General features: G+C 65.7%; 115 protein-coding genes and 1 other RNA gene (2 of these 116 only partly in view). 67 read left to right on the top strand and 49 right to left on the bottom strand.

Features of this window, described 5'->3' with window-relative positions; translation table 11 throughout:
* Positions 1–999 carry the 5' portion of a Xaa-Pro peptidase family protein gene (locus VGV41_RS21870; RefSeq protein WP_326866310.1) on the bottom strand. Its footprint begins 270 nt before the window's first position, so the window shows 999 of its 1,269 coding nt (coding positions 1–999); the start codon lies at positions 997–999; its stop codon lies beyond the left edge, outside the window.
* Positions 1,000–1,129: 130 nt separating this feature from the next.
* Between VGV41_RS21870 and VGV41_RS21865 the strand changes: the two genes are divergently transcribed.
* The gene (locus VGV41_RS21865) at positions 1,130–2,086 is read left to right on the top strand and encodes a LysR family transcriptional regulator (RefSeq protein WP_326866308.1); all 957 of its coding nucleotides are present in this window, start codon (positions 1,130–1,132) and stop codon (positions 2,084–2,086) included.
* Between the two features lie 44 nt (positions 2,087–2,130).
* Here VGV41_RS21865 and VGV41_RS21860 read toward each other — a convergent pair whose 3' ends face one another.
* From VGV41_RS21860 to VGV41_RS21850, 3 genes are all read right to left on the bottom strand, one after another.
* Entirely contained in the window at positions 2,131–3,105 is a 975-nt protein-coding gene (locus VGV41_RS21860) for a Gfo/Idh/MocA family oxidoreductase (RefSeq protein WP_326866306.1), read from the bottom strand.
* A 5-nt stretch (positions 3,106–3,110) separates the two neighbouring features.
* Positions 3,111–3,764 (bottom strand): maleylacetoacetate isomerase, encoded by a 654-nt coding sequence (gene maiA, locus VGV41_RS21855; protein ID WP_326866303.1) that lies wholly within the window; start codon positions 3,762–3,764, stop codon positions 3,111–3,113.
* 109 nt (positions 3,765–3,873) lie between these two features.
* Positions 3,874–4,761 carry an NAD(P)-dependent oxidoreductase gene (locus VGV41_RS21850; RefSeq protein WP_326866301.1) on the bottom strand — a complete coding sequence of 296 codons (888 nt, stop codon included), beginning with the start codon at positions 4,759–4,761 and terminating at the stop codon, positions 3,874–3,876.
* 52 nt (positions 4,762–4,813) lie between these two features.
* Between VGV41_RS21850 and VGV41_RS21845 the strand changes: the two genes are divergently transcribed.
* The 8 genes from VGV41_RS21845 to VGV41_RS21810 all read left to right on the top strand — a co-directional run bounded on the left by VGV41_RS21845 (position 4,814) and on the right by VGV41_RS21810 (position 13,747).
* Positions 4,814–5,824: an NAD(P)-dependent oxidoreductase gene (locus VGV41_RS21845; RefSeq protein ID WP_326866299.1), complete on the top strand. Its 1,011-nt coding sequence runs from the start codon at positions 4,814–4,816 to the stop codon at positions 5,822–5,824.
* A 126-nt stretch (positions 5,825–5,950) separates the two neighbouring features.
* Positions 5,951–7,729, top strand: coding sequence for a CocE/NonD family hydrolase (locus VGV41_RS21840; protein ID WP_326866298.1), 1,779 nt, complete (start codon positions 5,951–5,953; stop codon positions 7,727–7,729).
* Positions 7,730–7,989: 260 nt separating this feature from the next.
* Positions 7,990–9,246: an ABC transporter substrate-binding protein gene (locus VGV41_RS21835; protein ID WP_326866297.1), complete on the top strand. Its 1,257-nt coding sequence runs from the start codon at positions 7,990–7,992 to the stop codon at positions 9,244–9,246.
* 75 nt (positions 9,247–9,321) lie between these two features.
* Positions 9,322–10,194, top strand: coding sequence for a branched-chain amino acid ABC transporter permease (locus VGV41_RS21830; RefSeq protein ID WP_326866295.1), 873 nt, complete (start codon positions 9,322–9,324; stop codon positions 10,192–10,194).
* Positions 10,191–11,174 carry a branched-chain amino acid ABC transporter permease gene (locus tag VGV41_RS21825; RefSeq protein ID WP_326866294.1) on the top strand — a complete coding sequence of 328 codons (984 nt, stop codon included), beginning with the start codon at positions 10,191–10,193 and terminating at the stop codon, positions 11,172–11,174. Before VGV41_RS21830 ends, VGV41_RS21825 begins: the two co-directional genes overlap by 4 nt.
* Positions 11,171–11,908, top strand: a complete 738-nt coding sequence (locus VGV41_RS21820) for an ABC transporter ATP-binding protein (protein ID WP_326866292.1) — start codon at positions 11,171–11,173, stop codon at positions 11,906–11,908. The genes VGV41_RS21825 and VGV41_RS21820 overlap by 4 nt, the downstream gene beginning before the upstream one ends.
* Positions 11,898–12,617, top strand: coding sequence for an ABC transporter ATP-binding protein (locus tag VGV41_RS21815; RefSeq protein WP_326866291.1), 720 nt, complete (start codon positions 11,898–11,900; stop codon positions 12,615–12,617). Before VGV41_RS21820 ends, VGV41_RS21815 begins: the two co-directional genes overlap by 11 nt.
* 59 nt (positions 12,618–12,676) lie before the next feature.
* The gene (locus VGV41_RS21810) at positions 12,677–13,747 is read left to right on the top strand and encodes an amidohydrolase family protein (RefSeq protein ID WP_326866289.1); all 1,071 of its coding nucleotides are present in this window, start codon (positions 12,677–12,679) and stop codon (positions 13,745–13,747) included.
* Positions 13,748–13,776: 29 nt separating this feature from the next.
* Here the strand turns inward: VGV41_RS21810 and VGV41_RS21805 are convergent, their stop codons facing one another.
* Positions 13,777–14,979, bottom strand: coding sequence for an FAD binding domain-containing protein (locus VGV41_RS21805; RefSeq protein WP_326866288.1), 1,203 nt, complete (start codon positions 14,977–14,979; stop codon positions 13,777–13,779).
* An 89-nt stretch (positions 14,980–15,068) separates the two neighbouring features.
* Here VGV41_RS21805 and VGV41_RS21800 point away from each other — a divergent pair, with 89 nt between their 5' ends.
* The 5 genes from VGV41_RS21800 (at position 15,069) to VGV41_RS21780 (ending at position 19,199) form a co-directional block, all read left to right on the top strand.
* Complete coding sequence (locus tag VGV41_RS21800; RefSeq protein WP_326866287.1) at positions 15,069–15,521, top strand: hypothetical protein; 453 nt, start codon at positions 15,069–15,071, stop codon at positions 15,519–15,521.
* 330 nt (positions 15,522–15,851) lie between these two features.
* Positions 15,852–16,721, top strand: a complete 870-nt coding sequence (locus VGV41_RS21795; protein WP_326866285.1) for a branched-chain amino acid ABC transporter permease — start codon at positions 15,852–15,854, stop codon at positions 16,719–16,721.
* A 3-nt stretch (positions 16,722–16,724) separates the two neighbouring features.
* Positions 16,725–17,729: a branched-chain amino acid ABC transporter permease gene (locus VGV41_RS21790; protein WP_326866284.1), complete on the top strand. Its 1,005-nt coding sequence runs from the start codon at positions 16,725–16,727 to the stop codon at positions 17,727–17,729.
* The gene (locus VGV41_RS21785; RefSeq protein ID WP_326866283.1) at positions 17,726–18,463 is read left to right on the top strand and encodes an ABC transporter ATP-binding protein; all 738 of its coding nucleotides are present in this window, start codon (positions 17,726–17,728) and stop codon (positions 18,461–18,463) included. Before VGV41_RS21790 ends, VGV41_RS21785 begins: the two co-directional genes overlap by 4 nt.
* Positions 18,453–19,199, top strand: a complete 747-nt coding sequence (locus VGV41_RS21780) for an ABC transporter ATP-binding protein (protein ID WP_326866282.1) — start codon at positions 18,453–18,455, stop codon at positions 19,197–19,199. Before VGV41_RS21785 ends, VGV41_RS21780 begins: the two co-directional genes overlap by 11 nt.
* A gap of 228 nt (positions 19,200–19,427) precedes the next feature.
* On the opposite strand, the gene VGV41_RS21775 is transcribed toward VGV41_RS21780, so the two are convergent.
* Both VGV41_RS21775 and VGV41_RS21770 read right to left on the bottom strand, forming a co-directional pair.
* Positions 19,428–20,657: an amino acid ABC transporter substrate-binding protein gene (locus VGV41_RS21775; protein ID WP_326866281.1), complete on the bottom strand. Its 1,230-nt coding sequence runs from the start codon at positions 20,655–20,657 to the stop codon at positions 19,428–19,430.
* 149 nt (positions 20,658–20,806) lie between these two features.
* Positions 20,807–21,097, bottom strand: a complete 291-nt coding sequence (locus VGV41_RS21770; protein ID WP_326866279.1) for a DUF1330 domain-containing protein — start codon at positions 21,095–21,097, stop codon at positions 20,807–20,809.
* A gap of 114 nt (positions 21,098–21,211) precedes the next feature.
* Between VGV41_RS21770 and VGV41_RS21765 the strand changes: the two genes are divergently transcribed.
* A complete protein-coding gene (locus tag VGV41_RS21765; RefSeq protein WP_326866278.1) occupies positions 21,212–21,988 on the top strand; it encodes a cyclase family protein in 777 nt (258 codons plus the stop codon).
* A 19-nt stretch (positions 21,989–22,007) separates the two neighbouring features.
* Here VGV41_RS21765 and VGV41_RS21760 read toward each other — a convergent pair whose 3' ends face one another.
* Together VGV41_RS21760 and msrP are read right to left on the bottom strand one after the other, a co-directional pair.
* Entirely contained in the window at positions 22,008–22,892 is an 885-nt protein-coding gene (locus VGV41_RS21760) for a DUF2189 domain-containing protein (RefSeq protein WP_326866277.1), read from the bottom strand.
* 161 nt (positions 22,893–23,053) lie between these two features.
* Positions 23,054–24,022 carry a protein-methionine-sulfoxide reductase catalytic subunit MsrP gene (msrP, locus tag VGV41_RS21755; protein WP_326866276.1) on the bottom strand — a complete coding sequence of 323 codons (969 nt, stop codon included), beginning with the start codon at positions 24,020–24,022 and terminating at the stop codon, positions 23,054–23,056.
* Between the two features lie 125 nt (positions 24,023–24,147).
* Between msrP and VGV41_RS21750 the strand changes: the two genes are divergently transcribed.
* Both VGV41_RS21750 and VGV41_RS21745 read left to right on the top strand, forming a co-directional pair.
* A complete protein-coding gene (locus tag VGV41_RS21750) occupies positions 24,148–24,642 on the top strand; it encodes a hypothetical protein (RefSeq protein ID WP_326866273.1) in 495 nt (164 codons plus the stop codon).
* Positions 24,643–24,652: 10 nt separating this feature from the next.
* Entirely contained in the window at positions 24,653–25,141 is a 489-nt protein-coding gene (locus tag VGV41_RS21745) for a DUF421 domain-containing protein (RefSeq protein ID WP_326866271.1), read from the top strand.
* A gap of 15 nt (positions 25,142–25,156) precedes the next feature.
* Here the strand turns inward: VGV41_RS21745 and VGV41_RS21740 are convergent, their stop codons facing one another.
* The 3 genes from VGV41_RS21740 to VGV41_RS21730 form a co-directional block, all read right to left on the bottom strand.
* Positions 25,157–27,205, bottom strand: coding sequence for an elongation factor G (locus VGV41_RS21740; RefSeq protein WP_326866270.1), 2,049 nt, complete (start codon positions 27,203–27,205; stop codon positions 25,157–25,159).
* A 117-nt stretch (positions 27,206–27,322) separates the two neighbouring features.
* The gene (locus VGV41_RS21735; protein WP_326866268.1) at positions 27,323–28,336 is read right to left on the bottom strand and encodes an ABC transporter substrate-binding protein; all 1,014 of its coding nucleotides are present in this window, start codon (positions 28,334–28,336) and stop codon (positions 27,323–27,325) included.
* 61 nt (positions 28,337–28,397) lie between these two features.
* A complete protein-coding gene (locus tag VGV41_RS21730; RefSeq protein WP_326866266.1) occupies positions 28,398–29,603 on the bottom strand; it encodes a pyridoxal phosphate-dependent aminotransferase in 1,206 nt (401 codons plus the stop codon).
* 262 nt (positions 29,604–29,865) lie between these two features.
* Here VGV41_RS21730 and VGV41_RS21725 point away from each other — a divergent pair, with 262 nt between their 5' ends.
* The 4 genes from VGV41_RS21725 (at position 29,866) to VGV41_RS21710 (ending at position 33,049) form a co-directional block, all read left to right on the top strand.
* On the top strand, positions 29,866–30,816 hold the full coding sequence (locus VGV41_RS21725) for a phosphatase PAP2 family protein (protein WP_326866265.1): 951 nt from the start codon (positions 29,866–29,868) through the stop codon (positions 30,814–30,816).
* 169 nt (positions 30,817–30,985) lie between these two features.
* Positions 30,986–31,804, top strand: coding sequence for a phytanoyl-CoA dioxygenase family protein (locus VGV41_RS21720; protein ID WP_326866264.1), 819 nt, complete (start codon positions 30,986–30,988; stop codon positions 31,802–31,804).
* Between the two features lie 164 nt (positions 31,805–31,968).
* The gene (locus VGV41_RS21715) at positions 31,969–32,604 is read left to right on the top strand and encodes a glutathione S-transferase family protein (protein WP_326866262.1); all 636 of its coding nucleotides are present in this window, start codon (positions 31,969–31,971) and stop codon (positions 32,602–32,604) included.
* Positions 32,605–32,752: 148 nt separating this feature from the next.
* Entirely contained in the window at positions 32,753–33,049 is a 297-nt protein-coding gene (locus tag VGV41_RS21710) for a hypothetical protein (protein WP_326866261.1), read from the top strand.
* A gap of 4 nt (positions 33,050–33,053) precedes the next feature.
* On the opposite strand, the gene VGV41_RS21705 is transcribed toward VGV41_RS21710, so the two are convergent.
* Entirely contained in the window at positions 33,054–34,022 is a 969-nt protein-coding gene (locus VGV41_RS21705) for a Bug family tripartite tricarboxylate transporter substrate binding protein (RefSeq protein ID WP_326866260.1), read from the bottom strand.
* A gap of 240 nt (positions 34,023–34,262) precedes the next feature.
* Here VGV41_RS21705 and VGV41_RS21700 point away from each other — a divergent pair, with 240 nt between their 5' ends.
* From VGV41_RS21700 to VGV41_RS21675, 6 genes are all read left to right on the top strand, one after another.
* On the top strand, positions 34,263–35,297 hold the full coding sequence (locus VGV41_RS21700; protein ID WP_326866259.1) for a PQQ-dependent sugar dehydrogenase: 1,035 nt from the start codon (positions 34,263–34,265) through the stop codon (positions 35,295–35,297).
* Between the two features lie 86 nt (positions 35,298–35,383).
* Positions 35,384–35,590, top strand: coding sequence for a cysteine-rich CWC family protein (locus tag VGV41_RS21695; protein WP_326866258.1), 207 nt, complete (start codon positions 35,384–35,386; stop codon positions 35,588–35,590).
* An 84-nt stretch (positions 35,591–35,674) separates the two neighbouring features.
* Positions 35,675–36,373, top strand: coding sequence for a glutathione S-transferase family protein (locus VGV41_RS21690; RefSeq protein WP_326866256.1), 699 nt, complete (start codon positions 35,675–35,677; stop codon positions 36,371–36,373).
* Positions 36,374–36,511: 138 nt separating this feature from the next.
* Positions 36,512–38,362 (top strand): ABC transporter ATP-binding protein, encoded by a 1,851-nt coding sequence (locus VGV41_RS21685; RefSeq protein ID WP_326866255.1) that lies wholly within the window; start codon positions 36,512–36,514, stop codon positions 38,360–38,362.
* Positions 38,363–38,430: 68 nt separating this feature from the next.
* A complete protein-coding gene (locus VGV41_RS21680) occupies positions 38,431–39,432 on the top strand; it encodes a CorA family divalent cation transporter (RefSeq protein WP_326866254.1) in 1,002 nt (333 codons plus the stop codon).
* 11 nt (positions 39,433–39,443) lie between these two features.
* On the top strand, positions 39,444–39,743 hold the full coding sequence (locus tag VGV41_RS21675) for an antibiotic biosynthesis monooxygenase family protein (protein ID WP_326866253.1): 300 nt from the start codon (positions 39,444–39,446) through the stop codon (positions 39,741–39,743).
* Between the two features lie 127 nt (positions 39,744–39,870).
* Here the strand turns inward: VGV41_RS21675 and VGV41_RS21670 are convergent, their stop codons facing one another.
* The 6 genes from VGV41_RS21670 to VGV41_RS21645 all read right to left on the bottom strand — a co-directional run bounded on the left by VGV41_RS21670 (position 39,871) and on the right by VGV41_RS21645 (position 43,122).
* Positions 39,871–40,617, bottom strand: a complete 747-nt coding sequence (locus VGV41_RS21670) for a YebC/PmpR family DNA-binding transcriptional regulator (protein WP_326866252.1) — start codon at positions 40,615–40,617, stop codon at positions 39,871–39,873.
* Positions 40,618–40,706: 89 nt separating this feature from the next.
* The gene (locus tag VGV41_RS21665; RefSeq protein WP_326866251.1) at positions 40,707–41,525 is read right to left on the bottom strand and encodes a TIGR00282 family metallophosphoesterase; all 819 of its coding nucleotides are present in this window, start codon (positions 41,523–41,525) and stop codon (positions 40,707–40,709) included.
* Entirely contained in the window at positions 41,526–42,119 is a 594-nt protein-coding gene (locus VGV41_RS21660) for a 5-formyltetrahydrofolate cyclo-ligase (protein WP_326866250.1), read from the bottom strand. It lies immediately after the preceding gene.
* 124 nt (positions 42,120–42,243) lie between these two features.
* Positions 42,244–42,397: non-coding RNA, 6S RNA (gene ssrS, locus VGV41_RS21655), on the bottom strand.
* A gap of 53 nt (positions 42,398–42,450) precedes the next feature.
* Entirely contained in the window at positions 42,451–42,837 is a 387-nt protein-coding gene (locus tag VGV41_RS21650) for a cell division protein ZapA (RefSeq protein WP_326866249.1), read from the bottom strand.
* Positions 42,838–43,122 carry a DUF4164 family protein gene (locus tag VGV41_RS21645; protein ID WP_326866248.1) on the bottom strand — a complete coding sequence of 95 codons (285 nt, stop codon included), beginning with the start codon at positions 43,120–43,122 and terminating at the stop codon, positions 42,838–42,840.
* Positions 43,123–43,412: 290 nt separating this feature from the next.
* On the opposite strand from VGV41_RS21645, the gene tkt reads away from it, so the two are divergent.
* From tkt to VGV41_RS21625, 4 genes are all read left to right on the top strand, one after another.
* Positions 43,413–45,374: a transketolase gene (tkt, locus tag VGV41_RS21640; protein WP_326866508.1), complete on the top strand. Its 1,962-nt coding sequence runs from the start codon at positions 43,413–43,415 to the stop codon at positions 45,372–45,374.
* Positions 45,375–45,459: 85 nt separating this feature from the next.
* Complete coding sequence (gene gap / locus VGV41_RS21635) at positions 45,460–46,467, top strand: type I glyceraldehyde-3-phosphate dehydrogenase (RefSeq protein WP_326866247.1); 1,008 nt, start codon at positions 45,460–45,462, stop codon at positions 46,465–46,467.
* Positions 46,468–46,601: 134 nt separating this feature from the next.
* Positions 46,602–47,795 carry a phosphoglycerate kinase gene (locus VGV41_RS21630; protein WP_326866246.1) on the top strand — a complete coding sequence of 398 codons (1,194 nt, stop codon included), beginning with the start codon at positions 46,602–46,604 and terminating at the stop codon, positions 47,793–47,795.
* Between the two features lie 50 nt (positions 47,796–47,845).
* On the top strand, positions 47,846–48,871 hold the full coding sequence (locus tag VGV41_RS21625; protein ID WP_326866245.1) for a class I fructose-bisphosphate aldolase: 1,026 nt from the start codon (positions 47,846–47,848) through the stop codon (positions 48,869–48,871).
* Between the two features lie 149 nt (positions 48,872–49,020).
* Here the strand turns inward: VGV41_RS21625 and VGV41_RS21620 are convergent, their stop codons facing one another.
* Positions 49,021–49,299 carry a hypothetical protein gene (locus tag VGV41_RS21620; protein ID WP_326866244.1) on the bottom strand — a complete coding sequence of 93 codons (279 nt, stop codon included), beginning with the start codon at positions 49,297–49,299 and terminating at the stop codon, positions 49,021–49,023.
* Between the two features lie 93 nt (positions 49,300–49,392).
* Here VGV41_RS21620 and VGV41_RS21615 point away from each other — a divergent pair, with 93 nt between their 5' ends.
* The 9 genes from VGV41_RS21615 to VGV41_RS21575 all read left to right on the top strand — a co-directional run bounded on the left by VGV41_RS21615 (position 49,393) and on the right by VGV41_RS21575 (position 57,867).
* Complete coding sequence (locus VGV41_RS21615) at positions 49,393–50,022, top strand: glutathione S-transferase family protein (protein ID WP_326866242.1); 630 nt, start codon at positions 49,393–49,395, stop codon at positions 50,020–50,022.
* A gap of 173 nt (positions 50,023–50,195) precedes the next feature.
* Positions 50,196–52,376, top strand: coding sequence for a tetratricopeptide repeat protein (locus VGV41_RS21610; RefSeq protein WP_326866241.1), 2,181 nt, complete (start codon positions 50,196–50,198; stop codon positions 52,374–52,376).
* 64 nt (positions 52,377–52,440) lie between these two features.
* Positions 52,441–53,091 carry a thiamine phosphate synthase gene (locus VGV41_RS21605; RefSeq protein WP_326866240.1) on the top strand — a complete coding sequence of 217 codons (651 nt, stop codon included), beginning with the start codon at positions 52,441–52,443 and terminating at the stop codon, positions 53,089–53,091.
* Positions 53,088–54,065 (top strand): tetratricopeptide repeat protein, encoded by a 978-nt coding sequence (locus VGV41_RS21600; RefSeq protein ID WP_326866239.1) that lies wholly within the window; start codon positions 53,088–53,090, stop codon positions 54,063–54,065. The genes VGV41_RS21605 and VGV41_RS21600 overlap by 4 nt, the downstream gene beginning before the upstream one ends.
* Before the next feature lie 34 nt (positions 54,066–54,099).
* Entirely contained in the window at positions 54,100–54,888 is a 789-nt protein-coding gene (locus VGV41_RS21595; RefSeq protein ID WP_326866238.1) for an inositol monophosphatase family protein, read from the top strand.
* A gap of 141 nt (positions 54,889–55,029) precedes the next feature.
* On the top strand, positions 55,030–56,010 hold the full coding sequence (locus VGV41_RS21590; RefSeq protein WP_326866237.1) for a flagellar motor protein MotA: 981 nt from the start codon (positions 55,030–55,032) through the stop codon (positions 56,008–56,010).
* 100 nt (positions 56,011–56,110) lie between these two features.
* Positions 56,111–57,136, top strand: a complete 1,026-nt coding sequence (locus VGV41_RS21585; RefSeq protein WP_326866236.1) for a peptidoglycan -binding protein — start codon at positions 56,111–56,113, stop codon at positions 57,134–57,136.
* A 6-nt stretch (positions 57,137–57,142) separates the two neighbouring features.
* On the top strand, positions 57,143–57,418 hold the full coding sequence (locus tag VGV41_RS21580; protein ID WP_326866235.1) for a DUF4031 domain-containing protein: 276 nt from the start codon (positions 57,143–57,145) through the stop codon (positions 57,416–57,418).
* The gene (locus tag VGV41_RS21575; protein WP_326866234.1) at positions 57,418–57,867 is read left to right on the top strand and encodes a GNAT family N-acetyltransferase; all 450 of its coding nucleotides are present in this window, start codon (positions 57,418–57,420) and stop codon (positions 57,865–57,867) included. Before VGV41_RS21580 ends, VGV41_RS21575 begins: the two co-directional genes overlap by 1 nt.
* Before the next feature lie 6 nt (positions 57,868–57,873).
* On the opposite strand, the gene VGV41_RS21570 is transcribed toward VGV41_RS21575, so the two are convergent.
* A complete protein-coding gene (locus tag VGV41_RS21570; RefSeq protein WP_326866232.1) occupies positions 57,874–59,223 on the bottom strand; it encodes an MFS transporter in 1,350 nt (449 codons plus the stop codon).
* A gap of 224 nt (positions 59,224–59,447) precedes the next feature.
* Here VGV41_RS21570 and rpmE point away from each other — a divergent pair, with 224 nt between their 5' ends.
* Positions 59,448–59,684: a 50S ribosomal protein L31 gene (gene rpmE, locus VGV41_RS21565; RefSeq protein ID WP_326866231.1), complete on the top strand. Its 237-nt coding sequence runs from the start codon at positions 59,448–59,450 to the stop codon at positions 59,682–59,684.
* Between the two features lie 75 nt (positions 59,685–59,759).
* Here rpmE and VGV41_RS21560 read toward each other — a convergent pair whose 3' ends face one another.
* Both VGV41_RS21560 and VGV41_RS21555 read right to left on the bottom strand, forming a co-directional pair.
* A complete protein-coding gene (locus tag VGV41_RS21560) occupies positions 59,760–60,287 on the bottom strand; it encodes a DUF1465 family protein (protein ID WP_326866230.1) in 528 nt (175 codons plus the stop codon).
* 346 nt (positions 60,288–60,633) lie between these two features.
* Entirely contained in the window at positions 60,634–60,828 is a 195-nt protein-coding gene (locus VGV41_RS21555; protein ID WP_326866229.1) for a DUF1192 domain-containing protein, read from the bottom strand.
* A 104-nt stretch (positions 60,829–60,932) separates the two neighbouring features.
* On the opposite strand from VGV41_RS21555, the gene VGV41_RS21550 reads away from it, so the two are divergent.
* Positions 60,933–61,928 carry an NAD(P)H-quinone oxidoreductase gene (locus VGV41_RS21550; protein ID WP_326866228.1) on the top strand — a complete coding sequence of 332 codons (996 nt, stop codon included), beginning with the start codon at positions 60,933–60,935 and terminating at the stop codon, positions 61,926–61,928.
* Between the two features lie 197 nt (positions 61,929–62,125).
* Positions 62,126–64,993 carry an EAL domain-containing protein gene (locus VGV41_RS21545; protein WP_326866507.1) on the top strand — a complete coding sequence of 956 codons (2,868 nt, stop codon included), beginning with the start codon at positions 62,126–62,128 and terminating at the stop codon, positions 64,991–64,993.
* Positions 64,994–65,023: 30 nt separating this feature from the next.
* Here the strand turns inward: VGV41_RS21545 and VGV41_RS21540 are convergent, their stop codons facing one another.
* Entirely contained in the window at positions 65,024–65,641 is a 618-nt protein-coding gene (locus tag VGV41_RS21540; RefSeq protein WP_326866227.1) for a YqgE/AlgH family protein, read from the bottom strand.
* Between the two features lie 191 nt (positions 65,642–65,832).
* Between VGV41_RS21540 and VGV41_RS21535 the strand changes: the two genes are divergently transcribed.
* Together VGV41_RS21535 and VGV41_RS21530 are read left to right on the top strand one after the other, a co-directional pair.
* Complete coding sequence (locus tag VGV41_RS21535) at positions 65,833–66,678, top strand: protein-disulfide reductase DsbD domain-containing protein (protein WP_326866225.1); 846 nt, start codon at positions 65,833–65,835, stop codon at positions 66,676–66,678.
* A 61-nt stretch (positions 66,679–66,739) separates the two neighbouring features.
* Positions 66,740–67,225, top strand: a complete 486-nt coding sequence (locus VGV41_RS21530; RefSeq protein ID WP_326866224.1) for a peroxiredoxin — start codon at positions 66,740–66,742, stop codon at positions 67,223–67,225.
* Between the two features lie 55 nt (positions 67,226–67,280).
* Here the strand turns inward: VGV41_RS21530 and rnhA are convergent, their stop codons facing one another.
* The 3 genes from rnhA to ispH are packed head-to-tail and all read right to left on the bottom strand — an operon-like array spanning position 67,281 to position 69,693.
* On the bottom strand, positions 67,281–67,754 hold the full coding sequence (gene rnhA / locus VGV41_RS21525) for a ribonuclease HI (protein ID WP_326866223.1): 474 nt from the start codon (positions 67,752–67,754) through the stop codon (positions 67,281–67,283).
* On the bottom strand, positions 67,751–68,713 hold the full coding sequence (locus VGV41_RS21520; protein ID WP_326866222.1) for a homoserine kinase: 963 nt from the start codon (positions 68,711–68,713) through the stop codon (positions 67,751–67,753). The genes rnhA and VGV41_RS21520 overlap by 4 nt, the downstream gene beginning before the upstream one ends.
* Positions 68,714–68,721: 8 nt before the next feature.
* The gene (ispH, locus tag VGV41_RS21515; RefSeq protein ID WP_326866221.1) at positions 68,722–69,693 is read right to left on the bottom strand and encodes a 4-hydroxy-3-methylbut-2-enyl diphosphate reductase; all 972 of its coding nucleotides are present in this window, start codon (positions 69,691–69,693) and stop codon (positions 68,722–68,724) included.
* A 194-nt stretch (positions 69,694–69,887) separates the two neighbouring features.
* Between ispH and VGV41_RS21510 the strand changes: the two genes are divergently transcribed.
* Entirely contained in the window at positions 69,888–70,613 is a 726-nt protein-coding gene (locus VGV41_RS21510; protein WP_326866220.1) for a DUF1013 domain-containing protein, read from the top strand.
* A gap of 165 nt (positions 70,614–70,778) precedes the next feature.
* On the opposite strand, the gene VGV41_RS21505 is transcribed toward VGV41_RS21510, so the two are convergent.
* Together VGV41_RS21505 and VGV41_RS21500 are read right to left on the bottom strand one after the other, a co-directional pair.
* Positions 70,779–71,501, bottom strand: coding sequence for an MBL fold metallo-hydrolase (locus tag VGV41_RS21505; RefSeq protein WP_326866219.1), 723 nt, complete (start codon positions 71,499–71,501; stop codon positions 70,779–70,781).
* A 115-nt stretch (positions 71,502–71,616) separates the two neighbouring features.
* Complete coding sequence (locus VGV41_RS21500; protein WP_326866218.1) at positions 71,617–72,228, bottom strand: FkbM family methyltransferase; 612 nt, start codon at positions 72,226–72,228, stop codon at positions 71,617–71,619.
* Positions 72,229–73,100: 872 nt separating this feature from the next.
* Here VGV41_RS21500 and VGV41_RS21495 point away from each other — a divergent pair.
* Positions 73,101–73,814, top strand: a complete 714-nt coding sequence (locus VGV41_RS21495; RefSeq protein WP_326866217.1) for a hypothetical protein — start codon at positions 73,101–73,103, stop codon at positions 73,812–73,814.
* A 10-nt stretch (positions 73,815–73,824) separates the two neighbouring features.
* On the opposite strand, the gene VGV41_RS21490 is transcribed toward VGV41_RS21495, so the two are convergent.
* Complete coding sequence (locus tag VGV41_RS21490; protein ID WP_326866216.1) at positions 73,825–74,763, bottom strand: helix-turn-helix domain-containing protein; 939 nt, start codon at positions 74,761–74,763, stop codon at positions 73,825–73,827.
* Positions 74,764–75,016: 253 nt separating this feature from the next.
* Here VGV41_RS21490 and VGV41_RS21485 point away from each other — a divergent pair, with 253 nt between their 5' ends.
* Both VGV41_RS21485 and VGV41_RS21480 read left to right on the top strand, forming a co-directional pair.
* Positions 75,017–75,301: a hypothetical protein gene (locus VGV41_RS21485; protein ID WP_326866214.1), complete on the top strand. Its 285-nt coding sequence runs from the start codon at positions 75,017–75,019 to the stop codon at positions 75,299–75,301.
* A 109-nt stretch (positions 75,302–75,410) separates the two neighbouring features.
* Positions 75,411–75,704: a DUF1330 domain-containing protein gene (locus VGV41_RS21480; protein WP_326866213.1), complete on the top strand. Its 294-nt coding sequence runs from the start codon at positions 75,411–75,413 to the stop codon at positions 75,702–75,704.
* A gap of 90 nt (positions 75,705–75,794) precedes the next feature.
* Here VGV41_RS21480 and VGV41_RS21475 read toward each other — a convergent pair whose 3' ends face one another.
* Positions 75,795–76,145, bottom strand: a complete 351-nt coding sequence (locus tag VGV41_RS21475) for an endonuclease domain-containing protein (RefSeq protein WP_326866212.1) — start codon at positions 76,143–76,145, stop codon at positions 75,795–75,797.
* Between the two features lie 85 nt (positions 76,146–76,230).
* Entirely contained in the window at positions 76,231–78,147 is a 1,917-nt protein-coding gene (locus tag VGV41_RS21470) for a propionyl-CoA synthetase (protein ID WP_326866211.1), read from the bottom strand.
* 288 nt (positions 78,148–78,435) lie between these two features.
* Here VGV41_RS21470 and VGV41_RS21465 point away from each other — a divergent pair, with 288 nt between their 5' ends.
* The 4 genes from VGV41_RS21465 to VGV41_RS21450 are packed head-to-tail and all read left to right on the top strand — an operon-like array spanning position 78,436 to position 83,935.
* The gene (locus VGV41_RS21465) at positions 78,436–79,200 is read left to right on the top strand and encodes a sulfite exporter TauE/SafE family protein (protein ID WP_326866210.1); all 765 of its coding nucleotides are present in this window, start codon (positions 78,436–78,438) and stop codon (positions 79,198–79,200) included.
* 48 nt (positions 79,201–79,248) lie between these two features.
* Positions 79,249–80,889, top strand: coding sequence for an acyl-CoA synthetase (locus VGV41_RS21460; RefSeq protein ID WP_326866208.1), 1,641 nt, complete (start codon positions 79,249–79,251; stop codon positions 80,887–80,889).
* A complete protein-coding gene (locus VGV41_RS21455) occupies positions 80,889–82,127 on the top strand; it encodes a DUF6884 domain-containing protein (RefSeq protein ID WP_326866207.1) in 1,239 nt (412 codons plus the stop codon). The genes VGV41_RS21460 and VGV41_RS21455 overlap by 1 nt, the downstream gene beginning before the upstream one ends.
* Before the next feature lie 2 nt (positions 82,128–82,129).
* Positions 82,130–83,935 (top strand): cobaltochelatase CobT-related protein, encoded by a 1,806-nt coding sequence (locus tag VGV41_RS21450; RefSeq protein ID WP_326866206.1) that lies wholly within the window; start codon positions 82,130–82,132, stop codon positions 83,933–83,935.
* A 101-nt stretch (positions 83,936–84,036) separates the two neighbouring features.
* Here the strand turns inward: VGV41_RS21450 and VGV41_RS21445 are convergent, their stop codons facing one another.
* Positions 84,037–84,306 carry a hypothetical protein gene (locus VGV41_RS21445; RefSeq protein WP_326866204.1) on the bottom strand — a complete coding sequence of 90 codons (270 nt, stop codon included), beginning with the start codon at positions 84,304–84,306 and terminating at the stop codon, positions 84,037–84,039.
* A gap of 202 nt (positions 84,307–84,508) precedes the next feature.
* On the opposite strand from VGV41_RS21445, the gene VGV41_RS21440 reads away from it, so the two are divergent.
* Positions 84,509–85,498, top strand: coding sequence for a tripartite tricarboxylate transporter substrate binding protein (locus VGV41_RS21440; RefSeq protein WP_326866203.1), 990 nt, complete (start codon positions 84,509–84,511; stop codon positions 85,496–85,498).
* Between the two features lie 23 nt (positions 85,499–85,521).
* Here VGV41_RS21440 and VGV41_RS21435 read toward each other — a convergent pair whose 3' ends face one another.
* On the bottom strand, positions 85,522–85,965 hold the full coding sequence (locus VGV41_RS21435) for an SRPBCC family protein (protein ID WP_326866202.1): 444 nt from the start codon (positions 85,963–85,965) through the stop codon (positions 85,522–85,524).
* A gap of 72 nt (positions 85,966–86,037) precedes the next feature.
* Between VGV41_RS21435 and VGV41_RS21430 the strand changes: the two genes are divergently transcribed.
* Positions 86,038–86,784 (top strand): enoyl-CoA hydratase-related protein, encoded by a 747-nt coding sequence (locus tag VGV41_RS21430; protein WP_326866201.1) that lies wholly within the window; start codon positions 86,038–86,040, stop codon positions 86,782–86,784.
* A 3-nt stretch (positions 86,785–86,787) separates the two neighbouring features.
* Here VGV41_RS21430 and VGV41_RS21425 read toward each other — a convergent pair whose 3' ends face one another.
* From VGV41_RS21425 to VGV41_RS21405, 5 genes are all read right to left on the bottom strand, one after another.
* Positions 86,788–86,946 (bottom strand): hypothetical protein, encoded by a 159-nt coding sequence (locus VGV41_RS21425; RefSeq protein WP_326866199.1) that lies wholly within the window; start codon positions 86,944–86,946, stop codon positions 86,788–86,790.
* Complete coding sequence (locus tag VGV41_RS21420) at positions 86,943–87,644, bottom strand: PadR family transcriptional regulator (protein ID WP_326866198.1); 702 nt, start codon at positions 87,642–87,644, stop codon at positions 86,943–86,945. The genes VGV41_RS21425 and VGV41_RS21420 overlap by 4 nt, the downstream gene beginning before the upstream one ends.
* Before the next feature lie 131 nt (positions 87,645–87,775).
* Entirely contained in the window at positions 87,776–88,093 is a 318-nt protein-coding gene (locus tag VGV41_RS21415) for a hypothetical protein (protein WP_326866197.1), read from the bottom strand.
* Between the two features lie 88 nt (positions 88,094–88,181).
* Positions 88,182–89,162, bottom strand: coding sequence for a tripartite tricarboxylate transporter substrate binding protein (locus VGV41_RS21410; protein WP_326866194.1), 981 nt, complete (start codon positions 89,160–89,162; stop codon positions 88,182–88,184).
* 273 nt (positions 89,163–89,435) lie between these two features.
* The gene (locus tag VGV41_RS21405; RefSeq protein WP_326866193.1) at positions 89,436–89,621 is read right to left on the bottom strand and encodes a YdcH family protein; all 186 of its coding nucleotides are present in this window, start codon (positions 89,619–89,621) and stop codon (positions 89,436–89,438) included.
* A gap of 225 nt (positions 89,622–89,846) precedes the next feature.
* Here VGV41_RS21405 and VGV41_RS21400 point away from each other — a divergent pair, with 225 nt between their 5' ends.
* On the top strand, positions 89,847–90,053 hold the full coding sequence (locus tag VGV41_RS21400; protein WP_326866192.1) for a YdcH family protein: 207 nt from the start codon (positions 89,847–89,849) through the stop codon (positions 90,051–90,053).
* A 156-nt stretch (positions 90,054–90,209) separates the two neighbouring features.
* Here VGV41_RS21400 and VGV41_RS21395 read toward each other — a convergent pair whose 3' ends face one another.
* The gene (locus VGV41_RS21395; RefSeq protein ID WP_326866191.1) at positions 90,210–90,770 is read right to left on the bottom strand and encodes a GGDEF domain-containing protein; all 561 of its coding nucleotides are present in this window, start codon (positions 90,768–90,770) and stop codon (positions 90,210–90,212) included.
* Positions 90,771–90,934: 164 nt separating this feature from the next.
* Between VGV41_RS21395 and purE the strand changes: the two genes are divergently transcribed.
* The 7 genes from purE (at position 90,935) to VGV41_RS21360 (ending at position 96,019) form a co-directional block, all read left to right on the top strand.
* Positions 90,935–91,420, top strand: coding sequence for a 5-(carboxyamino)imidazole ribonucleotide mutase (purE, locus tag VGV41_RS21390; protein ID WP_326866190.1), 486 nt, complete (start codon positions 90,935–90,937; stop codon positions 91,418–91,420).
* Positions 91,420–92,508, top strand: coding sequence for a 5-(carboxyamino)imidazole ribonucleotide synthase (locus VGV41_RS21385; protein ID WP_326866189.1), 1,089 nt, complete (start codon positions 91,420–91,422; stop codon positions 92,506–92,508). Before purE ends, VGV41_RS21385 begins: the two co-directional genes overlap by 1 nt.
* Positions 92,509–92,539: 31 nt before the next feature.
* A complete protein-coding gene (locus tag VGV41_RS21380; RefSeq protein ID WP_326866187.1) occupies positions 92,540–93,184 on the top strand; it encodes a dihydrofolate reductase family protein in 645 nt (214 codons plus the stop codon).
* Between the two features lie 10 nt (positions 93,185–93,194).
* Positions 93,195–93,833, top strand: coding sequence for a glutathione S-transferase family protein (locus tag VGV41_RS21375; RefSeq protein WP_326866186.1), 639 nt, complete (start codon positions 93,195–93,197; stop codon positions 93,831–93,833).
* 103 nt (positions 93,834–93,936) lie between these two features.
* The gene (locus VGV41_RS21370) at positions 93,937–94,536 is read left to right on the top strand and encodes an aspartyl/asparaginyl beta-hydroxylase domain-containing protein (protein WP_326866185.1); all 600 of its coding nucleotides are present in this window, start codon (positions 93,937–93,939) and stop codon (positions 94,534–94,536) included.
* Between the two features lie 156 nt (positions 94,537–94,692).
* Positions 94,693–94,983 (top strand): 30S ribosomal protein S21, encoded by a 291-nt coding sequence (gene rpsU / locus VGV41_RS21365; RefSeq protein ID WP_326866184.1) that lies wholly within the window; start codon positions 94,693–94,695, stop codon positions 94,981–94,983.
* 163 nt (positions 94,984–95,146) lie between these two features.
* Positions 95,147–96,019: a tetratricopeptide repeat protein gene (locus VGV41_RS21360; RefSeq protein ID WP_326866183.1), complete on the top strand. Its 873-nt coding sequence runs from the start codon at positions 95,147–95,149 to the stop codon at positions 96,017–96,019.
* 12 nt (positions 96,020–96,031) lie between these two features.
* Here the strand turns inward: VGV41_RS21360 and VGV41_RS21355 are convergent, their stop codons facing one another.
* Entirely contained in the window at positions 96,032–97,174 is a 1,143-nt protein-coding gene (locus tag VGV41_RS21355; protein WP_326866181.1) for an MBL fold metallo-hydrolase, read from the bottom strand.
* A gap of 121 nt (positions 97,175–97,295) precedes the next feature.
* Here VGV41_RS21355 and VGV41_RS21350 point away from each other — a divergent pair, with 121 nt between their 5' ends.
* Positions 97,296–98,018 (top strand): methionyl-tRNA formyltransferase, encoded by a 723-nt coding sequence (locus VGV41_RS21350; RefSeq protein ID WP_326866180.1) that lies wholly within the window; start codon positions 97,296–97,298, stop codon positions 98,016–98,018.
* A 4-nt stretch (positions 98,019–98,022) separates the two neighbouring features.
* Here the strand turns inward: VGV41_RS21350 and VGV41_RS21345 are convergent, their stop codons facing one another.
* Both VGV41_RS21345 and VGV41_RS21340 read right to left on the bottom strand, forming a co-directional pair.
* Positions 98,023–98,424, bottom strand: coding sequence for a DUF3574 domain-containing protein (locus VGV41_RS21345; protein WP_326866179.1), 402 nt, complete (start codon positions 98,422–98,424; stop codon positions 98,023–98,025).
* Between the two features lie 44 nt (positions 98,425–98,468).
* A complete protein-coding gene (locus tag VGV41_RS21340) occupies positions 98,469–99,929 on the bottom strand; it encodes an aldehyde dehydrogenase family protein (RefSeq protein ID WP_326866506.1) in 1,461 nt (486 codons plus the stop codon).
* Between the two features lie 136 nt (positions 99,930–100,065).
* On the opposite strand from VGV41_RS21340, the gene VGV41_RS21335 reads away from it, so the two are divergent.
* Positions 100,066–101,163, top strand: a complete 1,098-nt coding sequence (locus VGV41_RS21335; RefSeq protein WP_326866178.1) for a substrate-binding domain-containing protein — start codon at positions 100,066–100,068, stop codon at positions 101,161–101,163.
* Positions 101,164–101,172: 9 nt separating this feature from the next.
* Here the strand turns inward: VGV41_RS21335 and VGV41_RS21330 are convergent, their stop codons facing one another.
* The 6 genes from VGV41_RS21330 to VGV41_RS21305 form a co-directional block, all read right to left on the bottom strand.
* The gene (locus tag VGV41_RS21330) at positions 101,173–102,567 is read right to left on the bottom strand and encodes an NAD(P)(+) transhydrogenase (Re/Si-specific) subunit beta (RefSeq protein ID WP_326866177.1); all 1,395 of its coding nucleotides are present in this window, start codon (positions 102,565–102,567) and stop codon (positions 101,173–101,175) included.
* Between the two features lie 7 nt (positions 102,568–102,574).
* Positions 102,575–102,886, bottom strand: coding sequence for a proton-translocating transhydrogenase family protein (locus VGV41_RS21325; RefSeq protein WP_326866176.1), 312 nt, complete (start codon positions 102,884–102,886; stop codon positions 102,575–102,577).
* A 15-nt stretch (positions 102,887–102,901) separates the two neighbouring features.
* Positions 102,902–104,035 (bottom strand): Re/Si-specific NAD(P)(+) transhydrogenase subunit alpha, encoded by a 1,134-nt coding sequence (locus VGV41_RS21320; RefSeq protein ID WP_326866175.1) that lies wholly within the window; start codon positions 104,033–104,035, stop codon positions 102,902–102,904.
* A 29-nt stretch (positions 104,036–104,064) separates the two neighbouring features.
* Positions 104,065–104,358 (bottom strand): aa3-type cytochrome c oxidase subunit IV, encoded by a 294-nt coding sequence (locus VGV41_RS21315; RefSeq protein ID WP_326866174.1) that lies wholly within the window; start codon positions 104,356–104,358, stop codon positions 104,065–104,067.
* Between the two features lie 143 nt (positions 104,359–104,501).
* The gene (locus VGV41_RS21310) at positions 104,502–105,857 is read right to left on the bottom strand and encodes an AarF/ABC1/UbiB kinase family protein (protein WP_326866173.1); all 1,356 of its coding nucleotides are present in this window, start codon (positions 105,855–105,857) and stop codon (positions 104,502–104,504) included.
* Between the two features lie 51 nt (positions 105,858–105,908).
* On the bottom strand, positions 105,909–107,753 hold the full coding sequence (locus tag VGV41_RS21305) for a M3 family oligoendopeptidase (protein ID WP_326866172.1): 1,845 nt from the start codon (positions 107,751–107,753) through the stop codon (positions 105,909–105,911).
* Positions 107,754–107,913: 160 nt separating this feature from the next.
* Here VGV41_RS21305 and VGV41_RS21300 point away from each other — a divergent pair, with 160 nt between their 5' ends.
* Both VGV41_RS21300 and VGV41_RS21295 read left to right on the top strand, forming a co-directional pair.
* Positions 107,914–109,398: a sigma-54 dependent transcriptional regulator gene (locus VGV41_RS21300; RefSeq protein ID WP_326866171.1), complete on the top strand. Its 1,485-nt coding sequence runs from the start codon at positions 107,914–107,916 to the stop codon at positions 109,396–109,398.
* Between the two features lie 244 nt (positions 109,399–109,642).
* Positions 109,643–111,470, top strand: the 5' portion of a protein-coding gene (locus VGV41_RS21295; RefSeq protein WP_326866170.1) for a L,D-transpeptidase family protein. The gene runs 131 nt beyond the window's last position; only the first 1,828 of its 1,959 coding nucleotides appear in the window; it begins with the start codon at positions 109,643–109,645; its stop codon lies off the right edge, out of view.

Below are 111,470 nucleotides of genomic sequence, written 5' to 3'. Positions count from 1 at the left end.
CGCCTGGTCTTCGTCCTCGTAGCCCCAGGTCTCCATCGCCGACGGCCACTTGGAAGCGATGTCGCGCGTCGTGGCGCCGGCCTTCACCGCACCGATCGAATCGTAGAGCCAGCCGAGCGCGGTGTTGTAGGTGTCTTTCTGCTCCTGCGAGGGCTCCTTGCCGACGCAGTAGGTGCGGTAATAGCAGGACTTGTAGCCGTTCCAGGTGAGCGCGGCCAAATCCATGAACACGATGTCGCCGGGCTGGATGATACGGTCGGAGAAGTTACGCCAGTTCGGCCAGGTGTTCGGGCCGGACGACACGATCACGTCCTCGACGTCTTCCATGCCGGGGATGTTGTAGAGGTATTCCATCAGATGCGCGGTCACCTGGTTCTCGGTGACGCCGGGGCGCAGGAACTTCATGCACTCCCAGTGCGTCGCGTCGCCGATGGCGCCGACGATGCGGAAGCATTCCTGCTCGTCCTGACTCTTGACCGCGCGCGCCTCCATCATCGGGGTCATGCCGTCGACCCAGTTGATGTTGTTCTCCTTGAAGACGTTGATCATGTTGATGTCGACGAAGTCGACGCCGAGCTTCTGGCCGGCGACGCCGTTGTCCTTCATCGCCTGGATCACGGCCTTGACGAACTTGTTGACCTGCTGGGTCGAGGCCGGACCGGCCGCGCCCTTGATCCAGGCGAAGGAGTGACGAACGTTCTCCTTCGGGATCCACGGCGAATGGCGCTCGATCTGGAAGCCGATGTCGCCCTGTTCGAACAGCACCGGACGGCCGTCGCCGCACAGCATCGCGTAGCGCAGGCCCGGCTTCAGCCGGTTCCAGCCGGGCGTCAGCGTACCGGTAATGTAACGTACGTTCTCGTCGTACATGCAGAGTACGGCGCCGAGGCCGTGCTTCTTCATCATCGCGCGCGCGCGCTCGATGCGGTACTCGCGCATGCGGTCCCAATTGACCCGCTGCTGCCAATCCATACCGGCAATACCGAAATTCGCTCCCATCGGGATCCCTCCAACTGGCGCTGACAATGCGCCTCGATGCTGTTGCTTGGCGGCGAGCTTATGACGGATGCCGGGGCAAGCTGAAATAATATCTCTTGCGCTCTGCCATTAGAATTTCTAATAGCTCGGAATGGCCCAGATTCCGCTGCGTCAGGTGCGCGCCGTCATCGCCGTTTGCGAGGAAGGCTCCTTTACCCGCGCCGCCGAACGGGAGAACGCCACGCAGTCGGGTATCTCGCAGCACGTGGCCGCGGTCGAACGCACGCTGGGCGTGAAACTGTTCGAGCGCACCGCCGGCGGCGTGACCCCGACCCCGGCCGGCCTGCGCTACTACAAGCGGTGCGTCGAGGCGGTCGGCACGCTGGAGCAGGCGGCGGAAGAGGCCCGCTCGCTCGGCGGCCAGGTCACCGGCGAGTTGCGCATCGGGCTGATGCCGACCTTCACCCGCGCCGTGCTGGCGCCCGTGCTCGAGGATTTCGTGCCGCGCTGCCCGGAGGTGCGCCTGCACATCGTCGAAGGCTACAGCGGCCTTTTGACCGAGATGGTGCTCGACGACGAGCTCGACTTCGCCGTGGTGCCGGCCTTCGAAGGGACGATTGGGCTCAAGTCGCGGCTCCTGGTGCGCGACCGCGAGATGCTGATCTCGGGCCCGAAGCGCGGCCTGCCGGAATTGAAGGCGGTGCGGCTCGCCGACATCGAGCCGTTGAAGATCGTCATCCCCGGCCCCGACAACATCCGCCGCCGCAACCTCGACACCTATTTCCAGAGCCACGGCGTCGCAGTCGCTGCGATGCTGGAAATGGACGCGATGATCGCGACGCTGGAATTCGTCGCCCGCTCCGATTGGGTGACGGTGCTGCCGAGCGTCATCTCGGTGAACGACATTGGCGGCGGCGAATTGATCGTCAATCCGATCGCCGAACCCGAGCTCAGTGCCGAGTTCGTCGTCATCCAGCCGACGCGGCGCGTGCTGTCGACGCAGGCGAGACTCTTCCTCGAACGCTTCGAGCAGGAGGTCGCGCACATTCACGACGTCTGGGACAAGGCGATCGGCCGCAAGACAATGCTGCGACAGCGGCGCGCATAGCAGCCGACGTCCGGAACCATTGCACGCTGACGGCCTGAACCGCGCTAAACGTCCATCCAGGCCCCGTCGGCGTCCGCGGATTTGAACACCGCTTCGAGCGCGGCGGCGGTCTGCAATATGCCGGCCGGCGAAATGCTGAAGCCGCCCTGCCCCAGCGCCGCGCGCGCGAAGTCTGCCAGGTTCAGGCCGAGGTGATTGTTGGCCGGACGATCGATCACCTCGGTCTCCTGCCCGGCGCGATGCACCAGCGCGCGCGTCTCCGAGATGCTCTCGGCCCAGCACCTGTCGCCGAACACAGCCAGCCGCCAGCGGAACGGCGTCTTCAGGGTCGTGCCGAGCGTGCCCGTGGCGCCGTTCTCGAACTCGATCAGCGCGGCGGTGGTGTCGCCGGCCGACAGCTTGAGCGCACGCGCCTTCGACAGCGCGGCGACCCGCGTCATCGGTCCGGCGAGTTCGCGGAAGCAGTCGAGCACATGGATGCCCATGCCGGTCATGCCGCCAGCGCGGCTTTCTTCCGCCGCGGCGCGCCAGCTATCGAGCGGCAGGTCGGCGAGCCAGTCGTGGCTGTAGTTGCCCTCGACCTGCATGATGGTGCCGAAGGCGCCCTGCGCCTTCAATTCGCTCAGCACCTGCATCGACGGCATCAGACGGAAGTGATGACCGACGGCGATGACGACGTCGGCGCGCGCGCAGGCCTCGAGCGCGGCCTGCGCATCGGCCTTGGTTAGCGCGAACGGCTTCTCGCAGTAGATATGCTTGCCGGCCGCCGCCGCCGCCTCGACCTGCGCGCGATGGCGCGTGTGCGGCGTAGCCAGGATGACCGCCTTCACCTGCGGATCGGCGAGCACGTCCTCGAACGAGGTGCCGAGAGCAAAGCCGTGCTCGGCGGCGAAGTCACGCACCGTATCCGGTTCGAGCGACACTCCGCGAACGAACCGGATCGGCGCGCCGATGTCGCGCGCCGCCTTCACCAAATTTTTGCCCCACCACCCGAGGCCGACGATTGCGGTGTCGAGCATGCCGGTCACACCGATGCGGGCGCACCGGGCTGCTTGAGCGGATGCGCGCGGGCGAAGGCGTCGATCTTGTTCACTTCGTCGACGATGCGCTTCACGGTCGGGAAGGCCGCGAGGTCGGCCTTGAAATAGGCGGCGCCGACCGCCTGCCCGGCCAGACAAATATCGGCGATGGTGATCTGGTCGCCCTGCGCATAGCGGCCGGTGTGCGGCGAGCCGGCAAGAACGGTCTCCAGCGCCTTCAGCGACGTGGTGTGCCAGTGGTTGCCCCACTTCATCACGCCGGCCTCGTCAATATTGTATTCGTGCGCGAGATATTCGCGCACGCGCGGCACGATCAACGGATGCGTGTCGGCCGCGATGATCTGCGCAATGCCGCGCACGCGTGCGCGCGCCTTCGGTTCTTTCGGCAGCAACGGCGGATTGGGATGCGTCTCGTCGAGATATTCGAGGATGGCGAGCGACTCGAACAGCACCGTGCCGTCATCCTCGATCAGCGCCGGGATCGCCATCATCGGATTGATCTTGGCGAACGAGGCTTCGCGCTGCTTGCCCTGCGGCAGGTTGATATCGATCACCTCGTCGGGCGTGATGCCCTTGAGGTTGAGCGCGATGCGCACGCGGTAGGTGGCGAGCGAGCGCCAGAAGGAAAAGAGCTTCATCCGTCTCCCCCTTGTCGGCGTCATGGCCGGGCTTGTCCCGGCCATCCACGCCTTTTGAGCGTTGATGGGCTGTCGGCGCGATGCCCGGCGCGAGGCCGGGCACGACGCGTCACTTCTTCTTGCGCGACGACCAGTAGGCCGTCATCTGCGAACCGTCACCGCCGCCCTGCCCGTGCGCGACCGCATCCTCGAAGCCTGAGAGCGCCGCCTTGGTCGCCAGCATGTCGGCGCCGAGCGCTTCGCCGGCCGCGACCATGGTGCGCAGATCCTTCAGCCCGTTGGCGATCGAGAAGGTGGTCGGACCGGGATCCTGGCCATCCAGCATCTTCGCGATCATCTCGGCGCGCGCGGTGAGCGCCTTGTTGCCGCCGTTGCTCTCGGTGAACAGGTCGACCAGCCGCTTGGAATTCCAGCCGACGCTGCGGGCGATGGCGAAGGCTTCGCCGTAGGCTTGCCAGGCGACCATCAGCGGCAGGTTGATGGCGAGCTTCATCGCCGCGCCCGCGCCGACCGGGCCGCAATGCTCGACCTTGCGGCAGAGCTGTTCGAGGATCGGCAGAGCGCGTTTGGCGTCGTCGCCCTCGGCGCCCATGAGGCCGAGCAACTGGCCCTTGCGCGCCGGCGCGGTCGAGCCGCCGACCGGACATTCGACGAAACTCGCGCCCTTGCCGCGCACCTTCGGCGCGAGGTCGGTCTCGACTTTCGGCGCCACCGTGCTCATCTCGATGAACAGCTTGCCCTTGACGTCGCCCGACAGGAGACCGTTCGGCCCGTTATAGACCTGCTCGATCGCCGCGCCGTCGGTGAGTATGCTGATGACCGCCTCGCAGGCCGCCGCCAGCGCCGCCGGCGACTGCGCCGTCTTGGCGCCGGCATCGGCGAGCGGCTTCACCTTGTCCGCCGACCGATTCCACACCGTGACCTCGTGCCCCACTTCCATCAGGCGCGCCACCATCGCGCTACCCATTGCGCCGAGACCCGCAACACCGATCTTCATGTAGCCTCCCTTCGAGTACTTTTGCCGCGACGATAGGCGATCAGGCGCGCGCTTGAAAGCGGCATTGCTCTCGCCCACTCGACAATCGCCCTCGCGAATAGATAAGAGGATGGCGGACGCGTCGATGACAGAATCGCGCGAGCGGGAGAACCGAATGGCAAAGAAGGCAAAAGGCACGGTCGGTGTGATCGGCCTCGGCATCATGGGCGGAGCATTCGCCAAAAATCTCGCTGCCGCCGGCTGGCGCGTGATCGGCTACGACATCAGCGCGCCGCGAAGGCGCGAAGCGCAAGCTGCCGGCGTCGAGATCGCCGGCAGTGCCGCCGACGTCGCCGCGAAGGCGCCCATCGTCCTGACCAGCCTGCCGAAGCCGCAGGCTTTAATGGATGTCGCGCGCGAGCTCGCCGCCGCGAAGCTCAAGGCCAAGACAATCGTGGAAATGAGCACGTTCGCGATTTCAGATAAGGAAAAGGCCGAGAAGATCCTCGCCAAGGCCGGACACAGGATGCTCGATTGCCCGGTGAGCGGCACGGGCGCGCAAGCCAAAGCGCGCGATCTCGTCTTCTACGCCAGCGGCGATCGCAAGACGATCCGCAAGTTGCAGCCGATGTTCGCGGACTTCGGCCGCCACGTCTATGATGTCGGCGCCTTCGGCAACGGCAGCAAGATGAAATATGTCGCGAACCTGCTGGTGGCGATCCACAACGTCGCCAGCGCCGAGGCGATGGTGCTCGGCATGAAGGCCGGACTGCCGCCACAGGCGATATTCGATCTGGTGAAAGCCGGCGCCGGCAATTCGCGCGTGTTCGAATTGCGCGCGCCGATGATGGTGAAGGGCAAGTACGACAACGTCACCATGAAGATCGACGTCTGGGACAAGGACATGCAGGTCATCGGCGACTACGCGATGAAAATTCGCGTGAAGACGCCGTTGTTCGACGCCACCAAGCCGATCTACGTCAAGGCGATGAAGTCCGGTCTCGGCAACAAGGATACTGCCGCGGTCTGCGCCGTGCTCGAAACCATGGCGAAGATGCCGGCGGGGCGCCGCAAGCGCGCATAGCCTCTCCCTAAAAACGCCGTCGAGATAAATGGCCGGCCTTGTGCCGGCCATTTGCGTTCTGCAAGATCGCGCCCTTCAAGAACGAGGCGCCGCGCGACAGCGCCCATGAAAGTCGGGAGTAGACGCATGAGCTTGCAGCAGCGATCCGAAGTCCGTGACGGCATGCACATCGACTGGAACGTGCCGATCGAGATGGACGACGGCCTCGTGCTGCGCGCTGACGTGTTCCGTCCGGTAAAGGACGGCGCCTATCCGGTCCTGCTCACTTACGGCCCCTACGCCAAGAACCTCGCCTTCCAGGACGGTTATCCGAGCGCGTGGCAGCGCATGGTGGAGAAGCATCCGGACGTCTCCGCCGGCTCGAGCAACCAGTACCAGAACTGGGAGGTCGTCGACCCGGAGAAATGGGTGCCGCACGATTACGTCTGCGTTCGCGTCGATTCGCGCGGCACCGGCTGCTCGCCCGGCTTCATCGACCATTTCTCGCCGCGCGAGACGAAGGATTTCCACGACTGCATCGAATGGGCCGGCGTGCAGCCGTGGTCGAACGGCAAGGTCGGGCTCAACGGCATCTCCTATTACGGTATCAACCAGTGGCACGTAGCCTCGCTGCAGCCGCCGCATCTCGCCGCCATCTGCGTGTGGGAGGGCTCCGCCGACTGGTACCGCGACATGACGCACCACGGCGGCATTCTCTCGACCTTCTGGGAAAACTGGTACGACATGCAGGTGAAGACGGTGCAATACGGCGCCGGCGAACGCGGCAAGCGCAGCCGCGTGCATGGCGAACTCGTCTGCGGGCCGGAGATTCTGACTGAAGAGGAACTCAGGAAGAATCGCGCCGACTTCGGCGCCGAGATCGCCGCGCATCCCCTCGACGACCAATATCACCGCGACCGCTCGCCGGTGTGGTCGAAGGTGACGGTGCCGATCTTCTCGGCCGCCAACTGGGGCGGCCAGGGGCTGCATCCGCGCGGCAACTTCGAAGGCTTCGCGCGCGCCGCCTCGAAGCAGAAATGGCTCGAGGCGCACGGCATCGAGCACTGGACGCATTTCTATACCGACTACGGCCGCAAGCAGCAGCTCAAGTTCTTCGACACCTTCCTGCACGGCAAGGACACCGGCTGGTCGAAGCAGCCGAAGGTCTACCTGCAGGTGCGCCATCCCGGCGAGACATTCGTCGGCCGTGCCGAAAACGAGTGGCCGCTCAAGCGGACGAAATGGACGAAGTTCTATCTCGATCCGAAGGCGATGGCGCTGACGACGAAGAAACCGCCGGGCAACGGCAAGCTGAATTTCGCTGCCATGGACGACGGGCTCACCTTCCTGACGCCGCCGGTCACGCAGGAGACCGAGATCACCGGGCCGTCGGCGCTGAAGCTGTTCGCCTCGTCGTCGACAGCGGATGCGGACTTCTTCATCGTGCTGCGCGTCTTCACCGGCGACATGAAGGAAATCGTCTTCCAGGGCGCCATCGATCCGCACACGCCGGTCGCGCAGGGCTGGCTGCGCGCATCGCACCGCAAACTCGACAGGAAACTGTCGACCCCCTGGCGCCCCTATCACACCCACGACGAGAAGCAGCCGCTGAAGAAAGGCCAAACGGTAGAACTTGATATCGAGATATGGCCGACCTCGATCGTGGTCCCGACCGGCTACCGCATCGCCCTGTCGGTGCGCGGCAAGGATTACGTCTATGGCGGCGGCTCGGGCGGCAAGCTGTCCAATTTCAAGAACGAGCTGACGGGCTGCGGCCCGTTCCTGCACGACGACCCCCGCGACCGCCCGAAGGCGCTGTTCGACGGAACGACGACCCTGCATTTCAGCGCCGCCAGGGCGCCCCATGTCCTCCTGCCGATTATTCCGCCGAAAAAGCAGGCAGCCGCCAAGAGGAAGCGTCGATAAACGCAAATCATACGTGTGCATCCGGACCGGGCCGCCGAGGTGCCCCGTGGCACGGTAAGTGTGCGACGCAACGACCCGCGCATCGGGCTTTACATCGCACGAGTGCTTGACGGATGATGGCCCGGGCTCGGCCCGCCCGGCGGGTACGGCGACGATGTCGCTTTACCTGCGCGAGCGGCCGCGGCGGACGGCTGGTTCAACGGCCGCACGAAGGCTGCTCAAAAAATGCCCCGCTCGAGGGCGCTCAGGGAGGACTGCCAATGTCTCGCAAGATATCACGTCGTACGATGATGGCGGGTACGGCCGCCGGTGTCGCCGCAGCCGCACTTAATTTTCCGAAGCCGGCGATCGCGCAGGCCAAGCCGTTCAAGCTCGGCCTGCTCACCGTCAAGACCGGCCCGCTCGCGCAGGGCGGCATTCAGATGGAACAGGGCGTCCAGACCTATCTGAAGCTCAACAACAACAAGATGGGTGACCGTCCGGTGGAATTCATTTCCGCCGACACCGGCGGCAACCCTGCCGGCGCCAAGACGAAGGCGCAGGAGCTCGTGGAGCGCAACAAGGTCGACGTCATTCTCGGCCCGCTCGCCGCTTTCGAGTTGTACGCGATCAACGACTACATCCGGCAGCAGAAGATGCCGACGCTCAGCCTCGCAGCCGCCGACGATCTGACCCAGCGGCATGCCAACCCGTTCCTCGTTCGCGCGTCCGCTACCTCGTCTCAGGCGATGCACCCGATGGGCCACTATGCGGCCACTGAAATGAAACTCAAGCGGGCGGTGACCATCGTCGAGGATTTCGCCTTCGGTTACGAGCAGATGGGCGGCTTCCAGGCGTCCTTCCAGAAGGACGGCGGCTGCGTGAACAAAAAGCTCTGGCCGCCGATCGTGACGCCCGATTACACGCCTTACCTCGCCCAGATCACCGACTGCGACGTCGTATGTCAGGGATTCGCGGGCTCAAATCCGATACGCTTCATGAAGCAATACGCCAGTGCCGGCCTCAAATATCCGGTAGTCACCGGCGAGACCGGCGGCGACGATGCACTGCTGACGAGCTTCGGCGAAGACGCCCTCGGCCTCGTGAGCTGCTGCCCCTACACGCTTGACCTGGAATCCGACGGCAACCAGCGTTTCGTCGATGGAATGAGGAAGAACTTCAATACCGTGCCGGGCTTCTACGCGGCCGGCCTGTACACGAACTGCGAGGTCGTCGCCGCCGGCCTCAAGGCCACCGGCGGGGACAGCAGCGACCGCGAGAAATTCCTCAATGCCATGCGGAGTGCGACGCTGAGCGACAGTCCGCGCGGTCCGGTCAAGTTCGATCACTTCGGCAATGTCGTCGGCAACTTCTACGTCCGTCGCCTGGGCAAGGAAGGCGCCAAGTACGGGCTGAAGCTCTGGAACAAGACGATCAAGACCTACGAGAACGTCAGCCAGTTCTGGACGTGGCCGGAGAAGGAATATCTCGCCCACCCGGTCTACTCGCGCAACTATCCTCCGCTCGGGAAGTGCTGATCGAATAGCGCTTCAACGCGGGCGCCGCATCGCGACGCCCGCGTTTCTTTATCCCCGCGAGCAAGGAATTCGCGCATGTCGTTCTGGCTGGTGCTGACGGTCAACAGCATCACATTCGGCGGGCTTCTGTTCCTGCTCGCCTCCGGCTTTTCTCTGATTTTCGGGCTCATGCGCATTCCGAACCTGACGCACGGTTCGCTGTTCATGCTGGGCGCCTATTTCGGCGCGACCTTCACGAACGATCTCCTGGGGCTGAAGCTCAATTTCTGGATTGCCGCTCTGCTGGCATCGGCGCTGGCCGCGTTGTTCGGTGCCCTGCTGGAGCGTCTGCTCCTGCGGCGGCTGAGCGGGCAGGCCTCGGCGCAAGTTCTCGTCACCCTCGGCGTGTCGTTCATGGTCGCCGATTTGTGCTTGATGGGCTGGGGCGGCGACCCGATCTCGGTCAATTCGCCGGCGAGCCTGGCCGGCTTCGTCCGCGTCGGACCGCTGGCATTTCCTCTCTATCGTCTCGGCATCATCGTGATCGCCTCGATTGTGGCGGTTGCTTTGTGGCTGTTGCTCGATCGAACGCGCCTCGGCGCGATGATCCGCGCCGGGGTCGACGACGCCGACATGGCGCGGGTTGTCGGCATCCGCGTATCCCAGCTCTTCACGATCGTGTTCGCATTGGGCGCGGCTCTGGCCGCGTTCGCGGGCATCATCGGAGCGCCTATTTTGTCGGTCTATCCCGGCCTCGATCAGGACATGTTGCCGCTCGCGCTTGTCGTCGTGATCATCGGCGGCTCGGGAAGCCTGCTCGGCTCGTTTCTGGGCAGCCTGATCATCGGCTTTATCTATAATTTCGGACAGGCGCTCCTGCCCGAACTCGCCTATTTCGTCCTTTTCCTGCCGATGTTGCTGGTGCTGCTGCTGAAGCCACAAGGATTGTTCGGCAGGTTCGTCCCATGAACAACCGAATCATTCCCCTGGCGATCGGGTTCGTCCTGTTGGCGGCGCTGCCGTACTGGATTCCCGGCGTCTATTATCTCAACGTCGCCAGCCAAATCCTGTTTTACGCCGTCTTCGCGATCGGAGTGAACATTCTCGCCGGATATGCCGGGCTGGTGTCGCTCGGCCATGCCGCGCTCTTCGGCGTAGCCGCATACACCACCGGCTACATGCTGCAGATCGGCTTCGGTCATCCCGCCGCGATCCTGACCGCCTTCGGCGTTACGGCGCTCGCAGCCGCAGTCTACGCCGTGGTGTCGCTGAGGACGTCGGGCATCGGCTATATCATGATCACGCTTGCCATCGGCCAGATCGCCTGGGGTCTGGCCTACCGTTGGATCAGCGTGACCAACGGAGACAATGGCGTGAGTCTCCACGGGCGACCGGCCCCGTTCGGAATTGCGCTCAGCTCCCCGACGGCGTTCTATTACACGACGCTGATCGTCTTCCTGATCTCGATCGCCGCCGTGGCTACATTCGTCCGCTCTCCGATGGGTGCGGCGCTCAAGGGCACGCGCGATCAGGCGCGTAGAATGAATGCCCTCGGATATCACGTCTGGGCCATTCGCTTCTGGGCGACCATGTTCTCGGGTCTGTTGACGACGGCGGCGGCCATCCTGTTCGTTTATTACAATCAGTTCATGAGTCCGCAGACCGTGGCACTGACTGCGTCGGCCGAGGTGTTGCTGATGGTCATAGCCGGCGGCGCCAGCACGCTGTTCGGACCGGCCGTCGGCGCCGCCCTTGTCGTGATCGTGAAGAACGTGGTCAGCGCTTACATCACGCGATGGAACTTCCTGCTCGGCGCCATCTTTGTCGCAATCGTCATCTTCATGCCGGAAGGACTCGTGCCCGGCAGCGTGCGGCTGTGGCGCCTCATGTTCTCGTCACGAAGCGAGGATAAGTCCGCGCAAACCGGCGTGACGGAGCCTTCGCCATGACCGCCCTCGTTGTCTCCGAGCTGCGCAAATCCTTCGGCGGCCTGCACGTCACGCGCGGCGTCAATCTGAACATCGAGCCCGGCGAGCGGCGGCTTATCATCGGCCCAAACGGAGCCGGAAAGACCACGCTGTTCAACCTGATCACCGGCGAGATCTCGCCCGATGCCGGCTCGATTCAGCTTTTGGGTAAAGACATCACGTCGGTGCCTAGCCGCCGTAGACCGCATCTCGGATTGGCCCGAACCTACCAGATCATCACGCTGTTTCCGAACGATACGATTCTCCACAATGTGTCCCTGGCGTTGCTTGGTCTCTCGCCGCTGCGGTGGAATCCGTTCATCGACATGAAGCGGCAGGGCCATATCGTCGAGGACGCGCGCGCGGCGCTGAAGCAGGTCGGACTCGACAAGATTGCCGAGCGACCGCTGGCGCAGACCTCCTACGGCGAACGCCGCCGCGTCGAGATCGCCATGGCGCTGGCGCAGAAGCCGAAGGTGCTGCTGCTCGACGAGCCGTTCGCCGGGCTCTCGATCGACGAGCGCCGCGACGTGCACCAGTGCCTGATGGCGATCCCGCGCGACGTCACGATGATCATGATCGAGCACAACATGGACGTGGCGCTCGAATTCGCCGAGCGCATCACGCTTCTGCACTTCGGCGAGGTGATCGTCGAGGGCACGCGCAGCGACGTCGTCAACGATCCGCGCACGCGGGAGGTCTATCTTGGCCACTAGCGCGCTCCGCCTCGAGCACATCGACGCCTATTACGGCGACAGCCACGTGCTGCAGGACGTCTCGTTCGAGCTCGGCGAGGCGCGCATGCTCGGCCTGCTCGGCCGCAACGGTGCCGGCAAGTCGACCTGCATGAACGTGGCGATGGGCCTTTTGGCGCCGCGGCGCGGCAAGGTCACCGTGTTCGGCGAGGAGGTCGCCGGCCGCTCGCCGGAGAACATCGCCGCCTGCGGCGTGGCGCTGGTGCCGCAGGGCCGGCGCATTTTCAAGAGCCTCAGCGTGCGCGAGAACCTCATCGTCGCCGCGCGCGAGCCGCGCAACAGCGCGCACGCGCCGTGGACGCTCGACACCGTGTTCGCCATGTTTCCGCGGCTGAGGGAACGCACGACACAGATGGCCGCGCATCTCTCCGGCGGCGAGCAGCAGATGCTGGCGATCGGCCGCGCGCTCATGGGTAATCCGCGCGTGCTGCTGATGGACGAGCCGTCCGAGGGTCTGGCGCCGCAGATCGTGCACGAGGTCATGGAGACGATCCGCAAGCTCAAGCAGAGCGGGCTGTCGATCGTGCTGGTCGAGCAGAATCCGACGCTGGTGTTCGACGTCGCCGACGACATCGTGCTGCTCAACACCGGCCAGGTCGCGGTGGTCTCCACGCCGGCCGCACTCAGGCAGGACGACGCCGTCCTGCGGCAGCATCTCGGAGTCTTTTGAAGGTTTCAACGACGCCGGCGCCTGCCAAGGCGGCGCCCGTGCATTCAACGAGGCATGCAATGACCGACATCTGGAACAAATACGCCGACACGGCGGCGCGCACGCACGGCAAGCCGGGTCGCACGCTGCGGCCGAAGAGCGTCACCATCGACATGCACGCCCATGTCACCGTGCCGCGCGTGGCAGAAATCGTCGCGCCGCATCTCAAGAATGCCACCGATCCGCTGGTTGCGACCTCCACCCCGGAGACCCAGGCCCTGATGGCCAAGCAGGCGGCCGACGTCCGCACACGCATGAGCACGACCGACGAGCGCTTTGCCGCAATGGACGAGATGGGCGTCGACATGCAGCTCATCTGCCCGGCGCCGCCGCAGATCTATTATCACCTGCCTCTCGAGGTCGGCGTGCAGGCGGCGCGCGCGCTCAACGACGGCATCGCCGAATACGTCGGCAAGCACAAGAACCGGCTGGTTGCGCTCGGCGGCGTTCCCATGCAGGACGGCAACGAGGCGGCCATCGAGCTCGAGCGCGGCATGAAGCAGCTTGGCTTCAAGGGCGTCGAGATTCTCACCAATGTCAACGGCAGGGAACTGTCCGATCCGGCCTTCGCGCCGTTCTGGAAGAAGGCCGAGGAGCTCGACGCGCTGGTGTTCATCCATCCGACCGGCTTCACCCAGCCGCAGCGTTTCGGGCGCTTTTACTTCAACAACGTGATCGGCAATCCGCTCGACACGACGATGGCGCTGCACTACCTGATCTTTGACGGCGTGTTCGAACGTCATCCCGGGCTCCGTGTTCTCGCGGCACACGGCGGCGGCTATCTCGGCGCCTATTCGGGACGCATCGACCATGCCTGGGGTGCGCGGTCGGACGCGCACGGCAGCCTGCCGAATCCGCCGACGACGTACCTGCACCGAAACGTCTATTTCGATACGATCGTCTTCACGCCGCATCAGCTCGAGGCGCTGGTGAAGACCTACGGCGCCGACCGCATCGTGCTGGGCACCGACTATCCCTTTGACATGCTGGAGAACGATCCGATCGGCCACGTCAATTCGGTCGCCAGCTTCGACGACGCGACCCGCGCGGCGCTGTGCGGCGGCAACGCCAAGAAGCTGCTGGGGATGTGATGTGTTCCCTCCCCGTCGGGGAGGGATAACTACTCGTACAGAAAATCCAGCACCGCCGTTTCGGACAGCACCGCGTCGTCGGTCGCATGGCGGCCGGCGCGCGCCTGCTCCGCTTCGGTGCGCGTCGCCTGCAGATAAGCGCCGAGATGGCGCGCGCGTTCGATGATGCGGTAATTTTCGTCGAGCCGCGCCGCCGCGAAGCGCCTGAGACCGGCGGCGACATCGCCTTCGGCGCGCAAGCCCTCGACCAAAGCGGCGGCGTCGTCCGCCGCCTTCGACACCCCGGCTGCGACATGCGGCCGCGCCACGAAAGCCGCATCGCCGACGATCGCTACGCGGCCGAACGCCATCTGCGGCGACTCCAGATCGTAGATCGGCTGCAGGATCGGCTCGGCGATCAGCCGCACGATCTCGCGGAATTGCGGCGCCAGCAGCCGCTCGGCATCGGCGCGCATTTCGACGATGGCGTCGCGGCGGATCAGCGGCGGCGGGATCGAGATCGCGTGGGTCACGCCGCTCTCGTCGGTAAGAAGCCATTGCAGCTTGGTCTTCTCCTCCGCCGGCCGATACCAGACGACGTTGAAGCGCCGATGCCCCGGACGCAGATCGTTGTCCGGACCAGCCACCGGATAGCCGAGGAACTGTTCGCCCGGCGGCAGGCCGAACGACATGTACTCGAACAGCTCTCGGTGCACGGCCGGCGGAAACGCACTTTCGGCGATGAGCGCCCGCCAGGCGCTGTAGCCCGCGTATTGCGGCAACACATGCGGCAGGCATTGTTGCCGCACGGTCGAACGGATGCCGTCTGCGCCCACCAACATGTCGGCGGAGATTTTTTTCCCATTCGAAAAGCGAGCGACAACCTTGTTCTCGTCCTGCTCAAATCCGGCGAGCCCGTGCCCACGGTGATAATGTTCCCGCGGAAAAGCATCGCGCAGCAGCCGGTACACGCGCTCCCACGCCGTGAGCACCTGGGGGCACTCGTACTGATGCGTCAGCCGCCCCTGCGCGTCGAGAATCTTGCGGGTGGTGATGTGCACGCCAAGGTCGTCGGTCGCGAGGCCAATATTGCGCAACCGTCCGATGAGTTCCTGCTGCGCCACGATTCCCGCGCCGCGACCGGACAATTCGCTGTCCACCCGCTCGTAGACGTCGACGTCCCACCCGGCCCTGCGCAACAGCAGGGCGCTGAGCAGCCCACTCATCGAGCCGCCAATGACGACGGCGCGCATCCCAGAAGGTCCCGGCAATTGACGTTCCTCAATCTTTTCGATCGCGGAATTATCCTATATATGACACTCAATAGCACTGGAGGACTCCCATGGCTTTGACAATGCTCGACAAGGCGGTTGAGAAAAAAGAGAAGTCGCAGTGGCCGGCCGATATCGCCGCGGAATTCGAACGCGAGGCGAAGAACCCGAACCCCTGCGTTGGCTCGATGCTGCTTTCCGAGAACGAACGCACCCGCGTGTGGATGATCAAGCTCGCGCCCGGCGAGCGCATCGGCTTTCACCGCCACGTGCTGGACTATTTCTGGACGGCGGTGAGCGGCGGACGCGGCCGCCAGCACGTGCATGACGGCACGACGGTCGAGTACACCTACCAGGTGGGCGAGACGCGGCACGAGACCTACGGCGCGGGCGAGTTCAAGGTGCACGATCTGGAGAATCTCGGCGACCGCGACATGATCTTCATGACGGTCGAGTTCAAGGACAGCGCCAACAAGCCGATGACATTGCCGGCGGGTGTGAAGCCGCAGTCGGCCGCGGCCTAATCGCGATACGGGACTGCCAACGACGCGCGCCGGTTGCGCCGGCGTGCGGCCCGTTGCCGCGGGATTGGTTTGACGCCCGATCAATTTGGCTAGCCAAGCCGGCAAAATTCGGTGCAAACTGCACCCACTGCCGCGGCCCCGGCCGCGACGGGATAACCGCCCGGCGCTCCGCGCAGCGGCGGGCAAAGAACGAGCGCAACAGCGCCTATAAGAAACGTGACGGGACGAACGAGGGGACAATGTCGGCCACGCCGCCAGCGCCATCGATGACGGTGCACCGCGCCGGTTCTCTGCATGCACCCGGGCACGGGCGCGAGACCTGAGGACGGCATGGACTTCAGTCTTCTGTTGAATGCAATCATCGCCGGGCTTCTCCTCGGCGGTTTTTACGCCGCGGTGACCGTCGGCATTTCGATCTCGTTCGGTATGCTCGACGTGGTGAACATCGCGCATCCGGCCTTCATCATCCTTGGCTCATACATCGCCTACATCGTCAATGCCAACTTCGGCGTCGACCCGATCGTCGTCAGCATCGTCGCGCTGCCAGCCTTCTACCTGCTTGGCGCGGGCATCTATCAGATCTTCTATGTTTCCTTCGAGAAGCGTGGCCAGGATTCGCTGCGCGGACTGGCCTTCTTCTTCGGCCTATTGTTCGTGACCGAGGTGGTCCTGGTGCTGGTGTTCGGCGTCGACTACCGCTCGGTCGATGCTTCCTATATCGGCGCGAGCCTGCGGCTGGGTCCGCTCGAATTCCCGTACCGCATGCTGGTGCCCTGCGTGACGTCGCTGATCATGTTCGCGGGGCTGCAGATCTTCCTTGGCCGCACCTTTATCGGCCGCGCCGTGATGGCGGTCTCGCAGGACCCGCTGGCGCTGCGGCTGATGGCCGTTGATCCGACCCGCATCAAGCGCATCGCCTTCGGCATCTCCATCGCCACCGCCTCGCTCGCCGGCGCCTGCCTCATTATCATCCAGCCGGTGATCCCGTCGGTCGGCCGCGACTATATCGGTCGCATCTTCGCGATCTGCGTGCTCGGCGGACTGGGAAGCCTGCCGGGAACGCTGATCGCCGCTCTTCTGCTCGGCGTCATCGAGAGCATCACCTCGACCTTCTACGGGCCCTCGTGGGCGCCGGCGGTATCGTTCGGCATTCTGCTGCTCACGCTCGCCGTGCGTCCCTCCGGCCTATTGGGACGCTGACCCGTGCGAACGCCCGTTTTTGTTCTTATTCAGCTCGTTCTCGCCACCCTGTTCTATCTGGGGCTTCGCTTCTTCGGCAACGACTACCTGTTCTTCGCCGGTTACACGGTGCTGCAGTTCATCATCCTGTCGACCGCCTGGAACATTCTCGGCGGCTACTGCGGCTACGTGAACTTCGGCTCGGCCGGATTCTTCGCCATCGGCGCCTATACCAGCGTGTTTCTCTACACGATCGGGCAATCGCCCGAGGACATCTTCCCGGCGTCGATCCTGCCGGTGGCGCAGGCGATCTTTCCGCTTCCGGTGCCCATCATCATCGTCATCGCCGGCATCATGGCGGGCCTCGTCGGCCTCGGTACCGGCTATCTGACACTACGGCTGCGCGGCGTCTATTTCGCCATCGCGACGCTGGCGCTCGCCATCGTGCTGCAGACCCTGGTCGTGAACTGGTCCTTCGTCGGCGGCTCGCGCGGGGCCTACGTCATTCCACCCAATACCGTGCCGGTGATCGGGCCTTACATCCAATACCTCTTCATTCTGATGCTGCTCATGACGATCATCGCGCTCACCACTGCGCGGCTGATCGAGCGATCGAGGCTCGGGGTCGGCTTCGCCACCATCCGCGACGACGAACTGGCGGCGGAAGCCTGCGGCGTACCGACCCTGAAGCTCAAGCTGGTCGCAACGGTCATCTCCGGCGCGCTGATGGGCATGGCCGGCGCACCCTTTCCCTTCTACATCGGCTACACGGAGCCGGGCTCGGTGTTCGATCTTGGCTACGCCGTGAACACGATCGCCATGCCATTGATCGGCGGCACCACGTCCTGGGCCGGACCGTTGATTGGCGCCGTGCTGCTCGGAACGATGCAGCAGGTCGCGACCGTCACGATTTCCTCTGCGGTCGGCCTGCTGATCGTCGGTCTGCTGCTGGTCGGCTTCGTGGTCGCCGCGCCGAACGGCATTCTCGGGCTGTGGCAGGGTTGGTTCGGCAAGCGGAGCAAGCCATGAATGCGCCGCTCCTCCAGGTAGAGCGCGTCGGCAAGCGCTTCGGCGGCTTCGTCGCGCTCGATTCGATCGACCTTGCCGTCGCCGAAGGCGAACGGCTCGGCCTCATCGGACCGAACGGCTCCGGCAAGAGCACGTTGGTCAATTGTATCTGCGGCACGCTGCATAACGAGGACGGCAGCGTGACCTTCGCCGGCGAGAAGATCGACGGCTTCGCCGCCCATGAGCGCACGCGTCTCGGGCTGGCGCGCAGCTTCCAACTGCCGCGCCCGTTCATGAGCATGACGGTTGCCGAGAACATCCGCGTGCCGTTGATCTATACCGTGGCGGCGCGTTCCGGGCATCATCTGTCGGCGGCCGAGATCGACGATCGCTGCATGGAACTGCTCGCGCTGGTCGCGCTCGACGGCAAGGCGCGGCACAATCCGCGTGACCTCACGCAGGTCGAGATGCGCAAGCTCGAACTCGCGCGCGCGGTGGCCGCCGAGCCGAAACTCCTGATCGCCGACGAAGCGATGGCCGGCCTGTCGCATTCCGAGGTCGAGGACATCGTCAAGCTGCTGATCCGCCTCAACGAGCGCGGCATCACCATCATCATGATCGAGCACATCATGCGCGCGGTGATGGCGTTCTCGCAGCGGCTCGCCGTGCTGGTCTCCGGCAAGAAGATCGCCGACGGCGCGCCGGACGACGTGATCAAGGATAAGGACGTCGTGGGAGCCTACCTTGGCACATAACGACAACAGCATCACCGTCGATGGCATCGACGCCGCCTACGGCGCCGTGCGCGTGCTGGAGAACGTCTCGGTCCGCGCCGCCGGCGGCGAGACAGTCGTGCTGCTCGGCACCAACGGCAACGGCAAGTCGACGCTGATGAAGTGCATGATGGGCATGGTGCGCCCGCAGAAGGGCAGCATCACCGCCGTCATCGACGGCGAGACCCACGACCTCGTCGGCAAGAGCACAGAGCACATCGTTGACCTCGGCATCGCGCTGGTGCCGGAAGGCCGGCGTCTGTTCCCGCGGCAGACGGTAGAAGAGAACCTGCTGCTCGGCGCCAGCCGCCGCAAGGCGCGCGCGCAGATCAAGCCGAACCTCGAATTCTGCTTCGAAATCTTCCCGCGGCTGGCCGAGCGCAAGAACCAGCTCGCCGGCTCGATGAGCGGCGGCGAGCAGCAGATGCTGGCGCTGGCGCGCGCGCTGATGCTCTCGCCGCGCATCCTGCTCATCGACGAGCCCTCGGTCGGGCTCTCGCCGCTGCTGGTCAGCCGCACCATCGATGCGATCAAGCGGCTGAAGGATCACTACCATCTGACGGTCTTGATGGCGGAGCAGAACTTCGTGCAGGCGGTGCGCATCGCCGACCGCGGCTACGTGATCGTGCACGGCAAGATCGCCTTCGAAGGCAGCTCAGCCGACGAACTCAACAACAACGACCTCATCCGCCAGTTCTATCTCGGACTGGATACGTAAGGCCAACGCTGCACGGTCTCGCCTTCCCTCTCCCTGAAAGGGAGGAGGGTCAGGGAGGGGGGCTGCGTGTGGTCCGCCAATTCGCAAACTACCCCCCACTCGGACCGCTGACGCGATCCGCCCCCCCTTCAAGAGGAGGTGGACCCGCGTGTGGCTCACGCACAGTAGAAACAAAAACGGCGCCGTGTTTGGCACACGGCGCCGTTTTGTTGTCGTCGTGAGATCGGCTTACTTATGCGCCTTCTCGTAGGGATAGACCACCTTGCCGGTCGCCAGGCTCGGGGGCGTGAGCACGGTCTGGTAGCTCATGCCACGCCACGTCTCGAGGTTCGCGTCAGGCTTGATGTCGTGATACTGCACCTGCAGCATCCGGCCCTCGGCCCACTCGCCCTTGGCGCCGAATTTGATCGGCCCCATCACTGTCTGGAAGGAGTGCGACTTCAAATAAGCAGCGATCTTGTTGTCGTCGATGCTCTTGGAGCCCTTGATCGCGTCGCCGAGGATCTGGAACTGGGCGTAGCCCCAGCCACCGAGGTAATAGCCGAGCGGATCGACGCCGGCCGCCTTGGCACGTGCCTGGTACTCCTTGAAGAACGCCTCGGTGCCCGGATACATCTCCTTCTTGTCCGGAACCCAGGTCTCATAGTTCACGATGCCGTTGAGCTTGCCTTTGAGCTTGTCCTTGAAGACGAGAGCCTGCAGGCCGACCATTGCACCGCCAAACATCTTCGGGTTCAGGCCGGTCTCGTTGGCCGCCTCGATGATGCCGACGGAATCGGCCGGATAGGAACACACCACCACGAGATCGGCATTGGCGGCCTTGAGCGCCTGCACGATCGAGGTGAAATCCGAGGTCTTCGGTGGGGGCGGGTAGCTCTTGTCATAGACGATCTTGAAGCCGCCCTTCTTGGCGTTCTCGCGCGCGCCTTCGCAGGCATTCTGCGAGAATTCCGCGTCGGCATAGGCGAGCGCGACCGTTTTCGGTTTCGGTTTCTGTTCTTCCGCGATCTGGAAGAAGCCCTCCGTGAACGAGGTCTTCGTGCTCGGCCCGGTCGGCAGGACCGAGAAGTATTTCGGGTATTTGAACTTGCCGTTCACGTCGAGCGCGAACAGACTGATGTAGGTCTTGCCCTTGCGGATGACGACGGGCATCGCCGGCGCGTTCTGGTTGGTAGCATAGCCACCCACCACGAGATCGACGTGGTCGACATCCAATAGCTTGGTGTAGATACCCGGTACGGTGTCCGGCTTGCTCTGGTCGTCATAGTACTTGAGTTCGACCTGCCGGCCGAGCAAACCGCCGGCCTTATTGATCTCGTCACGCCAGATTTCAGCGCCGAGCAGCGCCTGCTTGCCGTTCGGCGACAGGAAGCCGGTCAGCGATTGGCCGAAGCCGATCACGATCGGCTTCTTGTCTTGGGCTTGCGCCGGGTGCGTGGCGAACAGGGCGGTGGCCATCACCGCAGCCCCGACGCCCGCCATCCAAGCGCACGTACGTAGTTTCAGTCTTGAAAGCATCCATTCCTCCCGTTTTGAAATTCGTTTTGCCGCATTGTAAGCGGGTTTCGGTTCCGCGCGCTAGGGGCTAAGTCCACGAAAAAGTTGGGCTAAATCCCCTCCACCATGATGGTTTCGACCTCGCCCGCCCCGCTGCGCCGGAACGCCGCAGCGTCGTCGTAGTCCTTGGAGGTGAAGCAGGCGACGCCCTGCTCGAACGTGGGAAACTCGATGACCACGAAGCGCTGGAATTTGTCCAGCCCTTCCATGATCTGGAATTTGCCGCCGCGGGCGAGCACCTTGCCGCCGAATTTGGCGATGATGCCCGGCACCAGGTCCGTATATTTCTTGTATTCGACAGGATCGTTGATCTTCGAGCGCGCGACCCAATAAGCAGGCATGTGACGTTTTCTCCATTCCCAGTCGGCCGGACTTGTGCCGATCGTCCCGGCCATGCTTTGCACTATCGAAGACGTGAGTGCCCTGCACAAGAAGGCGTGGCGAAAGGACAGGTAATGGCGCGCAGAATCATCGACATTTCGGTGCCGCTCGAGAATGACGTGGCCGCCGACCCTCCAGGCTACGGGCCGAAGATCGAATATCTCGACCACCAGCAGACCGCGGCCGATATCCTGAAGTTCTTTCCCGGGCTGAAAAAAGAAGATCTGCCGGACGGCGAAGGCTGGGGCTTCGAATGGGTCAAGCTGTCGACGCACTGCACCACGCATCTCGATGCGCCGTATCATTTCGCCTCGACCATGGACCACGGCAAGCGTGCCCTGACGATCGACGAAGTGCCGCTCGACTGGTGCCTGCAACCCGGGGTGAAACTCGACTTTCGCCATTTCCCCGACGGTTACGTGGCGACCGCCGCCGATGTCGAAGCCGAGCTCAAGCGCATCGGCCACACGATTTCACCATTTGAAATCGTCGTGGTGAACACCAGCGCCGGCGCCGCTTACGGCCGCCCGGACTATGTCGCCAAAGGCTGCGGCATGGGCCGCGAGGCGACGATGTATCTGCTCAAGCGCGGCGTGCGCGTCACCGGCATCGACGGTTGGAGCTGGGATGCGCCATTCATCTTCACGATGCAGCGCTATGCCGAGACGCGCGATCCCTCGATCATCTGGGAAGGCCACCGCGCCGGCCGCGACATCGGCTATTGCCATATCGAGAAGCTGCACAATCTCGAGGCTCTGCCTTCGACCGGCTTCATGGTGAGCTGCTTCCCGGTCAAGGTGCGCGGCGGCTCAGCCGGCTGGACGCGCGCCGTCGCCATCATCGACACGTGAGGCGACGGCGCGATCCGTCTCAGCGTTTCCACGGCAGCAGGTTGACCGGGAAGTCGGCGCCGCTCCGGTCCCGATGCGGCCGCGGCGTCACCTCCGGCCGCGGCGTGCCGTCGGCATCGACCGTCCGCCGGTAGAGGTGCCAGGTCGCGTGGCCGAGCACGGGCAGCACCACGGCGAGGCCAAGGAACGCGGGCAGGGACGCGAGCACCAGCAAGGCAGCTACGATCAGGCCCCACAACGCCATAGTCACCGGATTGCGCACGACCGCTTCGATCGACGTCTTGAGCGCCACCGCTGCGCCGACATCGTGGTCGAGCAGCAACGGAAACGACACGACACCGATGGTCAGCACGGCCGCCGCGAACAATAGTCCGACACCGTTGCCGACGACGATCAGATTCCAGCCGGCCGAGGTGGTGAACACGTCACGCAGGAACGCGCCGATCGATGCCGGCGGCGCATAACCGAAATCCGCGACATAGATCGCGTTGGCCACGGCAAGCCACACGCCGAAAATCACCAGGAACAGCGCGCCGAGTGCGGCGATGGCGCCGATCGACGACGACTGCATGACGTCGAAGGCATGCGTCGCATTGACGTCGAGCCCCGCCTCGCGCCGGCGGCTCAATTCATAGAGTCCGAGCGCCGCGAACGGACCGACCAGCGCGAAGCCGCTCGCCAGCGGGAAGATCAGCGGCAGCACCGAATAGCCGAAGGCCAGCCGCGCCAGCACCAGGCCGGCCAGTGGATAGAACAGGCAGAGGAAGATCGCGTGCGTCGGCATTGCGAGAAAGTCGTCTAAGCCGCGCGAGAGCGCGATCTTCAAATCCTCGACGCCGATACGACGCACCGTGATCGTGGCGGGCGTCGCGCCCGCGCCGACGAGAACGTTCGAATAGGCCATGTTCGCCTCCCTGATGCATCCGCTTCAGGTGGCTGTGGCGCACTGCCGCTCGGAGTCGTGGGTCGTTTCGCCGGCTCCAAGGTCATGCCCACGAGCCACGAAGTGGTGTAAGGATAGCACGGCGCCGGCAGGCGGCCGATCACGATTGCGCGCGGCGGAACTCAGGCCCAAAGGCGCTCGTTTTCCAGACCCTTGTAGATGCCGGCCACGTACTCGCCGTAACCGTTGAACAGCAAAGTCGGCCGCCGCTCGCCCGTGCCGATCACCTCTTCCGTCGCCTGGCTCCAGCGCGGATGCGGCACCGCCGGATTGACGTTCGCCCAGAAGCCGTATTCGGAACCCTGGATCTGCTGCCACATGCCGAGCGGCTGCTTGTCGACAAACGAGAAGCGCACGATCGACTTGATCGACTTGAACCCATATTTCCACGGCACCGCGAGCCGCAGCGGTGCGCCCTGCACTTTCGCCAGCGGATGGCCGTAGGCGCCGGTGGCGATGAAAGCGAGATCGTTGGTCGCCTCCGCCATCGTCAGGCCCTCGATATACGGCCAAGGAAACCAGCTCATGCGCTGGCCCGGCGCCATCTTGGCATCGAGGAAGGTCTCCATCCGCACGAATTTCGCCGAACCGAGCGGGCGCGCGAAATCGACCAGCTTCTTGAGCGGGAAGCCGGTCCAGGCGATGGCCATGCTCCAAGCTTCAACGCAGCGATGGCGATAGGTGCGCTCTTCCAGCGTCATCTTTTTCATCAGATCGTCGACGCCGATTTCGAACGGCTTCTCGACCATGCCGTCGATCTTCACCGTCCACGGCCGGGTCTGCAGCTTCTCCGATGCCGTCGCAACGTCCTTCGACGTGCCGTATTCGTAGAAATTGTTGTAATGCGTGTTGATGTTCTCATCGGTGATCGGCCGGTCGAGCTTGTAGGTCTCGTTGCGCTTGGCGGGATAAAGGCGGGCGCTCGGGTCGGCCAGCTTATCGACGTCACCGACCCGCTGGGCGATGGCAGGCCCGGACATCAGCGCCAGCGCGCTCGCGCCGCCGACCAGCAGGGCGCGGCGGTTGAACACCAATTGCTCCGGCGTCGCCAGACGCTCGGGCAGATCCCACGGACGGCGGCTGTTCGGCAAGGCGGATACTCCCTGAAGTCCCCGTGCGAGACCTACGGCGGCCCCGACTCACTGGCAAATCACGCTTGCGCGAGAGGAACTTACGATTTCGGACGGACGTTTCCAGCCGGAAGGAGAGCAGCCCAGTGGACGAGTTCGCCAGCCGACATTACCCGGTGCAGGAGAATATGCGCTTCCAAAAGCGATCCTGGGTCGTGGAGCGCCTTGGTTGGCTCGTGCTCACGGTCATCGCAGTCGTCGGGCTGACGGGCGCCTTCGGCAACGGCCCGGCGAGTTGGGCGCACGCAACCGGCGGCGCGCTCTCCGTCACCTACGAGCGCTTCCAGCGGGCGACGCGGACGTCGTCCTTTGTCTTCGATCTCGGCCCCGGCGGCGCCGGCGAACGGACGCTGCATCTGAGCGCGTCGTTCCAGCGCGACTTCGAATTCACCAGCATCCAGCCGCCGCCGTCACGCAGCAAAACGGATCGGGACGGGATCGACCTGACCTTCGCCGCGCCGCCGGGCGCTGCAGGCCGCGTGGTGATCTGGGCGCACGCCCGTTCTTACGGCTTGAGCCGCATCATCGCGAGCCTGGATGGCGGTCCGGCCGCCGCGTTCTGGATCTTCGCTTACCCGTGAGGCGCAGCACATGGACAGCGTGATCAAAGCCACCGTCGTCTTCTTCGTTCTCTGGGCGATCATCCGCGTCTCCGGGCGGCGCACGCTCGGCGAGATGACCGCCTTCGACTTCGTGCTGTTCATGATCATCGGCGGCTCGACGCAGCGGGCGATCACCGGGCAGGACTACTCGCTCATGAACGCGCTGCTGCTCGTCGCCACTTTCGTGACGCTGGACGTCGCGCTCTCGATCCTGGAATTGAAATCGCCGTTCTTCCGCCGCGTCCTCAACGCGATGCCGATGATTCTGGTCGAGAACGGCTATCCGATGACCGAGCGCATGCAGCGGGCCCGCATCACGCAAGACAATATCCTCGCGTCGGCGCGGCGGCTGCATGGGCTCGAACGTATCGACCAGATCAAGTTCGCCATCCTCGAGGCGACCGGCGAGATCACCATCGTCCCGGCGGTGCAAGCGGGCACCGTCGAGCCGATGCCCGCCCGCGCGCCGAACGCCTGACGCCGACGACGGTGGCTATTCCGCAGCGCGGCGCGCGGCCACGATCTGGTCCGCCGTGCGCCCGGTCAATTCCGCCATGTGATTGAATTTGAACCTGAACGAGCCGACACCGGCCGTCGCCGAGCGCACCTCGATGATGAGGTCGCCGATCTCCGCTTCCGGCATCTGCGCGCGCACAACGTCCCAACCGGTCCAGCCCTCGCGTGTGTCGAAGCCGAGGATCTGGCCGCGCCGGCTGGACATGATGGCGTTGATCTTGGCGGTGGCATCGCTCGGGCAGACGATCTCGACCTCGTGGATCGGCTCGAGCAGCACCGGCTGGCACTGCGGCAGACCCTCGCTCATGGCGATGCGCCCGGCCGTGCGGAACGCCTGATCGGAGGAATCGACGGTGTGATAGGAGCCGTCGACGAGCGCCACCGTGAGGTCCACCACCGGGAAGCCGAGCGGACCGTGCTTGAGACCGTCGAGCACGCCCTCCTCGACCGCCGGGATGTAATTGCGCGGCACCACGCCACCGGTGATGCGGTCCTCGAAAGTGAATCCGGCACCGCGCGGCCGGTGCTTGATCTCGACCACCACGTCGCCGAACTGGCCGTGCCCGCCGGACTGCTTCTTGTGCCGGCCGCGCACCGAGACGTCCTTGCGGATGGTCTCGCGGTAGCCGACGGTCGGCGGCCGCGTGCTGACTGGAACCGCAAAGCGGTCGGCCAGACGCTCGGTCGCGACCCGCAGATGCATCTCGCCCTGCCCCCAGATCACCACGTCGTGGTTTTCCGGGTTGTGCACAACGACCAACGAGGGATCCTCCTCGGTGAGCTTGGTGAAGGCGACGCCGAGCTTGACGTCGTCCTTGCGCTCCCGCGCCTGCACCGCGATCGCCAGCACCGGCGGCGTCGGCTGCACGTCGAAGAGCGCGGCATGCGGCTGCTTGCCGGTCGACAAAGTCGAGCCGGTCCTGGCGGTGTCGAGCTTGCCGAGCGCGACGGTGTCGCCCGCCGCCGCCGGCCCACGTTTCTCGAAATGCTGTCCCATCAGCTTGAAGACGCCGGAGACGCGGCCGGCTTCTCCCGTCGGCAGCGACAGCGTGGTGCCGTCGCCGATCTGGCCCGACAGCACGCGCGTGACCGACATCTTGCCGCCATGCGCGGTGTGGAACGTCTTGAGCACCAGACCGACCGCCTCCGCGCCGGCCTTCACGCCGAGACGCTGCACGGTCTCGGCGACGCCCGGGGCTTCGTGCCGCAGCGCTTTCAACAGCCGCAGCACGCCGTTCGAGCGCGTGGCGCAGCCGAGCAGCACCGGGCAGACGATGCGGTCGCGCAATTCCTTGGCGAGATCGTCGAACACCTTGTCACGCGGCGGCTGGATGTCGTCCAGCAATTGCTCCATCAGCGCGTCGTCGTGATCGGCGAGCGTCTCCAGCATCGTGAAGCGCGCTTCCTTCTCGCGGCTGAGATCGTCGCCGGCGAGGTCGATGATTTCGGAGGCCGCGTACTCCCTGTAGACGAAGGCGCGCTCGAGAGCGAGATCGACGAAGCCGGCAATGAGATCGCCCTTCCAGATCGGGATCTGTCGCAACAGCAGCGGCACGCGCGAGGCCGGCTGCAGGAGCTTGATCGTCTCGCGCACGCGCTTGTCGGCTTTGTCGATCTTGTTCAGGAACAGGAAGCGCGGAATGTTCTGCTCTTCCAATTCGCGCAGGATGAGCTGCAGCTGCGGCACCTTCTTCTCGTCCGCCTCGCAGACGACGACTGCGGCGTCGACCGCCGGCAGCACGGTGCGCATGTCGTGCAGGAATTCGATCGAACCGGGGCAATCGACGAAAGTATAGCTCTCGCCCATGAAATTGACGGACGCAAAGGTCGCGTCGACGCTCATCTTGTGAGCGCGGGCTTCCTTGCTCGCGTCGCCGACCGAGGTGCCGCCGTCGACCGTGCCCTGGCGCGGAACCGCGCCGGTACGGGCCAAGATCGCTTCGAGAAGTGTGGTTTTGCCGCTCTGGAAGGGGCCCACCAGTGCAATGCACCGGGGACCCTTGGGAGTCGTGCCGTTTTGTCCCATGTCGTCCTCCCTGCCGGCCGGGAGGTCGGACCAAGTTTCCCGGCCCTGAGCGATATCGTCTCAGGACAGCGGCGGACTGGCAAGGGGCGCTTTTGTGGCGCAGCGGCCACGCGCCGATTATTGGCCCGTGCCGAGCGTGGTATCGACGATCTCGGGGACGTTGACCCCGGCGTCGATCAATTTTTGTTCCTTCAGCCAGGCCACCTGCCGCTCGATGTCGGCGGTATTGAGGCTCGCCTGCGGGTCCATCGGATAGGCGCCGGTCTCCACCGTACCGGCGGCGCGGCCGAGCTCGCGGCCGGGGAAGACGTAACGCGCGATGACGGTCGCGAGTTCGCGTGTACTGACGTTGGAGATGCGCTTACCGTAACGATCGAGTTGCACCATCGCGCTATAATCGGCAGCGCCGCGGCGATAGGCGTGCACGAATTTGCCGGCCGCCGCGTGACGCTCCATCAGCATCTTCTTCGACACGAACAGCGCGCCGAGATCCTGCTGCTCGCCGACCTCCGAGTACCAGCCGACCAGCATGCCCTGGCTTGCCACCATCAGTTCGCGCGCATAGGCGGCCGGCAGGATCGCGGCCTCGGCCTTGCCTTCCGATACCGCCAGAGCCGCGGCATCGACGGTCTGCAACGGCTTGATCGTGATGCTGTTGAAGTCGAATTTCTTGACGCGCGCGATCTGCGCGAGCTGGTAATGAAACGGCGAGCCGAGCACCGTGATTGCCACCGAGCGGTCGGCGAGGTTCTCCATCTTACGCAAGCCGTTCGCCCAGGCGGCGTTGGAGGCGACGACCTCGTTGCCCTCGAAGCCCTTGCGTTCCTGCACCTGTGCGGCGACGAGCTTGAAGAACCCCTGCCCTGCGTAGTTGAAGGTCTGCGGCGTGAAGCCGGCGAGGCCGAAGTCCACCGCCCCGGCGGCGACCGCCTGCGCGACGTCCTTGTCGGACGCATAGGCCGTCATCTCGACATTGAGGCCTTCGGCGCTGAAGTAGCCGCGCGCGACGGCGAGGAACAGCGCGCCGTTGTCGGACGAGCGGGTCGTGCCGACGGTGATGCGCTCCTCCGCCATGGCCGGCGTGAAAAGCAAGGCGGCGAGTGTGAGGACGGCGAGCGCGCGGCGAATCATGCGCGCGACAATACCGTGATTCGTATGGGACGCCGTGCGCGGTCGCGGAGGCGATGCCCGTCTACTTCAAATTGCCGCAGAAGCGCTGGATGCGGTTGCAGGCCTCTTCCAGATCCTCGTTCCGCGTCGCGTAGGAGATACGAAAGGCCGGACCGAGACCGAAGGCGGAACCGTGCACCACGGCGACGCCCTCCTGTTCCAGAAGCTCGGTGACGAAATCCTCGTCGGTCGCCAGCGTCTTGCCGGTCGGCGTGGTCTTGCCCATCGTGCCGGCGCAGGACGGATAGACGTAGAAGGCGCCCTCCGGGGTCGGACACTTGATGCCCTTCGCCTGGTTGAGCATCGACACCACCAGGTCGCGCCGCTCCTGGAAGATCTTGTTGTGCTTCGGGATGAAGTCCTGCGGCCCGTTCAGCGCTTCGACCGCCGCCCACTGCGACGCCGCGGCCGGGTTGGTGGTCGACTGCGACTGGATCATCGCCATCGCCTTGATCAAGGGCTCCGGCCCGCCGGCGTAGCCGATGCGCCAGCCGGTCATGCAATAGGCCTTCGACACGCCGTTGACCGTCAGCGTGCGCGGATAGAGCTCGGGCTCGACCTGCGCCGGCGTCGTGAAGACGAAATTGTCATAGATCAGGTGCTCGTACATATCGTCGGTCATGATATGCACGTGCGGGTGCCTGAGCAGCACGTCGGCGAGCGCCCGCAGCTCGGCGCGCGTATAGGCCGCCCCGGTCGGGTTCGACGGCGAGTTCAAGAGGAACCACTTGGTCTTCGCCGTGATCGCGCGCTCGAGCGCCTCGGGCGTGATCTTGAAACCCTTGTCCATGCCACAGACGACCTCGACCGGCTTGCCGCCGGCGAGCAGCACCATGTCGGGATAGCTGACCCAATACGGCGCCGGGATGATGACCTCGTCGCCCGGGTTCAAAGTCGCCATGAAGGCGTTATAGAGCACCTGCTTGCCGCCGGCGGAGACGGTGATCTGCGACGTCTTGTACTCGAGGCCGTTCTCGCGCTTGAACTTTGCCGCGACCGCCTGCTTGAGTTCGGGGAGGCCGTCGACCGCCGTGTACTTGGAGGCGCGGCCCTCCCTGATGGCGCGAATCGCCGCTTCCTTGATGTGCTCCGGCGTGTCGAAATCCGGCTCGCCTGCGCCCAGCCCGATGACGTTGCGGCCGGCCGCCTTCAGCGCGCGCGCTTTGTCCGTCACCGCGATGGTCGGGGACGGCTTGATGCGCTTGAGGTGGTCGGCGAGGAAGGCCATTAGGAGCTCCGAAGTCGCGGTCAAAACGGCAATTTCGGGCGTCGGTGTGGCGCAATAATGCGGCGGCGGCAAGTCGCAAGAACTGATCGATCGATCAACCCTGTTGATGGGCGGTTTTGCGGCCATCTGGCAGTTCGACCGGCGGCCCCCCGCAACCGCGGCAGAAGCCGGTATGTCCGCTTTATTGCGACCGAATTAACCAGCGGGCAACCCGCACGGGTGTAGCCGATAAGGCACCGAAATCGCTTTGGGCCGACACCTCATGCAGTGGCATGCCACGGGCCTGCGCAGGTCGGATCGGATCATCTGGTCGGTCATTGCGGTCGCGGCGGTCATCGTGTTTTTTACGCCGCTGGTCTCCCGGTTTCATCTCGTCTGGAGCTCATTCCTCGGCCCCGGAACGGCGACCGCCGTCTTCCTGGCCGCGCAGTACTTCTACCAGCGGCACCGTACGGATCCCCGGCTGGTGGCCGGGCTGGGCGGCACCGCCCAACTGATCGCGTTCGCGGCTGTCGCGGCGCCACTGTCCTACATTGCCGCCAGCGTGAACCTACCGCTCGATGATCGCCTGCTCGACGGCCTTGATCGTGCCATGGGTCTCGATTGGTTCGCATGGCTCGACTGGACGAACGCTCATGCATCGGTCCATGCGGCGTTCTGGCTGATCTACTACAGCCTCTTGCCGCAGACGGCGATAATCGTGCTGGTGCTCGCCTTCTCGGGGCATCTGGGTTGGTTGCGAGCATATATGCTCGCCTTCATTGCCACGACGCTTGTCACCATCGCGGTGTTCGCCCTCGTGCCCTCAGAAGGCGTGTGGGGGCTTCTCCATCTTCACGCCACGAACATGCAGATTCTGCCGGCGGTACACGGCGACTACCTGGCGACCTTGCGCGGCCTCCGCGAAGGGACCTCTCGCTCGTTGATCGCCACCGGAGCCGAAGGAATCATCAATTTTCCTAGCCTGCACGCCGCGCTCGGACTTCTGTTCGCCCTCGCCCTGTGGCCAGTCCGGGTTCTGCGATGGGTCTGGCTGGTGCTGAACGTCACGATGATTTTCACCGTGCCCGTGGAAGGCGGCCACTATTTCGTCGACGTTTTCGCCGGCATCGCTATCGCCGCCGCCTCGCTTGTCGTCGCCCATGCCATTGTGCGGCGCGCGCACGCCGCGACGCCGGCTGTGATCGAGGCTGCCCTGGTGCCAGGCCGCTGACGCGGGACCATCGCGCACGCATGCGCGAATTCCAATTACCGCTTCATGCTGCACCGCGCCATCGCTGAATATTTGATGTAGGAGGCCGGTGGCGTTTTGAAATCGACTCCCTACAATATCGGGCAAGAGCCGGAGAACGGCCGCTGACCTTGTCCAAAGGGAGCGCGCCATGAAGCTTACCGCCGAGCAGCTCAAGGCTTTCGACGAGCAGGGTTACGTCTTCTTCCCCGACTGCTTCTCCGAATTCGAGATCGCGCTGCTGCGCCAGGAAGCGGAGAACATCCTCAGGCTCAATCGTCCGGAGATCTGGCGCGAGAAAACCGGCGCGCCACGCACCGCCTTCGCCGCGCATACGTTCAGCGATGTATTCGGCCTTTTGGCGCGGCATCCGCGTCTGGTCGTGCCGCTGCAGCAGTTGTTCGGCGAGGACGTCTACGTCCACCAGTTCAAGCTCAATGCCAAGGCGGCCTTCGAAGGCGACGTCTGGCAATGGCACCAGGATTACGGCACCTGGCAACGCGACGACGGCATGCCGGAAGCGCGCGCCATGAACATCGCGGTATTCCTCGACGAAGTGATGCCGATCAACGGGCCGCTGCTGCTCATCCCGAAGAGCCACAAGCAGGGCGTCTTCGAGGCGGGCCACGACACGCTGACCACGTCCTATCCGCTCTGGACGCTCGACAAGGACACGGTCACCCGGCTCGTTTGCGAGGCGGAAGACGGCAGCAGCGCCGGTATCGTCGCGCCGACCGGAAAACCCGGCTCGGTGCTGATGTTCCACGGCAATCTGGTGCACGCCTCGCCGCCGAACATCACGCCCTATCCGCGCAAGATCGTCTATCTGACGCTGTGCGCGGTCTCGAATCACATTACGAAATTCAACCGCGCGGAGTGGATCGCACATCGCGATTTCACGCCCATCGCTCCTGTCGATGACGGCGCGTTGGCGGACTATGCGCGCGCGCACCAGGTCGCGGCGGAATGAATTGTTCGTGATCGCCGTCATGACGAGATGCAATTCGCGCCAAATGACGCATTTGCAGCACGTCGTGCCTTTGCGTCCGTCGTCGTATCGTCACACGATCAGCCTTGCTATTGCCGGACTTGCCGCGCCTGATTGCGGCGTCGCCGCGCGAGGATCTTGACGGGATGTACACACTCTATTCGATGCAGCGCTCGGGCAACAGCTACAAGGTCCGCCTTGCGCTGGCCCGGCTCGGGATTCCGTACCGCCTCGTGGAGGTGGACATCCTCAAGGGCGAGAGCCGCACGCCCGAATTCCTCGCCAAGAATCCGAACGGCCAGGTGCCGCTTCTCGAGGTCGCGCCGGGGCGGCACATCGCCGAGTCAAATGCGATCCTCTGGTACGTCGCGATTGGCTCGCGGCTGGCGCCGGAGGACCGCATCGAGCGCGCCGAGGCATTGCAGTGGATGTTCTTCGAGCAGCACAGCCTCGAGCCGAACATCGGCGCCGCCTATTTCTGGCTCTGCCTGATCAAGGGCGGCCGCGAGCTGCAGCAGCACGCGCTCGAGGACTGGATGGAGAACGGCTACCGCGCGCTCGGCGTGATGGAGATGCATCTCGCCAGGCACGACTTCTTCGTCGACGGACATTTCACCGTGGCCGACATCGCGCTCTACGCCTACGCGCACGTCGCCGAGCAGTGCGACTTCGACCTGTCCGGCTATCCGGCGGTGCGCAGTTGGCTCAAGCGCATCGAGTCGGAGCCGGGCTACGTGGACATGGACTGGCAGCCGCAGGAGTTCGCTGCCGCCGCGCAGTGAGCGGCGTTAAGAATTTATTAACTTATTCACGAAAACGCCGCTGTTCCTCACCGGCTCCGCCGCAATGCCGTCGAACGCGCGCCGGCTTCCGCAACCAATTGTGGTTAACGTCGTTATCGATGTGATTCGACGAAAAAAAAGGTGCGTCATGGGCCAGCCCGTCCCAACAAGCGGCTTTGCCACCCGGCCCCGCCGCAAGCTCGGCCGTGAGCGGCGGACCGCCGCCGTCGCCGAACTGATCGCCACTATCGTTCTCGGCCTGGGTACGATCGTGGCGGCGACCGCCGTGACCGTCGGCTTCGCGCATGCCGACGTCGTCGACGGCATCGTCGGTCACGAGGGCAGCCTGTTCGCGGTCGCCCTCGTGCTCGGCCTCCTGTTCATCGGCATGGGTGGCCTGACCGTGCTCAGCCTCAGCGAAAGGCCGCGCCGCCCCCGGCACTGAACGCTCAGTGCGCCGTGATGCCGGCCTCCTTGATGACCGGCCACCACTTCTGGATTTCCGAGTTCTGGAATTTGGCCAGCGCCTCCGGCGCCTGCTCCTCCGGCGGGAAGATGTCCTGCGCCAGCGCGGTCAGCCTGTTCTTGATCTCCGGATCGGCGAGTGCGCCGCGCAGCGCGCCGTTGAGCCTGGCGACGACGTCCTTCGGCGTGTCTTTGGGCACCCAGAGCGCATGCCAGAAGGTGAAGTAGAACCCCGGAAGGCCCGCCTCGTCGGTGGTCGGAATGTCCGGCGCGGTGGCCAGGCGCTTCGGCGCGGTGACGGCGAACACCTTCACCTGTTTCGCCTTCAACTGCGCCATCGACACCGCCGGCGTGTTGAGCAGCACGTCGATCTGCCCGGACACGATCGCCTGCGTCGATTCACCGGCGCCGCGATACGGAATCATCTGGATCGGCGAGTTGATCGCCTTCTGGAACAGGATACCGCTGACATGGCTGGGCGAGCCGATGCCGGAATTGCCCTCGGTCGCCGTCTTCGGGTTCGCCTTGATCCAGGCGATCAGCTCCTTGAGGTTATTGGCCGGGATGTTGCCGCGGGCGACGATAAGGAAGGGCTGGGTGGCGATCAGGCCGATCGGCTGAAGATCCTTCAAGAGATCGAAGTTGAGATGATAGATCGCGCCGGTGGCGACGTTGGTGCCCCATTGGCCGATCAGCATCGTGTAGCCGTCCGGGGTCGCGTGCACGACGCGGCCGACGCCGATCGTGCCGCCGGCGCCCGAGGTGTTCTCGACGACGATCGTCTGGTGCAGTTGCTTGCTCATGCCCTGCGCGATCAGCCGGCCGATGACGTCGGTCGAGCCGCCGACGCTGAGCGGCACCACCAGCGTGATCGGACGCGACGGATAATTGTCGGCAGACGCCGGGCCGATCAGGGCCAGCGCGAGACCGGCGGCCAGAAGCCATTGTTTCATTGCGTGTCCTCCCCTAGGTCTTCTTTGCGCCGACCTTGCCACGGCGTGCCGCGCCGCGGAAGCGCCTTCCGCGCCGGTTTATTTTGCGCCGGTGAAAACCATGCGCATGATGGGACGTTGCTTCCGGGTCAGCGGAGGTGAGTCATGAAATGTCCGGCAGCCGTTTTTGCTCTGCTTGCGCTCATGGGGATCGCGAACGCGCGAGCGGAAACGTTCCCCTCCTCCGCCGGGCAACTGTCTGTGACGACCGTCACCGCGCATCTGGTGCATCCCTGGGCACTCGCCTTCCTGCCCGACGGCCGCATGCTGGTGACGGAACGGCCCGGCCGCATGCGCATCGTCGACAGGGATGGCAAGGCGTCGGCGCCGCTGGCGGGCGTGCCGAAAGTCTATGCGCGCAGCCAGGCCGGGCTGATGGACGTTACCCTCGCGCATGACTTCGCGCAGTCGCACCGCATCTATTTCTGCTACGCCGATTCCGTGCCTGGCGGCGCCGAGATCGCGGTTGCGCATGCCCGGCTCGATGACGGCGCATCGCCGAAACTCGAGCAGGTCTCGAAGATTTACGAACAAAAAGGTCCGCCCGGCAGCGGCCTCAACATCGGCTGCCGTATCGCGCAGGCGCCCGACGGCAATCTCTTCGTCACCCTCGGCGATCATTTCGCCGCCAAGGAAGACGCCCAGAGGCTCGACAACACGATCGGCAAGATCGTCCGCATCACGCCGGACGGCAAGGCGCCGGCGGACAATCCCTTCGTCAACAAGCCCGGCGCGTTGCCGGAGATCTGGGCCTATGGCGTGCGCAATCCGGAAGGGCTCGCCGTCAATCCCGCTAACGGCCAACTGTGGGAGCAGGAGCACGGCCCGATGGGCGGCGACGAAATCAACGTCATCGAAAAGGGCGGCAACTACGGCTGGCCGGTCGTCAGCTTCGGCCTCAACTACGACGGCACGCCGGTCGGCACCGGCAAGCAGCGACAATCCGGCATGGTCGATTCCGTATGGCACTGGACGCCGTCGATCGCACCGTCCGGCATGGCCTTCTACACCGGCGACCTCTTCCCGCAGTGGAAGGGCAACCTGTTCAACGGCGCGCTAAAATTCCAGTTGCTGTCACGGCTCGAGTTGAAGGACGGCAAGCCCATCAAGGAGGAGCGGCTGCTCAAGGGCATCGGCGCGCGCATCCGCGACGTGCGCCAGGGGCCCGACGGCGCGCTCTATCTGCTCACCGACGAGGACGACGGCCGCATCCTGCGCGTTACGCCGGCGAAGTAAATCCGGATGGCCCTGGCCGGCCCGTCGCGCATTGACGTCGGCGCGCCCGCCATGTGCTAGTCTCGCGATCTCGGACTCGTCTTGGAATGCCAAAGCCCGCCTTCACGCCCGTCCGCACCGTTATCTGCGCCCGCTGCGGCGCCGCCTTCGCCTGCGGCCTGTCGGCCGAATGCTGGTGCACTTCGTTGCCTGCGCGGTTGCCGCTGCCGGACGACAAGACGGAGGACTGCCTCTGTCCCGACTGCTTGCGGCGTGCGGCCGGGGTTTCAGATTCTCAAAACACGCCAAGGTGATCGGCGGCAGCGCGTTTCGCCGCTCGGCCGCGATGCTATAAACGCCTGCCCGCTGTCACGGGCCCAGGGGAGAGAGACACATCCATGATTGATTTTTACGCGCTGACCAGCCCGAATGTGCAGAAGATCTTCATCATGCTCGAGGAATGCGGCCTGCCGTACAATCTCAAGCCCATCGACGTGTGGAATTCCGAGCAGTTCACGCCCCAGTTTACGAAGATCAATCCGCTGCAGAAAGTGCCGGCGATCGTCGACTCGGAAGGCCCCGGCGGCATGCCGTACACGGTGATCGAGTCGGGCGCGATCCTCATCTATCTCGCCGAGAAGAGCGGCAGGTTCATGCCGAAGGATGCGGCGAAACGCTACGACACCATTCAATGGCTGATGGTGCAGATGGCCAATGTCGGACCAATGTGCGGGCAGTTGGTGCATTTCTCCAAATACGCACCGCCGGGCCAGGACTACGGCCACGGCCGCTACCGCACGCAGGTCAACAAGGTGTTCGACGTCTATGAGCAACGGCTGACGAGCCAGCCTTATGTCGGTGGCGACGAGTACACCATCGCCGACATCGCCGCCTTCCCCTGGCTGCGCAACATCGCCCTGCTCGCTATCGATCTGTCCGAGCGGCCGCACCTGAAGGCGTGGATCGAAAAGATCGAGGCGCGCGACGGCGTCAAGCGCGCGCTGGCCCGCGTGGCGACCGTCAAGTCATCGCGCGACAACGCCACGGACGACGCCAAGGACCGCTTCTTCAGCCGCGGCAAATACGCGCTCGCGTGAGCGCACCGCCGGCCGCTAGCCCGTCGCCACGGCTGCAACACGAAGGCCGGCTAATTCCGCCGCGACTCGACAATTTCCCTTATCTTTGCGCGCGCGGGACCCGCCGGGTTCTGCGCGCGAGCGCGTTGGATGAACATGATGTTCCGCTTGTTTGAACGATGGGTGAAGATCACCGGCCTGCCCGATGCGGAGACGGTGCCGCCCACGGGTCTCGTCGACTTCTATTGGCACTTCGCCCGCCAGACCAAGCCGGTGTTCGTCGCGCTGTTCGCCATCGGCTTCGCCGTGGCGCTGCTCGACGTCATGATCCCGGTGTTCATCGGCCATGTCGTGACATTGATCACGCAGGCGCATCCGGCGGAGCTCGTCGCCCACTACTGGCGCGAGCTCGCCGGCATGGCCGCCGTGCTGCTCCTGCTGCGCCCAGCGGCCTACGCCACGCAGCAGTTGCTGATGAACCAGGCGATCGCCGCCAACGTCTCGAACCGCATTCGCTGGCAGAACCACTGGCACGTGGTGCGGCAGTCCTGGGCCTTCTTCCAGAATGATTTCGCGGGGCGCATCGCCAACCGTGTGATGCAGACCGGCCCGGCCATCCGCGAGAGCCTAGTGCAATTGCTCACCGCGGTGTGGTTCATCGTCATCTACGGCACCAGCGCGCTCCTCCTGCTGGCGCATGCCGATCCGTGGCTCGCGGTGCCGGTGATCCTCTGGTTCGGCGCCTATGCGGTGATGCTGCGCTACTTCGTGCCGCGCATGCGCGACCGCTCGAAGGCGACGTCGGAAGCACGGTCGATGCTCACCGGCCGTATCGTCGACAGCTACACCAATATCGTCACGGTGAAGCTGTTCGCGCGCGCCCGCGAGGAGGACGCCTACGTCCGCGAGGCCGTCGACTTCCACAGCGCACGCTTCCACGAGGCGCTGCGGCTCAACACGCTGTTCGCGCTGACGCTGAACATGCTCAACGCGCTCTTGATCGTCGGCACCGGCGCCTTCGCGGTCGGGCTGTGGATCCACGGCGATGTCACCGTCGGCACCGTGGCCATGGCATTGCCGATGACGACGCAGATCGTGTCGGCGTCGGGTTGGGTGGCGTGGCAGGTGACCGGCATCTTCGAGAACATCGGCGTGGTGCAGGAGGGCATGATGACCATCGCCCGTCCGCACACCCTGCTCGACAGACCGGACGCCGCGCCGCTCGCGGTCACAAGCGGCGAGGTCGCGTTCGACCACATTCGCTTCGGCTATGGGCGCGAGAGCGGCGTCATCGACGACCTGACGCTCACCGTGAGGCCGGGCGAGAAGATCGGCCTCGTCGGTCGCTCCGGCGCCGGCAAGTCGACGCTGGTCAACCTGCTGCTGCGCTTCTTCGACCTGGAGGGCGGCCGTATTCTCATCGACGGCTGTGACGTCGCCGCGGTGACGCAGGAGTCGCTGCGCGCGCAGATCTCGCTGGTGACGCAGGACACCTCGCTGCTGCACCGCTCGATCCGCGACAACATCCGCTACGGCAAGCCGGAGGCGGCCGACGCGGAGGTCATCGAAGCGGCGAAGCTCGCGCATGCGCATGACTTCATCCTCGAGCTCGAGGACCTGCACGGCCGGCGCGGCTACGACGCCCATGTCGGCGAACGCGGCGTCAAGCTCTCAGGTGGTCAGCGCCAGCGCATCGCCATCGCTCGCGTGATCCTCAAGGACGCGCCGATCCTGGTGCTCGACGAGGCGACCTCCGCCCTCGACAGCGAGGTCGAGGCGGCGATCCAGCAAAGCCTCGGCACCCTGATGCGCGGCAAGACGGTGATCGCCATCGCGCACCGCCTCTCGACCATCGCGCAGATGGACCGCATCGTCGTGCTCGACCGCGGCCATATCGTCGAGCAGGGCACGCACGCGCAGTTGCTGCGCGCCGACGGCCACTACGCCGCGCTGTGGCGGCACCAGTCCGGCGGCTTCATCGACGCGGTCGACAGCCAAGCCGCGGAGTAGCGCTGTCATTCTCCTGTCACGGTAGCGTCGGCGACTTTGCCGCGACGCTTCCATGAAGGGGACGACCGATGAGCACCGCCGATCTGGCCGACGCCGCGCCCGCCACCGGCATCGTCTGGGCCTACCGCTTCGCGCCCGACGGCAGCGCTGCGGCGCTGCGCCCGGCCGAAATCGACGTGTCGCTTGCGTCGCACGAGCCGGGCTGGGTCTGGGTGCATCTGGCGCTTGCCGACGCGCGCTGCCGCTCGTGGATCGTACAGCACGCACCGGTCTCCGACAGCGCGCGCGAATTACTCGCCGGCAGCGACCAGCATGTCCGCCTCGACGTGCTCGGCCACGAGATCGTCGGCGTCGTGCCCGACCTGCAGCAGGAGCTCGGCGAGCATACCGATGCGCTGGTGCGCCTGCGTTTCGTGCTGACCGAGCGCATGCTGATCACCGCGCGGCAGCGGCCGGTGCATTCGGTCGAAACGACGCGCCGCGCGCTCGAAGGCGGCAAGCGCTTCCCCAACGCCGTCTCCTTCCTCGACGGCATCATCGACCAGTTCGCCGACGCGGTCGCGCGCATGGCCGAGCGGCTCGGCGATGAGCTCGATCGCGCCGAGGACAGGGTGCTCGACGAGGAGCCGGCCGACGAGCGCGTGCGGCTCGGGCGCGTGCGCATCCAGGCGGTGCGGGTGCATCGGCAACTGGGGCAGTTGCGCAGCCTGTTCCACCGCGTCGAGTCGCGCATCGCCGCCGAGAACGCCGCCGTCGGCCGCGCCGTGCGGCGGCTGGCGCAAAAGCTCGACTCCATCGACCACGAGATCGGCTCGCTGCACGAGCGCGCGCGCCTTTTGCTCGACGAGCTCGACGCCAAGACCGCGGCCATCGCCAACCGCCGGCTTTTCACGCTATCTATCCTCACAGCCTGCCTGTTGCCGCCCACTCTGGTCACCGGCTTCTTCGGTATGAACACCAAGGACCTGCCGTTCCAGAACACGGACGGCGGCACCTGGCTGGCGCTGCTCGTCGCTTTCGCCTCGGGCGCGATCAGCTACTGGGCGTTGCGGCGGATGCGGGCATTCTAGGGAGAGACGAGATGATTACGGAAATCGCGCAGATCGACGTGAAGCCCGGCATGGAGGCCCAGTTCGAGGCCGGCGTGCAGAAAGCCGTGCCGCTGTTCCAGCGCGCCAAGGGCTGCAAGGGCATGCGCCTCGCGCGCTCGCACGAGAAGCCGCAGCGCTATCGGCTGTTCGTCATGTGGGAGACGTTGGAGAACCACACGGTCGACTTCCGCGGCTCGGCCGACTTCCAGGACTGGCGCAAGCTGGTCGGCGACTGCTTCGCCGTACCGCCGGACGTGGAGCACGTGAGCGAGGTGGTAAAGGGGTTCTAGATAGCGCGCGTTATTCTAATCCCCGTTCGTCCCCGCGAAAGCAGGGACCCAGCTGGATCGTACCAGCACGACAAAGCCTGGGTTCCCGCTTTCGCGGGAACGAACGGAAATCGCGACACCGTGAGCGCTACGCACTCATCTTCTGCACGAGCGCGTCGGACACCTCGAAGTTGGCATAGACGTTCTGCACGTCGTCATTGTCGTCGAGCGCGTCCATCAATTTCAGGATCTTCTCGCCGGCCTCGTCGTCGACGGCGACGGTGTTCTGCGGCTTCCACATCATGCCCGACTTGCGCGGTTCACCGAACTTCGCCTCCAGCGCCTTGGCGACCTCGTGCAGCGTGTCGGTCTTGGTGACGATCTGGTGGCCGTTCTCGTCGGAGACGACATCCTCGGCGCCGGCTTCGATCGCCGCTTCCAGCACCTCGTCGGCGGTCGCGACCTTGGCGTCGTATTCGACCGTGCCGAGATGATCGAACATGAACGACACCGCGCCGGTCGTCGCCAGGTTGCCGCCGGCCTTGGTGAAGATCGCGCGCACCTCGCCGGCCGTGCGGTTGTTGTTGTCGGTCAACGCCTCGACGATGACCGCGACGCCGCCCGGCGCGTAGCCCTCGTAGCGGATCTCGTCGTAGCTCTCGGTGTCGCCGCCCTGGCTCTTCTTGATGGCCCGCTCGATATTGTCCTTCGGCATGTTCTCGGCCTTCGCCTCCAGGATCGCGGCGCGCAGGCGCGGATTGAACGCCGGATCGGGCAAGCCAAGCTTCGCCGAGACGGTGATCTCGCGCGCGAGCTTGGAGAACAGCTTGGAACGCGCCTTATCCGCGCGCCCCTTCTTGTGCATGATGTTCTTGAATTGTGAATGGCCGGCCATGGCTGATCTGTCGAAGCGTAACGGGTTGATCGGATTGTCGGTTTGAGGCGGCTATATAGGCCGATCGGCGCGAAAGATAAATCCTCCGGCTAAGGCCAGAACCCCGGCCTTGCCTCCTCCAGTCCGCCGCCGAGGCGGACCGGGGCGACCTTCCCGGCGAGGCCCTTGGCGTCCGTCTCGACCGCCAGCCCGCACAGGGTGGCCGGACCCGAGGCCGGCTCGAACCGCGAGGTCGCGATCTTGCGCAGGAAGCGGTTGAGCGGCTCGTCCTTGTTCATGCCGATGACCGAGTCGAAATCGCCGGTCATGCCGACGTCCGAAATGAAGGCCGTGCGCGCCGGCAGGATGCGGTGGTCGGCGGTCGGCACGTGGGTATGCGTGCCGACCACGAGGCTGGCGCGGCCGTCGCAGAAGCAGCCCATCGCCTGCTTCTCGCTGGTCGCCTCGCCGTGGAAGTCCACGACAATGGCGTCGGCGCCCTCCCCGAGCGGACAGGCCGCAAGCTCGCGATCGATCGCCGCGAAAGGGTCGTCGAGCGGATCCATGAAGATGCGCGCCATGGCGTTGATGACGAGCGCACGCGCGCCGTTCTTGGCCTCGATCATCGCCGCACCGCGGCCCGGAGTGCCGGCGGGATAATTCAGCGGGCGGATGAGCCGCGGCGCCCGTTCGATGAACACCAGCGCCTCGCGCTGGTCCCAGGAATGATTGCCGAGCGTCACCGCATCGGCGCCGGCGTCGATGAACTCGTTGTAGATCGCTTCGGTGATACCGAAACCGCCGGCGGCGTTCTCGCCGTTGACGACGACGAGGTCGAGCTTCCACTCGGTGATCAGGCCCGGCAGCCGCGACGAGAGCGCGGTGCGTCCGCTGCGTCCGACAATGTCGCCGATGAAAAGAATACGCATTCAATGTCCGCGAAGGTCGATTGGTCCAGTCTCCGTTAGCACGAGATCGAGCCGCTCGTCGCGGTCCGTGGCGGGAACTCTTGCAATTTCCTGCAGCGCGAAGGCCACGCCGACGGCGATCACCTTCTTCATGGTCCGCAAGCGGTGGATGGTCATGTCGTAGTAGCCGGCGCCGTAACCGATGCGCTGGCCGGCGCGGTCGAAGCAGGCGAGCGGCACGAGGAGCACGTCGGGAAACACCTCCGGCTGCTCCGGCTTCGGCTCGCGAATCCCCCATTGGCCGCGCGCGAATTCGTCGCCGAAGGCGTAGGCCCGCATGATGAGCGGCTTGCCGCGGCCGGCGATGGCCGGCAGCGCCAGTTTCGCGCCGGCACCGGCGAGCACCTTCATCAGCGGCAGCGGGTTGATCTCGCTCTTCAGCGGCATGAAGCCGGAGACGATCATGCCCGGCGCGATGGCGACCGGAAACGGCCGCGCCGCAATGGTTTCGCCGCCGCGCTGGCGCACATCCGCCGGCATGGCGTCGCGCTTGGCGAGCGTGGCGTTGCGGAGTTCGGATTTCTGCTCGGAGATGGTCGGCTCAGCCGTAGCCACAATGCACTCCGTCATGCCCGGCCTTGTGCCGGGCATCCGCGCTTGTCGGCGAGTCGGCAAGCAAGACGTGGATGGCCGGGACGAGCCCGGCCATGACGGACAGGCTGTGTCCCGAGAAGGGAAGTACGGAGCCGCGATGGCCGTCAGAGCGTGATCCCGGGAACCTACATAAGTAGGTGGGCGCCATATGACCGAACCCACGAGCTCGGCCAGGGACAGCTCCCGTCAGGATCGTAAGGCCCCGGGGAATGTGTCTCTGTCGCACCTCGCAGCCCCGCTTGGGCAATGTAAGCGCTCCCTGCCATTAACGCCACAGGGCACCGCGCGGCGGTTAACCCACCGGCACGGAGCCCGGCCCAACGGTCTCGTTGAGCTTGCGGGTGATGCCCTCGATGCGCTCGGCCGCCGAATGGAAGGCGCCGACCACCGCGTCCGAGGCGGCCTGGGCGCGCTCGGCGGAGACCTCGCGCGCCGCGCTGAGCTCCGCGATCTCTTCCTCGAACTTGCGCACCTTCTGCCGGTTTTCCGCCATTTCGTCGGCCAGCATCAGCGCCGCCATCACGGTCAGCCGCGTATCGCCAATCTCGCCGAACTTGCGGCGCAGGTCGATGATGCGGCTGTCGATGTCTTTCGCCAGCGCCAGCAGATGGTCTTCCTGCCCGTCCTCGCAGGCGAGGCGGTACTGACGCCCGGCGATTGTCGTGTTGACCTGGCCCATCTAGCCCTCCCCGTGCGCGGCCAGCACGGTCTGGATCGAGGTGATCGCAGTGTCGAGGCGTTGCGCGATCTCGTGGTTGGTCGCCTCAAGCCGGCGCGAGCGTGCCGTCTCGCCGTCGAGCGCGGCCGCCAGCCGGCTGCGGTCCGTTCCGAGATCCTGCAGCTGCTGCGCGAGCGCGTCTTCGTCGCGATCGTTGTCGCGCCGGCGCTCGACCGCGGCGTCGAGCGCGTCCAGCGCCAAGGCCAGCCGTTTCACTGCCGCGTCGATCGCGCTCTGCTCGGTCATCGCCCCGCGCCCCGGTTCCACAAAAAGCGTGAAGTCGCAGATGCTTAGGGCCGGAAGCTTACGTGTCACGAAACAGTCTCGTCAACGCCGGCGAGAAGATATGCCCCGCTGATTTCAGCGCGCTGTGCATGGCCGTTCTGCGGGGGCCCGCTCACATTGACTCACGGGCGTCACATGTTATCCACCGCTCGCAAAACAGGCCTTTTTCCATGAGCGCACAAGCCTTGCCGTCGGCCGCCGTGGCGCCCGCAGCCCGCCACGAAGGAGCCTCCGCCGTGTCCCATGAGCAGATGGCAAACGCCGTGCGCGCTTTGGCGATGGACGCCGTCGAGAAGGCGAATTCCGGCCATCCCGGCCTGCCGATGGGCGCCGCCGACGTCGCAACGGTGCTGTTCACGCAGTTTCTCAAATTCGATCCGAGCGACCCGAACTGGGCCGACCGCGACCGTTTCGTGCTGTCCGCCGGCCACGGCTCGATGCTGCTCTACGCGCTGCTCTACCTCACCGGCTATTCGTCGGTGAGCCTCGACGAGATCAAGCGCTTCCGCCAGCTCGGCTCGAAGACGCCGGGCCACCCGGAAAACTTCATCACGCCGGGCGTCGAGACCACCACCGGCCCGCTCGGCCAGGGGCTCGCCACCGCCGTCGGCATGGCCATCGCCGAGAAGCACATGGCGGCGGTGTTCGGCGACAAGGTCGTCGACCACAAGACCTACGTACTCGCCTCGGACGGCGACCTGATGGAAGGCATCAGCCAGGAAGCCATCGCGCTCGCCGGCCATCTGAAATTGAACAAATTGATCGTGCTGTTCGACGACAACGGCATTTCCATCGACGGCGCGCTGTCGCTTTCCGACTCCACCGATCAGGTGAAGCGCTTCGAGGCGTCCGGCTGGGCGGCGTGGCGCATCGACGGCCACGATCCGCAGGCCATCGCCGCCGCGCTGCAGAAGGCGCAGAAGTCGGACCGCCCGGTGATGATCGCCTGCAAGACGACGATCGGCTACGGCGCACCGACCAAGGCCGGCAAGTCGTCGTCGCACGGCTCGGCTTTGGGCGCCGACGAAATCAAGGGCGCGCGCGAGAAGCTCAACTGGCCGTATGCGCCGTTCGAGGTGCCCGCCGATATCCTCAGCGCCTGGCGCGAGGCCGGCGCGCGCGGCAAGCCCGCGCACGCTGAATGGACGAAGCGCCTCGGCACGCTCGATACGGCCAAGCGCGGCGAATTCGAGCGCCGCATGCGCGGCGAGATTTCTGACGCGGCGCTGACCAAGGCCGTGCGTGAGGTGAAGGAGAAGCTCGCCGCCGCGCCGAAGACCATCGCCACGCGTACCGCCTGCGAGTTCGCGCTCGAGAGCCTCATCCCGGCGCTGCCGGAGATGATCGGCGGCTCCGCCGATCTCACCGGCTCCAACAATACGCGCACGAAGTCGATGCAGGCGGTGACGCCGTCCGACTTCTCCGGCCGTTTTATCCATTACGGCATCCGCGAGCACGGCATGGCCGCCGCAATGAACGGCATGGCGCTGCACGGCGGCATCATCCCGTACTCCGGCACGTTCCTCGTCTTCTCCGACTATTCGCGGCCGGCGATCCGCCTCGCCGCGCTGATGGGCGAGCGCGTGATCCACATTCTCACCCACGACTCGATCGGTCTCGGCGAGGACGGCCCGACGCATCAGCCGGTCGAGCATCTCGCCGCGCTGCGCTCCATCCCGAACCTCATGGTGTTCCGTCCCTGCGATGCGGTCGAGACCGCCGAGTGCTGGGAGCTGGCGCTGCGGGCCAAGGATCGTCCGAGCGCAATGGCGCTGACCCGCCAAAACCTGCCACAGCTGCGCAACCGGCTCGACGCCGGCAACATCTGCGCCCAGGGCGCCTACGAGATCGCCGGGCCGGACGGCCGCGCCGAGGTCTCGATCTTCGCCACCGGCTCGGAAGTCTCCATCGCGGTCGAAGCGGCGCAGAAGCTCGCCGAGAAAGGCGTCGCCGCCCGTGTCGTCTCGGTGCCGTGCTTCGAGTTGTTCTTCGAGCAGCCGGAGGACGTCCGCCGCGCCGTCATCGGCGACGCGCGCGTGAAGATCGGCGTCGAGGCCGCCGTTCGCATGGGCTGGGACGCGATCATCGGCGCCGATGGCATCTTCGTCGGCATGCATTCCTTCGGTGCCAGCGCGCCGTACAAGGAACTCTATAAACACTTTGGCATTACAGCGGAGGCGATCGCCGACGCGGCAATGAAGAAGCTCAGTTAACCGTCATGCCCGGGCTTGTCCCGGGCATCCTCGTCTTTAGCTAAGGAGACGGGGAGCTAGATCGAACGACCCGGGAGCGACCCACATGACTGTACGCGTTGCCATTAACGGTTTCGGCCGCATCGGCCGCAACATCCTGCGCGCCATCGCCGAAAGCGGCCGCAAGGACATCGAAGTCGTCGGCATCAACGATCTCGGCCCGGTCGAGACCAATGCGCACCTGCTGCGCTACGACAGCGTGCACGGCCGCTTCCCCGGCACGGTCACGGTCAAGGGCGACACGATTTCGGTCGGCAACGGCGCCATCAAGGTGACGGCCGAGAAGGACCCGACCAAGCTGCCGTGGAAGGATCTCGGCGTCGACATTGCGATGGAGTGCACCGGCATCTTCACCGCCAAGGACAAGGCCTCGATGCACCTGACCGCCGGCGCCAAGCGCGTGCTGGTCTCGGCTCCCGCCGACGGCGCCGACCTGACGGTGGTTTACGGCGTCAACCACGACAAGCTGACCAAGGATCACAAGGTCGTCTCGAACGCCTCGTGCACGACCAACTGCCTCGCGCCGGTCGCCAAGGTGCTCAACGATGCCGTCGGCATCGACAAGGGCTTCATGACGACGATCCACTCGTACACCGGCGACCAGCCGACGCTCGACACCTATCACAAGGATCTCTACCGCGCCCGCGCCGCGGCGCTGAACATGATCCCGACCTCGACCGGTGCCGCCAAGGCCGTCGGCCTCGTGCTGCCGGAGCTCAACGGCAAGCTCGACGGCGTGTCGATCCGCGTGCCGACGCCGAACGTCTCGGTCATCGATTTCAAGTTCGTGGCCAAGAAGGGCACGAGCAAGGACGAGATCAACGGCGCCATCAAGCGCGCCGCCGAGCAGCAGTTGAAGGGCATCCTCGCCTTCACCAACGATCCCAACGTGTCGCTCGACTTCAACCACGACCCGCACTCCTCGATCTTCCACATGGATCAGACCAAGGTGATGGACGGCACATTCGTGCGCGTGATGAGCTGGTACGACAACGAATGGGGCTTCTCCAACCGCATGGCCGACACGGCCGTGGCGATGGGCAAGCTGATCTGAGCCGGCTTGTCCCGGGCGCAGCGCAGCACGAAGTGATGCGCTGCAGACCCGGGACCGCCATAACCCGGAACGGTCCCGGATCAGCGGCGCGCCGCTAACGCGCTGCGCCGCGTCCGGGACACGAGACATCCCGCATGGCCAACTTCCGCACCCTCGACCACGTCGACGTGAAGGGCAAACGTGTCCTGGTCCGCGTCGATCTCAACGTCCCCATCGACAACGGCGTCGTCGCCGATGCCACCCGCATCGAGCGCGTCGCCCCTGCCCTGACCGAACTCGCCGACAAGGGCGCCAAGGTGATCCTGCTGTCGCATTTCGGCCGGCCAAAGGGGCGCGACACCAAGAATTCGCTCAAGCCGGTCGCCGCGGAAGTCGCGCGCGTGATCAAGCGGCCGGTGAAGTTCGCCGACGACTGCGTCGGCGCGGCTGCCGAAGACGCCGTCGCCGCCATGAAGCAGGGCGACATCCTCTGCCTCGAGAACACGCGCTTCCATGCCGGCGAGGAGAAGAACGACAAGGCCTTCGTCGCCGCGCTCGCCAGGCTCGGTGACATCTGGGTCAACGACGCCTTCTCGGCCGCGCACCGCGCGCACGCCTCGACCGAAGGCCTCGGCCACGTGCTGCCGGCCTATGCCGGGCGCTCGATGCAGGCCGAACTCGACGCGCTGGGCAAGGCGCTCGAGCATCCGCAGCGGCCAGTGGCGGCGATCGTCGGCGGCGCCAAGATATCGACCAAGCTCGACCTGCTCGGCAACCTGTTGTCCCAGGTTGATGCGCTGATCATCGGCGGCGCCATGGCCAACACGTTCTTGCTTGCGCTCGGCAAGTCGGTTGGGAAAAGCCTTGCCGAGCATGATCTCCTGAAAACCGCGCAGAACATCCTCGCCAAGGCGAAGGCCGCCAAGAAAGAGATCGTGCTGCCGATCGACGCCGTGGTCGCCGAGAAGTTCGAGGCCAATGCGCCGTCGCGCACCGTGTCGGTCGATGCCGTCGGCCCGAACGAGATGATCCTCGACATCGGTCCGAAGTCGATCGAGCAGGTCGTCTCCGTGCTCGCCCGCTGCAAGACCCTGGTCTGGAACGGCCCGTTCGGCGCCTTCGAGATGGAGCCGTTCGATACCGGCACCGTTGAGGTCGCCGAAGCGGCGGCGGAACTGACCAAGGCCGGAAAGCTTGTCACGGTTGCAGGCGGCGGCGACACCGTGGCCGCGCTCAATGCGGCGGGGGCCGCCGACCGTTTCACCTACGTCTCGACCGCCGGCGGCGCCTTCCTCGAATGGCTCGAAGGCAAGGCCTTGCCCGGCGTGGAAGTGCTCAGGCTAAAATAGTCACGAACGCATCCCGGGGGGCGATACGCGGGGTGTAGATGGAGGGAAACATGAATCTCGACGCACTGAACAAAGTGGCGCGCGCCATGGTCGCACCCGGCAAGGGCATCCTCGCCGCCGACGAATCCTCGGGCACCATCAAGAAGCGCTTCGACGCCATCGGCGTGGAATCGACGGAGGACAGCCGCCGCGACTACCGCGAGATGATGTTCCGCACCGCCGAGGCGATGAAGAACCATATCTCCGGCGTCATCCTCTACGACGAGACCATCTGGCAGAAGGCCAAGGACGGCACGCCGCTCGTGAAGATCATCGAGCAGATGGGCTCGATCCCCGGCATCAAGGTCGACGAAGGCACCAAGCCGCTGCCGAATTGCTCCGGCGAATTGATCACCATCGGTCTCGACAAGCTCGCCGACCGTCTCACCAAGTACTATGAGCAGGGCGCGCGCTTCGCCAAATGGCGCGCGGTCATCGACATCGGCAACGGCATCCCGAGCTACAGCGCGATCCACGCCAATGCGCACGCGCTCGCCCGCTACGCGGCGCTCTGCCAGGCGGCGCAGATCGTGCCGATCGTCGAGCCGGAAGTGTTGATGGACGGCGATCACGACATCGACCGCTGCTACGCGGTCACCGAGCTCGTGCTCAAGGAGACCTTCCAGGAGCTTTATTACGCCAAGGTCGCGCTCGAGGGCATGGTGCTCAAGCCGAACATGGCGATCGCGGGCAAGAAGAGCGCGAAGAAGGCGTCCGTGCAGGAGGTCGCCGAGAAGACCGTCAAGCTGCTCAAGAACTGCGTGCCGGGCGCCGTGCCGGGCATCGCATTCCTGTCCGGCGGCCAGTCGGACGAGGAAGCGACCGCGCATCTCGACGCCATGAACAAGATCGGTGGCCTGCCGTGGCCGCTCACCTTCTCCTACGGCCGGGCGCTGCAGGCGGCGCCGCAGAAGGCGTGGTTGGGCAAGGCAGAGAACGTCGCCGCCGGCCAGCGCGCGTTCGCGCATCGCGCCAAGATGAACAGCCTCGCCGCACTTGGGCAGTGGAAGTCCGAGCTGGAAAAGAAGGCGGCGTAATTGCCTGTCGTCACCGGGCTTGTCCCGGTGACAAGCCCGGCCATGACAGATCAGAAACGACAAAGGCCGCGCCCAAGGCGCGGCCTTTTCACATTGTGCCTATGGCGATGGTTTCACGATCGCGAATTTCGCATTGCGAACGCAGACGCTCAGTCGCAATCGGTCTTGCGCACCGTCTTCGAGCCGGCGAGATCGTCGTGGTGCACCGTCTTCGTCGTGCAGCCGTCGCCGTTGGTCTCGATCTTCTTGGTGGTCTTCTCGGTGCCGAGCAGGCCGCCACGCTCCTTGACGGTCACGGTGGCCGCCGGGCGCTCCTTCTCGATCACCACCGGGTCGTCGCGGTGCTCTATCACGGTGGTTTGAGCGCTCGCCGCCAGCGAAGTGAAGGCAGATGCCGCCAGAATCAGCCCGAGGACATTGAGTTTCATGGTCGCCTCCTCTAATGGAACTCAGGACTGAAAACGCGTTCCCCACCTCTCCTGTTCCTTCGGTTCCACTCCCAAGTGCAAGGACCACCCAACGTGATCGATCTCTACACCTGGACCACGCCGAACGGCCGCAAGGCATCCATCATGCTCGAGGAAATCGGATTGCCCTACACGGTGCATCCGATCGACATCTCCAAGGACGAGCAGTTCGCGCCTGATTTTCTCAAAATCTCGCCGAACAACCGCATCCCCGCGATCGTCGATCGCGACAACGGCCTGTCGCTGATGGAGTCGGGCGCGATCCTGATCTATCTCGCCGACAAGACCGGCAAGCTGCTGCCGAAGTCCGGCCACGGCCGTTACAAGGTCATCGAGTGGCTGATGTGGCAGATGGGCGGCCCTGGCCCGATGCTCGGGCAGGTCCACCACTTCGTGAAATACAACAAGGGCAAGGCGCCCTATGCCGAGGAGCGCTACCTGAAGGAAGCGCACCGGCTCTACAAGGTGCTCAACACCCAGCTCGAAGGACGCGACTTCGTCGCCGACGAATACTCCATCGCCGACATCGCGCTGTGGCCATGGATCTCGCGCTTCGAGTGGCAGACGATCGATATGAAACAGTACCCGAACGTGAAGCGGTGGTACGAGACCATCGCGGCGCGCCCGGCCGTGCAGCGCGGCTACAAGGTGCCGAAGGACATGGGCCCGATCCCGATGCCGTAAGGCGGCGGCAAAGGCAAGTTCACGTCATCGCCGGGGCCGCTGCCCCGGCGATTTCGTTTGGGCGGCGCCTTGGACGCAGCACCGGCGGCGGACTAACCTCGCAATAACGATTCGCCGGCGATACCGGCGCCGTCCGCGTTGCGTTCGCCCTTCACCATTCACCGCATCGCCCGATGGCCCAGCCGCAACCGACCCCGCAGCGCGATTTCAACGACCTCCTGCGCCGCGCCGCCGGGCATCACCAGCGCGGCGAACTGACGCCGGCGGAAAGCCTCTATCGCAAGGTGCTGGCCGAGCGGCCGGACAGCTTCGATGCCCTGCATCTCTACGGCGTCCTGATGCACCAGCGCGGTCAGTCCGTGGAGGCGCTAAAGCTCATTGGCCAAGCGCTCAAGGCCAACTCCGGCGCGGCGTCCGCTCATTCCAACTACGCGATCGTGCTTGCCGTGCTGGCACGGCACGAGGAAGCGCTCGCGGCCTCCGAGCGTGCCATCGCGCTGACGGAGGAATTCCCCGAGGCGCACAACAGCCGCGGCAACGCGCTGCGCGCGCTCAAGCGGCCGGAGGAAGCGCTCGCGAGCTACGCGCGCGCCCTGGCGTTGCGGCCCGCCTATCCCGAAGCGCTGAACAACCGCGGCAATGCGCTCGTGGAGTTGCGCCGCTTCCAGGAGGCGTTGGCGAGTTACGATGCCGCGCTTGCGCTCAAGCTCGATTACGCCGACGCGCTGGCCAATCGCGGCCAGTGCCTGGTGGCGCTCGAACGCAAGGACGAGGCGCTGGCGAGCTTCGACGCCGCGCTCAGGATCCAGCCGCGCCATCCGGTGGCGCTGAAGGAGCGCGGCCACCGCCTGCGCGCCCTCGGGCGGCTGGCCGAGGCACTCGAGTATTACGATCGCGTGTTGATGCTGACGCCGAACGATCACGAGACGCACGCCAATCGCGGCCTCGTGCTGCGCGACCTCAAGCGCTTCGACGACGCCTTCGCCGCCTACGACCGCGCGCTCGCGGTCAAGCCCGACTTCACCGATGCCGTCGTCGCGCGCGGCAACGTTTTCTACCAGATGGGCCGTCATGCCGACGCGCTCGCCGAATACGAACGCGCGTTGGCGATGGAGCCGGACTTCGCCTACGGCTTCAATAATCGCGGCAATGCGCTGCACGCGCTCGGCCGCCACGACGAGGCGCTGCAGAGCTTCGAGCGTGCACTGACGCTCAAGCCCGATTACGGCGAGGCCTACAACAACCGCGGCAACGCGCTGATCGAGCTCAACCGCCACGCCGAGGCGTTGACCGACTATGATGCGGCGATCGCGCGCAAGCCTTTCGCCTCGGCCTTGGTCAACCGCGGCAGCGCGCTGCGCTACCTCGGCCGCGCCGACGCGGCGATGGCGAGCTTCGACCATGCCATCGCGCTCGAGCCGCAGATGCCGGAGGCGCACTGGAACAAGGCGCTGTTGCAGCTCGCGCTCGGCGATTATGCGAACGGCTTTGCCGGCTACGAATGGCGCTGGCGCGGCGCCACCGAGCTGACGTCGCGCGGCTTCGTTCAGCCGCAGTGGGCGGGGGAGGAGATCGTCGGCAAAACGATTTTCCTGCACGCCGAGCAGGGCTATGGCGACAGCATCCAGATGCTTCGTTATCTGCCGCTGGTCAAAGCGCGCGGCGCGCGCGTGGTGCTCGAGCTGCCCGACAGCCTGATGCCGCTGCTCGGGCCGCATGGCGAGGGCGTCGTCGTGCTCAACCGCGGCACGCCGCTGCCGGCTTTCGATCTGCATTGCCCGCTGATGAGTCTGCCGCTCGCTTTCGGCACCACGATCGACAGCGTGCCGGCCGAGGTGCCCTACCTGTTCGCACCGGAGCGCGCTCCCGTGCGCGCGCGGCTGCCGCGCGAAGGCCTGCGTGTCGGGCTGGCATGGTCCGGCAAGCCGAGCCACAAGAACGACCACAACCGCAGCATCGCACTTCAGTCGCTTGCCGCGCTCGTCTCGCTGCCGGGCACGTCCTTCGTCAGCCTGCAGCGCGAGTACCGCGAGGCCGACCTGCCGGTACTGGCCGGCCTGCCGATCGCCCGCCTCGACGACGTCATCCGCGACTTCGCCGACACGGCGGCCGCCATCGACCGGCTCGACCTCGTCATCGCCGTCGATACCGCCGTTGCCCACCTCGCCGGCAGCCTCGGCAAGCCGTTGTGGCTGCTGATGTCGCACATCCAGGACTGGCGCTGGCTGTGCGAGCGCGAGGACAGCCCCTGGTATCCGACCGCGCGGCTGTTCCGGCAGGGGTCGGACGGCACGTGGGACCCGGTCATCGCGCGCGTGACGGAAGCGCTTGCGGCCCTCGCCAAGGCCCGCTAGGCCGCTTCAACCGGCCACAGGCGCCGGTCAATTTTCCGCCTGATTGCGCTAACATCCGGGAACCATGGCCTCTCGACCGAAGCAAGCGGAGCCGCGCCCGCAACCCCGCCTCTATCTGGTGACGCCCGAGATCACCGACGCGGCTGCCTTCGCCGCGCCGCTCGCGGCAGCGCTGGCGGCCGGCGACGTCGCCGCCGTGCTGATGCGGCTCGCGCCCGGCGACGAGCGCAGCCTGACCAACCGTATCAAGGAGCTGGCGCCGCTCGTGCAGAAGCATGAGGCCGCCCTGCTCCTCGACGGCCATCCCGAACTCGTGGCCCGCGGCGGCGCAGATGGCGCGCACCTTGCCGACATCGAGGCTTTCGAAGTGGCCATCGACACACTCAAGCCTGAGCGCATTGCCGGCTGCGGCGGACTGGCGACGCGGCATGACGCGATGGTCGCCGCCGAGCGCGGCGCCGACTACGTCATGTTCGGCGATCCCGACCGGCACGGTGAGCGCCTGGCTTTCGAGGTGATCGAGGAACGCGTCGGCTGGTGGGCCGAGGTGTTCGAGGCGCCCTGCGTCGCCTATGCGGGCTCGCTCGACGAGGTCGCGCCGCTGGTGAAGGCCGGCGCCGACTTCATCGCCCTCGGCGACTGGATGTGGCGCGATCCGGCCGCCACCGTCGCCGCGGCCGGCCGCGACCTGTCGCTGCCGGAGAGCGTGACATGAACGGCGGCGCGCGCGCGGCGCTGACCGCCGTCTGCCTTGTGGCGCTGGCCAGCCCTGCGCTGGCGCAAGCGGCAAAGACAGCATCGCCCGCGCCGCCGGCGTCCGCACCCGCTGCCGGGTCGGCAGCCAATATCGATCTTGCCTACGGCGCCTACGAGCGCGGATTCTATCTGACCGCGTTCAACCTCGCGACGCAGCGGGCGGCGCAGAACGATGCCGCGGCGATGACGCTTCTCGGCGAACTCTATGCGCAGGGGCTCGGCGTCGGCCACGACGACAAGAAGGCCGCCGACTGGTACAGACTGGGCGCCGAGCACGGCGATCCCAACGCCATGTTCAGCCTGGCCATGTTCAACATGGCCGGTCGCGGCGGGCTGAACGACCATACGACAGCCGTGAAGCTGCTCGAGCAGGCGGCCAAGCTCGGCCACATCCTCGCCGCCTACGATCTCGGCCTGCTCTACCTGCAGGGCCGCGACGTCGTTCAGGATTTCGGCCATGCCGCCAAGCTGTTCGAGCAGGCGGCCAACGCCGGCAGTCCGGAAGCGCAGTACGCGCTGGCCACCATGTACAAGGAAGGCCGCGGCGTGCCCAAGGACCTGCACAAGGCGGCCGTGCTGCTCGCGCGCTCCTCGATCGGCGGCGACCTCGACGCCATGGTCGAGTTCGCCATCGCGCAGTTCAACGGCGATGGCACGACCAAAAGCGAAAGCGCCGCCGCGCAGCTTTTCCTGCGCGCCGCCGAACGGGGCAGCCCGATCGCTCAGGACCGCCTCGCCCGCATCCTCATGGCCGGGCGCGGCATGCCGGCCGACCCGGCCGGGGCCATCAAGTGGCATATCGTCGCCAAGGCGGCCGGCGCCAACGACGCCGATCTCGACGTTTTCGCCGCCAAACAGCCGCAGGCGGTGCAGGACGCCGGCGAGAAGGCCGCGCGCACGTGGATGTCGACCTTGAAGCAGCCGCGGTCTTGACGCCGCGCCCGCGCGCGGGCAGACCGCAGGCGCCATGGCCCATTCCGCACTGCTCAACGTGATGATCGCCGCCGCCCGCAAGGCGGGGCGCGCGCTAAGGCGCGATTTCGGCGAAGTCGAGAAGCTGCAGGTCTCGCTCAAGGGACCGGCCAACTTCGTTACCGCCGCCGACCGTCGCGCCGAGGAGACGCTTTACGCCGAGCTGTCGAAGGCCCGCCCCGGCTATAGCTTCCTCGGCGAGGAAGGCGGCGCCCGCGAAGGCGCCGACAAAACCCATACCTGGATCGTCGATCCGCTCGACGGCACCACCAACTTCCTGCACGGCATCCCGCAGTTCTGCATCTCCATTGGCCTCGAGCGCGAAGGCACCATAGTCGCCGGCGTCATCTACAATCCGGCCAATGAGGAACTGTTCATGGCCGAGCGCGGCAAGGGCGCCTTCCTCAACGACCAGCGGATGCGCGTCGCCGCGCGCAAGCGTCTCGCCGACGCGGTCATCGCCTGCGGCCTTCCGCACCTCGGACGGCCTCATATTGAGCGCGGCCACAGAGAGACTGCCGCGGTGCAGGAGAAGGTGGCGGGACTGCGCCGCTTCGGCGCCGCCGCACTCGACCTCGCCTGGGTCGCGGCCGGCCGCCTCGACGGCTACTGGGAGCGCGACATCAAGCCGTGGGACATGGCCGCGGGCGTGCTGATGGTGCGCGAGGCCGGCGGCTTCGTCTCCGATGTGGACGGCGCGGACGAGATGATGGCCAAGGGCGACATCGTCGCCGGCAACGAGGCCATGCACAAGGAACTGCTGCGGGTCCTCAAAAACGCCTGAGAAGGGCGGAAAACCCCCGGCTACCGACGCATTTTCAACTCAATCGGTCGCTTTATCCTTGCGGTGCCGCGCCGGGCGCTGTTTCCTTGTCGCACGTCTGTGCCATATTGATTTGCCCGTCCGCGCGAGCCTTCGTTGCCCATGGCCAAAAAAGACATCGATCCGCTCAAGCTTTCGTCCCCGCGCATCTTTTTGTTCCGGATGCTGGTGTTCGTCGTCCTCGGCGGACTGGTGGCCTTCCTGCTGCACAAGCAAATCCAGGTCGCCTACATGGCCAATCCGGGCCTGAACACGCTCATCCTCGCTGTCCTTGCCATCGGCGTCGTGCTCGCGTTCCGCCAGGTGATCCGCCTCTATCCCGAGATCTCCTGGGTCAACAATTTCCGTCTCGCCGACCCGGGATTGGCCGTCGAGCGCCCGCCGGTGCTGCTCGCCCCGATGGCGGCGATCCTCGGCAGCCGTATCGGCCGCATGGCCATTTCAGCGCAAATGATGCGCGGTATCCTCGATTCGATCGCCACCCGCCTCGACGAGGCGCGCGACATCGGCCGCTACATGACCGGCCTAATGGTCTTCCTCGGCCTGCTCGGCACGTTCTGGGGCTTGATCGAGACGATGACCTCGATCGTCGGCGTCATCAGCGGGCTGAAAGGCGGCGGCGACGCGAGCTCGATGTTCGAATCGTTGCGCGAGGGCCTCGCCGCACCGCTGTCGGGCATGGGCATTTCGTTCTCGTCCTCGCTGTTCGGCCTCGCCGGCTCGCTGGTGCTCGGCTTCCTCGACCTGCAGTCGAGCCAGGCGCAGAACCGCTTCTACACCGAGCTGGAAGACTGGCTCTCGACCACCGTCTACGACCACGCCGTCGAGCCCGGCGCCAGCGTCGCGGTCACCGGCGAGATGAGCTCGGCCATCGAGCGGCTGCGCGCGGCGATCGATCAGACCGGCAGCGGCAAGGCCGCCTCCACGGCGATGGTCAATCTCGCCGAGGCGATCCAGGGCTTGGTGCACCACATGCGCAACGAGCAACAGATGATCCGCGACTGGGTCGACGGTCAGGCCGAGCAGCAGCGCGAGATCAAGCGGCTTCTCGAGATCATGGTGCGCGAGAGCGTGAACCGCTAGGCCCACTCCGCTCGTCCCCGCGAAAGCGGGGACCCAGCGCTGGATGCCCGCTTTCGCGGGCATGAGCGGAGAACGGGAGAGTTCGAAAGAGTAAGTTCAAATGCCCCTCGCACGACGCCGCGGCGAAAGCGGCATGAATTACTGGCCGGGCTTCGTCGACGCGCTGTCGACGCTAATCCTCGGCATCATCTTCCTGCTCACCGTCTTCGTCGTGGTGCAGTTCTATCTGCAGCAGGAAGTCGCAGGCAAGGACACCGCGCTCACCAAGCTGAACGCGCAGATCGCGGAACTGACGAGCCTCCTGTCGCTGGAGAAGGCGGGCAAGTCCGACATCGAGAACCAGCTCGCCGCTTTGCGCGCCACGCTGAGCGCGACCCAGAGCGAGCGCGACAAGCTGAAAGCCGCGGCCGACGCCTCCGGCGCCAATGCCGCCTCGGCGCAAGGCCAGGTGACGCAGCTCTCCACCGCGCTCGAAGGCGAGAAGAAGATCTCCGCCGGAGCGCTGGCGCAGGTCGAGGCGCTCAACCAGCAGATTTCCGCGCTGCGTCGCCAGCTCGCCGCCATCGAGCAGGCGCTCGACGCCTCGGAACAGAAGAACAAGGAATCGCAGGGCCGCATCACCGACCTCGGCCAGCGGCTCAATCTGGCGCTGGCGCAGAAGGTGCAGGAGCTAACCAAGTACCGCTCCGACTTCTTCGGCAAGCTGCGTGAGATCCTCGGTAACCGACCGGACGTCCGCATCGTCGGCGACCGCTTTGTGCTGCAGTCCGAGCTGTTCTTTGACAGCAGCAAGGCCGATCTCAAGCCGGCGGCCACCGCCGAGCTCGACAAGATGGCGACGGCTTTGATCGGCCTCGAGCAGCAGATCCCGAAGGACATCCCCTGGGTGCTGCGCGTCGACGGCCATACCGACGTGCGGCCGATCACCGGCGGCCCGTTCAAGTCCAACTGGGATCTGTCGGTGGCGCGCGCGGTCGCCGTGGTAAAGTATCTCATCGCCAAAGGCGTCAATCCGCAGCGGCTGGTTGCCGCGGGCTTCGGCGAATTCCAGCCGATCGACACCGGCACGACCGACGAGGCCTATCGCAAGAACCGCCGCATCGAATTCAAGCTGACGGAACGCTGATCATCGATGGCGGTCTATGTCGACGAGGCGATCTGGGCAAAGCACGGGCGCAAATGGTGCCACCTGCTGGCCGATAACATCGACGAGTTGCACCGCTTCGCGCGCCAGCTCGGCTTGCATCGCTCGTCCTACCAAGGGCCGCCGAAGACGGCGTCGCCGCATTACGACCTCACCTCCTATGAGCGCCGGCGGGCCATCGCCTATGGCGCGCGCAACTGCGATCGTACCGCCGTGGTCACGATCGCGCGCAAGCTGCGCCGCCAGGCGGCGCTGAGCGCGTGATGAACGCCGCCATCCTCCGCCCCTATACGCCGGCCGACGAGGATGCGGCGATCGAGCTGTGGCGGCGCACCTGGGCGCAGCACTATCCGCACATCGACTTCAACGCGCGCGCGGCCTGGTGGCGCGAGCGCTGGCGCCAGGAGCTGATCCCGGTCGCGCATGTCGTGCTGGCGGAGATTGACGGCAAGCTTGCCGGCTTCGTCACCGTCGACGACAAGACGATGTATCTCGATCAGATCGTGGTGGCGCCCGAATTCTGGGGTTCGGACGTTGCCCGCGCGCTGGTCGATGAAGCCAAACGCCTGTCGCCGCGCGGGCTCGACCTCCTCGTCAACAAGGACAATGCCCGCGCCATCCGCTTCTACGAGAAGCACGGCTTCTCTTACGCCGGCGAGGACAAGAACCCGGTGTCTGGCATCGCCGTGAACCGGATGGCCTGGCGGCCATAACAACCGCTACCGCGCCGCGGCCAAACTCTCCGCCATCTTGGCGTCGAAGGATTTGGAATCGACCTTCAGGTAGGCGAGCTTCTCCTCGGCGATCACCACCGCCTCGGCGACCCCGGGCACCTGGCGCAGCCGCGCGGCGAGCGTGACGGCATCGGCGCCCTCACCGATCGCGACGAGCCGCGTCGTCAGGTAGCTCGGCTGCTTCATGGTCGCGGCCGCAAGCAGCCAGGCGAGCGCGATCGCCGCGGTCAGTGCGAACACCGCGGCCGTGCCGCCGTGCTGGTTCGCCCAGCCGCCGATGACGCCGCCGGCGAAGATGCCGAGGAACTGCAGGCTCGAATAAAGCCCCATCGCCGTGCCCTTGGCGTCGGGCGGCGCGGTCTTGGTGATGAGCGACGGCAGGCTCGCTTCCATGACGTTGAAGCCGGAGAAAAACACCGTGAGCGCCGCCAGAAGCACGTAGAGATTGCCGGCGCCGAGATAGAGCATGATCTGACTGACGACGAGCGTGGCGACGGCGGCGACGAACACGCCCTTCATCCGTCGATATTTCTCGGCGACGATGATCGCCGGCACCATGACGACGACCGAGACCAGCAGCACCGGCAGATAGACCATCCAGTCGTTGTGGTTCGACAGGCCGAGCGTGCCGCGCAACAGCGCGGGCACCACCAGGAAGCTGGCGGTCAGCATCGCGTGCAGCGCGAAGATGCCGAAGTTGAGCCGCAGCAGTTCGGCGTTGCGCAGCACGGAGCCGATCATTGCCGGCACCGGCTCGGCGTCGCGATGCACGCGCACGACGCGCGGCCGCGGCACCATGAATTCGGTGATGGCGATGCCGACCAGCGCCAGCCCCACCATGAGCCAGAAGATGCCGGGAACGCCGATCAGCGCCGCGAGGATCGGGCCCGCCACCAGCGCCACCATGAACGAGGCGCCTATGGTGATACCGACCATCGCCAGCGCCTTGGTGCGGTTCTCCTCGGTGGTGAGATCGGCGACCAGCGCCAGGATCACCGAGCCGACGGCGCCGGCGCCCTGCAGCGCGCGGCCGAAAATGACGCCGCCGATCGACGTCGACAGCGCGGCGACGGCACTGCCGCCGGCGAACAGCAGAAGGCCGATGACGATCATCACCTTGCGTCCGACCCGGTCGGACAAGAGGCCGAAGGGGATCTGCAGCAGGCCCTGCGTGAGGCCGTAGATGCCCAGCGCCTCCCCGACCAGATAGGGGCTCGCACCGGTCAGCCCGTGGGCGTAGGCGGCGAACACCGGATAGATCATGAACAGGCCGAGCAGCCTGACGGAGAAGACCGCCGCCAGCGAGGCGGCCGCGCGAAATTCCTGACGATTCATGGCAATTATTCCAGCCCGGACGGCCGCCGGCCTGGTTTCGACGCCTTCCCTTGAAGTGTGCCCCCGGGCGTCACCCTTAAGCCGGACAATGCCCCGCCGCTTTGCGCCGGGTCAATCGCGGCACCTTGCCCGTGTGCTCCGCCTCCTGTATAGACCCGCGAAATTCAGCCCAATTGAGGCGTCCTCAGGCGCCACCGGAACCCGCGACTGGACGCGAAAGAGCGATGAAAACCGATATTCACCCCGACTATCACACCATCAAGGTCGTCATGACCGATGGCACCGAGTTCACCACCCGCACCACCTGGGGCAAGGAAGGCGATGTCCTCAATCTCGACATCGACCCGAAGTCGCACCCGGCCTGGACCGGCGGCCAGCAGCAGATCCTGGACCGCGGCGGCCGCGTGTCGCGGTTCCAGAAGAAGTTCTCGGGCTTCCTCGACAAGGCCGGCAAGAAGTAAGCCGCCCGCCCGGCCCGATACGAAAAAAGCCCCGGCTCGCCGGGGCTTTTCCTTTTTGGCGCTGCGCCGCTGCCGCTACGCCTGCTCCGCCTCGAAGGCCGCCTTGAGCAGCCCGAGTTGGTGCTCGACCGGATTGATCGACGGCGCCGTCATCTCGGTCAGCGTGTTGTGGATAGTCGCATCGAGCCGGCGCACCTGGTTCTGCAACGTCACCGAGCGCTCGATGAGCGTGCGCAGCGGCTCCGGCAGCAGGCCCATGTTGTTGGCATCGTGCGTGTCGGTCGCCGACAGGCGCACCTTGTTCTTTTCCTTGTTGGCCTGGGCGAGCGACATCTCGCCCTCCTTCACCGCGCGGTGCAGGAGCAGCCACGACGCGAGCTGCATCAGCCGCGTGGTCAGGCGCATGCTTTCGGTGGCGTAAGCGAGCGCGGCGGCGCGGGCGAGCTTCTTGGATTCCTGCCGTCCCGGCCCGTCCAGATACGTCGCGGTCTCCTCGACCAGCGCCATGCCGCTGCGGAACAATTCGGCAAAGGCCTGCGAATTGGCGAACTTCTCGCCGAAGGACACCGGCTGGTTGTCGCTGATCAGGGACTTTTCGGACATGACGCTACGCCTCACTGACGCTCGGGGCTCAGAGCTTGCCCCTTAACGAATGAGTAAGCATGGCGCGCTTGCGCGTGCTCGTCCAGACGGAGCGCCCGCAAACCTTACGGGATGGTTGCTGCCGTCGCCGAAAGACGGCCTTATCCCCGAACTTGCCCCAAAACGGCACAAAAAAGGAGCCGCCGTTGCCGGCGGCTCAAAGTGATAACAGGGAGGCGTCAAAACAGAGTGGACAGGAGCCACTCGATGTCCACGAAGATGGACGCCGGTAGTAATGATCCCGAAAGCTTAATTACCGCTTAAAATTTGAGGCAATGGCTTTTTAAATTCGAGCGGCTTCCGGCCCTCAGCGCTTGAAGAACTGGTCGGCTGCGGCGCGGGTCGCGCGCTTTTTGACCATATCGGCCTCGAGCCTCGCGATTTCCTCCTTCAGCAGCGTCACGCGCGCGTCGAGCTCCTCGACCGACAGAAGCGCCAGGTCCTGCCCGATATCGTGCGTCACCTTCTTCTTCGGCCTGTCGTCGTCGTCGATCGCCGGCATTGCGAACCCTCCACGGACGCGGCAAATCTACTGGCCGTTCTGCGGGTTGTCACACCGGCGAGGCGCGCCTAAACAGGGCGTCCAGCCCGCCGACGAGGTTCCCGATGAGCACACTCCCGACCCAGATGACCGCCATCGGCATCAGGACGCCCGGCGGCCCCGAAGTGCTGGTTCCGGAGGAACGCCCGGTGCCGAAACCGGGGGAAGGCGAGATTCTGATCCGCGTGCGGGCCGCCGGCGTCAATCGGCCGGACGTGATGCAGCGCAAAGGCCTGTATCCGCCGCCGCCCGGCGCGTCCGACATTCCCGGCCTCGAGGTCAGCGGCGAGATCGCCGCCCTCGGCCCCGCGATCAAGCGGTGGAAGGAAGGCGACCGCGTCATGGCGCTGGTCTCCGGCGGCGGCTATGCCGAATACTGCCTCGCCGTCGCCACCCACACGCTGGCGGTGAGCACGCTGCCCTTCATCGACGCCGCCGCCGTCCCCGAGACGACCTTCACGGTCTGGCACAACGTATTCGAACGCGGCGGACTGAAGGAAGACGAGACGCTGCTCGTGCACGGCGGCTCGTCGGGCATCGGCACCACCGCGATCCAACTCGCCAAACAGTTCGGCGCCAAGGTGTTCGTCACCGCCGGCTCCGAAGACAAGTGCGAGGCCTGCCGCAAGCTCGGGGCCGATCTCGCCATCAATTACAAGACCGAGGACTTCGTGGCGGTTTGCAAGGCCGCCACCGACGGCAAGGGTGTCGATGTGATCCTCGACATGGTCGGCGGCGATTACATCGGCCGCAATTACGAAGCGGCCGCCGTCGAGGGCCGCATCGTGCAGATCGCCTTCCAGGGCTCGGCCAAGGCGGAAGTCAACTTCATGCGGCTGATGCTCAAGCGGCTGCACCACACCGGCTCGACGCTGCGCTCGCGCTCCAATGCCGACAAGGGCGCCATCGCGCGCACGGTCGAGGATCGCGTGCTGCCGCTCCTGGCCGCCGGCAAGGTCAAGCCGGTCATCTACAAGACGTTCCCGCTGCGCGAGGCCGCGGCCGCGCACGCGCTGATGGAATCGAGCGCCCATATCGGCAAGATCGTCCTGACGGTCTGATGTGGGCGGCACCCCCTGACCGCGGAAATCAGGCGACGGCGGGCCGCGAAATCGGCACAATGTCGGACGAAAAGCGAGCAAGGTGGGGCTTGTTGACTGACTTCAACCGACGGCGGTGCCTGACAGGCAGACCGACCAACGCCGCGGCCGGGGGATTTCGATTGTTTCGAAGCTGGTTCGGGAAGGTCGCTGCCGGCCTGATTGCGCTCGCCGCCATAACGGTCGCGACGCCGCCCGCGCACGCCGTCGAGGCGGTCAATGTCCGCCAGGACACCCCCGCCATCGACCTCACCGCCGCCACCGAGCTGCAACACACCGAGACCGACCGCATTCAGGTCTCGACCGCACCCGGACCCGACGGCATCGTCCGCCGCATCGAGGTGCACGCCCGCGAGCACAACACCAACTGGGCTGTCTTCGCGCTCACCAATAATGGGGATGAGCAGATCGACCGGCTGATCGTCGTGCCGCACTACCGCATGGTCGGCTCGGGGCTGATCTGGCCCGATCTCGGTCTCTCCCGCGTCGCCTCGATCACGCCCTCGACCGGCGACCGTCCGCTGCGGCAGGCCAGCAGCACCGCCGACATCTTCCGCGTCACGCTCGACCCGGGCACGGTCATCACCTTCGTCGCCGAATTGCGCACCGACAAGCTGCCGCAGATCTATCTGTGGGAGCCGGACGCCTACAAGGACAAGGTCAACTCCTTCACGCTCTACTACGGCATCGTCATCGGCATCGCCGGCCTGCTCGCGCTGTTCCTCACCATCCTGTTCGTGGTGAAGGGCTCGATGATGTTTCCCGCCGCGGCCGCGCTCGGCTGGGCGGTGCTGATCTACATCGGCATCGACTTCGGCTTCTGGGGCAAGGTGTTCGACATGACCGCCGGCGCCGAGCGCATCTGGCGCGCCTGCGGCGAGGCGATCCTGTCGGCGACTTTGGTGGTCTTCCTGTTCGCCTACCTGAACCTGTCGCGCTGGCACGTGCGCTACATGCACATCACCGTCGCCTGGCTCGCCGCGCTCGCCGCGCTGATCGGCGTCGCGGTGTTCGATCCGGCGGTGGCCTCCGGCATCGCGCGACTGTCGCTGGCCTGCATCGCCGTGCTCGGCCTGGCGCTGGTAATCTACCTGTCGACCCACGGCTACGACCGCGCAGTGCTGCTCATACCAACCTGGCTGTTACTGGTGGTGTGGACATTCGCCGCCGGCCTCTGCGTCACCGGCATCATCACCAACGACATCATCGGCCCGGCGCTGCTGGGCGGCCTCGTGCTCATCGTCATGCTGATCGGCTTCACAGTCATGCAGCACGCTTTCGCCGGCGGCATCACGCACGGCATCGTCTCGGACGTCGAGCGGCGCGCGCTCGCGCTGACCGGCGCCGGCGACCTGATCTGGGACTGGGACGTCTCCGCCGACAAGGTCTACACCAGCCCCGAGACGGAGCATCTGCTCGGCCTCAAGCGCGGCACGCTGGAAGGCGCCGCCGCCGCCTGGCTTGACGTGCTGCATCCGCTCGACCGCGACCGCTTCCGCGCCGCGCTGGACAGCGCCGTCGAACAGCGCCGCGGCCGGCTGCATCAGGACTTCCGCCTGCGCGCCGCCGACGGCCATTATGCTTGGTTGTCGCTGAAGGCGCGGCCGGTCGTCGGCTCCGACGGCGAAGTGGTGCGTCTCGTCGGCACGCTCACCGACGTCACCGACTTCAAGAATGCGGAAGAGCGGCTGCTGTTCGACGCGGTGCACGACAATCTCACCGGCCTGCCGAACCGCGAACTGTTCATCGACCGCATGGAGTCGACCTTCGCCTTCGTCAAGTCGGACGCGACTTTGAAGCCGGCGGTGGTCGTCATCGACATCGACCGCTTCAAGCAGGTCAACGATTCCGTCGGCATGGCGGTCGGCGATTCCATCCTGCTCACCATCGCGCGGCGGCTATCGCGGCTCTTGAAGCCGCAGGATACCTTGGCGCGGCTCTCCGGCGACCAGTTCGCGCTCATCCTGATGTCGGAACGCGAGCCGACCCGCGTCGTCGGCTTCGCCGAGACCATGCGCCGCGCGCTGCGCGCGCCGATCGCCTTCAACGACCGCGAGATATTCCTCACCGCATCGATCGGGCTGGCAATGCCGGACACCCAGGCGGCGCGGCCGGAAGAGGTGCTCAAGGACGCCGAGCTGGCGATGTATCACGCCAAGCGCATCGGCGGTGACCGCATCGAGATCTTCAAGGCGGCGATGCGCTCGCGCAAGACCGACCGCCTCACCATCGAGTCCGAACTACGCCGCGCCATCGAGCGCGAAGAGATCAAGGTGCTGTACCAGCCGATCGTCCGGCTGGAGGATCGCGCCATTGCCGGCTTCGAGGCGCTGGCGCGCTGGGACCACCCCAAGCTCGGCCGCCTGTCGCCGGTCGAATTCATCTCGATCGCCGAGGAGATCGGGCTCATCGTCGATCTCGGCCTGTTCGTGCTCGATCGTACCGCGCGCCAGCTCGCAAGCTGGCAGGCGGCCAATCGCTCGCATGAGCCGCTGTTCGCCAGCGTCAACGTCTCGTCGCGCCAGTTGCTGCGCCACGACCTCATCCAGGATCTGCGCGGCGTGCTCGGCCGCACCGCACTGGCGCGCGGCTCGCTCAAGCTGGAGATCACCGAATCGCTGGTGATGGAGAATCCTGAGCACGCGGCGCAGATGCTCGCGCGCATCAAGGAGCTCGGCGCCGGTCTGTCGCTCGACGACTTCGGCACCGGCCATTCTTCGCTCGCCTATCTGCAGCGCTTCCCGTTCGATACCATCAAGATCGACCAGTCGTTCGTGCGCACCACCGCGCGCGGCACGCGTCCGGTGATCCTGCGGTCGATCATCGCGCTGGCGCACGATCTCGGCATGGACGTCGTGGCGGAAGGCGCGGAGACGGATTCCGACGCGGTCGAGCTCTATCACCTCGGCTGCGAATACGCGCAGGGCTACGCCTTCGGCGAGCCGATGACGGCGGAGGCCGCGACCGACCTCATGGCCGACAAACCGCCGCCGCGGCTCAGCCCCCTCAAGATTGCATCGGAATAAGGCGCGCGCCGGCCGACGTGGACGACCGCCTCAGGCGTGGCCGGCTTCGCTCGACAGCATGCCGAGATCGATGCCGAGCTTGCGCAACGCGTGCTCGTATTTGTGCTCGATGTCCTTGCCGAAGATCAGGTCCTGATCGGCGGCGCAATGCAGCCAGCCGTTCTGCTGGATCTCCTGCTCGAGCTGACCCGGCGCCCAGCCGGCATAGCCGAGCGCGAGGATCGCGTCGTGCGGCCCGGTGCCGCGGGCAATCGCCTTGAGGATGTCGAGCGTCGCGGTCAGGCAGATGCCGTCGTCGATCGGCAGCGTCGAGTTCTCGATGAAGAAATCGGCCGAGTGCAGCACGAAGCCGCGTCCGGTCTCGACCGGGCCGCCCTTGAGCACGCGCACGTCCGCCGCCGTCGTGGGCAACTGGATGCGCTCGGCCGCCGGGATGACCTCGAGCTGCACCAACAGATCGGGAAATCTAATATTCTGGGCGGCCTGGTTGACGACGATGCCCATCGCGCCTTCGGACGAGTGCGCACAGACATAGATGACCGTCCGCGCGAAGCGCTCGTCGGCCATCGCGGGCATCGCAATCAACATCTGGCCGTCGAGAAAGCCTCGGCTGGATGCGACATCGGCGGATTTAGCAGAGATTTTCATGCGTGAAATGTTACCCGATCGACCCCTCTTTGCAAACGACGCGTCCGCTGAAAAGTTCAACCGCACGCCCGATTTTGCGCGCACCACAATCCGCAAAGGTCATAATTGCGGCGAAATGGTCGCGTCGTCCTCACCCGCACCTCACGACGATTTTAGTGGCTTCGCATGGGGTTAAGCGTTACCAGCCGGACATGAGCGCATTCTTTCGCCACCTTGGTCTCGTCGCGGCCGCCGCCGGCGCCGTCACATTCGCTGCCGCGCGCATTGCGCAGGCCGAGGACGCCTCCGCCTGGAGCAACGACAGCCGCTCCTCCATCCGTCTCATTGCCGGCAGTAGCGCCGACGATGCCGCACTGCTGCATGCCGGCATCGAGATGAAGCTGCTGCCGGGCTGGCACACCTATTGGCGCTATCCGGGCGACTCCGGCGTGCCGCCGCGCTTCGATTTTTCCGGCTCCGACAATCTCAAGAGCGCGAAGGTGCTGTTTCCCGCGCCACAGGTGCACACCGACGAAGCGGGCTCGACGATTGGATACGAAGGCAGCGTCGTGTTTCCGGTCGACGTGACGCCGAAGGATCCGGGCAAGCCGGTCACGTTGAAGCTGAAGGCCGACTACGCGGTTTGCGACAAGCTTTGTGTGCCGGCCGAAGGCAGCGCCGCGCTCACGGTTGCGCCGGGCGCCAGCAAGGAAGATGCCGCCGTGAAGGCCGCCAAGGCGCGCGTGCCGAAGCATGTATCCGATGCCGCGGCCGGACTGACCGCCAAGCGCGTGACCGGCGGCGCCAAGCCGCTGGTGATGGTCGACCTGCCGGCGCCGGCCAACGCGCCGGTCTCGGTATTCGTTGAAGGCCCGACCGCGGACTGGGCCTTGCCCATTCCGAAGCCGGCGCAAGGCGCACCGGCCGGCCACCGTCATTTCAGCTTCGAGCTCGATGGGCTGCCGCCGGGCGTCGACCCGAACAAGGGCCCGTTCGACCTGACCTTCACCGTGGTCGAAGGCCAGCAGGCCTACGAAGTCACGACCCGCCTCGACTAAATGCGCCCGGAAGCGTAAGTACCCGCTCCGGAGAAACGCACGTAGCCATATTGAGGAGCCCATGCCCATCAAAGTCGGTGACAAGCTGCCCAACGCCACCTTTCGCGTGATGACATCGGAAGGCCCCAAGCCGAAGACCACCGACGAGGTGTTCAAGGGCAAGAAGGTCGCGCTGTTTGCGGTGCCCGGCGCCTTCACGCCGACCTGCACCAACCTGCACATGCCAAGCTTCCTCAACAACATCGACGCCTTCAAGAAGAAGGGCGTCGACACGGTCGCGGTGACGGCCGTCAACGATGCCTTCGTCATGAAGAAGTGGGCGGAAGCGACCGGCGGCGACGGCAAGATCGACTTTCTCGCCGACGGCAGCGCCGAATTCGCCAAGGGCGTCGACATGGTGCTCGACGCGTCCGCTGGCGGCCTCGGCATCCGCTCGAAGCGCTATTCGATGCTGGTCGATGACGGCGTCGTGAAGCAGGTCAACATCGAGGAAGCGCCGGGCAAGTGCGACGTGTCCGGTGGCCAGGCGCTGCTCGGCCAGATTTGAGTTATCAGGCCGATCGAGATACAGGATGGCCGGGCAAGTCCCGGCCATTTCGCTTTCAGTTCCTCTTCATCGCACCCACGGCGCCGGCGCGCGCCGCGATGAGCCCGTCGCGCGCGAGTTGATCGGCGCGCTCGTTCATGTCGTGGCCGGCGTGGCCCTTCACCCAGTGCCAATGCACGGTGTGGGCTTTAAGCGCCTCGTCGAGCCGCTTCCACAGATCGACGTTCTTGACCGGACTCTTGTCGGCGGTGCGCCAGCCGTTGCGCTTCCAGCCGTGGATCCAGGTCATGATGCCGTTGCGCAGGTACTGGCTGTCGGTGTGGATGTCGACGACGCAGGGCCGCTTGAGCGCTTCCAGCGCCGAGATCGCCGCCATCAATTCCATGCGGTTGTTGGTGGTGTGCGCCTCGCCACCCATCAATTCCTTCTGATGGTCGCCGACGCTGAGGATCGCACCCCAGCCGCCCGGGCCCGGATTTCCCGAGCAGGCGCCGTCGGTGTAGATGGTGACGTGCTGGTCCGACATCATTCGAAGCCGTAATCGGCGACGCTTCTCACCGACTGGTGGAAGCGCAGCTTGCGGTAATATTCGAGCGGATCCTTCGGCTTGACCAAGGCGCCCTCGGGAACGGCCAGCCAGTCGACGAGCCGCGTCAGCAGGAAGCGCATCGCCGCGCCGCGCGCCAGCACCGGCAGCGCCTCGCGCTCCGCCGCCGACAGCGCGCGCACCCTGGCGTAGGCCTTCAAGAGCGCGCGGCCCTTGGTGACGTTATAGGAATGATCCGGCTCGAAGCACCATGCGTTGAGGCAGATCGCCACGTCATAGGCGAGCATGTCGGTGCAGGCGAAATAGAAGTCGATCAGCCCCGACAGATTATCGCCGAGGAAGAAGACGTTGTCGGGAAACAGATCGGCGTGGATGACGCCGTGCGGCAGATTGCTCGGCCAGCAGGTGTCGAGCACGTCGAGCTCGGCGGCGATGTCGGCGCAGAGGCCCGGCCGCACGCTGTCGCCGCGCGTCCGCGCCGTCTCGTAGAGCGGCCGCCACGCTTCGATCGACAGCGCGTTCCTGCGCTGCATGCCGAAGTCGCCGCCGGCGAGATGCAGCTTCGCCAACGCCTCGCCGACGCCGGCGCAATGACTGGCATTGGGCCGGCGCATCCACAGGCCGTCGAGGAAGGTGACGATCGCCGCCGGGCGTCCGGCGACGCGGCCGAGCATCCCGCCCTGCTTGTTCTTCACCGGCTGCGGGCAATTGATGCCGCGCGCCGCGAGATGCTCCATCAATGCGATGAAGAACGGCAGATCGGCTTCGGCGACGCGCTTCTCGTAGAGCGTGAGAATGAAATTGCCGGCGCTGGTGTGCACCAGGAAATTGGAATTCTCGACGCCTTCCGCGATGCCCTTGTAGGACAGCAGCTCTCCGATGTCATAACCGGAGAGAAAGCGGGCGAGGTCGTCGGTGGTGACGTCGGTGTAGACGGCCATCTAGCGGCTCACTCGGCCGCCTGATCCCGCAGCGGACGCGGCAGCGGGAAGAACATGTCTTCCGTCGCGGCGGAAACGGTCTCGACGCTGAGCGCGTAACGGCGGGCGAAGGCGTCGAGCACTTCCTCGACCAGCACCTCGGGGGCGGAGGCGCCGGCGGTGACGCCGAGCCGGGTGACGTTCTCGAAGCGCGCCCAGTCGATGTCGGCGGCGCGCTGCACCAGCACGGCGAAGGGGCAGCCGGACTTCTCCGCCACTTCCTTCAGCCGCTGCGAATTGGACGAGTTCGGCGCGCCGACCACGACCATGGCGTCGACGACGGGGGCGACGCGGCGCACCGCTTCCTGCCGGTTGGTGGTGGCGTAGCAGATGTCTTCCTTGTGCGGGCCGACGATCTCGGGGAAACGGCCCTTGAGCCGCTCGACCATGCCGAGCGTGTCCTGCACCGACAACGTGGTCTGCGTCACGTAAGCGAGATTGTGGACGTCCCTGGGGACGAAGCGGTCGACGTCCTCGGGGGTCTCGACGAGGGTGATCGAGCCGGCCGGCAGCTGCCCCATCGTCCCGACCACCTCCGGATGCCCGGAATGGCCGATCAGCACGATCTCGCGGCCCCTGCGGTAGTGGATTTCGGCCTCGCGGTGCACCTTGGTGACCAGCGGACAGGTGGCGTCGAGCGCGAACAGGTTGCGGCGGCCGGCCTCGGCCGGAACGGTGCGCGGAACGCCGTGCGCGGAGAAGATGACCGGCTGGCCGTCGTCGGGAACCTCGTCCAGTTCCTCGACGAAAATGGCGCCCTTCTGCCGCAGGCTGTCCACCACGTAGCGGTTATGGACAATTTCGTGGCGGACGTAGACCGGTGCGCCATGGATGGCGAGCGCCCGCTCCACGCTCTCGATGGCCCGCACCACGCCGGCGCAGAAGCCGCGCGGCGAGCAAAGCAGGACCTGAAGAAGGGGTTTTTCCGGGCTTTCGGCCACGTCCGGCGTCCTCGCATGCGCGGCAACCGACGCGCCTTGTCCAACCCCGACATGGGGCGTGCTGCCCATGTCTGTCAAGACGGAACGGTTGCGTGACGGGGTCGCGCCGCCTATATTCCGCTCATCCCCGATCATCGTCGATGATCTCACTGCTTCGCCCGCCGGGCGGGCGAAGCGCAGAGGAGATTTATTTCATGGCGACCGCAGCTCCCCTGATGCCGAAAGCGACGGCCGTCTGGCTCCTGGACAACACGGCGCTGTCGTTCGACCAGATCGCCGACTTCTGCAAGCTGCACCCCCTGGAAGTGAAGGCCATCGCCGACGGCGACTCGGCTCAGGGCATCAAGGGTCTCGACCCGATCCTGACCGGGCAGCTGAGCCGCGAGCAGATCGAGAACGCCGAGGCCAATCCGGACATCCGCCTGTCGCTGAGCTCGCCGAAGGTGCCGCTTGCCGGTCACGACCGCAGCAAGAAGGGTCCGCGCTACACGCCGGTGTCGCGCCGCCAGGACCGGCCGAACGCCATTCTCTGGCTGGTGCGCAACCATCCGGAGCTCAAGGACTCGGCGATCATGCGCCTCGTCGGCACCACCAAGTCGACGATCGCCTCGATCCGCGACCGCACCCACTGGAATTCGGCCGCCCTGACACCGCTGGATCCGGTGACGCTCGGTCTGTGCTCGCAGATCGACCTCGACCTCGAGGTCTCGCGCGCCAACAAGGAGAAGCCGGTGCCGGTCGAAACCGGCGCGACGCTTCTGCCGGCGTCCGAAACCACCGCGCGCAAGGAAGCCGAAGAGGCGGCGGCCGCGGAACGTGAGGCCGACAAGCCGGCCGGAGAAATCGACGTCGGCGCCGTGTTCGCCAAGCTCAAGCAGCTCGGCGGCGGCAAGAAGGCGGACAACGAGGACGAGGGGTAAGCGCCCTCGCCTTTCGGATCTGGAATTTGAAACGGCCGGACAAAGTCCCGGCCGTTTTTTTTTACGAACGGCTCCACACACTCCGTTCATTCCCGCGAAAGCGGGAATCCAGGGCTGACTCACAGCTGGGTCCCCGCTTTCGCGGGGACGAACGGGACGTTCAATTCAATATCCCCGCGCCCCCTCGATCGCCGCGATATAACGCGCGACGGATTTTTCCAGAACCGCCTTCGCGTCCGCGGCAATGACGCGGTCGAAATAATGGCCGTACATGCGCTCGAACGCGAACGGCGCCATGGCGCGGCCGATCGCCTCGACCTCGCGCCGCGACAACGGAATGAGATTTGGATAGCTGCGCATGAAGGACAGCCATTTGCGGTCGACCGCAACCGTCAAAATGTCTCCGGTGCAGACGATGCCTTTGCCGTCCGCGCCGCCCTGCCAGTGCAGCACCGCGCCGCCGGCGAAATGCCCGCCGCAGCGCACCAGCGTGACACCGTCCCACAGCTGCAGCGTGTCGCCGTCCCAGAAGCGGATCGCATCGTCCTTGCGCATCACCCAGTCGCGATCCGCAGCGTGGAGATGGATCGGGCAGCCGAAAGCGCGGCTCCACTCCACCATCGTCGTGTAGAAATGCGGGTGCGAGATCGCGATCGCCTTGAGCCCGCCGAGGCCCTTGATCAGCGTGACGGTCGCGTCGTCGAGCGGCGCGATGCAATCCCACAGCACGTTGCCGCCCGGCGTTTGCACCAAAATCGCGCGCTGGCCGATGGCGAAATTCGGCGTCGCGCCGATGCCGACGATCCCGGGCTCGTGCGCGTGAAAGGCGTTCATGTGGCTCGCCTTGAGCGCCTCGAGCGTCGTCCAGGTCTGCCCGCGCGGCGGCACGTATTGCCGTTCTTCCTCGCAGATCGGGCATTGTTCAGGCGCGCGGTGTCCGCATATTGCGTGCCGCAGGCGGTGCAGATGAAGTGGGGCATCGGCATTCCCTTATGTACTGGCGTCAGAGCCCGACGAGCGCCCGTTTGACGTACCAGTCGTCGAATTGCGACAGCGGCTCGAACACGCGCACAAAGCCGTTGCGCGTCAGTAATTCATGCATCTTCCCGCGCGCCGGTTCGACGAAGTTGTGCTCGACCGTCATCACCTTGACGTCATAGCGGGCGAAGTCGAACGCTTCGAGGATCGGCAGCTCCGAGCCTTCGGTGTCGATCGACATGTAATCGATTTCGCGCGGCGCCTGATGCGTCTTGAGCAGGTCGTTGAGCGACACCGTTTCGACATTGTACGACGTGCCGTGAACGCGCGCGCCTTTGTTGAAATCGGCATCGACCAGCTGGGTTAACGTCGACAACTCGGCATCCGCCGTTTCCTTGAAGTCGAGCTGCTCGCCCGTCTTCGACCAGACGCAGCGCAAGTCGATCGCGGCCTTGCGATTGCTCTTCAGCGCCGTGTGCCAGCCGCGCGCCGGCTCGGCGAGAATGCCTTTCCAGTTGAGATTCCGCTCGAGGGCGATCGTGTTGCTGAGCAGAACGCCGTCGGTCGCGCCGAACTCGACGAAATAGCCGTTCGGCTTGCCCTTGAGCAGGAAGAGGACCAGCAGATCCTGAAACAACTGCGACTGCGACCGCAGAAATTCGCGGCGACAAACTGCACGAACGCTCCGGCCATGTCCGATGGGTTGCCCTGCCAGTATCGCCAGAGCTCGGAACGGATGGCGTTCAACTGATTGACGCTTACAACAAGAGGATGATCGGCGGCCATTCCACACCACGTGCATCGATCGGGATCGATCTTCAACCAGGCGGGCTTGTAGCAGTTTTCATCGGACCGGACACAGGCGCGCGCCATCGCCCGTATTCTTTGCGGCGCCGGGTACGCCGTCGTCCGGTTTCCCCCTCTGAACAACGAGGGGATGGAGCGCCGGGTGGCGCACCGTAACTTGAGCCGCCTCATCGGCGGCGGCGCGCCTTGCGATCGGCGCGCTCGCCACCCGGCGCTCCACGTGCGGCGGTTTCTGTCCCCTTTGGCCGCGCTTCCGGGCAGAGACGGGGCCCGTGTTCAAGCCCCCGATCCGGAGCGGCTCCCGCCACTCCTTCGTCTCCGCCGCGTGCAGCCCATCGCTCCGTAGAACTGCGGGCAGCCGGTCTTAATGCCGGCGGGCGGCTGGGCGGGGCCTCCCGGGAGCGTGCGTGCGAGGCACGCGCGCGGGCGCCGCGCTCACCGAAGCAGGTCGCCCCGCTTCGGCCCCGGCCGGGTTCGGACGCCGCATCTCCGGCGCCTCCCGTCCGAGCTGCTCCACCTCAGGATCGCCTCTAGAAGCGCCCCTCATGAGCAGGCGACGTGGACTATAGGCCTACCACTGCCACAGTCAAGGTCTATTTTCCTTCGCCATCCTGCGCCGATGCGGTCAAATTTCTCCAATTGCCACGACCGCGCCGCCGCGGATCATGGGGCGACATTCGCCGAAGCGCGGAGATGCCATCCATGACCCCGTCGTTCGCCGCCTCCCTGACCGTTGCAGCCCTGATCGCCGCATGCGCCTGCCCCGCCGCGACGCAGGCAGCGCAAACGATCAGCATCCCGCCCGACCTGCGTAACGTCCGCTATTGCGAGGTCATCACCGTCGACCGCGAGCGGCTGACCTTCCATGTCGCCGTCTACAACACGCTGGGCTTGAACTTCTGCCCGGCCGAGCAATGGGCGAAGCTCGACGCGCGCGCATTGGCGAAACAGCTCGACGTCTCGCGCGTGAAGCTCAACGGCCCGCGCTACTGGACCATCGACGGCATCGAAGCCTCCGGCGCAACGAAAGCCGGCAAGACGGTCAGCTTCGGCGGCATCGGCATGGTGGAGCGCGCAACGCTGACGACGAAGCTCTGGCAGGGCACCGTCGGCGACCGGTTCTACAAGGCGAACAAGGTCGCGCGCACGACCGTGTTCCACTACAGAGCCGGCCGCCCGGTCTACGAGCTGATCGCGCCCAACGGCGACGTCTACATGATGCAGTCCTACGCGCAGATCGCGGACCCGAAGCTGACGGCGGACGATCTGCCGAAGCTCGGCGCGCGGCTGAAGCTGCCCAAGGGCTGGAGCTTCCGCACGCGCACGCTCGATGCCGACTACGCGCTGAAGGCCGATGGCGTCGCCTATGTGATCAACGACGATCTCTATAATTCGTATCAGCGCCGCCCGCGGTAGATGCCTGTCGTCATGGCGCGTCCTCCAGCCGGCTGCGCCACTCGGCCGGCGTCCGGCCGAAGCGCGCACGAAACGACTTGTTGAAATGCGACAGGTCGTTGAAGCCCCAGCGGAAGGCGATGTCGGAGATCTTCACGCCGCGCTGGGTGTCGTCGCGCAGCGCCACGGAGCAGGCCTTGAGCCGCTCCTCCAGCACCCACTGGCCGAAGGTCGAGCCGACCGCCTTGAAGCGCGAATGCAGCGTGCGCAGCGACACGCCGAGCCGATCGGCCACGCGCTGCGGCTTCAGTTCGGTCTCGTGCAGGTGCTGGCGGCAGAAGGCGAGCATCGCTTCGGTCTGCAGTTCCGGCTGCAGCCGGGCCGGCTGCAGGCCGCTCGCGCTCGCCAGCGCCAGCAGGTTGCAGAGATTCTCGATCATCAGCGCGGTCGTGCTTTCGCTCATCGTCGGGCTTCCGGCCAGCTCGAGCATGTGGCGACGCGCGAGGTCGACGTAAGGCGCACCGGCGGCCAGGCGCCGCATCGCCGCCTTGCGCAGCCAGGGCGCACGCCGCTCGAGGATCTCGCGCGGCAAAACGATGGTGATGCGGCGGCCGCCGTCCGTATGCGCGCCGCGCAGCGGCCGCTGCAGATCGGAAATCCCGATATCACTCGGCGCGAAGGTGAAGGTCTCACCGCCCTGCGTGATATCGAGCTGCCCGCGCAACTGCAGATAGATCGAATACTGCGCTTCGGTATCGTTGGCCGCTTCGCGCGCGCCGCGGATCAGCTCGTAGCGCGTCGACTCGCCGGTCGCGATGCGGACCGCGCCGGCCGAACGCGCGCTGAGCCGCGCCGAGAACGGCCCGGCCGGCGCTTCGATATCGAGATTGAAGATCGATTGGCAGATCGCCTCGCGCCAATAGGAAAACCGCTCGTGCGCGCGCACGGCGTCCGTAGACCATTCCCGCATTTCACGTCGCCCCGGTTCTTAAAATTCTACTTTACGAATGTGTCAGGCCTGCACTATCGGCCAAGCCGCCTGCGCGCAGGCCCAAGATGCGTGGCGCTGCGGTGCGTAGGTAAACCCCATGCAGAACGATTTATTGCCGCAGCGGCCTTTCACCATTCCGTCCGCACATAGGTCATTCCCGCGCAACGCCGACCTGGCGGCGCGCGCGCCCGCGGACCATCGACTATCGGCTATCCAACAGAAGAACGCGCACATGAGCGCGCAGCTCTCGCGCCGCATCGCCACGACCCTGTCGATGATTGGGCGGCTGGCGACGGCGGCCGCGCTCCGCTTCTGGAAGGCCTACATCCGCGCGATGCACGAAAGCCGCAGGCGCGAGGCGGCGATGCTGGTTGCGCTACATTGTCCCGACGTCGATCCGGCCGAGTTCATGCGCGGCGAATACGGCGTCGGCGCGCCGGAGCGCCGGCGTCGCGATGGGCCGCTGTCGGACGCGGAGATCGCGTTTCTCAAAAGCCATTCAAAGGCGAGCGATTAGGCCGCGGGGATCGGGCGGCAAGGTATCTTCGGCAGGCGCGCCGAGTCGTGTAGACTTCCGCGCATGAACGTGCGCGGCGCGGGCCGGGCGCGGACGCCGGGAGAACGCCATGCCGAAAGCCTATTGGGTCGTCACCTATCGCTGGATCAAGAACCCGGCCGCCTGGGAGGCCTACGCCAAGCTCGCCGTGCCGGCGATCGAAAAGGCCGGCGGCCGCCTGCTCGCGCTCGGCATGCCGAAGAAGATCTGGGAGGCCGGCATGGAGCAGCGCGTGGTGCTGATCGAGTTCGATAGTTTGGAGGCCGCGATCGCCTGCCACGACACGCCCGGCTACACCGAGGCGCTCAGGCTGCTGGGCAAGGGGAATGTGGAGCGGGATATGCGGGTGGTGGAGGGGAAGTGAAGCGCCGAGCCGATCGCGGCCTTCCCTCGCCCCGCGTAGCGGGGAGAGGGTGGCGAGCAAAGCGAGCCGGGTGAGGGGCAGGCGCGTCGATTAGAGTTTTGCCTCAAGAGCGTCTGCGATGACTTGCAGCACACCATCCTGATTTTTCAGCACATCGGTATTCCAGAATCGGAGCACACGATATCCTGCCGCAGAAAGCATGCGGTCTCGGTCGCGATCGTTCTGATTGTCCGCATGCTGCCCGCCATCGACCTCAATGATTAGTCGCCTCTCGCGACAGATGAAGTCGACAACGTACGACTCAATTGCTTCCTGGCGGACGAATTTGGAACCACACAGGCGGCGGTCGCGCAGGCAAAGCCACAACCGCGTCTCGGCGTCCGTGGATTGCCTGCGGAGCTTGCGCTCCAGATTGACGCGTCGCTCATTCGGACCGCGCATCAATTGCCCCTCACCCGGCCCTCGCTAAAGCGAGGGCCACCCTCTCCCCGTAAACGGGGAGAGGGAAAGCGCGCATGCGGCGACGCTAGCCCCCGACCCCGTGCCCCTTCAACGCCTCGCCGATCTCGTCCAGCACGACGGGATCGTCGATGGTCGCCGGCATGGTCCAGGGATCGCCGTCGGCCATCTTCTTGATGGTGCCGCGGAGAATTTTGCCGGAGCGCGTCTTCGGCAGGCGCTGAACCGTGATCGCGATCTTGAACGCCGCGACCGGACCGATCTTCTCGCGCACCAGCGCGACGATCTCGCGCTCGATCTCGGTCGGCGGCCGATTGACCCCGGCTTTGAGCACGATGAAGCCGCAGGGCACCTCCCCCTTCAACTCATCCTTGATGCCGAGCACGGCGCATTCGGCGACGTCCGCGTGCGCGGCCAGCACCTCCTCCATGCCGCCGGTCGAGAGACGATGGCCGGCGACGTTGATGATGTCGTCGGTGCGGCTCATGACGTAGACGTAGCCGTCGGCGTCCTTGAAGCCGGCGTCGGCGGTCTTGTAGTAGCCGGGAAACTCGTTGAGGTAGGCTTCGCGGAAGCGCTCGTCCTGATGCCACAAGGTCGGGAAGCAGCCCGGCGGCAGCGGCAATTTGACGACGATCGAGCCGATCTTGTCGGCCGGCAGCACGTGGCAGGCCTCGTCGACGATGTCGATATGGTAGCCGGGCATCGGCACGGTCGCCGAGCCGTAGCGCACCGGCAGCGCGCCGAGGCCCACCGGATTGCCGGCGATGCACCAGCCGGTCTCCGTCTGCCACCAGTGGTCGATCACCGGCACGTGCAGCATGTCCTCGGCCCACTGGATGGTCGGCGGGTCGGCGCGCTCGCCGGCGAGGAAGAGCGTGCGGAAGCGCGACAGATCGTGCTGCGCGATGAGCTTGCCGTCCGGGTCTTCCTTCTTGATGGCGCGGAAGGCGGTCGGCGCGGTGAACAGCGCGACGGCTTTATGTTGCGCGATGACGCGCCAGAAGGCGCCGGCGTCGGGCGTGCCGATCGGCTTGCCCTCGTACAGGATCGAGGTGCAGCCGTGCAGCAGCGGCGCGTAGACGATGTAGGAATGGCCGACCACCCAGCCGATGTCGGAGGCGCACCACCACACTTCGCCGGGGTCGATGCCGTAGAGGTTCTGCATCGACCATTTCAGCGCGACCATGTGGCCGCCATTGTCGCGCACGACGCCCTTCGGGATGCCGGTGGTGCCCGAGGTGTAGAGGATGTAGAGCGGGTCGGTGGCGGCAACGGGCACGCAGTCCGACGTCTTGGCGTATTCGACCGCGTGCTCCCACACCTTGCGCCAGTCGTGGTCGCGGCCTTCGGTGAGCGCGGCCTCGCATTGCGGCCGCTGCAGGATCATGCAGGCCTGCGGCTTGTGCTTCGCCAGGGCGATCGCCTCGTCGAGCAGCGGCTTGTAGGCGATGACGCGCGCACCCTCGATGCCGCAGCTCGCCGAAAGAATGACCTTCGGCTGCGCATCGTCGATGCGGGTGGCGAGTTCCTTCGCCGCGAAGCCGCCGAACACCACCGAGTGCACCGCGCCGATGCGCGCGCAGGCGAGCATCGCGAACACCGCCTCCGGCACCATCGGCATGTAGATGATGACGCGGTCGCCCTTCGTCACGCCGAAGTCGCGCAGCATGGCGCCGAGCAATTGCACTTCGGACAGCATGCGGCCGTAGGTGAAGGTCTTGACCGTTTTGGTGACCGGCGAATCGTAGATCAGCGCGACCTGGTCGTTGCGGCCGTTCGCCACCTGGCGGTCGAGGCAGTTGTAGCAGGTGTTGGTGATGCCGCCGGCGAACCAGCGGCCGTAGATGCCGGCGTCGGGATCGAAGATCGTCTTCGGTTTCTCGTACCAGTGGATGTCGGCCGCCGCCTCGGCCCAGAACACCTCGGGCGTGCACTGCCAGTGGGCGTAGACGTCGTGGTAGCGGCTGGCGCGGATGTCCATGGTTGCGGCCTCCTAGACTTCTTGGCCGCAATAGTGGAACGGGCGGCATGCGCAAACAAGGCTGGCGCGGCCGCACCTCTTAGGCTTTGATCCGGCGCAAATTTCTAGGTAATGCGCCAGCCGCGGACGCGCTTCACCTCTCCCCGTATTACGGGGAGAGGTCGGCCGCCTGAGTGCAGCGAAGGCGGCCGGGTGAGGGGCCGTGCACAGCCCCTCACCCGGCTCGGACCTGCCGGTCCTCGCCACCCTCTCCCCGTGAAAAACGGGGAGAGGGAAGAAAGAGAGCCCGTGACCGTCATCACCGACCCCCTGTTCTACGCGCTGGCGATCCCCTCGGTGATCGCGCTCGGGCTGTCCAAGGGCGGCTTCGCCGGGGTCGGCCAGATGGCGACGCCGCTCCTGGCGCTGGTGATGCCGCCGCTCGAGGCCGCCGCGATCTTCCTGCCGATCATGATCGTGCAGGACATGAACGCCGTCTGGGTCTACCGGCGCGACTGGGACCGCCGCATCCTCGCCATCATGATCCCCGGCGCGCTGATCGGCATCGCCGGCGGCGGCGTGCTGGCCGCCTACATTTCCGACGCCGCGGTGCGCGTCTTCATTGGCGTCACCACCATCGTATTCGTGATCTACTCGTTCACGGTGATGATGCGCATGCCGCGGCCGGCCTCCGCCGGCAGCGTGCCGGCCGGCGTCGTCTGGGGCGCGCTGTCGGGCTTCACCTCGACGATCTGCCAGGCGGGCGGCCCGCCCTATCAGATGTACGTGCTGTCGCAGAAGCTGCCGAAGATGCTCTACGTCGGCACCACGGCGATGTTCTTCGCCTCGCTCAATGCCATGAAGGTCGTGCCCTATGTCGCGCTCGGCCAGTTCTCGACCAAGGGGCTCGGCACCTCGCTGGCGATGTTGCCGCTCGCGCTCGCCGCCAACCAGCTCGGCTTCTTCCTGGTGCGCCGCATCTCGCAGGAACTGTTCTATCGCCTGACGCTGATCCTGATGCTTGTCATCTCGGTCGAGCTGACGCGCGAGGGGATATTGCAGCTCTGGCATTGATGACAGAAGCGCGATTGCCCGCTACTTTTTCGCCAGGGGGACCCCCGAATGGCGAAAACGCCCACCGACACACCTTACGATCTTGGTCTCGACCGCAACCCGGCCAATCACCAGCCGCTGACGCCGCTCGGCTTCCTCGCGCGCGCGGCGGGTGTGTTCCCGCAGCACACGGCGATCGTCCACGGACGGCTGCGGCGCACCTACGCCGACTTCTACGCGCGCGCCCGCCAGCTTGCCTCGGCGCTCGAGAAGCGCGGCATCGGGCGCGGCGACACCGTCTCGGTGATGCTGGCCAACACGCCGGCCATGCTGGAATGCCATTACGGCGTCCCGATGTGCCGGGCGGTGCTCAACACGCTCAACACCCGGCTCGACGCCGCCATCATCGCCTTTTCGCTCGACCACGCCGAGGCGAAGGTCGTCATCATCGACCGCGAATTTGCGACGGTGATGAAGGAGGCTTTGTCGCTCTGCAGGGTGAAGCCGCTGGTCATCGACTACGACGATCCCGAATACGCGGGCGCCGGCGAGCGGCTGGGCTCGATCGAATACGAGACCTTTATCGCCGACGGCGATCCCGGTTACGCCTGGAAGATGCCGGACGACGAGTGGGACGCGATCACGCTCAACTACACGAGCGGCACCACCGGCGACCCGAAGGGCGTCGTCTATCATCACCGCGGCGCGCATCTGCTCGCGGTCGGCAACGTCGTCACCTGCGCGATGGGCAAGCATCCCGTGTATCTGTGGACGCTGCCGATGTTCCACTGCAACGGCTGGTGCTTCCCGTGGTCGCTGTCGGTCGTCGCCGGCACGCATGTCTGCCTGCGCGCGGTGCGGGCGGCGGCGATGTACGATGCCATCGCCACGCACAAGGTAACGCATCTCTGCGGCGCGCCGATCGTCATGGCGACCTTGCTCAACGCGCCGGAGGCCGAGAAGAAGCCGCTGCCGCATGGCGTCGAGTTCTTCACCGCCGCGGCGCCGCCGCCGGAAGCGGTGCTCGCTGCGATGAAGGAAGCCGGCTTCAACGTCACGCATCTCTACGGGCTGACCGAATGCTACGGCCCGGCCGTGGTCAATGACTGGCACAAGGAATGGGACGCGCTGCCCCTCGCCGAGCAGGCGATGAAGAAGGCGCGCCAGGGCGTGCGTTACGGCGCGCTGGAAGGGCTCGACGTCCTCGATCCCGAGACGATGATCCCGGTCGCGCGCGACGGCGAGACGCTCGGTGAAGTGATGATGCGCGGCAACGTGGTGATGAAGGGCTATCTCAAGAACAGGAGGTCGACCGACGCGGCCTTTGCCGGCGGCTGGTTCCACACCGGCGATCTCGGCGTTATGCACCCCGACGGCTACATCCAGCTCAAGGACCGCTCCAAGGACATCATCATCTCCGGCGGCGAGAACATCTCCTCCATCGAAGTCGAAGACGCGCTGTACAAGCATCCGGCGGTGATGGCCGTCGCGGTCGTCGCCAAGCCCGACGACAAATGGGGTGAGACGCCCTGCGCCTTCGTCGAGCTCAAGGTCGGCATGAGCGCGACGCCGGACGAGCTGGTGCAGTGGTGCAGGAAGCACCTCGCCGGCTACAAGGTGCCACGCACGATCGTCTTCGCGGACATCCCGAAGACGAGCACGGGGAAGATCCAGAAGTTCAAGCTGCGCGAGATGGCGAAGGCGGTGTGATGCCTAGAACACGTACGATAGTTTTGGTCTCATGCGTAAAAAGCAAGCGCACTCGCACGTCGAAGGCGAAGGACCTCTACGAATCCACCCTATTCAAGGCTCAACGGGCTTTTGCAGAAACATTCGGAGATCGATGGTTCATTTTGTCCGCTAAATATGGGCTAGTCGATCCAGAACGTGAGATAGAGCCCTACGAAGAAACGCTGAAGGGAGCTCCAGTCGGACGGAAGCGAAAGTGGTCTACAGAAGTTTTTGCGCAGCTTAAGCCGCTGATCAAAGACGGCGACAACGTCATCGTGACGGCCGGCGAAGATTATTGCCGTTACCTTGTCCCTATGATCCGCTCACTTGGCAACGAGGTCACGCGACCTGTCCAAGGCCTTAGTATGGGATTCATTCCGGGCCGTCTCTACAATCTGATCGAGTCTGGGATCGGGATTGATCCCAGTATCGAATTGGAGCAGCAATCTAGGAAACAGCGAACACTTGCACCTTCAGCTCCAAATCGGAGCGCGTCAAACGCACCAAGTCGAAAAATCGACGCATTCTATTCATGTATTGAGCGATTAAGTCGAATAACCGGCGGACCACAATATTTCCAAGCGATTAGTTCGTCGACGACCCCCAAACGCGGCGTCTATTTCGTCTTCGAAGATGGCGAACTCCGTGCCGACAGAGGCGCTCAACGTGTTGTTCGAATCGGAACTCATGGCTTGCACGCAGGATCGAAAAGCTCGCTCTACGGGCGCCTACGGAACCACAAAGGCACGGCTGCCGGCTCTGGCAACCATCGCGGCTCTGTTTTTCGACTACATATCGGAAAGGCCATAATGAAGCGAGATTCCATCGCCTGCCCGACTTGGGCAAGAAAATCGAGCGCGCCTCCCGAAGTCGTCGCAATTGAGCAGCCACTTGAGCAGAAGGTGAGCGACTATATTAGAAGGATGAAGGTGCTTCTGCTGAACATCGCTGACGAGCCAGGACCTGAAAGCCTCAGGGGATTCATCGAACGAAATTCGATTGGCCTCCTTGCCGCGCAGGAACCAGCATCCAAGGATTGGCTTGGTTTCGATACCGACAATGCAGCAATCGTCAAGTCTCACCTCTGGAATGTGAATCACGTCGATTATGAAGTCGATTCCGATTTCTTCGATTGTCTATCTCGTCTCATAGCAGAGCAAGAGCGTCTTGGGCTCCTGAGCTCCGGACTCGCTGAGAGACGACAATTTCAAGGGTGACGATGCGCGGCCAAGCTAAAAAAAGGCACTCTCCAGTCAATCCGGAAGACATGTTGAAAAACCTGGCCGGACTGACCGGGGCAAAGAGAAATACGCCTGTCGGATCCTTGCCCACTATTCCGTGGGACCCCAAAGCCGAACAGGCCTTGAAGGGATTTTATGACCTGCGAGCGCTTGCCCTGCGCTTTCTCGACACCGAATTTGTGACGGCGATCCGGCCGGTGCATACCGAGCAAGCCTATATGTTCGATGCAGGGCTCGATGCCATGGGCTATGTGGCCTTTGCCTCGAGCGAATACGCAAACTATCCCGGCATCCAAAACAATCTTCAAGCGCTGCAGGGATATCTCCTTAAAACGTCGAATCTGCAGATCATGCAGTACGATCTGGCCGCCTTTCTCGTGGTCTTGCGCGCCGCACGCGAGACGCTGCCTGGATTGGCCGTCAAAACGCAGGATCTGGAGCCGCTGTTGACCGAAGAGCGGATCTTTCAATTTTCCGGGAAAAGACAGTCTGAATTCGCCAGGATCATTCGCGGCCTTTTCAACAAGCGGCAACAGTTCGCACGATTCTTTCATCCGCTGAGCGAGCTGAATGAAGCGGTGGCAGCTTTTTTCCCACTGCTTCAGCACGACCCTGACAAGACCATTTTGAATTATCGCGCGCTGATGGAAAGAATTAGCGCCGCGTCGAAAAATGCAGGCGCCGGTGCAATAAAGGCGCCGCCGGCATCGGATAAAAAGTCGGCAAGCAGGCACAAGCGCTCTGCGCCGCGCAAAAAGCGCCATGCAAACGGCGAGGTTCCCAATCTCGATTATTATCTTCCGGTGGCCGCCGCCGTCACGGATCGCGTTACACGTCCAGATCAATTCGTCAGCTGGCCTATCGTGCCCGCCACGATCAAGGACCTCTATCTTCAGCACGCGCGGGAGCTAACCAGGACGCAGCGGGCATGGGAGCAGTACGCCAAGGAAACGTGGCCCGCCAAGTCCGCCATGCGCTGGCAGATTGCCGATGAAGGGGGCAGCCGGCCGCTTCACCTCACCCAAACCGTCATCGATCCCTTCGGCCAGCCTCTGGAGGTAAAGCTGATCGAGGAGGCGCAACAGGAGCGCCAGACCGAAGCGATCTTCCTGTTCAATTTGTCGGTCTCGATGCAGGAGGATGATCGCTCTCTCTTGAGCTTCATGGTGGCCGACCGCTTCAGCGAGCTTTTGACCCGCGGCGGAATCCCAACCGAAATTATCGGTCATACGACGACCGGTGAGGCTATCCCGCGGGTTACGGGGCGCAACCGCTCCATGCTTTACCTGCTCTTCAAGACACGCGAAGAGCCGCACAATCTGCTGACGGTGCAACGCCTGTGCAGCGTTCTCGATACGCAGATGCATTATTTGAGCTACGACGGCGAAGCCATGATGTGGACCTATGACCGGCTGAAAAACAGCCCGGCCAAGCATCGCTTGCTGTTCGTGGTGACCGACGGCGACATCAGCGGAACGTATATCAACAAGAAAAATAAGGAGCTCCGCAACGCCACTACGAATTATTTTCGCGATGTCGTCGCCCTGATGGAAGCCGAGAAACGCGTCGACGTTATTGGCGTGCCGATCAAGGCGGACCTCGACGGCATTTTCAGCCGTTCGGTTCGAATAGATTCGATAGAGGACATTTACAAAAAGCTCAGTCCGTATGTCTTAAAAATTCTGCGCGAATTCAACAACGACGAAGGAGAGGCCGCCAAGGCCCGGCGCTTGAGAATGGTGGCGCACCGGAAAGCCAGAGTGGCAGGTCGAGGACTTACGTAGCCTTCGGCCACACGCATCGTGAAGCCACATGGAGCCTTGCGGGATGGCGCTCGGGTCGGGCCTTGGCCCCTGGCCGAACCGTCAAGACCAGGGTGTCTGCACTATTGTCCGTGCGCCTCGCGCGCGCCCTCGTTCATCATCTGATCGACGAGCCTTTGGTGGCTTTGCGACTCGCTGGCCTGCTGGTTGGCCAATCGCTTCCGGCAATCGTCGTAGCCAGGAGAGCCGGGCGCGCCGGACGGCCGGCAGGCCGCGTCATCGGACGCCACTCTGTCCCGCGCCGACGCCGCCAGGTTCGCGCTCCGCATGTCGTCGTATTGCGCGCAGCCGACGAGGGACGTCAGGAGCACGAGCATCGCTGCAAACCGCATGACCAATCCCTCCCGGCAATAGGCCGCAGCGACTTACCTGCACCTGCCGCTGCAAATACGCAAACGTGCCGCGAACCTTTCTCGAACAATAAGGCGAGAATCGGAGCGCCTCCCGTCGGGGGCCGGCACACCGACTTGAAGGCATCCCGTCGCCGGGTGACAATCCGCGCCTGAAAAACAAAATACCAGGGGAGGACATGCGATGCTCACGAAACGGGTGTTTCTGGCCGGCGCGGCCGCAGTGGCTGCCGGCGCGGTCATGCAAGGAGCGGCGGCCGAAGCCGCGTACCCGACCCGGACCATCCGCATCATCGTCGGTTACGCCGCCGGCGGCGGCGTCGACATCGTCGCCCGCCTGCTCGGCGATCCCATGAGCAAGGCGTTCCACCAGACCATCATTGTCGAGAACCGGCCCGGCGCCAGCGCCATGATCGCATCGAACGCGGTGGCGAAGGCCGAGCCCGACGGCTACACGCTGCTGGCGGCGGCGTCCGGCGAGGTCGCCATCAACCAGCACATCTTCAAGACGATGACCTACGATCCCGACAAGGATCTGGTGCCGTTCGCGTTGGTCGGCATCGTGCCCTGCGTCGTCGTCGTGGCCGACAAGACGCCGGTGCACAATCCGAAAGAACTCATCGCCTACGCGCGCGCCAATCCCGGCAAGCTGTCGTTCTCGTCGTCCGGCGTCGGCAATCCGCAGCAGCTCGCCGGCGAGCTGATGAATTCGATGGCCGGCATCAAGGTGCTGCACGTGCCCTATCGCGGCTCCGCTCCGGCCGTCACCGACGTGGCGGCCGGCGTCGTGACCATGAGCTTCTCGAGCCTCGCCGCGGCGCTGCCGCTGATCAAAGGCGGCAAGCTGCGCGCGGTCGCGGTCACGTCAAAAGAGCGCATGCCGCAACTGCCCGATGTCGAGCCGCTCAGCGCCGGCGATCCGAAGCTCAAGGGCTACGAGCTGCTGAACTGGTTCGGCATGTTCGCGCCGGCGAAGACGCCGCCGGCCGTGCTCGAGACGCTCAACCGGGCCGCCAATGCCGGCCTCGAGGACAAGGTGCTTGCCGACAAACTGATGGTGCAGGGCATCGTGCCGCGGCCGCTGGGGCTCAAGGAGGTCGAAGCCTTCGTGCGCTCGGAAAGCGCGAAGTTCGCCATGATCGCCAAACAGGCGAACATCCAGGTCGCGAACTGAGCGGCGGCACGAGCGCGCAGGCGTCAGGTCCCGGCCTTCGCCAGCGAGCGCCTGAGCGACTCCAGCCAGCCGGCGAAGGCGTCGCGCAACGATGTCACGCGCGCGTCGTGGTCCCCGGGTTGGCAGTCGAAGGTCGCGAACCACTCGACGAAGGCGCGGTCGCCGTCGACCACCGGGGTGACGCGGAGCGTCGCCTGGAAGTTCGTGACCGGCAGCGGACTATCGCCGGCGAATTCGTAGGTCTGCGACCGCTCGATGTCGGACAGCGCCAGCAGCCGCTGCCGGCGCCGCGCGCCGTTGTAGAGCACGTTGCGCACGCAGCCGACGGCGTCGCCGCTGCGGCCGTCCTCGATGACGCTTTGGCCGGCGCCGTCGACCCAGACCGGGTAGTTGTTGAAATCGCGGATGACGCCCCAGACGGCGTCGGCCGGCCGGGTGAAGATGGTGCTGTAATAAGCCTTGGCCATGGGTAAGCTCCTTGCGCGATCACATGGCGCGCGCGAGGCGTCGCGGCCACCCGTTTCCTGAAGGCGCATTCCATGCCCGACATCATCGTCAGCGACGACGGCGCGGTCCGTACCCTGCGCATGAACCGGCCGGAGAAGAAGAACGCGCTGACGCTTTCGATGTACGAGGGGATGGCCGAGGCGATCGAGGGCGCGGCGGCGCGCGACGACCTGCGCTGCCTGCTGATCACGGGGCACGAAACCGGCTTCTGCGCCGGCAACGACATCGGTGATTTCGTCGAGATGACGACGAGCGGCGCGCTCGGGGCGCCGATCCTGCGCTTCCTGCACGCGCTCAACCGTTCGGAGAAGCCGCTGGTCGCCGCGGTCGCCGGCCGCGCCGTCGGCGTCGGCACCACCATGCTCCTGCATTGCGATCACGTCGTCGCGGCGGAGGATGCGGTGCTGTCGACGCCCTTCGTCGCACTCGGGCTGGTGCCGGAGGCGGCGTCGAGCCTGATCGCGCCGCGCCTGATGGGTCACGCGCGCGCGTTCGAACTGCTGGTGATGGGACGGCCGCTCACCGCGACCGCAGCGAAAGCGGCCGGCATCGTCAATACCGTGGTGGCGGCGGCGGAGTTGGAGAGCGCCGCGCTCGCCGCCGCGCGCGAGATCGCGGCGCTGCCGCCGCATGCAGTCGCCGCCTCACGCCGGCTGATGCGCGGTGCACAGGCGCAGATCGACGGCCATATCGAGGCCGAGGCGGAAGCCTTCCGCAAACGCCTCGTCTCGCCGGAGGCGAAGGCCGCCTTTGCCGCCTTCCTCAACAAGAAGAAATAACGCTCAGCGCCACAGACCTGCCTGGTGCAGCAGCCAGAGCGAGCCGGCGATCGACAGGACGAGGATGGAAAAGCCGATCGGCGAGCCCCAGCCGTACCAGCTCAGCGCCTTGTCGGCGTAGGGATCGATCTTCTGCTCGTTGTGCAGCGTGTCGGCGCTCATGACGGACTCCTCTTACTGACGGACCTGGAAGTGTTGTCGTGCTGCTGCGCGCAGGCGGCCTGGACGCTGCGCCAGACCTCGACGGGGCCCCAGCCCTCCTCGACGATGCGGCGCACGAGATCGTTCACGAAGGCGAGCTCGGCGCGCACCATCGCCAAGTGGTACTCGCTCTCGACGGTGAACAGCGGCGGAAACCTCTGTCCGGCGAGCCCCGGCGGGATATCCTGTCCGCCGGCGACGGCATCGATCGTTTGGTGCGACAGTTCGCCGAGCTGCGCTTCCATCTTCCAGATCGTGCCGCTGAGCTCGAGCGCACGCGCGCGCAGCAGCAAAACCGCCTCGTCCGGCGGCAGCACCGGCAGCAGCGACAGCGCCGCCTCAAATTGCGGATACTCCTTGGCCGGCGCGCGCAGCAGGTCGCGCATCCAGTCGCGCAATTCGTCGAGGCCGGACGGCGTCAGCGTGTAGACGGTGCGCTCGGGGCGGCGGCCTTCCCGCTCGCTCTCGCGCGCCGCGATCAGACCGCGCGCGGCGAGCGCGTCGATCACCGTGTAGAGCGAGCCGTAGCGGAGCTTGATGCTCTCGTGCTTGTGCCGCGTCTTCAGCGTCGATGCCATCTCGTAAGGGTGCATCGGCCGTTCGAACAGCAGCGCGAGCACAGCAAGCGCCAAGGGATTGGAGGGTCGGGTCGAGGTCATAGGATCACCGTATATTCGTATACGTATATACGGTAACGGATAATCACCGTCAAGGCCTGGCCGCCCCCACAACGACAAAGGCCGGACCTTGCGGCCCGGCCTTCGTGAAATCGGATTGGAGGCGGCGGCGGTCAGCGGCCGTCGCGGTAATACGGATTGAACATGTTGCTCGGATTGTAGTTGCGCACGTCCGAGCCGGAGCCGAACTGCAGCGTCGTATTGCCGTTCTGGATCGTGGTCTTGCCGTCGCTATTGCTGTTGCCGTTGCCGTTGCCGTTCTGCGAATAGCCGAAGCGTGAGTCGGGATCGACGATCGACGACTGCCCGCCGGTGACGCCCTGCGCGCTATCGAATTGGAAGGCGTGCGCCGCCGAGGCCAGCATCAGCGCCAGTCCGGAGGCCGCGGCGACCGCCAGTGCACGCCGGCGGAGCGAGTCGGAACGGGTCATGGGTAACCCCCCAATGGCTGTTCGAAGCAGGCCGAAACTGTCGGCCGAGAATAGGGCGCGACTGCGGCGGGCGCCAGCCCTCCCCGCCTCACTCCACCTTGAGGCCGAGCTTGTGCACCAGCCCGCCCCACTTCTTCTCTTCCTTGTCGATGTCGGCCGCGTATTCGGCCGGCGTCGAGGTAAGCGGATCGCCACCTTCGAAATGGATGCGCTTCTGCACCTCCGGATCGTCGACCGCCTTGCGTACCGCAGCGCTGAGCTTGTCGACGATTGGCGCCGGCGTGCCGTACGGCGCCAGCAGGCCGTAATGCAGGACCGCCTCGAAGCCCGGCATGCCCGACTCGTCGAAGGTTGGCACGTCCGGCAGCAGCGAGAAGCGTTTCTTGCTGGTGACGGCGATGGCGCGCAGCGTGCCGGCCTTCAGATTGCCGAGCGCCGGCGGCAGCACGCCGAAGGCCATCGGCACCTGGCCACCGAGGAGATCGGTCATGACCGGCGCCGTGCCCTTGTACGGAATGACGGCGACCTTGATGTCGGCTTCGGATTTGAACAATTCGGCGCACATGTAGCCGCCGGTGCCCATGGCTGAGGTGCCGAGATTGAGCTTGCCCGGCTCCTTCTTGGCCATCGCGATCACGTCGGCGACGGTCTTGGCCGGGAACGACGGATTGGCGAGCAGCGCCACCGGCATCGAGGCGACGAGGCCGATCGGCGCGAAGTCCTTGCGCGGGTCGATGTCGAGCTTGGGATAGAGGCTCGGGTTGATCGAGATGGTGCCGGTGTGACCGAGCAGCAGCGTGTAGCCATCCGGCGCCGCGCGCGCGACGAAGCGCGTGCCGACAGTGCCACCGGCGCCGCCGCGGTTCTCGACGATCACCTGCTGATGGAAGGCCTCCGACAGCTTCTGCGCCATCACCCGCGCCATGGCGTCGACGCCGCCGCCGGGCGGATAAGGCACCACCAAGGTGATCTTGCGCGTGGGATAATCGTCGGCGCGCGCCGCACTGCCGCCGATCGCCGCGCTGGCGAGCAGCAAAACCAGCCCCAGAACTCTCATCGTCTTGCGCATTGCAGTTTCCTCCGTCGCCTTGCCGCTTGTCGATTGCGTACTGTTGATTGCATCTGCCCGTTGCGCGGCACTGCACGGGCCGCGCAAGATAGAGGCGCGGCGGCCGATTGCCTAATTGGCCGTGCGGATAGCCGCTATTCTTCGGCTGAATTGCTGCGGTGCCGGCACGCGCGCCGCAAGGCGCAATTGCGCGGGGTAAAAAATACAAAACCGCCGCCTCGCGGCTGCGAGCCGGCGGTTTCCCCCTCAGAGAAGAAGTTCAGATCGGCGGTGTTAATGCACGCTGGCCAGGCCGTTATGGCGCAGCCTTTCGATCTCGTCCTTTACCGATAATTTCTTGCGTTTGAGTTCCACAATTCTCAGATCGTCAGTCGCGCGGTGCGCCAGGCAATCGTTGAGCTCAACTTCAAGAGCCCGGTGCTTCTTTTCGAGTTCCGCGAGGTGCGATTGCATCGACATGCAGAATGTCTCCTCAATCCGTGGTTCTCCCGAACATTCATAGTGTAGCGCAATCGGCGCCTTCGCGCGAGAACAAAGACGTGACCGCTGCCGCCTCGCAGGGAACCCGAAGCTGTTGGTAAAGCAACGGTTTCCGCCGCCTTGAACGGACGTGTGGAAAACGTAATACTGGTTCCAGGCGCCGGGCCGATTCCTGTTCCCGGCGGCGCTCAAACAGCGGTGGCGATGACGGACGAGGACGAACGCGCGTTGCGGGAGCAATTGGCGCGCCTGCAGCAGGAGCACCGCGATCTCGACGCCGCGATCGCCGCACTGATCGCCTCGCCGGGCGCCGACGTAATCCAGGTGCAGCGGCTGAAGAAGCGCAAGCTGGTGCTGCGCGACAAGATCCGCGCTGTCGAAGATCAGCTGACGCCGGATATCATCGCTTAGTCGCTTGCTTCCCTCTCCCCGTTCTGCACGGGGAGAGGGAAGCAAGCGCCTGAAAGACGCGAGCCGGGTGAGGGGCTGTGCACGGCCCCTCACCCGGCTTTCTCGTTTCGCTCGAAAGCCGACCTCTCCCCGCGCATGCGGGGAGAGGTGAAAGAACTAGCCGCGCCGCTCGCGCTTGCGCGTGTACATCGCCTTGTCGGCGGCGCCGATCATCTGCACCGGGGTGAGCGCCGGATCGAGCGCGACGACGCCGGCGCTGGCGCCGCAGCCGAGCGTGGCGCCGTTGTAGGACAGCGCCACCTTCTCGACCGTCAATTCGAGACTGCGCGCCTTGGCCGCAGCTTGCGGCGGCTGCGCGTTCCACAGGATGGCGCCGAATTCGTCGCCGCCGAGCCGACCGACCACGTCGGAGGCACGCAGGTTGCGCACGAGGTTGCCGGCCACCGCCCTGAGCAGCGCGTCGCCGGCGGCATGGCCGTGCTGGTCGTTGACCGACTTGAAGCCGTCGAGGTCGACGAACATCAGCGCCGCCGGCGTACCGTAACGCTTGACGAAGGCGAGCGCGCGGCCGAGCTCACGCTCAAAGCCGCGGCGGTTAAGCACGTCGAGCATGGAGTCGACGTCGGCGCGCTCCTCCATCTCGGCGATCTGCCATTCGGCCCGGATCAGCGCCTCGCGCAGCCGCACAATCTCGGCGCGCAATTCGTCCGCGCTCATGGCATCGATTCTGGCCTGTTCGGCAGCAGCGTCTGCGTCCACCCTGACGTCCTCGCGAATCTCCAAACGTGTTCCGAGAATACCCGTTTCGCCTTGCCAGCGCAGGGTTCATTCCTATAATGCGCCGCTTCCTTCCGCCCGGGACGGCGGATTTCGGAGGCGAAATGCCAGCAAAGCCGGTCGCGATCATCATGGGCAGCCAGTCCGACTGGGCCACGATGAAGCATGCCGCCGAGACGCTGGATGCGCTGGCGATCGGCTATGACGCGCGCATCGTCTCCGCCCACCGCACGCCCAAGCGCCTCTACGAGTTCGCCCATGCGGCGAAGGCCCAGGGCTTCAAGGTGATCATCGCCGGCGCCGGCGGCGCCGCGCATCTGCCGGGCATGGCGGCGGCGATGACGCCGCTGCCGGTGCTCGGCGTGCCGATGAATACGCACGCGCTCGAAGGCAAGGATTCGCTGTTGTCGATCATGCAGATGCCCGGCGGCATCCCGGTGGGGACATTGGCCATCGGCAAGCCGGGCGCGATCAACGCCGCTTTGCTCGCCGCCGCCATCCTCGCTTTGTCCGATGCCAAGGTCGCCAAACGTCTCGAGGAGTGGCGCGCCAGGCAGACCAAGGCGGTCGCCAAGCGGCCGAAAGACTGATGCCGTCCCCACTCAAGCCCGGCGCCACCATCGGCATCCTCGGCGGCGGCCAGCTCGCGCGCATGCTGGCGCTCGCCGCCGCGCCGCTCGGCCTGCGCTGCCACGTCTACACGCCGGAGAAGGACTCCTGCGCGCTCGACGTGGTGCACGCCGACACGATCGGCGACTACGAAGATGAGGCGGCGCTGGCGCGCTTCGCCGAGGCGGTCGACGTCGTCACCTACGAGTTCGAGAATGTGCCGGCAAAGACGGCCGCCTATTTGTCGAAGCGACGCCCGGTGCTGCCCGATCCGAAGGTGCTGGAGACGACGCAGGACCGGCTGATCGAGAAGAACTTCATCAGCGCGCTGAAGATCGCCACCGCGCCTTACGCACCGGTGCATTCGGCGACGCAGCTCGCCGACGGGCTGGCCAAGGTCGGCGTGCCGGCGGTCTTGAAGACGCGCACGCTCGGTTACGACGGCAAGGGCCAGGAGAAGATCGCCGCGAGCAGCGAAGGCCTGCCGGCCTGGCGCAGGCTCAAGCAGGTGCCCTGCATCCTCGAGGGATTCGTCAATTTCCAGCGCGAGGTTTCGGTGATCGCCGCGCGCTCCGCCGACGGCCACGTCGAATGCTTCGAGGTGACCGAGAACGAGCACCGCGAGCACATCCTGCACATCTCGCGCGTGCCGGCGAAGGTGACGCCGGCGCTGGAGGCGGAAGCGCGCCGCGTCGCGACGCGCATCGTCACCGCGTTCGACTATGTCGGCGTCATGGGCATCGAGATGTTCGTGGTGAAGAGAGGCCGCGAGCACCACGTGCTGGTCAACGAGGTGGCGCCGCGCGTCCACAATTCCGGCCACTGGACCATCGACGGCGCGACCGTGTCGCAGTTCGAGCAGCACATCCGCGCGGTGGCCGGCCTGCCATTGGCGAAGCCGAAGCGGCTGGGCGCCAAGGTCGAGATGCGCAACCTGATCGGCGACGAGATTCTCTCCGCGGGTGACTACCTGACGCAGCCGAACACGGCTGTGCACATCTACGGCAAGGGCAAACCGAGCCCGCGCCGCAAGATGGGCCACGTCACGCGCGTGTGGCCGGGGAAGTAGCGGCCCGAACCTTCGTTCCATGGAGCATGCGATGCCGAAACTGCGTGTCATGAGCTTTTCCCTGTCGCTCGACGGCTTCGGCGCCGGGCCGGAGCAGAGCCTCGACAATCCGCTCGGCCTCGGCGGCATGGGCCTGCATCAATGGGCCTTCGCCACGCGCACGTTCCGCACGATGTTCGGGCAGGACGGCGGCTCGACCGGCATCGACGATCAGTTTGCGGCACGCGGCTTCGAGAATGTCGGCGCCTGGATCCTCGGCCGCAACATGTTCGGGCCGGTGCGCGGACCGTGGCCGGACGACAGCTGGAAAGGCTGGTGGGGCGACAACCCGCCCTATCATTGCGACGTCTTTGTGCTGACGCATTATCCGCGGGCGTCGATCACGATGGCTGGCGGCACGGTGTTCCATTTCGTCACCGACGGCATTCATGCGGCGCTGAAGCGCGCCATGGACGCGGCGGGCGGCCGCGACGTCCGCGTCGGCGGCGGTGTCGCCACGATCCGGCAGTATCTGCAAGAGCGCCTCGTCGACGAGATGCACCTCGCCGTGTCGCCGGTGCTGCTCGGCCGCGGCGAGCACCTGTTCGCCGGCCTCGATCTGCTCCAACTCGGCTACCGGACGAGCGAGCACGTGCCGACAGAACTCGCGACGCACATCGTGCTGACGAAAGCCTAGGAGTCGCCCGATGGCGCTCACGCTCTACCTGCATCCGCTGTCGTCTTACTGCCACAAGGCGCTGATCGCGCTGTACGAGAACGCCACGCCGTTCGCGCCGCATGTCGTCAATCTCGGCGATCCGGACTCCGCCGCGGCGTTCAAGGCGATCTGGCCGATGGGCAAGTTTCCGGTGCTCGCCGACGCCGACCGCATCATCCCGGAATCGACCGCGATCATCGAATATCTCGCGGCGCGTCATCCAGGCCCGGTCGACCTCATCCCCGCCGGCATCGCCCTCGACGTGCGCATGCTCGACCGCTTCTACGATCTGCACGTCCATACGCACATGCAGAAGATCATCGGCGACCGCATCCGCCCGGCCGACGGCAAGGACCCGTACGGCGTCGAGCAGGCGCGCGCAGCGCTCGATACGGCGCTCGGCATTGCGGAGGCTCAGATGGCGTCGCGGCACTGGGCGGCAGGCGACGCCTTCACCATGGCCGACTGTGCCGCGGCGCCGCCGTTGTTCTATATCGACATGGTGGTCGCGCCGCTCGCGCCCCGCTACCCGCGCCTCGCCGCTTATCTCGGCCGGCTGAAGGAGCGGCCGTCCTATGCCCGCGCGCTCGCAGAGGCGGAGCCGTACCTTCAGTTCGTGCCGCGCTGATCGCCGCCGCGCCGTTCATCCTTCGGCAACCCTGCTGGCAATCTTATGGGGCAATCGCCCATTACTCCCGCTATAGTTGTGACGCAATTCGGAGGTGGGGGCGATGCGACAGGACCTTGGCTTGGATCGGCTGGCGTTGCCGATCGCGTTCGATCCCGCCCGTCTCGCCGCCGATCTCGCCGGCCTGCGCGCCATCGCCTGGACCGAGCACTTCGTCACCGCAGGCTACGAGGGCGACTGGAGCATCATCGCCCTGCGCCAGGCGGCCGGGGCCTCCCGGCTCGGCCTCACGGACATCTCCGACCCGGACTGCAGCGATTACGTGGAGACGGCCGCGGCGGCGGCCTGCCCCTATTTCCGACAGGTACTGCGGACTTTCGCCTGCCCGCTGCTCAGTGTCCGGCTCACCCGCCTGGGCCCCGGCTCGACCATCAAGGAACATGCCCATGATGTCGACGAGACGCGGGTGGCGCAGGTGCACATCCCCATAACCACCAATAACGACGTGGATTTCCGCATCAACGGCGGCCACTGCCCGATGCCGGCCGGTTCCGTCTGGTGGTTCCGCCTGTCCGACCCGCACAGCGTCACCAACCGGGGCCAGACCGACCGGGTGCTCATGCTCGTCGACCTCGTCATGAACGACTGGCTGGCCGCCCTTTTGACGCGGGCCGCGGGAACGGTCCCCGGCCGCGCCGCTTGACGGAAGGTCGGCCGGCGCCGCCACCGCCGGAGGCGCGGAAATGGCCCGGAACAATGGACTCCCGGCGGCTTTTCTGTTACAGCCGCCCGACTCGAAAGCCCCGCCATTGCGGCGCTTTTCGACCGCAACCCGTCCGGCCACAACTAAGGAGCAACAGTGCAGGTTCTCGTTCGCGACAACAATGTCGATCAGGCCCTGAAGGCGCTGAAGAAGAAGATGCAGCGCGAGGGCATTTTCCGCGAAATGAAGCTCCGCGGTCACTACGAAAAGCCGTCCGAGAAGAAGGCGCGTGAGAAGGCGGAAGCGATCCGCCGGGCGCGCAAGCTGGCGCGCAAGAAGATGCAGCGCGAAGGCCTTCTGCCGATGAAGCCCCGCCCGGTCGTGGGTGCAGGTGCTGGCGGTGCGGCTGGCGGCGCTGGCCGCGGTGGTCCTCGCCGCTTCGGCTGACCGCTGGCGCATTCCGCGCTGCGGATTCCGTGAGTTGGTGGCGCGGGCTGCTGTTGCCCGCGCTATTGTTTTACGAAGTGGGCGATGACTTCTGTCCGCGTCGAATGTTCGCCTCATTCGCGGGCGAATGGGAGCGGGACAGGACGTTACGGGTTGCGTTTCGATGGGCTCACCCAGCCACGTTAGCCGCCGCGCGAGGTTCGCGCTCGTCCCGCTGATGGCGCTGGCGCTCGCCGCCTGCTCCACGCTCAATCGCAACCTGTCCGCCGACTCGTCCGAGAGCGGCGACGCGCTTTACGCGAGTTCGCCCGCCAATATCGCGTCGCTCACCGCCGTCGTGCAGAACAATCCGCGCGACCCGCAGGCCTACAACATGCGCGGCACGGTGTTCGGCCAGGCCGGGCGCTACACCGAGGCGCTGACCGACTTCAACCAGGCGATCAGCATCGATCCGAACTACGCCCAGGCCTACGCCAATCGCGGCCTCGTCTATCGCGAGACCAACAAGCTCGACCTCGCGCTCGCCGACTATAACAAGGCGCTGACGATCGACCCGACTTACGCCACCGCCTATACCGGCCGCGGCATGGTCTATCGCGCGCAGGGCAATCTGCTCGCCGCGCTCAAGGACTTCAACAAGGCGATCGCCATCCGTCCCGACGACTCGCAGGCCTATTACAATCGCGGCCTGCTCTATCAGGCGCAGAACCAGCACGGCTACGCGATCGACGATTTCTCGACGGCGATCGGCCTGTCGGTGCAGCAGGCCGAGCCCTATATCGCGCGCGGCCTGAGCTACATCGCGGTCAAGGACTACAAGAACGCGGCGAGCGACCTCGACAACGCCGTCTCCATCGCGCCGCAGAGCGTGCAGGCCTGGGTCGCGCGCGGCCTCGCCTACGAGCGGCTCGGCGACAAGGAGAAGGCCGCCGGCTCCTACGCCCGCGCCATGAACATCGACACCGCCAACACGGCCGCGCGCGCCGGCTTCGACCGCGTCGGCGGCCGCGCAGGCCAGGCGTATCAGACGTTCTGAACTGCCGCGCGCTCAGCGCCCCTCGAACACGAACCGCGTGCCCACCGCCGAGTGGATGACCTTGTCGCCGAGCGCGGCGCGGGCCAGATCGTAGAAGCGGTCGCCGGTGCAGTGCGCGGTGATGAGATAGGTCGGGTCGATGGCGCGAAAGTCCTCGATCGTGCGGTTGATGTAGTCGTCACCGAGCGGCGGCACGATGTGGAAGCCACCGATCACCGCCAGCACCTTGTCGACGCCGGAGGCGGCCTGCGCCGCGCGCACCGCGTTGATGACGCCGCGATGGCTGCACGAGGTGAGCACGACGAGACCGCGGCCCTTGACGTTGTAGATCGTTGCGATCTCGTGGTCGAAATCGTCCGGGATATAGGCGCCGGTGTTCTTCTCCGCCGGCATCTTCTCGGGGAAGCAGCCGAAGCCGTTCTCGATGCCGACGATCTCGGTCGTCGGCAGCAAGGGCTTCTCGAACGACACCTGACCGATGCGGCCGGTGGTGAAGGCGTGGTCGGCGACGAGCGCCGGCTCCGAGGCCATCATCAGCGTGAGGTCGGCCTCGAGGATGGCCTTGCGGTCGAGCGCGCCGAACTGGCCGCCGGGGTTGCGGCGGATGCAGAACGTGTCCTCGCCGCCGACATAGAACGGCATCTGCTTCTTCAGCGCGCTTTTGTGTTGGGCGAAGAAGCCGGTCATGCCGCCGAAATGGTCGTAATGGCCGTGGCTCAAGACCAGCGCGTCGAACACCGCCGGGTCGATGGCGAGGACCGACAAATTGTTGTTGAGGACCTCCGGCGTATAGCCGAAATCGATGAGCACGTTGCGCTCCTCGGCCCCGGCGAAGGACTGCGCGTGCATCGCCAGGCCCCATTCGCCGTTGAGCATGTGACGCGGCGGCCGGTCCGGTTTGGTGTTGCCGCTCTTGCGCTCGATGGTGAGCCCGTCGCGCGTCTCGTTCGGCACGAACTGGATGACGATGTTGTCGGTGACGATGCGCACCGCCACCTTGTCGACCTGCGGCACGCGGCCGGCGAGCTTGGCCGCCGGCGCCGTGCGGGCACCCGCCGCCAGGGTCGAGATCAGCGCCGTGACGAAACCGGCGCCGCCGGCGCACATATGCCCGGCGAGGGCCGGATCGGCGCATTGGCAGAGATTGAACAGCATGGACGTCCCCCGAAGGCCTGCGAGGCGGCCATGGTAACGATTGCTTAGCGTTAACGAAATGCGAACCCGGCGCTGGTCATATGGGGACCGGGGGCGGCGCGCTACCGCGGGATGGACGACCGTGTTCGACACCATCATTCTGCTGGCCGGGGAGGTCGAGGCGCAGCCCGTGTCCGGCCTGCTGCGCCAGCACAACCCGCAAGTTACGGTCCTGACGCCGCAATCGCGGCACGAGCTCGAGGCGATCGCGCCGGAGACGCTGCGCCGCGCGCGGCTCATCGGCTTCCTGACCCCGGTCGTGGTGTCCGAACCGGTGCTCGCGGCGCTCGGCTACGGCGCCTACAACTTCCATCCCGGCCCGCCGGAATATCCGGGCTGGCTGCCGTCGCTGTTCGCCGTTTATGACCGAGCGACGGCCTTCGGCGCGACCGCGCATCACATGGCCGCCCAGGTCGATTCGGGTCCGATCGTCGGCGTCGAGCGCTTCGCGCTGCCGGCCGGCGCGACGGTCGAATACGTGGAGAAGCAGGCCTTCATCGAATCGGTGCGGCTGATGTGGCGGTTCGGGCCGGCTCTGGCCAAGGATCCGGCGCCGCTGCCGGCGCTGCCGGTCGCGTGGCGCGGCCGACGCAGCACGCGGGCGATGCTGCGCGGCTATTGCGACATTCCGGGCGACATCGGCCGCGACGAGCTCGACCGGCGCATCGCCGCTTTCGGCCACGCGCCGCTCGGCGACACGCCGACCATCATTGTGCATGGACATACGTTCCGCTACGTGCCGCCGGCAAGCGAGGCAGAGCCGGCCGCGCCCGCGGCTCCGCCGCCGCGGAAGGCCGTCGCTTGAGCGGCTAGAAGGCGGCGCAGACCGGCTGCGTCACGATCCCGACCGATGTCTGATGAAAGCGCTGCTTGTAGGCGTCGCTGACCGCGGCGATGGCGGCGCGCGTCGCGTTTTCATCTTTCGTCACCACGATCACCAGCTTGCTGGCCTCTCGCACCTCGCGCTTGCCGTCACGCCAGGCGCCCTGCGCATCGAGCACGGTGAGGCCGGGAAAACGCGGCGTCAGCTCCCGCGTCACGAAGCGCGCCCATTCGCGGTCGCTGACCGGCGCATGGTGGACGATGTTGCGGCCGAAATAGAATTCGACGCGCAGCATCGGTGCGAGCGGCGGCATGCAGGACTGCTGCGCCAGCGCGGGCGTGGTCATGAAGGTGAGGCCGACCGAGAGAATGAGAACGGCAATTCGCATGTCGTGAGACTAGCATGCGCGCTCCACGCCAGGTCACCGTGGCATCACCCGGCGAGATTCATCCACACAGCCTTCGGCTCGGTGAAATTCTCGATTGCCGCATCGCCGTGCTCGCGGCCGTAGCCGGAATCGCGTGCTCCGCCCCAAGGCAGCCTGATGTCGGTGTAGCCATAGGTGTTGATCCACACCGTCCCCGCTTTTACCCTCGTGGCGAACCGGTGCACGCGGCCGATGTCGCGGCTCCAGACGCCGGCGGCGAGGCTGTAGCGCGTGCCGTTCGCCTTCGTGATCGCATCGTCCTCGTCTTCGAAGCGCACGACGCTCACCACCGGCCCGAATATCTCCTCCTGCGAGATGCGCATGTCGTGATCGACGTTGGCGAACACGGTCGGGCCGACGAAGTAGCCGGGGCCATCGAGCCGCCGGCCGCCGGTGACCAGCGACGCGCCTTCGCGGACCCCGATAGCGATGTAGTCGAGCACGCGCGCCATCTGGGCCTGCGACACGATCGGCCCCATCGCAGTCGAGCGCTCGGCCGGCGAGCCGACGCGGATCGATTTCGCGCGCGCGGTAAGCCGCTCGACGACCTCGTCGTAGATTTCGGCCTGCACCAGAATGCGCGACCCGGCCGAGCAGACCTGGCCGGTATTGAAGAAGATGCCGGCGGACGCCGCCTTGACCGCCGCGTCGAGATCGGCGTCGGCAAAGATCACGTTGGCCGACTTGCCGCCGAGCTCGAGCGTGACGCGCTTCAGATTACCGGCGGCGCCGGCAAGAACCTCACGGCCGACCGCGGGCGAGCCGGTGAAGGTCACCTTGTCTATATCCGGGTGATCGACCAGCGCGCGGCCGGCGGATTTGCCGAACCCGGGAACGACATTGAGCACGCCCGGCGGCAATCCCGCCTCCAAAGCGAGATCGCCCACACGTAAAGCCGAGAGCGGGGTGATCTCCGCGGGCTTGAGCACGACCGTGCAGCCGCACGCCAGCGCCGGCGCGACTTTCCACATCCCGATCATCAGCGGGAAATTCCACGGCACGATCGCACCGACGACGCCGACCGGCTCGCGAACGGTGTAGGTCAGGGCGTCAGGGCGCGCCGGAATCACCTGTCCGTTGATCTTGTCGGCCCAGCCCGCGTAGTAGCGCAGCGTATCGATGGCGGCCGGAAGATCCTGACGCAGGACCGCCGAGATCGGCTTGCCGGCATCGCGGCTTTCCAGGGCGGCCAGTTCATCTGCGTGGAGCTCGATGAGATTCGCGAGTCGGTGAAGCACACGGCCGCGGTCGGCTGCGCGCATGTGCCCCCACGGTCCGGCGAGCGCGCGGCGCGCCGACGCAACGGCGGCATCGACATCGGCAGCGTCGGCTTCGGCGACCGCGGCAATGGGCTGTTCCGTCGCCGGGTCGATGGTTTCGAACGATCGGCCAGCGGCAGCGGCGACGTGACGGCCATCGATCAGCAGACGGTGTTGCTCCAGGGGCAAAAGATCGTTCCTTCCAATATATGAATTCGAGTGCCTATGTTCGCGCGATGCACGAATTCGCCTGCGCAGTAAAACTCGAATAAGCGCCGAGAAAAATATGTTATGCTACGCCTACGCCGCAGCAATATATATGCACGCTACGTCATAGGCTGTCATGACCCTGAACGTCGACATCGAGACCGTGTTTCGCTTCCGCAAGGACGGCGAGTCGATGTCGGTGCTGGTCAATTTCCTCAAGGACATTCGCGACACCGGCAAGCTCACGCACGCCGCGCGACACAGCGGCCTGTCGTACCGCCACGCATGGAATCTGCTGACACGGTGGTCGGAATTCTTCGGCGTCGCCCTGGTGCGGCGACACAAGGGAAAGGGCACCGCGCTGACGCCCTTTGGCGAAAAGCTGGTCTGGGCGGGACAGCGCATGGAGGCGCGGCTCGGCCCGCAGCTCGAAAACCTGTCGCAGGAGCTGGCCAGCGAGCTCGTTCCATTTCTGCCGGACAATCCGGCGGTCATCCGCGTTCACGCGAGTCACGGCTTCGCGGTTTCCAAACTGCGCGAGATCCTCAACCACACCCCAGGCATGAGCGTCGACCTGCGCTATGTCGGCAACCAGAACTCGCTCGTGTCGCTGGCGCACGATGCCTGCGACCTTGCAGGGCTGCACTTGCCGCGCGGCTCCTTGCGCCGCGAGAGCGCCGCCACCGCGAAGCGCTTGCTCAATCCGCGCATCCACCGCGTCGTCGGTTTCGTCTCGCGGCAGATGGGCCTGATGGTCAAGCGCGGCAATCCGCTCGACGTCGGCGCGCTGGAGGATCTGGCCAATCCCAAGCTGCGCTTCGTCAACCGCGACCCGGAGTCGGGAACGCGGCAATTGCTGGAGCAGCTATTGGCCGAGAGCGGCATCGCTCCCGCGTCGATCAACGGTTACGAGCAGATCGAGTTCACGCATGCGGCGGTCGCCGCCTATGTCGCGAGCGGCATGGCCGACGCCAGTTTCGGCGTGGAAGCGGCGGCGCGGCAATTCGGGCTCGACTTCGTCCGCCTCGTCACCGAGGACTACTACTTCGTTTGCCGGGAAGAGCTGCTCGCGACCGCGCCGATGCGGCGGCTTCTGGACATCATGCGCGGTAAGGAATTCCAGGACGCTGTCGCGGCGCTGCCGGGCTATGCCGCCGTCGACACCGGCGTCATCAAGACCATCGACGATGCGTTCGAGGGACCGCGACGCAAGCAGCCGCGCCGTCGCGCATAACCGGCTCGCCTACATCGCCTTGACGATCTGCTCCGTCATCTTCTTGGCGTCGCCGAGCAGCATCATCGTGTTGTCGCGATAGAACAGCGGGTTGTCGATGCCGGCATAGCCGGACGCGAGCGAGCGCTTGATGAAGAACACCGTGCCCGCCTTCCACACCTGCAGCACCGGCATGCCGTAGATCGGCGAGGTCTTGTCCTCTTCCGCTGCGGGGTTGGTGACGTCGTTGGCGCCGATGACGAAGGCGACGTCGGCCTGCGGAAACTCGGAGTTGATGTCCTCGAGCTCGAACACCTCGTCGTAAGGCACGTTGGCCTCGGCGAGCAGCACGTTCATATGGCCCGGCATGCGGCCGGCGACCGGATGAATGGCGTACTTCACCTCGACGCCTTCCTTCTTGAGGTGGTCGGCCATCTCGCGCAATGCATGCTGCGCCTGCGCCACCGCCATGCCGTAGCCCGGCACGATGATGACCTTGGAGGCGTTCTTCATGATGTAGGCGGCGTCCTCGGCCGAGCCGAGCTTGACCGGCCGCTGCTCCGCCGCGCCGCCCGCCGCCGCCACCTCGCCGCCGAAGCCGCCAAGGATGACTGAGATGAACGACCGGTTCATGCCCTTGCACATGATGTAGGACAGGATCGCGCCCGAGGAGCCGACCAGCGCACCGGTGATGATCAGCGCCGAGTTGCCGAGGGTGAAGCCGATGCCGGCGGCCGCCCAGCCGGAATACGAGTTGAGCATCGAGATCACGACCGGCATGTCGGCGCCGCCGATCGGAATGATGATCAGGATGCCGAAGGCGAGCGAGATCGCGACGATGGCCCAGAAATCGACCACCGTCTGATGCAGATAGAACATCACGATGAAAGCGATCAGCGCTGCCGCCAGCACGATGTTCACGACATGGCGCGCCGGCAGCATGATCGGCTTGCCGCTCATGCGGCCCGACAGCTTGAGGAACGCGATGACCGAGCCGGTGAAGGTGATGGCGCCGATCGCCACACCAAGAGACATCTCGATCAGGCTCTGCTGGTGGATGTGGCCTTCCGCGCCGATACCGAAAGCCGACGGCGCGTAGAAGGCGCCGGCGGCCACCAGCACCGCGGCCATGCCGACCAGTGAATGGAAGGCGGCGACCAGTTCCGGCATCGAGGTCATCGGCACCTTGCGCGCAATCACCGCGCCGATGCCGCCGCCGATGGCGATGCCGCCGATCACCAGGCCCCACGACAGCTGGTCGGCCGGCGGATGCGAGCCGAGCGTCGTCAGCACGGCGATGGTCATGCCGATCATGCCGAGGCGGTTGCCGCGACGGCTGGTGTCCGGCGACGACAGGCCGCGCAGTGCCTGGATGAACAGCACCCCGGCGACGAGGTAGAGCAGCGCGACGAGGTTAGGGCTCATTGCGGGCTCACTTCTTTTTCTTCTGGTACATCGCCAGCATACGCTGGGTGACCAGGAAGCCGCCGAAGATGTTGATCGAGGCGAAGATCAGCGCGACGAAACCGAGCGCCCGCGCCCAGAGCGGGCCGTGGTCGTTGCCGACCAGCGCGACGCCGACCGCGAGCAGCGCGCCGACCACGATCACCGAGGAGATGGCATTGGTCACCGACATCAGCGGCGTGTGCAGCGCCGGCGTCACCGACCAGACGACGTAGTAGCCGACGAACACCGCCAGCACGAAGATCGAGAACTCGAAGACGAAGGGGGACACCTCGGCCACGGTAAGGCCCTCCGGTTAAGCCGCCGACTTCGGCTGGAAATTCGGATGCACGACGGCGCCGTCGCGCGTCAGAACGGTCGCCTTGACGAGTTCGTCGTCCCAGTTGACCGCGAGCGTTTTCTCTTTCTTGTCGATCAGGGTCTCGACGAAGGTGAGCAGGTTCTTGGCGTAGAGGCTCGAGGCCGAGGCCGCGAGCCGGCCCGGCACATTGAGATGGCCGACGATCTTGACGCCGCCAACAACGACGACCTGCCCCGCCACTGCGCCCTCGACATTGCCGCCGCGCTCGACCGCGAGATCGACGATCACCGAGCCGGGGCGCATCGAGGCGACCATGGCCGCCGTGACCAGCCGCGGCGCCGGGCGCCCGGGGATCAAGGCGGTGGTGATGACGATATCCTGCTTCTTGATGTGCTCGGCCGTCAGCGCCGCCTGCTTCGCCTGGTATTCCTTTGACATTTCCTTGGCGTAGCCGCCGGCCGTCTGCGCGTTCTTGAACTCCTCGTCCTCGACGGCAAGGAACTTGGCGCCGAGGCTCTCCACCTGCTCCTTGGTGGCGGGGCGCACGTCGGTGGCGGTGACCACGGCGCCCATCCGGCGCGCGGTGGCGATCGCCTGCAGGCCGGCGACGCCGACGCCCATGATGAAGACCTTCGCCGCCGGCACGGTGCCGGCCGCGGTCATCATCATCGGCAGCGCGCGGCCGTATTCGGCGGCGGCGTCGACGACGGCGCGATAGCCGGCGAGGTTCGCCTGCGAGGACAGGACGTCCATCGACTGTGCGCGGGTGATCCGCGGCATCAGCTCCATGGCGACGGCGGTGACGCCGGCGTCGGCCATTGCTTTGAGCGCCGCGTCGTTGCCGTAAGGATCCATGATGGCGACGACCAACGCGCCGCGCTTGTAGTCGGCAAGCTCGGCCGGTGCCGGCCGGCGCACCTTCAGCACCAGGTCGGCATCCTTGACCGGCGCGTCGGAGATCGTGGCGCCCGCCGCCTCATAATCGGCGTCGAGGAGGCCGGACGCGTTGCCGGCGCCGCGGGCGACGACCACCTCAGCGCCGAGCGCCTTGAACTTCTTGACCGTTTCCGGCGTCGCCGCGACGCGGGGCTCGTTGCCGTCGGTCTCTCGCGCGACCGCAATCCGCATGACGACGCCCTCCCCGCCCGCAGGCGTTATCAGCTCAGCACGCTGTACAGGAAGATGAGCGCGCAGAGCACGAAGGCGGCGTAGCTCGGGGTGCGGCTGCCGCTGAGCAGGCCGGCGATGAGGCCGAGGACGGCGACGATGAAAACCACCACGGCCGCGAACCAGTGGCCGGCGACGCCGCCGATGGCGAGACCCAGCAGGAGGTTCACGACATGGATGATGCCGGTGAACGCGAAGTGCAGGAAGCTCTCGTAGGTATTCTCGTGTGCCGGATAGTCGTTGCCGGCTGCGGTGGCGTATTCGACGGTGCCGTGTTCGGCCATAGTGGGAAATCTCCGGGGTCTCGGTAGAGGCGGGCCGGGATTTGGGTAGCGTAAATGGACGACAAGGGCAACGGCGCGGCAGCCGCCGTCAACGCCGTAAATTTGGGCTACGCCTGCCCGCGGAGCGGGCAAAAATCCTTGCCCTAGAGCCCGGCGAGCGCCAGCGCGTCGGCCTGCCGCGCCGCGACCCGCTCGAGCGAGAAGTTCTCGATGGCCTCGTTGAACAGCCGGTAGAAATTGAGCTCGGCGGCGAGATGCAGGAACACGGCCCCGAGCCCGACGGCGGCGCGGTCCATAAACACGAATTCGCGCGGCACCGTCACCGGGCCTTTGGCCTTCAGCGCCTGGTGCACGCGGAAGGCTTCCTTCCTCCCGTAATCGGACGGCTTCACCCCGTCGGCAACGGTGCGCACGCGGTCGTCGAGCAGCGGCCCGTAGATGAAGCGCGCCCAGATGTTGAGCGTGTCGATGAGGTCGCGATTGAGGCGCTTGAAGCCCCAGGTCTCGTAGGCGTGCACGACGCGCGCGTCGTCGCCGTGCAGGAGGCCCTGGTAAAGGTCGACCACGCCGCCGACGAAGGACGGCGGGAAAATGCGGATACAGCCGTAGTCGAGCAGATTGATGCCCGCCGGCCGCCCCTCCTCGGCAAAGATGGTGTAATTGCCGAGATGCGGATCGCCGTGGATGATGCCGAAACGGCTGAACGGCAGCCACCAGGCGGTGAACATCGCGGTGGCGAGCCGATTGCGCGTCTCCAAGGAATCCGCCTTGTGCGTCAACATGCGCGTTCCCTCGAGCCAGTCGAGCGTAAGCAGGCGACGGGTCGACAACTCCGGCCATACCTTCGGCACGCGCACGGCGGCGTCATCCTTGAGCATGTGCCGATAGAGCGCGACGTGCTTGGCCTCGCGCACATAATCGAGTTCCTCGCGCAGCCGTGCGGCGATCTCGACCGCGATTTCGGAGGTGTCGATCGCCGGATCGAAGCGCTTGCGCAGCGAGAACAGGAGATTGAGTTGGCCCAGATCCGCCTCCACCGCCGACTGCATGTCGGGATACTGGAGCTTGCACGCGAGCGGCGAACCGTCGCGCGCCGTGGCGCGATGCACCTGGCCGAGCGACGCGGCGGCCGCCGGTTGGTGCTCGAAGGATGAAAACTTCGCCTGCCAATCGGGGCCGAGTTCGGCGCTCATGCGCCGCCTGACGAAGGCCCAGCCCATGGGCGGCGCCTCGCTCTGCAACTTCATCAACTGCGAGGCGTATTCCGGCGGCAGCGCGTCGGGGACGGTGGCGAGCAACTGCGCCACCTTCATGATCGGCCCTTTCAGGCCGCCGAGCGCGGCTGCGAGCGCGACGGCGTTGCCTTCGCGGCCGCCCTGCGCGCCGACGAGGCGCTGGCCGGCAATGCGTGCGGCGACACCGCCGACGCGGGTGCCTACCGAGGCATAGCGGCGGGCGCGGGCGGAGAAGCGGTTGCGTTCGGAGTCGGAGGGGGGCATTGGGCAGAGATAGTGATCAACACCGCCTGCGCAAAGGCTCCGATCCTCCCGTCACCCCTTTTGGTCGATCGCCTCCAGTTCGTCGATCAGCCCGGCGACCACGCTCAAGCCCCCGTCCCAGAACTTCGGGTCGCGCGCGTCGAGGCCGAACGGCGCCAGCAACTCGGAGTGATGCTTGGTGCCGCCGGCGGCGAGCATCGCGAGATAGCGCTCGGCGAAGCCCGAGGCCGACTTCTCGTAGACGGCGTAGAGCGAGTTCACCAGGCAATCGCCAAACGCATAGGCGTAGACGTAGAACGGCGAATGCACGAAGTGCGGGATGTAGCACCAGAAGGTCTCGTAGCCCGGCTTGAGCTCGATCGCCGGTCCCAGGCTCTCCGACTGCACAGACATCCACAATTCGCAGATCTTGTCGGCGGTCAACTCGCCGTTGCGGCGTTCGAGGTGCACCTTGCGCTCGAATGAGTAGAACGCAATCTGCCGCACCACCGTGTTGATCATGTCCTCGACCTTGGCCGCAAGCATCGCCTTGCGCTGCTTGGCGTCCTTGGTCTCGGCCAGCAATTTGCGGAAGGTGAGCATCTCGCCGAACACGCTCGCGGTCTCGGCGAGCGTCAGCGGCGTCGGCGCCATCAGCGGCCCGTTTGGCGCGGCGAGCACCTGGTGCACACCATGGCCGAGTTCGTGCGCGAGCGTCATCACGTCGCGCGGCTTGCCCATGTAGTTGAGCAGCACGTAAGGGTGCGCCGACGGCACGGTCGGATGCGCGAAAGCGCCGGGCTGCTTGCCGGGACGCGCCGGCGCGTCGATCCATTTCTTCTCGAAGAAGTCGTCGGCGACCTCCGCCATCTTCGGCGAAAAGGCGCCGTAGGCGGTGAGCACGGTCGAGCGCGCGTCGGTCCACGAGATCGTACGCTGCGGCACCTTCGGCAGCGGCGCGTTGCGGTCCCAGTGCGGCAGCGCCTTTTTGCCGAACCACTTCGCCTTCAGCGCATAGTAGCGGTGCGACAGCTTCGGATAGGCGGCGCGCACGGCTTCGACGAGCGCCTCGACAACCTCACGCTCGACGCGGTTCGACAGATGGCGCGCGTCGGCGACGTCCTTGAAGCCGCGCCAGCGGTCGGAGATCTCCTTGTCCTTGGAGAGCGTGTTGGTGATCAGCGTGAACGGCCGCATGTTGGCCTTGAACGTCTTGGCCAGCGCTTCCGCCGCCGCCTTGCGCTTCGCGCCGTCGGCATCCTGCAGCAAATTGAGCGTCCGCTCGATCGGCATGTCCTTGCCGCCGATCTTGAAGCGCAGCGCGGCGATGGTCTCGTCGAAGCTCCTGTTCCAGGCGGAATAGCCGGTGACCGATTTCTCGTGGAACAGCTGCTCGACGCGGTCCTCGAGCTGGTACGGCTTCTCCTTGCGTACGTCCTCGAGCCACGGTCGGTAATGCCCGAGCGGCGGATCGGCCATCGCCGCGTCGAGCACGGCGTCGTCGATGCGGTTCAGTTCGAGCGTGAAGAAAAGAAGATGGATGGAGGCGTTGGTGATGCGCTCCTGCACATCGCCGTAGAACTTGGCGCGCGCCGGATCGCTGTTGTCGCCGGCATAGAGCAGCGAGGCGTAGGAGTAGACGCGGCCGAGCAGGTCGTCGATCGCCTCGTAGCGCTTCACCGCCTCGGCCAGCCGGGCGCCGCCCTGCCCCGCCAGATCGGCCAGCTTGCCTTTGAACTCGGATTCGAACGCGAGGCAGTCGGCGTCGCCCCGATCGAGATCGCGCTTGAGCGCCGGATCGTCCATGCCGGCATAGAGGTCGTCGAGGTTCCACTCCGGCAGCGCGCCGAGCTTGGGGTCGGTCTTGGTTTTGGGCTTGGCAGCGGCTTTGGCGCGGACGGCGGAACGGGCGGGCATGGAGATTCCGTTGATTCCAGAGGGACGTGGCGGCGGGCGCCGGGCTGGGTAACGCGGGAGGGCTCAATATCGGGCGTGGACGCGGCCGGTTCAACGGGTAACGCGCCGTTAAGGCTGCGGGGCCAGAGTGCGCCAAATCGGCACAGGTCCCGGAGTACGCATGCGCGAAACCGTTCTCATCGTCGACGACGATCCCGTCCAACGCCGCCTGGTGGAGGCGATGGTGCAGCGCTTCGGCTACGAGGCGCTGACCGCCGAGGGCGGCGACGCGGCGCTGACGATGCTCGTCGGCGAACAGGCGCGGCCGGTCGAGTGCGTGATTCTCGACCTGGTGATGCCCGACCTCGACGGGCTGGGTGTGCTGGCGCGCCTACGTCAGGTGGGATGCGACGTCCCGGTCATCGTGCAGACGGCGCATGGCGGCATCGACAATGTCGTCTCGGCGATGCGCGCCGGCGCCACCGATTTCGTGGTCAAGCCGGCCGGCGCCGAGCGGCTGCAGGTGTCGCTCTCCAATGCCTTGGCGACGCGGCGTCTCGCCGGCGAACTGCAGCGCATGAAAAAACGGCGGGACGGCACTTTCGCCATCGCCGACGTCATCGCCCGCTCGCCCGCGATGACCCCGGTGCTGCGCGCGGCCGAGAAAGCGGCCGCTTCCACCATCCCCGTTCTCATCGAGGGCGAGTCCGGCACCGGCAAGGAATTGCTGGCGCGCGCCATCCACGGCTCCGGCGCCCGCAGCGCCCGCCCCTTCGTCGCGGTCAATTGCGGTGCGCTGCCGGAGAACCTCGTCGAGTCGATCCTGTTCGGGCACGAGAAGGGCGCCTTCACCGGCGCTACCGAGAAACACACCGGCAAGTTCGTCGAGGCGGATGGCGGCACGCTGTTCTTGGACGAGGTCGCCGAACTGCCGCTGCCGGCGCAGGTCAAGCTCCTGCGCGCGCTGCAGGAAGGCGAGGTCGAGCCGGTCGGCGGCCGCAAGCCGGTCAAGGTCGACGTGCGCATCGTCTCGGCAACGCATCGCGATCTCATCGCCGACGTGAAGGCCGGCCGCTTCCGCGAGGACCTGTTCTATCGCCTGCACGTCTTCCCGGTGACGGTGCCGCCGTTGCGCCGCCGGCCGGAGGACATCCCGGCGCTGACGCGACATTTCCTCGCGCGCTTCACCGCCGAGGAGGGCAAGCGTGTGCGCGCCATCGGCGGCGAGGCGATGACGCTGCTCTCGGGCTTCCACTGGCCGGGTAATGTGCGCCAGCTCGAGAACGCGGTGTTCCGCGCCGTGGTGCTGGCGGAAGGCGAGGAGATCGGCGTCGGCGAATTCCCGCAGATCGCGGCACTGATCGACGGCGATGTCGTGCCGGTGCAGCCGGCGCTGGAGCCACAGCCGGCGATCGTGACCGAATGGCCGGTCGAGCGGCGCGCCGCGCCGGCGCCCACTTTGCGCCTCACCGACCCGCACGGGCACGCACGGCCGCTGGAGGACATCGAACGCGAGGTGATCCGTTTCGCCATCTCGCATCACCGCGGACAGATGTCGGAGGTGGCGCGGCGGCTGAAGATCGGCCGCTCCACGCTCTACCGCAAGCTGGAGAGCCTCGGTCTCGACGAGGACGGGACCGAAGCGACGACCGGCGCCGTCGCCTGAGCGGCGCCATGCGCGCCGTTAAGGTGAATCGTTAAAGTTTTAAACATTGAAATCTTAATCACGGCCGGCTCCGTTAGCTTTGATATAAATTAGATACGCCGGCCTGCAGAAATTGATACAGGCGACCGGGCAAACGTCGCATAATACAGTGTGCGCGCGGATTGCGATTGCGCGCCTGCTGCCCACGCCGGTTAATGCGGCGCGCGGCATTTTACAGACTACGCGTTCGTGTGGAGTACAGGCAATGCGTCAGAACCGGTTCGATCGCCTGCTGGCCGGCACCATCCTGGCCGCGACCGTCGCGACCCCAGCTTTTGCGATCGCCGCGCCGCGATTTGAGTCGGCGCTGCCGGAGCCGCCCTCGATCAACGGCCGCGTCATCGTCCATCGCCGTCAGCCGGCGCCGCTGCCGCCCGACACCCGCGCGCAGGCGCAGCCGCGCGAGCGCGAGGCGGCGCCCGTGCCGCCGCCGCCCGCCCGTCACGAGATCGCCGCGCCGGCCGCCGCCGAGCCCGAGCAGAAAGCCGAGAGCAAGCCGACGAGCGATCCCGGCATCGACATCCGGGGTACGCTCGACAAGCTGCTGTCGGCGAACGACACGCAGATCGCCGACAAGCTCAAGCAGCTCGCGACGAGCAAGCAGCTCGGCCGCCATGCCGAGCGTCCGGCCGAACGCCGCGCTGTCGAGACTTTCTACGCCGTGCGCAACTTCGCGCCGCTGTGGATCCACGACGGCCGCCTGACCGCGCAGGCCAAGGACGCCATCACGCAACTCAAGAATGCCGCCGATGACGGCCTCGACGCCTCCGACTATCCGGTGCCGGAATTCGGCACCATCAACGGCGCCGCGGCTCTGGCCGACGGCGACGTGCGGCTCACCGTTTCCGTACTCACTTACGTGCGCCATCTGGCGGTCGGCCGCATCGCGCCGACGCGCGTCTCGGCGCAGGTCGAGTACGGCGACCACACGCCCGATCCGGACACGGTGCTCAAGCAACTCGCCAGCACGCGCGACGCCGACGCCACGATCGAAAGCTATAATCCGCCGGACAAGAGCTTCCGCGCGCTGAAGGCGAAGCTCGCGGATCTGCGCCGCGGCAACGCCTCGGCCGATCCGGAGCCGGCGCGCATCCCCGACGGCGCGGTGATCCGGCCTGGCCGTAAGGACGCGCGCGTTCCTGCCCTGCGCGAGAAGCTGCACGTGCGCGGCCGCGAAGGCGACCTCGTCTACGACAAGGCGCTCTACAACGCGATCCGCGCGCTGCAATACCGCAAGGGCCTCAAGCCCAGCGGCCTCATCGACAACCACACCATCGCCGCCATCAACGGCCCGAAGCCGGGCGACATCGTCGCCCGCGTCCGCGCCAACATGGAGCGCTGGCGTTGGCTGCCGCGCGAACTCGGCCCGACCTATGTGATGGTCAACATCCCGGATTACACGCTGAAGGTCGTGCACGACGGCCGTCAGGTATGGGCCACCAAGATCGTCGCCGGCAAGCCGCAGACACCGACGCCGCTGCTCGCCGCGCGGATGCAGCACGTCATCGTCAATCCGTCCTGGTACGTGCCGCAGTCGATCATCCAGAACGAACTGCTGCCGATGTACGCCAGCGATCCGCAGATCTTCGACCGTATGGGCCTCGAGGTGAAGCAGGGCCCGGACGGCCACATCAACGTCGTGCAGCCGCCGGGTGCCGCCAACGCGCTCGGCCGCATCAAGTTCGCCTTCCCGAACAAGTTCCAGGTGTACCTGCACGACACGCCGGAGAAGAAGCTGTTCGCCTACGACAAGCGCGCCTTCAGCCACGGCTGCATGCGCGTGGAGGACCCGACCAAATTCGGCGAGGTGATGCTGTCGCTGGCAATGTCCGGCCCGACGCCGGACGAGCGGCAGATCGCGCGCATGTTCGGGCAGGACGAGAAGACCTACAATCTGCAGAAGCAGCCGATGGTCTATCTCACCTACCAGACCGTGTTCGTCGACGACGCCGGCAAGATGCACGTCGACGAGGACCTCTACGGCTTCGACGCGCGCATCCACTCGATCATGCACAGCGACGAGCGTCGCGTCG

The organism is Pseudolabrys sp. (assembly GCF_035943735.1).
In the GTDB taxonomy this organism is placed as follows: Bacteria; Pseudomonadota; Alphaproteobacteria; order Rhizobiales; family Xanthobacteraceae; genus Pseudolabrys.
The sequence above is the reverse complement of the archived record's forward strand: the minus strand, read 5'-3'. Positions and strand labels throughout refer to the sequence as shown.

Coding starts and splice junctions, on each gene's coding strand:
- VGV41_RS21430 (WP_326866201.1), top strand. CDS start 86,038: ATGCCCGACATCATCGTCAGCGACGACGGCGCGGTCCGTACCCTGCGC.
- VGV41_RS21715 (WP_326866262.1), top strand. CDS start 31,969: ATGTACACACTCTATTCGATGCAGCGCTCGGGCAACAGCTACAAGGTC.
- VGV41_RS21345 (WP_326866179.1), bottom strand. CDS start 98,424: ATGCGAATTGCCGTTCTCATTCTCTCGGTCGGCCTCACCTTCATGACC.
- VGV41_RS21665 (WP_326866251.1), bottom strand. CDS start 41,525: ATGCGTATTCTTTTCATCGGCGACATTGTCGGACGCAGCGGACGCACC.
- VGV41_RS21580 (WP_326866235.1), top strand. CDS start 57,143: ATGGCGGTCTATGTCGACGAGGCGATCTGGGCAAAGCACGGGCGCAAA.
- VGV41_RS21410 (WP_326866194.1), bottom strand. CDS start 89,162: ATGCGCAAGACGATGAGAGTTCTGGGGCTGGTTTTGCTGCTCGCCAGC.
- tkt (WP_326866508.1), top strand. CDS start 43,413: ATGGCAAACGCCGTGCGCGCTTTGGCGATGGACGCCGTCGAGAAGGCG.
- VGV41_RS21475 (WP_326866212.1), bottom strand. CDS start 76,145: ATGCGCGGTCCGAATGAGCGACGCGTCAATCTGGAGCGCAAGCTCCGC.
- VGV41_RS21810 (WP_326866289.1), top strand. CDS start 12,677: ATGACCGACATCTGGAACAAATACGCCGACACGGCGGCGCGCACGCAC.
- VGV41_RS21530 (WP_326866224.1), top strand. CDS start 66,740: ATGCCCATCAAAGTCGGTGACAAGCTGCCCAACGCCACCTTTCGCGTG.
- VGV41_RS21435 (WP_326866202.1), bottom strand. CDS start 85,965: ATGGCCAAGGCTTATTACAGCACCATCTTCACCCGGCCGGCCGACGCC.
- VGV41_RS21335 (WP_326866178.1), top strand. CDS start 100,066: ATGACCCTGAACGTCGACATCGAGACCGTGTTTCGCTTCCGCAAGGAC.
- VGV41_RS21425 (WP_326866199.1), bottom strand. CDS start 86,946: ATGAGCGCCGACACGCTGCACAACGAGCAGAAGATCGATCCCTACGCC.
- VGV41_RS21670 (WP_326866252.1), bottom strand. CDS start 40,617: ATGGCCGGCCATTCACAATTCAAGAACATCATGCACAAGAAGGGGCGC.
- VGV41_RS21620 (WP_326866244.1), bottom strand. CDS start 49,299: ATGAAACTCAATGTCCTCGGGCTGATTCTGGCGGCATCTGCCTTCACT.
- VGV41_RS21300 (WP_326866171.1), top strand. CDS start 107,914: ATGCGCGAAACCGTTCTCATCGTCGACGACGATCCCGTCCAACGCCGC.
- VGV41_RS21775 (WP_326866281.1), bottom strand. CDS start 20,657: ATGGCCACCGCCCTGTTCGCCACGCACCCGGCGCAAGCCCAAGACAAG.
- VGV41_RS21830 (WP_326866295.1), top strand. CDS start 9,322: ATGTCGTTCTGGCTGGTGCTGACGGTCAACAGCATCACATTCGGCGGG.
- purE (WP_326866190.1), top strand. CDS start 90,935: ATGCCAGCAAAGCCGGTCGCGATCATCATGGGCAGCCAGTCCGACTGG.
- VGV41_RS21320 (WP_326866175.1), bottom strand. CDS start 104,035: ATGCGGATTGCGGTCGCGCGAGAGACCGACGGCAACGAGCCCCGCGTC.
- VGV41_RS21800 (WP_326866287.1), top strand. CDS start 15,069: ATGGCTTTGACAATGCTCGACAAGGCGGTTGAGAAAAAAGAGAAGTCG.
- VGV41_RS21380 (WP_326866187.1), top strand. CDS start 92,540: ATGCCGAAACTGCGTGTCATGAGCTTTTCCCTGTCGCTCGACGGCTTC.
- VGV41_RS21805 (WP_326866288.1), bottom strand. CDS start 14,979: ATGCGCGCCGTCGTCATTGGCGGCTCGATGAGTGGGCTGCTCAGCGCC.
- VGV41_RS21730 (WP_326866266.1), bottom strand. CDS start 29,603: ATGGCCTTCCTCGCCGACCACCTCAAGCGCATCAAGCCGTCCCCGACC.
- VGV41_RS21420 (WP_326866198.1), bottom strand. CDS start 87,644: ATGACCTCGACCCGACCCTCCAATCCCTTGGCGCTTGCTGTGCTCGCG.
- VGV41_RS21495 (WP_326866217.1), top strand. CDS start 73,101: ATGACCCCGTCGTTCGCCGCCTCCCTGACCGTTGCAGCCCTGATCGCC.
- VGV41_RS21470 (WP_326866211.1), bottom strand. CDS start 78,147: ATGGACATCCGCGCCAGCCGCTACCACGACGTCTACGCCCACTGGCAG.
- VGV41_RS21610 (WP_326866241.1), top strand. CDS start 50,196: ATGGCCCAGCCGCAACCGACCCCGCAGCGCGATTTCAACGACCTCCTG.
- VGV41_RS21785 (WP_326866283.1), top strand. CDS start 17,726: ATGAATGCGCCGCTCCTCCAGGTAGAGCGCGTCGGCAAGCGCTTCGGC.
- rpmE (WP_326866231.1), top strand. CDS start 59,448: ATGAAAACCGATATTCACCCCGACTATCACACCATCAAGGTCGTCATG.
- VGV41_RS21310 (WP_326866173.1), bottom strand. CDS start 105,857: ATGCCCCCCTCCGACTCCGAACGCAACCGCTTCTCCGCCCGCGCCCGC.
- VGV41_RS21440 (WP_326866203.1), top strand. CDS start 84,509: ATGCTCACGAAACGGGTGTTTCTGGCCGGCGCGGCCGCAGTGGCTGCC.
- VGV41_RS21585 (WP_326866236.1), top strand. CDS start 56,111: ATGCCCCTCGCACGACGCCGCGGCGAAAGCGGCATGAATTACTGGCCG.
- VGV41_RS21645 (WP_326866248.1), bottom strand. CDS start 43,122: ATGACCGAGCAGAGCGCGATCGACGCGGCAGTGAAACGGCTGGCCTTG.
- VGV41_RS21820 (WP_326866292.1), top strand. CDS start 11,171: ATGACCGCCCTCGTTGTCTCCGAGCTGCGCAAATCCTTCGGCGGCCTG.
- VGV41_RS21680 (WP_326866254.1), top strand. CDS start 38,431: ATGAGCACCGCCGATCTGGCCGACGCCGCGCCCGCCACCGGCATCGTC.
- VGV41_RS21415 (WP_326866197.1), bottom strand. CDS start 88,093: ATGACCCGTTCCGACTCGCTCCGCCGGCGTGCACTGGCGGTCGCCGCG.
- VGV41_RS21445 (WP_326866204.1), bottom strand. CDS start 84,306: ATGCGGTTTGCAGCGATGCTCGTGCTCCTGACGTCCCTCGTCGGCTGC.
- VGV41_RS21710 (WP_326866261.1), top strand. CDS start 32,753: ATGGGCCAGCCCGTCCCAACAAGCGGCTTTGCCACCCGGCCCCGCCGC.
- VGV41_RS21590 (WP_326866237.1), top strand. CDS start 55,030: ATGGCCAAAAAAGACATCGATCCGCTCAAGCTTTCGTCCCCGCGCATC.
- VGV41_RS21720 (WP_326866264.1), top strand. CDS start 30,986: ATGAAGCTTACCGCCGAGCAGCTCAAGGCTTTCGACGAGCAGGGTTAC.
- VGV41_RS21405 (WP_326866193.1), bottom strand. CDS start 89,621: ATGTCGATGCAATCGCACCTCGCGGAACTCGAAAAGAAGCACCGGGCT.
- VGV41_RS21575 (WP_326866234.1), top strand. CDS start 57,418: ATGAACGCCGCCATCCTCCGCCCCTATACGCCGGCCGACGAGGATGCG.
- VGV41_RS21765 (WP_326866278.1), top strand. CDS start 21,212: ATGGCGCGCAGAATCATCGACATTTCGGTGCCGCTCGAGAATGACGTG.
- VGV41_RS21695 (WP_326866258.1), top strand. CDS start 35,384: ATGCCAAAGCCCGCCTTCACGCCCGTCCGCACCGTTATCTGCGCCCGC.
- VGV41_RS21825 (WP_326866294.1), top strand. CDS start 10,191: ATGAACAACCGAATCATTCCCCTGGCGATCGGGTTCGTCCTGTTGGCG.
- VGV41_RS21595 (WP_326866238.1), top strand. CDS start 54,100: ATGGCCCATTCCGCACTGCTCAACGTGATGATCGCCGCCGCCCGCAAG.
- VGV41_RS21690 (WP_326866256.1), top strand. CDS start 35,675: ATGATTGATTTTTACGCGCTGACCAGCCCGAATGTGCAGAAGATCTTC.
- maiA (WP_326866303.1), bottom strand. CDS start 3,764: ATGAAGCTCTTTTCCTTCTGGCGCTCGCTCGCCACCTACCGCGTGCGC.
- VGV41_RS21385 (WP_326866189.1), top strand. CDS start 91,420: ATGCCGTCCCCACTCAAGCCCGGCGCCACCATCGGCATCCTCGGCGGC.
- VGV41_RS21395 (WP_326866191.1), bottom strand. CDS start 90,770: ATGAGCGCGGACGAATTGCGCGCCGAGATTGTGCGGCTGCGCGAGGCG.
- VGV41_RS21865 (WP_326866308.1), top strand. CDS start 1,130: ATGGCCCAGATTCCGCTGCGTCAGGTGCGCGCCGTCATCGCCGTTTGC.
- VGV41_RS21370 (WP_326866185.1), top strand. CDS start 93,937: ATGCGACAGGACCTTGGCTTGGATCGGCTGGCGTTGCCGATCGCGTTC.
- VGV41_RS21550 (WP_326866228.1), top strand. CDS start 60,933: ATGAGCACACTCCCGACCCAGATGACCGCCATCGGCATCAGGACGCCC.
- VGV41_RS21740 (WP_326866270.1), bottom strand. CDS start 27,205: ATGGGACAAAACGGCACGACTCCCAAGGGTCCCCGGTGCATTGCACTG.
- VGV41_RS21485 (WP_326866214.1), top strand. CDS start 75,017: ATGAGCGCGCAGCTCTCGCGCCGCATCGCCACGACCCTGTCGATGATT.
- VGV41_RS21360 (WP_326866183.1), top strand. CDS start 95,147: ATGGGCTCACCCAGCCACGTTAGCCGCCGCGCGAGGTTCGCGCTCGTC.
- VGV41_RS21605 (WP_326866240.1), top strand. CDS start 52,441: ATGGCCTCTCGACCGAAGCAAGCGGAGCCGCGCCCGCAACCCCGCCTC.
- VGV41_RS21760 (WP_326866277.1), bottom strand. CDS start 22,892: ATGGCCTATTCGAACGTTCTCGTCGGCGCGGGCGCGACGCCCGCCACG.
- VGV41_RS21540 (WP_326866227.1), bottom strand. CDS start 65,641: ATGAAAATCTCTGCTAAATCCGCCGATGTCGCATCCAGCCGAGGCTTT.
- VGV41_RS21305 (WP_326866172.1), bottom strand. CDS start 107,753: ATGCCCGCCCGTTCCGCCGTCCGCGCCAAAGCCGCTGCCAAGCCCAAA.
- VGV41_RS21745 (WP_326866271.1), top strand. CDS start 24,653: ATGGACAGCGTGATCAAAGCCACCGTCGTCTTCTTCGTTCTCTGGGCG.
- VGV41_RS21480 (WP_326866213.1), top strand. CDS start 75,411: ATGCCGAAAGCCTATTGGGTCGTCACCTATCGCTGGATCAAGAACCCG.
- VGV41_RS21400 (WP_326866192.1), top strand. CDS start 89,847: ATGACGGACGAGGACGAACGCGCGTTGCGGGAGCAATTGGCGCGCCTG.
- VGV41_RS21625 (WP_326866245.1), top strand. CDS start 47,846: ATGAATCTCGACGCACTGAACAAAGTGGCGCGCGCCATGGTCGCACCC.
- VGV41_RS21330 (WP_326866177.1), bottom strand. CDS start 102,567: ATGAGCCCTAACCTCGTCGCGCTGCTCTACCTCGTCGCCGGGGTGCTG.
- VGV41_RS21455 (WP_326866207.1), top strand. CDS start 80,889: ATGCCTAGAACACGTACGATAGTTTTGGTCTCATGCGTAAAAAGCAAG.
- VGV41_RS21795 (WP_326866285.1), top strand. CDS start 15,852: ATGGACTTCAGTCTTCTGTTGAATGCAATCATCGCCGGGCTTCTCCTC.
- VGV41_RS21355 (WP_326866181.1), bottom strand. CDS start 97,174: ATGCTGTTCAATCTCTGCCAATGCGCCGATCCGGCCCTCGCCGGGCAT.
- VGV41_RS21725 (WP_326866265.1), top strand. CDS start 29,866: ATGCAGTGGCATGCCACGGGCCTGCGCAGGTCGGATCGGATCATCTGG.
- VGV41_RS21510 (WP_326866220.1), top strand. CDS start 69,888: ATGGCGACCGCAGCTCCCCTGATGCCGAAAGCGACGGCCGTCTGGCTC.
- VGV41_RS21835 (WP_326866297.1), top strand. CDS start 7,990: ATGTCTCGCAAGATATCACGTCGTACGATGATGGCGGGTACGGCCGCC.
- VGV41_RS21570 (WP_326866232.1), bottom strand. CDS start 59,223: ATGAATCGTCAGGAATTTCGCGCGGCCGCCTCGCTGGCGGCGGTCTTC.
- gap (WP_326866247.1), top strand. CDS start 45,460: ATGACTGTACGCGTTGCCATTAACGGTTTCGGCCGCATCGGCCGCAAC.
- VGV41_RS21685 (WP_326866255.1), top strand. CDS start 36,512: ATGTTCCGCTTGTTTGAACGATGGGTGAAGATCACCGGCCTGCCCGAT.
- VGV41_RS21450 (WP_326866206.1), top strand. CDS start 82,130: ATGCGCGGCCAAGCTAAAAAAAGGCACTCTCCAGTCAATCCGGAAGAC.
- VGV41_RS21560 (WP_326866230.1), bottom strand. CDS start 60,287: ATGTCCGAAAAGTCCCTGATCAGCGACAACCAGCCGGTGTCCTTCGGC.
- VGV41_RS21860 (WP_326866306.1), bottom strand. CDS start 3,105: ATGCTCGACACCGCAATCGTCGGCCTCGGGTGGTGGGGCAAAAATTTG.
- VGV41_RS21735 (WP_326866268.1), bottom strand. CDS start 28,336: ATGATTCGCCGCGCGCTCGCCGTCCTCACACTCGCCGCCTTGCTTTTC.
- VGV41_RS21840 (WP_326866298.1), top strand. CDS start 5,951: ATGAGCTTGCAGCAGCGATCCGAAGTCCGTGACGGCATGCACATCGAC.
- VGV41_RS21315 (WP_326866174.1), bottom strand. CDS start 104,358: ATGGCCGAACACGGCACCGTCGAATACGCCACCGCAGCCGGCAACGAC.
- VGV41_RS21460 (WP_326866208.1), top strand. CDS start 79,249: ATGGCGAAAACGCCCACCGACACACCTTACGATCTTGGTCTCGACCGC.
- VGV41_RS21375 (WP_326866186.1), top strand. CDS start 93,195: ATGGCGCTCACGCTCTACCTGCATCCGCTGTCGTCTTACTGCCACAAG.
- VGV41_RS21630 (WP_326866246.1), top strand. CDS start 46,602: ATGGCCAACTTCCGCACCCTCGACCACGTCGACGTGAAGGGCAAACGT.
- VGV41_RS21490 (WP_326866216.1), bottom strand. CDS start 74,763: ATGCGGGAATGGTCTACGGACGCCGTGCGCGCGCACGAGCGGTTTTCC.
- VGV41_RS21675 (WP_326866253.1), top strand. CDS start 39,444: ATGATTACGGAAATCGCGCAGATCGACGTGAAGCCCGGCATGGAGGCC.
- VGV41_RS21850 (WP_326866301.1), bottom strand. CDS start 4,761: ATGAAGATCGGTGTTGCGGGTCTCGGCGCAATGGGTAGCGCGATGGTG.
- VGV41_RS21770 (WP_326866279.1), bottom strand. CDS start 21,097: ATGCCTGCTTATTGGGTCGCGCGCTCGAAGATCAACGATCCTGTCGAA.
- VGV41_RS21520 (WP_326866222.1), bottom strand. CDS start 68,713: ATGGCCGTCTACACCGACGTCACCACCGACGACCTCGCCCGCTTTCTC.
- VGV41_RS21535 (WP_326866225.1), top strand. CDS start 65,833: ATGAGCGCATTCTTTCGCCACCTTGGTCTCGTCGCGGCCGCCGCCGGC.
- VGV41_RS21600 (WP_326866239.1), top strand. CDS start 53,088: ATGAACGGCGGCGCGCGCGCGGCGCTGACCGCCGTCTGCCTTGTGGCG.
- rnhA (WP_326866223.1), bottom strand. CDS start 67,754: ATGATGTCGGACCAGCACGTCACCATCTACACCGACGGCGCCTGCTCG.
- VGV41_RS21650 (WP_326866249.1), bottom strand. CDS start 42,837: ATGGGCCAGGTCAACACGACAATCGCCGGGCGTCAGTACCGCCTCGCC.
- VGV41_RS21705 (WP_326866260.1), bottom strand. CDS start 34,022: ATGAAACAATGGCTTCTGGCCGCCGGTCTCGCGCTGGCCCTGATCGGC.
- VGV41_RS21555 (WP_326866229.1), bottom strand. CDS start 60,828: ATGCCGGCGATCGACGACGACGACAGGCCGAAGAAGAAGGTGACGCAC.